This is a genomic window from Rouxiella sp. WC2420 (assembly GCF_041200025.1).
In the GTDB taxonomy this organism is placed as follows: Bacteria; Pseudomonadota; Gammaproteobacteria; order Enterobacterales; family Enterobacteriaceae; genus Rouxiella.
The window spans coordinates 230,686-346,028 of record NZ_CP165628.1 but is presented as its reverse complement, the minus strand read 5'-3'; the positions used below and the strand labels follow the sequence as shown (position 1 = coordinate 346,028).

General features: G+C 51.4%; 105 protein-coding genes and 2 pseudogenes (2 of these 107 only partly in view). 38 read left to right on the top strand and 69 right to left on the bottom strand.

Annotated elements, in window-relative coordinates:
* Positions 1-206: the 5' portion of an amidohydrolase gene (locus AB3G37_RS01605; RefSeq protein ID WP_369789522.1), read on the bottom strand. The gene continues 976 nt to the left of window position 1, outside the view; the window shows 206 of its 1,182 coding nt (coding positions 1-206); its start codon is at positions 204-206; its stop codon lies beyond the left edge, outside the window.
* A 27-nt stretch (positions 207-233) separates the two neighbouring features.
* Positions 234-1,430, bottom strand: coding sequence for an MFS transporter (locus AB3G37_RS01600; RefSeq protein WP_369789521.1), 1,197 nt, complete (start codon positions 1,428-1,430; stop codon positions 234-236).
* Between the two features lie 190 nt (positions 1,431-1,620).
* Here AB3G37_RS01600 and AB3G37_RS01595 point away from each other — a divergent pair, with 190 nt between their 5' ends.
* The gene (locus tag AB3G37_RS01595) at positions 1,621-2,529 is read left to right on the top strand and encodes a LysR substrate-binding domain-containing protein (protein WP_369789520.1); all 909 of its coding nucleotides are present in this window, start codon (positions 1,621-1,623) and stop codon (positions 2,527-2,529) included.
* 24 nt (positions 2,530-2,553) lie between these two features.
* On the opposite strand, the gene AB3G37_RS01590 is transcribed toward AB3G37_RS01595, so the two are convergent.
* Complete coding sequence (locus AB3G37_RS01590; RefSeq protein ID WP_009638998.1) at positions 2,554-2,964, bottom strand: OsmC family protein; 411 nt, start codon at positions 2,962-2,964, stop codon at positions 2,554-2,556.
* A 347-nt stretch (positions 2,965-3,311) separates the two neighbouring features.
* Between AB3G37_RS01590 and crp the strand changes: the two genes are divergently transcribed.
* Complete coding sequence (crp, locus tag AB3G37_RS01585; protein ID WP_009638999.1) at positions 3,312-3,944, top strand: cAMP-activated global transcriptional regulator CRP; 633 nt, start codon at positions 3,312-3,314, stop codon at positions 3,942-3,944.
* 60 nt (positions 3,945-4,004) lie between these two features.
* Positions 4,005-6,083: a YccS/YhfK family putative transporter gene (locus AB3G37_RS01580; RefSeq protein ID WP_369789519.1), complete on the top strand. Its 2,079-nt coding sequence runs from the start codon at positions 4,005-4,007 to the stop codon at positions 6,081-6,083.
* Positions 6,084-6,649: 566 nt separating this feature from the next.
* Here the strand turns inward: AB3G37_RS01580 and AB3G37_RS01575 are convergent.
* From AB3G37_RS01575 to AB3G37_RS01560, 4 genes are all read right to left on the bottom strand, one after another.
* Positions 6,650-7,864, bottom strand: a complete 1,215-nt coding sequence (locus tag AB3G37_RS01575) for an aspartate aminotransferase family protein (RefSeq protein ID WP_369789518.1) — start codon at positions 7,862-7,864, stop codon at positions 6,650-6,652.
* A gap of 142 nt (positions 7,865-8,006) precedes the next feature.
* The gene (locus AB3G37_RS01570) at positions 8,007-8,582 is read right to left on the bottom strand and encodes an aminodeoxychorismate synthase component II (RefSeq protein ID WP_369789517.1); all 576 of its coding nucleotides are present in this window, start codon (positions 8,580-8,582) and stop codon (positions 8,007-8,009) included.
* Positions 8,583-8,679: 97 nt separating this feature from the next.
* Positions 8,680-9,270, bottom strand: a complete 591-nt coding sequence (locus tag AB3G37_RS01565; RefSeq protein ID WP_369789516.1) for a putative adenosine monophosphate-protein transferase Fic — start codon at positions 9,268-9,270, stop codon at positions 8,680-8,682.
* On the bottom strand, positions 9,260-9,430 hold the full coding sequence (locus tag AB3G37_RS01560) for a YhfG family protein (protein ID WP_009635768.1): 171 nt from the start codon (positions 9,428-9,430) through the stop codon (positions 9,260-9,262). Before AB3G37_RS01560 ends, AB3G37_RS01565 begins: the two co-directional genes overlap by 11 nt.
* 203 nt (positions 9,431-9,633) lie before the next feature.
* Here AB3G37_RS01560 and AB3G37_RS01555 point away from each other — a divergent pair, with 203 nt between their 5' ends.
* Entirely contained in the window at positions 9,634-10,203 is a 570-nt protein-coding gene (locus AB3G37_RS01555; RefSeq protein ID WP_369789515.1) for a hypothetical protein, read from the top strand.
* Here AB3G37_RS01555 and AB3G37_RS01550 read toward each other — a convergent pair.
* The 4 genes from AB3G37_RS01550 to AB3G37_RS01535 all read right to left on the bottom strand — a co-directional run bounded on the left by AB3G37_RS01550 (position 10,174) and on the right by AB3G37_RS01535 (position 14,614).
* Entirely contained in the window at positions 10,174-11,703 is a 1,530-nt protein-coding gene (locus tag AB3G37_RS01550; RefSeq protein WP_369789514.1) for a helicase HerA-like domain-containing protein, read from the bottom strand. The two genes, AB3G37_RS01555 and AB3G37_RS01550, sit on opposite strands and share 30 nt — an antisense overlap.
* A 65-nt stretch (positions 11,704-11,768) precedes the next feature.
* The gene (ppiA, locus tag AB3G37_RS01545) at positions 11,769-12,344 is read right to left on the bottom strand and encodes a peptidylprolyl isomerase A (RefSeq protein ID WP_369789513.1); all 576 of its coding nucleotides are present in this window, start codon (positions 12,342-12,344) and stop codon (positions 11,769-11,771) included.
* Between the two features lie 113 nt (positions 12,345-12,457).
* Positions 12,458-13,702: a cytosine deaminase gene (locus tag AB3G37_RS01540; RefSeq protein WP_369790868.1), complete on the bottom strand. Its 1,245-nt coding sequence runs from the start codon at positions 13,700-13,702 to the stop codon at positions 12,458-12,460.
* A 159-nt stretch (positions 13,703-13,861) separates the two neighbouring features.
* On the bottom strand, positions 13,862-14,614 hold the full coding sequence (locus AB3G37_RS01535; RefSeq protein WP_369789512.1) for an ArsR/SmtB family transcription factor: 753 nt from the start codon (positions 14,612-14,614) through the stop codon (positions 13,862-13,864).
* 128 nt (positions 14,615-14,742) lie between these two features.
* Here AB3G37_RS01535 and AB3G37_RS01530 point away from each other — a divergent pair, with 128 nt between their 5' ends.
* A complete protein-coding gene (locus AB3G37_RS01530; RefSeq protein WP_369789511.1) occupies positions 14,743-16,116 on the top strand; it encodes an MFS transporter in 1,374 nt (457 codons plus the stop codon).
* Positions 16,117-16,194: 78 nt separating this feature from the next.
* Here the strand turns inward: AB3G37_RS01530 and trpS are convergent, their stop codons facing one another.
* The 11 genes from trpS to pilM all read right to left on the bottom strand — a co-directional run bounded on the left by trpS (position 16,195) and on the right by pilM (position 26,453).
* Positions 16,195-17,199 carry a tryptophan--tRNA ligase gene (trpS, locus tag AB3G37_RS01525; protein ID WP_369789510.1) on the bottom strand — a complete coding sequence of 335 codons (1,005 nt, stop codon included), beginning with the start codon at positions 17,197-17,199 and terminating at the stop codon, positions 16,195-16,197.
* Positions 17,200-17,202: 3 nt separating this feature from the next.
* Positions 17,203-17,901 (bottom strand): phosphoglycolate phosphatase, encoded by a 699-nt coding sequence (locus AB3G37_RS01520; protein WP_369789509.1) that lies wholly within the window; start codon positions 17,899-17,901, stop codon positions 17,203-17,205.
* Positions 17,894-18,583 carry a ribulose-phosphate 3-epimerase gene (rpe, locus tag AB3G37_RS01515; RefSeq protein ID WP_009635759.1) on the bottom strand — a complete coding sequence of 230 codons (690 nt, stop codon included), beginning with the start codon at positions 18,581-18,583 and terminating at the stop codon, positions 17,894-17,896. Before rpe ends, AB3G37_RS01520 begins: the two co-directional genes overlap by 8 nt.
* Before the next feature lie 56 nt (positions 18,584-18,639).
* Complete coding sequence (dam, locus tag AB3G37_RS01510; RefSeq protein ID WP_009635758.1) at positions 18,640-19,452, bottom strand: adenine-specific DNA-methyltransferase; 813 nt, start codon at positions 19,450-19,452, stop codon at positions 18,640-18,642.
* A 79-nt stretch (positions 19,453-19,531) separates the two neighbouring features.
* Positions 19,532-20,692: an SPOR domain-containing protein gene (locus AB3G37_RS01505; RefSeq protein WP_369789508.1), complete on the bottom strand. Its 1,161-nt coding sequence runs from the start codon at positions 20,690-20,692 to the stop codon at positions 19,532-19,534.
* A gap of 26 nt (positions 20,693-20,718) precedes the next feature.
* Positions 20,719-21,807, bottom strand: coding sequence for a 3-dehydroquinate synthase (gene aroB, locus AB3G37_RS01500; protein WP_369789507.1), 1,089 nt, complete (start codon positions 21,805-21,807; stop codon positions 20,719-20,721).
* A gap of 56 nt (positions 21,808-21,863) precedes the next feature.
* Complete coding sequence (gene aroK, locus AB3G37_RS01495) at positions 21,864-22,385, bottom strand: shikimate kinase AroK (protein ID WP_009635755.1); 522 nt, start codon at positions 22,383-22,385, stop codon at positions 21,864-21,866.
* Positions 22,386-22,739: 354 nt separating this feature from the next.
* A complete protein-coding gene (gene hofQ / locus AB3G37_RS01490) occupies positions 22,740-24,089 on the bottom strand; it encodes a DNA uptake porin HofQ (RefSeq protein WP_369789506.1) in 1,350 nt (449 codons plus the stop codon).
* A 64-nt stretch (positions 24,090-24,153) separates the two neighbouring features.
* Complete coding sequence (locus tag AB3G37_RS01485) at positions 24,154-25,047, bottom strand: hypothetical protein (protein WP_369789505.1); 894 nt, start codon at positions 25,045-25,047, stop codon at positions 24,154-24,156.
* A gap of 15 nt (positions 25,048-25,062) precedes the next feature.
* On the bottom strand, positions 25,063-25,515 hold the full coding sequence (locus AB3G37_RS01480) for a PilN domain-containing protein (RefSeq protein WP_369789504.1): 453 nt from the start codon (positions 25,513-25,515) through the stop codon (positions 25,063-25,065).
* A gap of 89 nt (positions 25,516-25,604) precedes the next feature.
* A complete protein-coding gene (pilM, locus tag AB3G37_RS01475; protein WP_369789503.1) occupies positions 25,605-26,453 on the bottom strand; it encodes a type IV pilus biogenesis protein PilM in 849 nt (282 codons plus the stop codon).
* A 157-nt stretch (positions 26,454-26,610) separates the two neighbouring features.
* On the opposite strand from pilM, the gene mrcA reads away from it, so the two are divergent.
* Positions 26,611-29,166: a peptidoglycan glycosyltransferase/peptidoglycan DD-transpeptidase MrcA gene (mrcA, locus tag AB3G37_RS01470; protein WP_369789502.1), complete on the top strand. Its 2,556-nt coding sequence runs from the start codon at positions 26,611-26,613 to the stop codon at positions 29,164-29,166.
* A gap of 99 nt (positions 29,167-29,265) precedes the next feature.
* On the opposite strand, the gene nudE is transcribed toward mrcA, so the two are convergent.
* Positions 29,266-29,823: an ADP compounds hydrolase NudE gene (gene nudE / locus AB3G37_RS01465; protein WP_009635749.1), complete on the bottom strand. Its 558-nt coding sequence runs from the start codon at positions 29,821-29,823 to the stop codon at positions 29,266-29,268.
* Between the two features lie 460 nt (positions 29,824-30,283).
* On the opposite strand from nudE, the gene AB3G37_RS01460 reads away from it, so the two are divergent.
* The 7 genes from AB3G37_RS01460 (at position 30,284) to AB3G37_RS01430 (ending at position 37,211) form a co-directional block, all read left to right on the top strand.
* Positions 30,284-32,431: an intracellular growth attenuator family protein gene (locus AB3G37_RS01460; protein WP_369789501.1), complete on the top strand. Its 2,148-nt coding sequence runs from the start codon at positions 30,284-30,286 to the stop codon at positions 32,429-32,431.
* A 27-nt stretch (positions 32,432-32,458) separates the two neighbouring features.
* Positions 32,459-33,124, top strand: coding sequence for a GMP/IMP nucleotidase (yrfG, locus tag AB3G37_RS01455; protein ID WP_369789500.1), 666 nt, complete (start codon positions 32,459-32,461; stop codon positions 33,122-33,124).
* Between the two features lie 48 nt (positions 33,125-33,172).
* The gene (gene hslR, locus AB3G37_RS01450; RefSeq protein WP_369789499.1) at positions 33,173-33,586 is read left to right on the top strand and encodes a ribosome-associated heat shock protein Hsp15; all 414 of its coding nucleotides are present in this window, start codon (positions 33,173-33,175) and stop codon (positions 33,584-33,586) included.
* A gap of 214 nt (positions 33,587-33,800) precedes the next feature.
* Entirely contained in the window at positions 33,801-34,679 is an 879-nt protein-coding gene (gene hslO / locus AB3G37_RS01445) for an Hsp33 family molecular chaperone HslO (protein WP_369789498.1), read from the top strand.
* A gap of 191 nt (positions 34,680-34,870) precedes the next feature.
* On the top strand, positions 34,871-36,490 hold the full coding sequence (gene pckA / locus AB3G37_RS01440) for a phosphoenolpyruvate carboxykinase (ATP) (RefSeq protein WP_369789497.1): 1,620 nt from the start codon (positions 34,871-34,873) through the stop codon (positions 36,488-36,490).
* Positions 36,490-36,735 carry a plasmid stabilization protein gene (locus tag AB3G37_RS01435; protein ID WP_369789496.1) on the top strand — a complete coding sequence of 82 codons (246 nt, stop codon included), beginning with the start codon at positions 36,490-36,492 and terminating at the stop codon, positions 36,733-36,735. The genes pckA and AB3G37_RS01435 overlap by 1 nt, the downstream gene beginning before the upstream one ends.
* Entirely contained in the window at positions 36,732-37,211 is a 480-nt protein-coding gene (locus tag AB3G37_RS01430; protein ID WP_369789495.1) for a PIN domain-containing protein, read from the top strand. The genes AB3G37_RS01435 and AB3G37_RS01430 overlap by 4 nt, the downstream gene beginning before the upstream one ends.
* An 83-nt stretch (positions 37,212-37,294) precedes the next feature.
* Here AB3G37_RS01430 and envZ read toward each other — a convergent pair whose 3' ends face one another.
* Both envZ and ompR read right to left on the bottom strand, forming a co-directional pair.
* Entirely contained in the window at positions 37,295-38,650 is a 1,356-nt protein-coding gene (envZ, locus tag AB3G37_RS01425; RefSeq protein ID WP_009635741.1) for a two-component system sensor histidine kinase EnvZ, read from the bottom strand.
* Positions 38,647-39,366 carry a two-component system response regulator OmpR gene (gene ompR, locus AB3G37_RS01420; RefSeq protein ID WP_009635740.1) on the bottom strand — a complete coding sequence of 240 codons (720 nt, stop codon included), beginning with the start codon at positions 39,364-39,366 and terminating at the stop codon, positions 38,647-38,649. The genes envZ and ompR overlap by 4 nt, the downstream gene beginning before the upstream one ends.
* Before the next feature lie 329 nt (positions 39,367-39,695).
* On the opposite strand from ompR, the gene greB reads away from it, so the two are divergent.
* From greB to AB3G37_RS01395, 5 genes are all read left to right on the top strand, one after another.
* A complete protein-coding gene (greB, locus tag AB3G37_RS01415; RefSeq protein WP_009635739.1) occupies positions 39,696-40,175 on the top strand; it encodes a transcription elongation factor GreB in 480 nt (159 codons plus the stop codon).
* A gap of 104 nt (positions 40,176-40,279) precedes the next feature.
* Positions 40,280-42,625 (top strand): Tex family protein, encoded by a 2,346-nt coding sequence (locus AB3G37_RS01410; RefSeq protein WP_369789494.1) that lies wholly within the window; start codon positions 40,280-40,282, stop codon positions 42,623-42,625.
* Between the two features lie 374 nt (positions 42,626-42,999).
* Positions 43,000-43,284: a ferrous iron transporter A gene (gene feoA / locus AB3G37_RS01405; RefSeq protein ID WP_009635737.1), complete on the top strand. Its 285-nt coding sequence runs from the start codon at positions 43,000-43,002 to the stop codon at positions 43,282-43,284.
* 4 nt (positions 43,285-43,288) lie between these two features.
* Positions 43,289-45,640, top strand: a complete 2,352-nt coding sequence (feoB, locus tag AB3G37_RS01400; protein ID WP_369789493.1) for a Fe(2+) transporter permease subunit FeoB — start codon at positions 43,289-43,291, stop codon at positions 45,638-45,640.
* Positions 45,641-45,713: 73 nt separating this feature from the next.
* Positions 45,714-46,643 (top strand): LysR family transcriptional regulator, encoded by a 930-nt coding sequence (locus AB3G37_RS01395; protein ID WP_369789492.1) that lies wholly within the window; start codon positions 45,714-45,716, stop codon positions 46,641-46,643.
* A 102-nt stretch (positions 46,644-46,745) separates the two neighbouring features.
* Here the strand turns inward: AB3G37_RS01395 and mdcH are convergent, their stop codons facing one another.
* From mdcH to bioH, 10 genes are all read right to left on the bottom strand, one after another.
* Complete coding sequence (mdcH, locus tag AB3G37_RS01390) at positions 46,746-47,675, bottom strand: malonate decarboxylase subunit epsilon (protein ID WP_369789491.1); 930 nt, start codon at positions 47,673-47,675, stop codon at positions 46,746-46,748.
* Positions 47,675-48,313 carry a malonate decarboxylase holo-ACP synthase gene (locus AB3G37_RS01385; protein WP_369789490.1) on the bottom strand — a complete coding sequence of 213 codons (639 nt, stop codon included), beginning with the start codon at positions 48,311-48,313 and terminating at the stop codon, positions 47,675-47,677. Before AB3G37_RS01385 ends, mdcH begins: the two co-directional genes overlap by 1 nt.
* 28 nt (positions 48,314-48,341) lie before the next feature.
* A complete protein-coding gene (locus AB3G37_RS01380) occupies positions 48,342-49,304 on the bottom strand; it encodes an AEC family transporter (RefSeq protein WP_369789489.1) in 963 nt (320 codons plus the stop codon).
* A gap of 150 nt (positions 49,305-49,454) precedes the next feature.
* A complete protein-coding gene (gene mdcE / locus AB3G37_RS01375) occupies positions 49,455-50,267 on the bottom strand; it encodes a biotin-independent malonate decarboxylase subunit gamma (protein WP_369789488.1) in 813 nt (270 codons plus the stop codon).
* Entirely contained in the window at positions 50,267-51,115 is an 849-nt protein-coding gene (locus AB3G37_RS01370; protein WP_369789487.1) for a biotin-independent malonate decarboxylase subunit beta, read from the bottom strand. The genes mdcE and AB3G37_RS01370 overlap by 1 nt, the downstream gene beginning before the upstream one ends.
* Positions 51,105-51,407, bottom strand: a complete 303-nt coding sequence (mdcC, locus tag AB3G37_RS01365) for a malonate decarboxylase acyl carrier protein (RefSeq protein WP_009635729.1) — start codon at positions 51,405-51,407, stop codon at positions 51,105-51,107. The genes AB3G37_RS01370 and mdcC overlap by 11 nt, the downstream gene beginning before the upstream one ends.
* Positions 51,408-51,437: 30 nt before the next feature.
* A complete protein-coding gene (locus AB3G37_RS01360) occupies positions 51,438-52,301 on the bottom strand; it encodes a triphosphoribosyl-dephospho-CoA synthase (RefSeq protein ID WP_369789486.1) in 864 nt (287 codons plus the stop codon).
* A gap of 2 nt (positions 52,302-52,303) precedes the next feature.
* Positions 52,304-53,965 (bottom strand): malonate decarboxylase subunit alpha, encoded by a 1,662-nt coding sequence (gene mdcA / locus AB3G37_RS01355; protein WP_009635727.1) that lies wholly within the window; start codon positions 53,963-53,965, stop codon positions 52,304-52,306.
* Between the two features lie 428 nt (positions 53,966-54,393).
* Positions 54,394-54,663 (bottom strand): YdgH/BhsA/McbA-like domain containing protein, encoded by a 270-nt coding sequence (locus AB3G37_RS01350; protein WP_009635726.1) that lies wholly within the window; start codon positions 54,661-54,663, stop codon positions 54,394-54,396.
* A gap of 275 nt (positions 54,664-54,938) precedes the next feature.
* Complete coding sequence (gene bioH / locus AB3G37_RS01345) at positions 54,939-55,721, bottom strand: pimeloyl-ACP methyl ester esterase BioH (protein ID WP_369789485.1); 783 nt, start codon at positions 55,719-55,721, stop codon at positions 54,939-54,941.
* 51 nt (positions 55,722-55,772) lie between these two features.
* Here bioH and gntX point away from each other — a divergent pair, with 51 nt between their 5' ends.
* On the top strand, positions 55,773-56,456 hold the full coding sequence (gene gntX / locus AB3G37_RS01340) for a DNA utilization protein GntX (protein WP_369789484.1): 684 nt from the start codon (positions 55,773-55,775) through the stop codon (positions 56,454-56,456).
* A gap of 59 nt (positions 56,457-56,515) precedes the next feature.
* Complete coding sequence (nfuA, locus tag AB3G37_RS01335) at positions 56,516-57,091, top strand: Fe-S biogenesis protein NfuA (protein ID WP_009635723.1); 576 nt, start codon at positions 56,516-56,518, stop codon at positions 57,089-57,091.
* A gap of 127 nt (positions 57,092-57,218) precedes the next feature.
* Here nfuA and malQ read toward each other — a convergent pair whose 3' ends face one another.
* Together malQ and malP are read right to left on the bottom strand one after the other, a co-directional pair.
* Positions 57,219-59,297 carry a 4-alpha-glucanotransferase gene (malQ, locus tag AB3G37_RS01330; protein WP_369789483.1) on the bottom strand — a complete coding sequence of 693 codons (2,079 nt, stop codon included), beginning with the start codon at positions 59,295-59,297 and terminating at the stop codon, positions 57,219-57,221.
* 9 nt (positions 59,298-59,306) lie between these two features.
* Entirely contained in the window at positions 59,307-61,715 is a 2,409-nt protein-coding gene (malP, locus tag AB3G37_RS01325) for a maltodextrin phosphorylase (RefSeq protein WP_369789482.1), read from the bottom strand.
* A 156-nt stretch (positions 61,716-61,871) separates the two neighbouring features.
* Between malP and glpE the strand changes: the two genes are divergently transcribed.
* Positions 61,872-62,192 (top strand): thiosulfate sulfurtransferase GlpE, encoded by a 321-nt coding sequence (gene glpE / locus AB3G37_RS01320; RefSeq protein ID WP_009635720.1) that lies wholly within the window; start codon positions 61,872-61,874, stop codon positions 62,190-62,192.
* An 86-nt stretch (positions 62,193-62,278) separates the two neighbouring features.
* On the opposite strand, the gene AB3G37_RS01315 is transcribed toward glpE, so the two are convergent.
* On the bottom strand, positions 62,279-63,355 hold the full coding sequence (locus AB3G37_RS01315; protein ID WP_369789481.1) for an acyltransferase family protein: 1,077 nt from the start codon (positions 63,353-63,355) through the stop codon (positions 62,279-62,281).
* 617 nt (positions 63,356-63,972) lie between these two features.
* Between AB3G37_RS01315 and glpG the strand changes: the two genes are divergently transcribed.
* The 3 genes from glpG to glpD all read left to right on the top strand — a co-directional run bounded on the left by glpG (position 63,973) and on the right by glpD (position 67,389).
* Positions 63,973-64,809 (top strand): rhomboid family intramembrane serine protease GlpG, encoded by an 837-nt coding sequence (glpG, locus tag AB3G37_RS01310; RefSeq protein ID WP_369789480.1) that lies wholly within the window; start codon positions 63,973-63,975, stop codon positions 64,807-64,809.
* A 9-nt stretch (positions 64,810-64,818) separates the two neighbouring features.
* The gene (locus AB3G37_RS01305) at positions 64,819-65,577 is read left to right on the top strand and encodes a DeoR/GlpR family transcriptional regulator (protein ID WP_009635717.1); all 759 of its coding nucleotides are present in this window, start codon (positions 64,819-64,821) and stop codon (positions 65,575-65,577) included.
* Between the two features lie 300 nt (positions 65,578-65,877).
* Positions 65,878-67,389 (top strand): glycerol-3-phosphate dehydrogenase, encoded by a 1,512-nt coding sequence (glpD, locus tag AB3G37_RS01300; RefSeq protein ID WP_369789479.1) that lies wholly within the window; start codon positions 65,878-65,880, stop codon positions 67,387-67,389.
* A 49-nt stretch (positions 67,390-67,438) separates the two neighbouring features.
* Here the strand turns inward: glpD and glgP are convergent, their stop codons facing one another.
* From glgP to asd, 6 genes are all read right to left on the bottom strand, one after another.
* A complete protein-coding gene (glgP, locus tag AB3G37_RS01295) occupies positions 67,439-69,886 on the bottom strand; it encodes a glycogen phosphorylase (RefSeq protein WP_009635715.1) in 2,448 nt (815 codons plus the stop codon).
* Between the two features lie 29 nt (positions 69,887-69,915).
* The gene (gene glgA, locus AB3G37_RS01290; RefSeq protein ID WP_369789478.1) at positions 69,916-71,346 is read right to left on the bottom strand and encodes a glycogen synthase GlgA; all 1,431 of its coding nucleotides are present in this window, start codon (positions 71,344-71,346) and stop codon (positions 69,916-69,918) included.
* 83 nt (positions 71,347-71,429) lie between these two features.
* Positions 71,430-72,707: a glucose-1-phosphate adenylyltransferase gene (glgC, locus tag AB3G37_RS01285; RefSeq protein WP_009635713.1), complete on the bottom strand. Its 1,278-nt coding sequence runs from the start codon at positions 72,705-72,707 to the stop codon at positions 71,430-71,432.
* 24 nt (positions 72,708-72,731) lie between these two features.
* Positions 72,732-74,720, bottom strand: coding sequence for a glycogen debranching protein GlgX (gene glgX / locus AB3G37_RS01280; protein ID WP_369789477.1), 1,989 nt, complete (start codon positions 74,718-74,720; stop codon positions 72,732-72,734).
* Positions 74,720-76,906 (bottom strand): 1,4-alpha-glucan branching enzyme, encoded by a 2,187-nt coding sequence (gene glgB / locus AB3G37_RS01275; protein ID WP_009635711.1) that lies wholly within the window; start codon positions 76,904-76,906, stop codon positions 74,720-74,722. Before glgB ends, glgX begins: the two co-directional genes overlap by 1 nt.
* A gap of 400 nt (positions 76,907-77,306) precedes the next feature.
* The gene (asd, locus tag AB3G37_RS01270) at positions 77,307-78,410 is read right to left on the bottom strand and encodes an aspartate-semialdehyde dehydrogenase (protein WP_009635710.1); all 1,104 of its coding nucleotides are present in this window, start codon (positions 78,408-78,410) and stop codon (positions 77,307-77,309) included.
* 360 nt (positions 78,411-78,770) lie between these two features.
* Here asd and AB3G37_RS01265 point away from each other — a divergent pair, with 360 nt between their 5' ends.
* Positions 78,771-79,364: a YhgN family NAAT transporter gene (locus tag AB3G37_RS01265; protein WP_009635709.1), complete on the top strand. Its 594-nt coding sequence runs from the start codon at positions 78,771-78,773 to the stop codon at positions 79,362-79,364.
* Between the two features lie 93 nt (positions 79,365-79,457).
* Here the strand turns inward: AB3G37_RS01265 and AB3G37_RS01260 are convergent, their stop codons facing one another.
* Positions 79,458-79,757: an XRE family transcriptional regulator gene (locus tag AB3G37_RS01260; RefSeq protein ID WP_009635708.1), complete on the bottom strand. Its 300-nt coding sequence runs from the start codon at positions 79,755-79,757 to the stop codon at positions 79,458-79,460.
* Between the two features lie 61 nt (positions 79,758-79,818).
* A complete protein-coding gene (locus AB3G37_RS01255) occupies positions 79,819-80,115 on the bottom strand; it encodes a type II toxin-antitoxin system RelE/ParE family toxin (RefSeq protein WP_369789476.1) in 297 nt (98 codons plus the stop codon).
* 111 nt (positions 80,116-80,226) lie between these two features.
* Here AB3G37_RS01255 and AB3G37_RS01250 point away from each other — a divergent pair.
* Positions 80,227-80,325, top strand: a pseudogene (locus tag AB3G37_RS01250) (MarC family protein); the annotation flags it as partial.
* 25 nt (positions 80,326-80,350) lie between these two features.
* Here AB3G37_RS01250 and rhaM read toward each other — a convergent pair.
* Genes rhaM through rhaB form a run of 4 tightly spaced genes read right to left on the bottom strand, consistent with a single transcriptional unit; the run spans position 80,351 to position 84,178 of the window.
* A complete protein-coding gene (gene rhaM / locus AB3G37_RS01245) occupies positions 80,351-80,665 on the bottom strand; it encodes an L-rhamnose mutarotase (RefSeq protein ID WP_369789475.1) in 315 nt (104 codons plus the stop codon).
* Positions 80,655-81,497, bottom strand: coding sequence for a rhamnulose-1-phosphate aldolase (gene rhaD / locus AB3G37_RS01240; protein WP_369789474.1), 843 nt, complete (start codon positions 81,495-81,497; stop codon positions 80,655-80,657). The genes rhaM and rhaD overlap by 11 nt, the downstream gene beginning before the upstream one ends.
* Positions 81,498-81,506: 9 nt before the next feature.
* On the bottom strand, positions 81,507-82,763 hold the full coding sequence (locus tag AB3G37_RS01235; RefSeq protein WP_369789473.1) for an L-rhamnose isomerase: 1,257 nt from the start codon (positions 82,761-82,763) through the stop codon (positions 81,507-81,509).
* Complete coding sequence (rhaB, locus tag AB3G37_RS01230) at positions 82,760-84,178, bottom strand: rhamnulokinase (protein WP_369790867.1); 1,419 nt, start codon at positions 84,176-84,178, stop codon at positions 82,760-82,762. Before rhaB ends, AB3G37_RS01235 begins: the two co-directional genes overlap by 4 nt.
* Before the next feature lie 356 nt (positions 84,179-84,534).
* On the opposite strand from rhaB, the gene rhaS reads away from it, so the two are divergent.
* Complete coding sequence (gene rhaS / locus AB3G37_RS01225) at positions 84,535-85,359, top strand: HTH-type transcriptional activator RhaS (RefSeq protein ID WP_369789472.1); 825 nt, start codon at positions 84,535-84,537, stop codon at positions 85,357-85,359.
* Positions 85,360-85,371: 12 nt separating this feature from the next.
* Positions 85,372-86,223 (top strand): HTH-type transcriptional activator RhaR, encoded by an 852-nt coding sequence (gene rhaR / locus AB3G37_RS01220; protein ID WP_369789471.1) that lies wholly within the window; start codon positions 85,372-85,374, stop codon positions 86,221-86,223.
* 42 nt (positions 86,224-86,265) lie between these two features.
* On the opposite strand, the gene rhaT is transcribed toward rhaR, so the two are convergent.
* Complete coding sequence (rhaT, locus tag AB3G37_RS01215; RefSeq protein ID WP_009635700.1) at positions 86,266-87,300, bottom strand: L-rhamnose/proton symporter RhaT; 1,035 nt, start codon at positions 87,298-87,300, stop codon at positions 86,266-86,268.
* A 435-nt stretch (positions 87,301-87,735) separates the two neighbouring features.
* Between rhaT and aldA the strand changes: the two genes are divergently transcribed.
* Together aldA and AB3G37_RS01205 are read left to right on the top strand one after the other, a co-directional pair.
* Positions 87,736-89,175: an aldehyde dehydrogenase gene (gene aldA, locus AB3G37_RS01210; protein WP_369789470.1), complete on the top strand. Its 1,440-nt coding sequence runs from the start codon at positions 87,736-87,738 to the stop codon at positions 89,173-89,175.
* A gap of 263 nt (positions 89,176-89,438) precedes the next feature.
* Complete coding sequence (locus AB3G37_RS01205) at positions 89,439-89,906, top strand: DUF3574 domain-containing protein (protein ID WP_369789469.1); 468 nt, start codon at positions 89,439-89,441, stop codon at positions 89,904-89,906.
* A 52-nt stretch (positions 89,907-89,958) separates the two neighbouring features.
* On the opposite strand, the gene AB3G37_RS01200 is transcribed toward AB3G37_RS01205, so the two are convergent.
* The gene (locus AB3G37_RS01200; protein WP_369789468.1) at positions 89,959-91,143 is read right to left on the bottom strand and encodes a NupC/NupG family nucleoside CNT transporter; all 1,185 of its coding nucleotides are present in this window, start codon (positions 91,141-91,143) and stop codon (positions 89,959-89,961) included.
* 184 nt (positions 91,144-91,327) lie between these two features.
* Positions 91,328-92,644: a gluconate transporter gene (gene gntT, locus AB3G37_RS01195; RefSeq protein ID WP_009635695.1), complete on the bottom strand. Its 1,317-nt coding sequence runs from the start codon at positions 92,642-92,644 to the stop codon at positions 91,328-91,330.
* Positions 92,645-92,922: 278 nt separating this feature from the next.
* Between gntT and AB3G37_RS01190 the strand changes: the two genes are divergently transcribed.
* Positions 92,923-93,456, top strand: coding sequence for a gluconokinase (locus tag AB3G37_RS01190; RefSeq protein WP_009635694.1), 534 nt, complete (start codon positions 92,923-92,925; stop codon positions 93,454-93,456).
* A gap of 41 nt (positions 93,457-93,497) precedes the next feature.
* On the opposite strand, the gene gntR is transcribed toward AB3G37_RS01190, so the two are convergent.
* Both gntR and AB3G37_RS01180 read right to left on the bottom strand, forming a co-directional pair.
* A complete protein-coding gene (gntR, locus tag AB3G37_RS01185) occupies positions 93,498-94,493 on the bottom strand; it encodes a gluconate operon transcriptional repressor GntR (RefSeq protein WP_009635693.1) in 996 nt (331 codons plus the stop codon).
* A 222-nt stretch (positions 94,494-94,715) separates the two neighbouring features.
* Complete coding sequence (locus tag AB3G37_RS01180) at positions 94,716-95,411, bottom strand: pirin family protein (RefSeq protein WP_369789467.1); 696 nt, start codon at positions 95,409-95,411, stop codon at positions 94,716-94,718.
* A 389-nt stretch (positions 95,412-95,800) separates the two neighbouring features.
* Here AB3G37_RS01180 and AB3G37_RS01175 point away from each other — a divergent pair, with 389 nt between their 5' ends.
* The gene (locus AB3G37_RS01175; RefSeq protein WP_369789466.1) at positions 95,801-96,205 is read left to right on the top strand and encodes a GNAT family N-acetyltransferase; all 405 of its coding nucleotides are present in this window, start codon (positions 95,801-95,803) and stop codon (positions 96,203-96,205) included.
* 13 nt (positions 96,206-96,218) lie between these two features.
* On the opposite strand, the gene AB3G37_RS01170 is transcribed toward AB3G37_RS01175, so the two are convergent.
* A protein-coding gene (locus AB3G37_RS01170; RefSeq protein ID WP_369789465.1) for an IS3 family transposase occupies positions 96,219-97,354 on the bottom strand; the annotation gives its coding sequence in 2 pieces (ribosomal slippage) (positions 96,219-97,108 and positions 97,108-97,354; 1,137 coding nt in all).
* Positions 97,355-97,477: 123 nt separating this feature from the next.
* A complete protein-coding gene (locus AB3G37_RS01165; protein WP_369789464.1) occupies positions 97,478-98,677 on the bottom strand; it encodes an MFS transporter in 1,200 nt (399 codons plus the stop codon).
* 543 nt (positions 98,678-99,220) lie between these two features.
* Here AB3G37_RS01165 and AB3G37_RS01160 point away from each other — a divergent pair.
* A complete protein-coding gene (locus tag AB3G37_RS01160) occupies positions 99,221-100,351 on the top strand; it encodes a porin (RefSeq protein ID WP_369789463.1) in 1,131 nt (376 codons plus the stop codon).
* A gap of 92 nt (positions 100,352-100,443) precedes the next feature.
* Here the strand turns inward: AB3G37_RS01160 and AB3G37_RS01155 are convergent, their stop codons facing one another.
* Positions 100,444-100,710 (bottom strand): LysR family transcriptional regulator, encoded by a 267-nt coding sequence (locus AB3G37_RS01155; RefSeq protein ID WP_369789462.1) that lies wholly within the window; start codon positions 100,708-100,710, stop codon positions 100,444-100,446.
* A 541-nt stretch (positions 100,711-101,251) separates the two neighbouring features.
* Positions 101,252-101,518 carry a LysR family transcriptional regulator gene (locus tag AB3G37_RS01150; RefSeq protein ID WP_009635687.1) on the bottom strand — a complete coding sequence of 89 codons (267 nt, stop codon included), beginning with the start codon at positions 101,516-101,518 and terminating at the stop codon, positions 101,252-101,254.
* A 392-nt stretch (positions 101,519-101,910) separates the two neighbouring features.
* Here AB3G37_RS01150 and AB3G37_RS01145 point away from each other — a divergent pair, with 392 nt between their 5' ends.
* The gene (locus AB3G37_RS01145) at positions 101,911-102,867 is read left to right on the top strand and encodes a threonine/serine dehydratase (RefSeq protein WP_369790866.1); all 957 of its coding nucleotides are present in this window, start codon (positions 101,911-101,913) and stop codon (positions 102,865-102,867) included.
* Positions 102,864-103,826: an ornithine cyclodeaminase family protein gene (locus AB3G37_RS01140; RefSeq protein WP_369789461.1), complete on the top strand. Its 963-nt coding sequence runs from the start codon at positions 102,864-102,866 to the stop codon at positions 103,824-103,826. Before AB3G37_RS01145 ends, AB3G37_RS01140 begins: the two co-directional genes overlap by 4 nt.
* On the opposite strand, the gene AB3G37_RS01135 is transcribed toward AB3G37_RS01140, so the two are convergent.
* The 3 genes from AB3G37_RS01135 to AB3G37_RS01125 form a co-directional block, all read right to left on the bottom strand.
* A complete protein-coding gene (locus tag AB3G37_RS01135) occupies positions 103,823-104,458 on the bottom strand; it encodes a transcriptional regulator (protein ID WP_009635684.1) in 636 nt (211 codons plus the stop codon). The two genes, AB3G37_RS01140 and AB3G37_RS01135, sit on opposite strands and share 4 nt — an antisense overlap.
* A gap of 96 nt (positions 104,459-104,554) precedes the next feature.
* Positions 104,555-106,426, bottom strand: coding sequence for an amidohydrolase (locus AB3G37_RS01130; RefSeq protein WP_369789460.1), 1,872 nt, complete (start codon positions 106,424-106,426; stop codon positions 104,555-104,557).
* 19 nt (positions 106,427-106,445) lie between these two features.
* The gene (locus AB3G37_RS01125) at positions 106,446-107,021 is read right to left on the bottom strand and encodes an antibiotic biosynthesis monooxygenase (protein WP_369789459.1); all 576 of its coding nucleotides are present in this window, start codon (positions 107,019-107,021) and stop codon (positions 106,446-106,448) included.
* A 123-nt stretch (positions 107,022-107,144) separates the two neighbouring features.
* Between AB3G37_RS01125 and AB3G37_RS01120 the strand changes: the two genes are divergently transcribed.
* The 3 genes from AB3G37_RS01120 (at position 107,145) to AB3G37_RS01110 (ending at position 110,203) form a co-directional block, all read left to right on the top strand.
* On the top strand, positions 107,145-108,053 hold the full coding sequence (locus AB3G37_RS01120; protein WP_369789458.1) for a LysR family transcriptional regulator: 909 nt from the start codon (positions 107,145-107,147) through the stop codon (positions 108,051-108,053).
* An 85-nt stretch (positions 108,054-108,138) separates the two neighbouring features.
* Positions 108,139-109,896 carry a lysophospholipid acyltransferase family protein gene (locus AB3G37_RS01115; protein WP_369789457.1) on the top strand — a complete coding sequence of 586 codons (1,758 nt, stop codon included), beginning with the start codon at positions 108,139-108,141 and terminating at the stop codon, positions 109,894-109,896.
* Between the two features lie 160 nt (positions 109,897-110,056).
* Complete coding sequence (locus tag AB3G37_RS01110) at positions 110,057-110,203, top strand: hypothetical protein (RefSeq protein WP_157135249.1); 147 nt, start codon at positions 110,057-110,059, stop codon at positions 110,201-110,203.
* Between the two features lie 36 nt (positions 110,204-110,239).
* On the opposite strand, the gene AB3G37_RS01105 is transcribed toward AB3G37_RS01110, so the two are convergent.
* From AB3G37_RS01105 to AB3G37_RS01075, 7 genes and pseudogenes are all read right to left on the bottom strand, one after another.
* Entirely contained in the window at positions 110,240-111,067 is an 828-nt protein-coding gene (locus tag AB3G37_RS01105) for a Cof-type HAD-IIB family hydrolase (RefSeq protein WP_369789456.1), read from the bottom strand.
* Between the two features lie 147 nt (positions 111,068-111,214).
* Positions 111,215-111,520 carry a hypothetical protein gene (locus tag AB3G37_RS01100; RefSeq protein WP_009635678.1) on the bottom strand — a complete coding sequence of 102 codons (306 nt, stop codon included), beginning with the start codon at positions 111,518-111,520 and terminating at the stop codon, positions 111,215-111,217.
* A gap of 38 nt (positions 111,521-111,558) precedes the next feature.
* Positions 111,559-112,803 (bottom strand): annotated as a pseudogene (locus AB3G37_RS01095) (PTS sugar transporter subunit IIC); the annotation flags it as partial.
* Positions 112,804-112,893: 90 nt separating this feature from the next.
* The gene (locus AB3G37_RS01090) at positions 112,894-113,196 is read right to left on the bottom strand and encodes a PTS sugar transporter subunit IIB (protein ID WP_009635676.1); all 303 of its coding nucleotides are present in this window, start codon (positions 113,194-113,196) and stop codon (positions 112,894-112,896) included.
* Positions 113,197-113,310: 114 nt separating this feature from the next.
* Positions 113,311-113,754, bottom strand: coding sequence for a PTS sugar transporter subunit IIA (locus AB3G37_RS01085; protein WP_369789455.1), 444 nt, complete (start codon positions 113,752-113,754; stop codon positions 113,311-113,313).
* 263 nt (positions 113,755-114,017) lie between these two features.
* A complete protein-coding gene (locus AB3G37_RS01080) occupies positions 114,018-114,596 on the bottom strand; it encodes an AAA family ATPase (protein ID WP_369789454.1) in 579 nt (192 codons plus the stop codon).
* On the bottom strand, positions 114,589-115,343 hold the 3' portion of the coding sequence (locus AB3G37_RS01075; protein ID WP_009635672.1) for a tagatose-bisphosphate aldolase. 190 nt of this gene lie beyond the right edge of the window; the window shows 755 of its 945 coding nt (coding positions 191-945); its start codon lies off the right edge, out of view; the stop codon is at positions 114,589-114,591. Before AB3G37_RS01075 ends, AB3G37_RS01080 begins: the two co-directional genes overlap by 8 nt.

Below are 115,343 nucleotides of genomic sequence, written 5' to 3'. Positions count from 1 at the left end.
TTTTTATCGCCGGTCAATTCAGCGATTACGCTATTCGGCGTCAGGCGTTTTAATGTCACCCCCGCCATCGCGGACAGCTGCTCGGCAATATAATCCGCCGTTTTTGCCTCCTGAAAGGAGAGCTCGGGATTGGCATGAATATGTCGACGCCAGCGCAGGACGTCCTGGTTAACTTCACTCACTAATGCTGCAAAATTGTGGCTCATTTTGGCTTCCTCTCAAGGTGCGTTTAACTAGGCTGCGTCACGCGCAGCAAGACGGATTTTGGCAAGTAAAGGCAGCATCAGCAGGCCAGAGGCCCACATTGCCAGCGCCAGAAAGATAAAAGTCGAGTGATAGCCGTGGGTCAGCGTTATCAAATAACCCATCACGATCGGCGCAACAAAACCGCCCAGCGTGCCGCCGGTATTCAGCAGGCCAATAGCTCCGCCCATCACGTTGGTGGGTAGTCGTTTCATTGGCAGAGTAAAAGTAGTGACAAACGACGACATCAGAAAGATATTGCCGAGGAACAAGAATAGGCAAGTCGTCACCATCGAGCTGGAGGCATACACCAGCCAGATACAAATTCCGCTCAGCAGCGATCCATACAAGATGACCTTTGGCTCACGCCCTTGCAGGTATTTACCTACCAGCCAGCCGGTAGAAAGCGAGGAGATCCAAATCCCCAGGCCGCCAATGGCGACAATCATGCCGGAAACCTCCAGCGAGAAACCGCGCTGTTGCACCAGGTATTTCGGCAGCCAGGCCATCAATCCATAGGCAGGAATATTGACGCAGAAGTTAGCCAGAAACAGCACCAGGACTATCGGATTCTTCAGCAAAGAGAGATAGCTGGCCGAAGCGTGAGAGCCGGTGGTCAGACTGCTTTTTGGGGGCGATGGCACCAGAAACAGGATCAGTGCCGCGACCACAAACGCCAGCAGCCCAAGGGTCGAGAACGAAACGCGCCAACCAAAATGTGCCAGACAATAAACCGCCAGCAGCGGCCCCAGAGTCATAGCCAATCCGGCTGAAGACAACAAAATCGATTGAGCAAAGGTGCGTTGTTCGAGAGCAAAGTTGGCTACTACCGACTTGGCGCAGGAGGTGGGATAACCGGAATGCCCTATTCCCGACAAGAAACGGAAAGTGACTAACAGCCCCAGTCCGAATCCCAGCAGGCCAAAACACAGGGCAAAACCGCCGAGCAAAGTCAGTGAACAGGCGAGCACTTTCTTGTAACCAAAACGATCGTTGAGCCAGCCAGAGGGGATCTGGAACAGTGAATAAGCTAAAAAGAACATGCCGGTGATATATCCCAGCTGTTGGGGCGGTAAATTAAACTCGCGAGAGATAGGCAACAGCGCAAAACCGATGACTGTCTTGTCGAGATAAACCAGAACATAACCAAAAAACAGTAAGAAAATCATTAGCGAACGATTTTTCATAACTGATATCCTCAAATGTTATATCCCAGTAGCCACCCCTGACCTGAGAAGAGAAACGCTCTTGCTTTGATTTATTTTTATGTTTTTATAACAGTGATTTACTGTCTGCTTAAAAACCTAGCAGTTTTATTTCACAGCCATAAGATGTAATTTTTTACTGGGTGATGCTTTTTACTGATAGGGGTATGCGATGAAATATTTGCCGAAGCTGCAACAGCTGAAGGTTTTTCAGCAGGTTATCCAAAGTGGCAGCATTCGTGGTGCAGCAAGAGCCATGAATCAATCGCAGCCTGCGGTTAGCCGCACGTTGCGCGAGCTGGAGCAAATTCTCGATACTCAGCTGATCGTGCGCGGTTCTCAAGGGATGACGCTGACCGAAACCGGGCGCGCCTTTTCCCAACGAATGCAGTTTATTTTGCAAGAGCTAGAGCGCGCCGCCGATGAAATCCAGCAGATTAATCAGTATTCGCAGGGCTCGGTGGCGGTAGGATTTTCTTCACTGCTGGCTCTGACTATTTTCCCGGCTCTTGCCAGTGAATTCGCTGCGAAATACCCGCAGGCCAAGCTGCACATCAAGGAAACCCAGCTTTCAACCCTGCTTCCTGCCCTGCGTGAAGGGCGTCTGGATTTCGCCATCGGCACGCTGGGGCCGGGGCTGCCGATAGAAGATATGGTGGTTGAACCGCTGTTCAACGCGCCTTTTTGTATTATTGCCCGTAAACAGCACCCGCTGGCACTGGCCACGTCGTTGAATCAGTTGAAAGAGGCAAGCTGGCTGCTGCCGGAAACCGATATGGGCTATTACCAGCAACTTGCAGCGCTATTGGAGGAGCATGGCTGCCATGCCGGACAATCGCCGATCCGCACTGATTCGTTGATCAGTGGGCTAATGATGATGCTAAATGCCGATTATCTTTCTGTGGTGGGCAATGCAATGGCAACGCCGTTTTTCCTCGAAGACAAGCTGTGCCGCCTGCCGATCGACAGTCTGCCGAACGCGCAATACTGTTTGGTATACTCACAAAAAACGCCGCTAACCTTAACGGCGCGGCGTTTTCTGGATTTACTCCGTGTTCACTGCCAGCGTTTTGCGTGGTAGGGATGGAGGTCGTGCTTGCGCAGATTACTCTTGTGAGTCAATCACTTCAAAGCTGTGGGTAATGGTCGCCGCCTTGCCCAGCATCAGTGACACTGAACAGTATTTCTCTGCCGACAGTGTTACCGCGCGCTCAACCACTTTATCGGTCAAATCTTTACCAGTGACGATAAAATGCAGATTGATGTGAGTGAACAGTCGCGGCGCTTCTTCACGGCGCTCAGAGGTCAGTTTGACTTCACAGCCAACAATCTCGTTGCGCCCTTTTTGCAGAATCGACACCACGTCAATGGCGCTGCATCCGCCTGCCGACATCAGCAACATCTCCATCGGACTTGGCGATTTATCACCCGCATTGCCATCCATTAAAATCTGATGGCCTGAGGCCGACTCACCCAGAAATGTTAAACCTTCAACCCATTTTACCCGTGCCTGCATGTGAATTTCTCCGCTCATAATTTTTAAAATAGACTACCCTTTACCCCCGAAACTGGCAACGTAACTCGATCCGCGTCATGCTGAAGCGAGACAACACAAGACACGTCTGCAAACCTGTGCTACAAACAAAGCCGAAAGAAACTTTCCAACAAGTTGCGGCTAGGTTTTTTAGGTGTTAACAGGATAACCTTGGTGATAATGGCAAATTACAGCTTAAATCACTCCACCTGCCGCTTGCAGCATTGCTGGTCAGTTCATATGCTAAAAGAGCGCGAAGTAAAAAATCGCCGAACAGGGATTTCAAAGCCCTGTGATTTTGGGCAGCGATAATAAGAGGATAATAGCTAATGGTTCTCGGCAAGCCACAAACAGACCCTACTCTCGAATGGTTCCTGTCTCATTGTCATATACATAAGTATCCATCTAAAAGTACGCTGATTCACCAAGGTGAAAAAGCCGAAACGCTTTACTACATCGTGAAAGGTTCGGTTGCCGTTCTGATCAAAGATGAAGAAGGCAAAGAAATGATACTTTCCTACCTTAACCAAGGTGACTTCATCGGCGAGCTGGGACTCTTCGAAGAAGGTCAGGAACGTAGTGCATGGGTCAGGGCGAAAACTGCCTGTGAAGTGGCAGAAATTTCCTACAAGAAGTTCCGCCAGCTGATCCAGGTTAATCCAGATATTCTGATGCGCCTGTCCGCACAGATGGCAAGCCGACTGCAGATAACTTCCGAGAAAGTGGGTAACCTCGCCTTCCTGGACGTGACCGGTCGCATTGCACAAACTCTGCTGAATCTGGCTAAACAGCCGGATGCCATGACTCACCCGGATGGTATGCAGATCAAGATTACCCGTCAGGAAATCGGTCAGATAGTCGGCTGTTCACGCGAGACTGTGGGTCGAATTCTAAAAATGCTTGAAGATCAGAGTCTGATTTCAGCACACGGTAAAACGATTGTCGTTTACGGCACTCGCTAATCGTCCTAAAAACGGCGCGGCAGATAACTGTCGCGCCGTTTTTGTTGTATCCTCTCAATTATGACGCTTTGGCGACGAATCTTTTATCACCCTGAAGTTAACTACGCGCTGAGACAAACGCTGGTTCTCTGCCTGCCCATTGCTATCGCCATGCTGTTTGGTCAGTTAAGAATGGGAATGCTGTTCGCGCTGGTCCCTGCCTGCTGCAATATTTCCGGCCTCGACACCCCGCATAAACGTTTTTTCAAACGCCTTGCTGTAGGCGGCTCGCTGTTTGCCGTAAGCAGTGTTCTGCTCCAGTTGATGCTGATTAACTGGCATTGGCCGCTGCCGCTGATCATGCTTGGCCTGACGCTACTGGTTGGCGTGACCGGCGCGATTGGCCCACTACATGCTCGCCTGCTGCCCGGCGCACTGGTAGCGGCGATTTTCACCTTGAGTATGGCGGGCGCGGTGCCGATCTGGCAGGCTCCACTGCTGTTCGTGGTCGGCACGGCGTGGTACGGGCTGTTTAACTGGTTCTGGTTTCGACTCTCTGACGAGCAGCCGATGCGCGAAACTCTCAGCCAGCTTTACCATGAACTGGCCGACTATTTTGAAGCGAAATATAGCCTGCTGACCCAGCACACCGACCCTGAAACCGCGCTGCCGCCGTTGCTTAACCGGCAACAAAAAGTTATCGACCTGATCGCTACCATGTACCAGCAAATTCACATGCTGCCGACCGGCGATCGTCAGCACCACAAGCGACTGCTGCGAAGTTTTCAGGTGGCGCTGGATTTGCAGGAGCATATTACCGTCAGCCTGCATTTACCTTCAGAGGTGCAAAAGCTGGTAGAGGAGAGCCACGCCGAGGCGGTTATCCGCCGTAACGCAAAGATTATCGCGACGCGACTGCGGGTAATAGCCGGAGACATTCTCTATCATCGCCGTTCTGACCGTTTTACCATGGCCAACGAGCTGGCGGCGCTGGAAAAAATCTCCTCCCGCTATCGAGATAATCCGGTTGGCCAATTCTGCTATTACCATTTCAGCCGCATCGCTCGCCTGCTGCGCACCCAGCGCCCGCTGTATCGTCGCGATCTGATGCAAACGCAAAATCGCCTGCCGTTCTGGCCCGCGCTAAAAAGTTATTTATCTTTCAAATCGGCGGCGCTGCGCAATGCTGCACGTTTAGGACTGATTCTGGCGCTGGGCAGCAGTCTGGGGCTATTTTTCAATTTGCCCAAGCCATACTGGATTTTGCTGACTACGCTGCTGGTTAGCCAGAATGGTTATAACGCTACCCGTGTGCGTATCCAGCACCGAGCATTGGGCACACTGATTGGCCTGATTGCCGCTGCGGGGCTTTTGCAGCTAGAAATTCCGCAAAACATCACACTATTTTTCATGCTGATTATCACACTGGTTTCTTACACCGTACTGCGTAAAAACTACGGTCTTGGGATGATTGGTCTGACCGTGACCGCCGTTTATACCCTGCAATTGCTGGCGCTTAACGGCGCGCATTTCCTGCTGCCGCGACTGTTCGACACACTGATTGGCTGCGCGTTGGCGTTTGGTGGCACGATTTGGCTGTGGCCGCAGTGGCAAAGCGGCATGCTCAGGACCAACGCCCATCAGGCGCTGGAGACCGATCAACAGGCTATTCGGCTAGTCTTACACGACAATCCCGACCCTGCCGAGTTGGCCTATGCGCGCATGAAGGTCAATCAGGCTCATAACCAGCTGTTCACCTCGCTGAATCAGGCGATGCAGGAGCCGGGTTTTAATTCGGATTATCTGTCAGATATGCGTTTGTGGGTAACTCATAGCCAGTTTATCGTCGATCACATCAACGCGATGACGATTCTTGCCCGCGAGCATTACATGTTGACGCCGAAACTGGCGGTCGAGTATTTGCAAACCTGCGAAATCGCGCTGCAAGGCTGTCAGCAGCGACTGATTTATGATGGGCCGAGCAGCGAAAAGTCACTGTTTAACGCGCCGGAGCAGCATTCCGACATGCCGATCACCGAGATGGAACGCCATTTGCGCCGCATGCTGTCGCATCTGGCTGCCATGCATACCATTTCGTCCCTCGCCTGGAAACAACGGCCGCATCACGGGATATGGTTGACGAGAAGAGTGAAAGAGTAAGCGCTGTTTTATGGAGTGACGCAATCGCATTTTCAAGGTCAATAAACTTTGAATCAAGTTCAATAAGCTCTCAGGAATTTTTCCGGTTCAATAATTTCAATGAGCATTTAACCGGCAACCTGCACTAAGATCAAAACATCCTATCTACTGAATTTAACTCTCTAAATTTAAATGAAAAAAACTAACCTAAGCATCTAAAAAAATTAAAGAAAGCTCTTTAAAAGAACGGGTCTTGACCGCCGTGAAGTTGCCGGGTTTTCTTTGTAAGGTGGGATTGGCGGCATCAGGCCCACGCTGAGCGAGTGGAGGGAGACGTTTTTGGCTCACGACCGAGGGAAGGCAGCCCTCAGGGCCGTGGCCAACGCCACGCGCTGCGGTCAATGAAACGATCTCGTTCTTTTGCACTAATCGCGTCGCGAGGGCAAAGGCACGGGTGTCCAGAGGGGATTTGCCTTGGAATCCCCTCTGGCTGGTCTGGGCCAGCGCCCAGTAAGCGCAGCGCATGCAGTCATGCAGTCATGCAGTCATGCAGTCAAACCGTGCGCAGCACACCAAACGGAGTGTTATTAGCCGACGACTTTCTGCACAGCTTTTTCAAAGCGTGCCATGCCTTCTTTGATGTCTTCGAAGTCGATCACCAGCGAAGGCGCAAAACGCATTACGTTGCTTCCCGCTACCAGCATCATCAAACCAAACTCAGACGACGCATTGAGGAATTCACCAGCGCGATCCTTGTAATTGTCTGACAGCTCGGCACCGATCAGCAGGCCCTGACCGCGGAATTCGCTGAACACGTGATATTTCGCGTTAATGGCTTCCAGCGCGTTGATAAACGCATTGCGACGCTCAGCAATACCCGCCAGCACTTGCGGGGTGTTGATCACGTCCAGCGCGGCTTCCGCTACCGCACAGGCCAGCGGGTTACCGCCGTAAGTGGTGCCGTGTTTGCCCGGAGCCATGACAGAAGCCACTTCTTCGGTGGTGATCATCGCACTCACCGGGAAGCCGCCGCCCAGCGCCTTGGCGGTGGTCAAAATGTCTGGCGTCACGCCGTAATTCATATAGCTGAACAGTTTGCCGCTACGGCCCATACCGCTCTGCACTTCATCGAATACCAGCAGCGCTTTATTGGCGTCGCACAGCTCACGCAGACCTTGCAGGAATTCTTGAGTTGCCGGGGTCACGCCGCCTTCTCCCTGAATCGGCTCAACCACGATAGCGCAGGTGTGATCATCGATTACTGCTTTCACAGCGTCGAGATCGTTAAAAGGTACGTGGACGATATCGGCAGGTTTCGGGCCAAAACCGTCAGAATATTTCGGCTGACCGCCAACAGAGACAGTGAACAACGTGCGACCATGGAAACCGTTGTGGAAAGCGATGATTTTGCTTTTGTACGGGCTGTGTTTAGCTGAAGAATAGTAACGCGCCAGCTTAAAGGCAGCTTCGTTCGCTTCTGCGCCGGAGTTGGCAAAGAACACACGGTCGGCGAAGGTGGCGTCGATCAGTTTTTGCGCCAGACGCAAAGCCGGTTCATTGGTGAACACGTTGCTTACGTGCCACAGCGTTTCACCTTGCTCATGCAAGGCTTTCACCAGCGCAGGATGGCAATGACCCAGTGCAGTAACCGCAATCCCGCCGGCGAAGTCAACGTATTCGGTCCCTTGCTGGTCCCATACGCGACTGCCTTTACCTTTGACGGGAATAAACTTGGCTGGTGAATAAACCGGCAAAATTACCCGGTCAAATGCATCACGACCTACCGCTGTTTTTTCTGTCATTGCCCTACTCTCCTTTGCGCTGCCGCTGCTTTCAGGGAATCACACTCGAAATGAATGTGAAAATATAATCACAAAATATGCATAAAAAATCACTCACAGGCAAACACTAATCGCCTTCCTGATGTAAGTAATTTTTAATACTCTAAATTTTAAGGAAATTATCCAGCAGCTCATGCCCCTGCTCGCTGAGGATACTCTCCGGGTGGAACTGCACGCCATGCAAAGGCAAAGTGCGATGAGCGATACCCATGATCTCGTCAGGCGCATCGGCGCTGCCGGTCCAGGCGCTCAGGGAAAAACAGTCAGGCAGCGTTTCCGGCTTAACCACCAGCGAATGATAGCGCGCAACGGTTAACGGATGATTAAGGCCCGCAAATACGCCGGTGCCAGTATGCTGAATCAACGAGGTTTTGCCGTGCATCACCTGACGGGCGCGCACCACTTCTGCACCAAAGCTTTGCGCCATCGCCTGATGACCCAAACATACGCCGAGGATCGGCATAGTTTCTGCAAAATGCTTGATGGCTGAAAGAGATATCCCCGCTTCATTGGGTGTACATGGGCCGGGAGAGATCACCAAATGCGAGGGGGCAAGGCGGGAAATGTCTTCAAGCTGCAGCTCATCGTTACGTTTTACCATCACCTCCGCCCCTAATTCGCAAAAATACTGGTATAGGTTGTAGGTGAAGGAGTCGTAGTTATCGATAATCAGCAGCATGGTTTTCCGGTTTGGCAAAGTCTGGGATTTAGCCGCGTCATTCTACCTATTTTCGTCAGTAACCCGCAGACTTTTCCCAGACTCAGTCTATCCAGAGCTAGGCATCACTGATAATGGTTTTAAAAACCTCACTCAGCGGTTTTTCATCGCCAAAAGCTGCCGCCTTGTTAGCATCAATCCAACGCTGATTTTCTACTTTACTCCAGTCAATCGCATAACCCGCATGAGTCAGCAACTGTTCAAAGAAAATGCGCTGCGCTCGGCCACTGCCATAACGGAAAGGATGCAGAAGATTAATTTCGGAATAATAGTGCGCGAGGCGTTCGCAAAGTTCCTCCCTGGGCAATCCAACCAGATAGTCTTCGTCTTCCAACCCCTGCATCAGATTATTGCCTTCGCGCTCAATATAGGCGAAATGGCAAAACGGCGTATCGTCTTTGACAATGTCCACCTCGCGCAGTTTGCCGGCCCAATCGAACAAATCCTGAAACAGCGTGGCGTGAATGGCGCAAAGATGCGGCAAACCGATGTTCGGCTGCCCCAGCTCGATAGTGGAAGCACGCAGCGGAGTAAACTCCATCTCTGCTTGCAACAGACGATGAGATTCATGGATTTCAAGCTTGTTTCTCAGGACATTAATCCCCTTGTAGAGATAGGGATCGGCACCGGTGACCAGCTTATCGCTCATAGTGCCTCCTCAGCTCTTCAATGCGGTCAAGGACTCGGTCTTCCGATAATTCAACGTGCTCGGTTTGCAGATCATCCAAAGCCGCACTGCGCTGAAAGTTCAAGCTTCGCTGTTTGCGGAAAAATTGCTCTTTCTGTTTGTCTGTCATTTTCGTTGCCATACTGATTCCTCCATTGACCGAAGACAGTGGAGTTTAAGTATAGACGCTGAGAATGATTTTTTAGCCCGTGGCCCTGTGATTCAGATATGAGCGAAACGCGTAAGTAAAAAATCACAATCTCCAGCAAAGTAGGCACTTCTTATCTGCTGGAAAACGTGATTCACACCGGGGAAATCATTGAGTCACTGTCCGGTAGTATCTCCATGAAACAGTGCAAAGCAGGCTCTAAAATTCAGGCTAGCGGCGATATTATCCTTGATCAGGTCATTCAGATTAGGACAGGAACGGTCAAATCGACCCATGATAGCGTCGAAGTTATCAACTCACAGATTGGTCAGATTAACGCCTCTAAAAATATTAAGATCCAACCGTTTCACACCACTTCAGAACACATGACAACGTTTAGGAAACTCGACAACAATCAAGTACACCCACGAGATCACGCCGCCGGTGTTGATACCTTTGACCAAGCTAGCAGTTCGGCTGATAGGCGCAATGGCAAAGTGAATGGCACAGATATTGGTAGACCTGAGCAAGGCAAAATCCCAGTTGCAGCTGTCATTCAGAATGTGGAAGTAGTCGGCAATGACTTTTACATGACCGAGGACACATTGATCTTGGGACAACATGTCACCAAAGAAAACGCCTTTAGTCTCATCATCAATGCCCACTCGAAAGGAGACGTTAATTTGATGGGCAAACATTTCCACCTAAACGGCGAGCGGATTTGCAGCCCGAACTGTTTACAAACGCTTTCTGCCGCCAGTAATTGACCCAAGTACGCCGCGTAAAATTTGACGGCCCAAGTCTCTTGCCATGCTTTTTGCTGCCGTTTGTACGATGCCGTCGTGCTTACCACCTCGCGGGCCGGTGGTTCCAAACAGGAGATCGTTGAGACCATCCATGAGTCCACCGCCAGCAGATTTTTCGGCGGCAGGATTTTTGGCCTCGACGCTATCCCCGTTTGTTCCAACCGTATTAAATCCCTGAGCGTTAAGTTTTTCATAAGCGGATTCGCGGTCGATGGCGTCTTCATAGCGACCATACAAAGGTGACTGATTGATTGCTTTGTTGAGCCCTTCTTCACCCAGCGACCCCATTTTCGACTCCGGCGCAATCACCATTGCTCGCTCAACAATTGCCGGACGACCTTTTTCATCGAGAAATGAGATCAATGCCTCGCCGACGCCAAGTTCGGTTATCGCAGTTTCGGCATCAAACGCAGGATTAGCGCGCAGCGTTTGCGCCGCTGCACGTACGGCTTTTTGGTCGCGCGGGGTAAATGCGCGCAAGGCGTGCTGAACCCGGTTGCCGAGCTGCCCCAGCACTGAGTCGGGAATATCCAGCGGATTCTGAGTCACGAAATAGATACCCACGCCCTTGGAGCGGATCAGCCGCACCACTTGTTCAATTTTAGTCAACAACGCCGTAGGGGCATCGTTAAACAGCAGGTGGGCCTCATCGAAGAAAAACACCAGCTTTGGCTGTTGCGGATCGCCGACTTCGGGCAGATGTTCAAACAGCTCGGCCAGCAGCCACAACAGAAACACCGAATAAAGTTTCGGCTGATTGATGAGCTTGTCCGCTGCCAGCAGGTTGATTATGCCCTGCCCATTGGCGTCGGTTTTCATTAAATCGTTGATGTCCAACATCGGTTCGCCAAAAAACTGATTGGCGCCCTGACTTTCAAGGGTCAAGAGTCCCCGCTGGATAGCGCCTATCGAAGCGGGAGAAATATTGCCGTATTGGGTCTGGAACTGTTTAGCGTTGTCGCCGACAAATTTCAGCATTGCGCGCAGGTCTTTCATGTCGAGCAACAGCAGGCTGTTGTCGTCGGCAATTTTGAACACCAGCTGCAATACGCCATTTTGTACTTCATTGAGATCTAACAGACGACCCAGTAATAAAGGGCCTAAATCGGAGAGCGTAGCGCGGATCGGATGACCCTTTTCGCCGAAAATATCCCACGGAATAATGGTGCAAGCCGAGGGTTGCCAGTCTGTGACGCCAATCGCGGCGAGTCTGGCGCCGAGTTTATCGGAAGTCACAGCCGCGGTGCCAATTCCCGATAAATCCCCTTTTACATCGGCAAGAAATACCGGTACGCCAATGCGTGAAAACTGCTCGGCCATTTTTTGCAGCGTAACGGTTTTACCGGTGCCGGTAGCACCGGTTATCAACCCGTGGCGGTTAGCCAAAGCAGGGAGAATAGCCAGATCCTGTGCCGGTTTCCCGGCCTGCATTGCTTTTGCAATAACACGAGGTTCACTCATCTTTTCTCCTTGCACGGCCGCCTGTAAAAGCGCGCAGACAGCCTTGGCTTAAGCTTTAAGAAAGGTTATGGCAAAACTTTAGCAGAAAGAATGACAATTGGTGTTACCGGGACATTCTGATAAGGCCCAACGTTGTCGGTTTTCACTGAGGAAATCTTGTCTACAACATCCATCCCTTTGATAATCTTGCCAAATACTGCATAGCCAAAATCAGTTTGACCATGGTCGAGGAAGGCGTTATCCGCAACATTCAGGAAGAACTGGCTAGTGGCGCTGTTTGGATCGGAAGTGCGCGCCATAGAAATAGTACCGCGCAGGTTACGCAGGCCATTGTCCGCCTCGTTTTTGATCGGCGGGTTGGTGCTCTTCTGCTGCATCTTGGCGGTAAAACCCCCGCCCTGAACCATAAAGCCCGGGATCACGCGATGGAAGATGGTGTTGTTGTAATAACCACTATTCACGTAATCGACAAAATTAGTAACGGAAACCGGTGCCTTCGCGTTATCGAGTTCCAGCTCAATGTTCCCCGCCGAGGTGGTCAACATGACGTGGGTATCCGCAGACTTGGCTGCAAACGCCGCAGGGGCCATCGCAGTGAGGGAAAGCAAAGCAGTGAAGGTCACTAAAGTACGTTTAAACATGACGGTTCCTTTCTCCATTAGGCAAGCAACAAAACGCATTGATTCTAAAGACCCTCTCACCATCGCGCCAGACCTTTACCGTTATTTACGCAATGCGAGCACAAGCCTTTGAATCAGCGTGTAAAATCGATTAATTCACTCTTCTCGAGATGAATCATTGTTTCAGCAGGGCGCGTCTCGGCGATCACTTTGCCATGACGAATAGAATAGCGCACCGGCACCTGGCGTCGAACGGCATCAAAGCCGTTTTCGGCTGGTAAAATAATCAGATTGGCAACATGGCCGTTTTCGATGCCATATTCCGACAAATTCATAGTCTTGGCGCTGTAATGAGTGATCAGATTAAGGCCGTCGTTGATCTGCTCGTAGCCCATCAGCTGGCAAACGTGCAGCCCCATTTGCAAAACCTGCAACATGTTGGCGGTGCCCATCGGATACCACGGGTCAAACACGTCATCGTGGCCAAAGCAGACGTTAATCCCCGCCTCTAGCATTTCTTTGACCCGCGTAATGCCGCGACGCTTGGGATAAGTATCAAAGCGCCCCTGCAAATGGATATTAACCAACGGGTTGGCGACAAAGTTGATACCGGAGAGCTTCAGAAGACGGAACAGCCTGGACGTATAAGCGCCATTGTATGAATGCATTGCAGTCGTATGGCTGGCGGTCACGCGCGCGCCCATATTTTCACGATGCGCCAGCGCGGCAACAGTTTCCACAAATCGCGACTGCTCGTCGTCAATCTCGTCACAGTGTACGTCAACCATGCGGTTATATTTCTGCGCCAGCGCGAAGGTTTTATGCAGAGACTCGACGCCGTATTCGCGGGTAAACTCAAAATGCGGGATAGCGCCGACCACGTCTGCGCCAAGTTTCAGCGCCTCTTCCAGCAAAGCTTCGCCGTTGGGATAAGACATGATCCCTTCCTGCGGAAAGGCAACAATCTGTAAATCAACCCAGGGAGCGACTTCATTCTTGACCTCAAGCATTGCCTTCAGCGCAGTCAGGGTCGGATCGGAGACGTCTACATGGGTGCGAACGTGCTGAATACCGTTGGCAATTTGCCATTTCAGAGTGATCCAGGCGCGTTGTTTGACGTCTTCATGAGTCAACAAGGCTTTGCGTTCGGCCCAGCGTTCAATCCCCTCAAACAGAGTGCCCGAGATGTTCCACGATGGCTCACCGGCGGTCTGAGTGGTATCAAGATGAATGTGCGGCTCGATAAACGGCGGCAGAGCCAGCCCACCCTGCGCATCGAGAACGTCATCGCCTTGGTTATCGCCCTGCGTTTGGGCCGCTATCTGGGTAATTTTTCCATCTTCAATATCGATCTGCCACAGGCCCTGAGTAAACGGCATGCGTACATTCTTAATCGCTCGCAGGCTGGATTGCGTCACCTTTACCTCTCTGTCAGTGTCAGTTTTTCGATGATTACATAAACAATACAGCCTGATACTCGCCAACGGGTAGAAATTTAACGCAAATTTATGACATTCGCATCAGCCGCACGACAGGTGTTAATTTCTCTGACCGCGATTTTCATTCTCGCAGCTGGAGGCGGGTAGGCATTCACTCACGCAAATGACTCCTTGCTGACAGCCAATACCGAAATGCTGCTCCAGAGAGCTCCAGCCAAGCGCGGTGACTTTTAAAGCTCGCGACTCGGCCGATCGGCTTAGCCAATTCCATGCTAAAAAAGCCTCTAACAGCACGGCACCCAAACTTCCGGCAAGGTGATATTGCCGTTCGGTCCAGTCAAGGCACTGGCGAATATTTTCGCCGTGATCCGCACGAATCTCCACGCCCTGTTGCTCAAGCCAGTACTTACCGGCGCTGGTCAGAGAAAAATGTAGCCCTTCTTCTGCGACGATAAGACCGCGTCTCAGCATGCCCTGGGTCACCGCTACGCCTATTTGCCCGGCAAGATGGTCGTAACAGCAACGCGCAAAACGCAAATCTTTGGCAGAGCGATTGGGCGTAGTTAGCCAAGGCGAAGTCACCGGCCCGACCGAGGCCAGACTCTCAAGAAGTTGGGAAATATGTGGGCCCGCCAGTTGGTAATAGCGATAGCGCCCCACCGACTCCACGTTTATTAACCCGCCGTCGCGCAGCTTTCCGAGATGAAAACTGGCGGTTTGTGCGGTAATTCCCGCCGCCTCAGCCAACGCGCTGGCGGAAAGGGCTTCCCCACCGGACAAGGCGATCAGCATCACTGAACGCACGGGTTCGGCGATAAGATGGGCCACGACCGAAATATGAAATTGGTTCATTTGGCACGCCAGTGAAAGGGAGTTATATGTTTATCAAAGTAGATGACACTTCGATTCGGCTCGAATCATTATTAAGTGCATGCAGGGTATAGTCAATTTATCCCCCCTATGGACTCGTAATATTGCCCATGAACACCACCCCTGCTCAGAAATGGTTATTGGCAGCAACCAGTATTAGCTACATCATCGTTATCCTGGATACTTCAATTGTTAATGTCGCCCTCGCGCCGTTGGCAGCAACTCTACACTCGACCATCACCGGCCTGCAGTGGGTAGTCAGCGCCTATACCGTTACTTTCGCCAGCCTGCTGCTCAGCGGCGGCGCATTAGGTGACAAACTGGGTGCCAAAAAGGTTTATCTCAGCGGTTTGCTGCTATTTGCCGTCGCCTCGGCGGGATGCGGTTTATCAACATCACTCTCTGCTCTCGTGGTTTCACGTATTTTGCAGGGCGCGGGCGCGGCATTGCTGGTGCCTGCTTCTTTATCGTTGATTAATGGCGAATTTCTGGCTGCGCAACAGCGCATCAAAGCAATTGGCATCTGGGCCGGTTGCGGCGGGATCGCCATGGCTGCTGGCCCCTTACTCGGCGGCATACTCATCCAGTTATTAGGCTGGCGCAGCATTTTTCTGCTCAATATCCCCATTGCTCTGCTCGGCGTACTCATAACTATGCGCATCTCGGTGATAAAAAATCCCGTCCAGAAGAGGCCAATAGACGTGCTTGGGCAGCTGCTGGCCATTATCGCGCTGGGATCGTCCATCGCCGTGCTGATTGAAGGGGTAAGTCGGGGATGGCAGGACACGTGGATTGGCGCGTGTATGGTTGTGGCAGCACTTGTCTGGTGTTTATTCATTTTCATCGAACGTTCCATCGAGCAGCCCATGCTGCCGATGACGTTATTCCGTCAACCGGAATTTTCCGCTGCGGTTGCCGTATCGTTGATCTCGGGATTGGTATTTTATGGCCTGTTTTTCCTGCTGAGCCTTTATTTGCAAACCGTGCGCGACTGGTCATCGCTCGATACCGGACTGGCTTTCCTTCCCTTGACTATGCTGGTCACACTCGGGAGTTTTAGTGCAGGAAAACTTAACCGCCAGTTTGGTGCTTTTTGGCTGATCACCGGCTGCTGTGGACTTTACGCCGCAGGTTTTGCCGGACTACTGATACTTGGGGAAAATCCTGCCTACTGGCGGATTGCGCTGTGTTTTCCTGCGCTAGGACTTGCCGCTGGGATCATTACGCCAGTCGCCACTTCGGTGGTTATGAATTCGATTACGAGAGATCAGGCCGGGATCGCCGCCGGCGTGCTCAACGCAAGCCGACAGACCGGCTCGGCGCTGGGAGTCGCAATTTTTGGCGGCTTGCTCAGCGCCGTAAAACCGCTCGCTACCGGCATTCATCTCGCCGTCTGCATCGCCATTGCTCTCTCGCTGCTCGGCGGCGCGCTGTGGGCAATCGCACTCAGCAGGAATTCCGCGCATAAAAAAACCACGCTGTAAAAAGCGTGGTTTTAATATTTATTACTCAGAACAAATCCAAGTCATTGGCGTTGCAGCCAGGCGTCAAGAACGAAGGATTTATGGAGCAGCAACGAAGCCGATGGCTTCATAAACCTTCTTCAGCGTGACCTGAGCACGAGCGCGGGCTTTTTCTGCACCTTCGCGCATCACCTGCTGCAAGAAAACTTCATCAGAACGATACTGGTGATAACGTTCTTGCAGGCCGGTCAGCATCTCGGAAACCGCCTCAGCGACAGCGCCTTTGAGATGGCCGTACATTTGGCCTTCAAATTCGGCTTCCAGCTCGGCAATGCTCTTACCATTCACGCCTGACAGGATATCCAGCAGGTTAGACACACCCGGTTTCGCCGCCTGATCGTAACGGATGACCGGTGGATCTTCCGAGTCAGTCATCGCACGCTTAATCTTTTTGGTCACCGACTTGGTGTCTTCCAGCAGGCCAATCACGTTGCTGCGGTTGTCGTCGGACTTGGACATTTTCTTGGTCGGGTCCTGCAAAGACATCACGCGAGCACCAGACTTCGGAATAAACGGCTCTGGCACGGCAAAAACATCGCCATACAGCGCGTTGAAACGACCGGCGATATCGCGGCTCAGCTCAAGATGTTGCTTTTGATCTTCACCGACCGGGACCTGGTTGGTCTGATACAGCAGAATGTCTGCCGCCATCAGCACCGGGTAGTCAAACAGACCGGCGTTGATGTTTTCAGAATAGCGCGCCGACTTGTCTTTAAACTGGGTCATGCGGCTCAGCTCGCCAAAATAGGTGTAGCAGTTCAGCGCCCAGCCCAGTTGAGAATGCTCAGGCACGTGGGACTGAACAAAAATCGTGCTCTTCTTCGGATCGATACCGCAAGCAAGGTACAACGCCAGCGTATCCAGCGTCGCTTTACGTAATTGAGCAGGATCCTGACGTGCAGTAATTGCGTGCAGGTCAACGATGCAATAAATGCAGTCAAAATCATCCTGCATTTTAACCCATTGACGCAGAGCACCCATGTAGTTACCAATGCTCAATTCACCAGAGGGTTGTGCGCCACTAAAGACGATGGGTTTACTCATTTTTTATGCTTCCTGATCCTTTAAAGGGGATAGCCCGAAGAGGGGCAAAAGGTCGGCAAAGCGTTCAAGAACCCGGTCGGGTTTACTCAGCGCAATGGCTTCGCCGTAATTATAACCGTAGGTCATTCCAACGCTCTGACAACCAGCAGCCTGCGCCGCTTGAATATCGTTGCGGGAATCGCCAACAAACACCAGCTCACTGGCTCGCAGGCCTAGATTGGCCAGCATCAGGTACAGAGGCGCGGGGTGCGGTTTTTTCTGCACGACGTCGTCACCTCCCAATACCTGGGAAAATAGCTCATCAATGCCCAAAGAAACCAGCAAAGGTGCAACGAACGGCGTCGGCTTGTTGGTAATCAGCCCTAACGGAATGCCCGCCGCAGCCAAAGCTTGCAGGGTTTCTTTAACTTGAGGATAAAGCGTGCTGCCCGAAGCGGCAGTTTGTGCGTAATAATGATCAAATTTATCGCGCACTTTTTGGCAGAACTCAGAGCTAAGGTCACCCTCGGCCCAGCGCACGGCGCGCTCGACCATTACATCGGCGCCGTTGCCAATCCAGGTACTGACTCGCTCAATGCCCGCTGCGGATAATCCTGCGTCGACCAGCGCTTTGTCTACCGCCTCGGCCAGACCGGGCGCGCTATCAACCAGCGTCCCGTCAAGGTCAAAGGCGACACCTAGCGGAGAAAGCGTGTCAGTCATGAGAAACCTTAGCCAGCTCGCTGCGCATCTTGTCGATCACCGCACGGTAGTCAGGCTGGCCGAAAATAGCCGAACCGGCGACGAACATGTCGGCACCTGCTGCAGCGATTTCAGCGATATTATCGACTTTAACGCCGCCGTCGATCTCAAGACGAATATCATAACCACTGGCGTCAATGCGCTGACGCACCTGACGCAGCTTGTCGAGGGTTCCCGGAATAAACGATTGACCACCAAAACCAGGGTTAACCGACATCAGCAGGATCACGTCGAGCTTGTCCATCACGTAATCGAGATAGCTCAACGGCGTTGCGGGCGTAAACACCAGACCCGCCTTGCAGCCGTGTTCTTTAATCAGTTGCAGCGTGCGGTCAACGTGCAGAGAGGCTTCCGGATGGAAGGTAATATAGGTCGCACCGGCCTCTGCAAACTGTGGGATCAGGCTATCAACCGGCTTCACCATCAGGTGAACATCGATAGGCTTGTTGATCCCTTTATCTTGCAGATACTTATGCAAAGACTGGAGCACGGTTGGCCCGATAGTCAGATTCGGCACATAGTGATTATCCATGACATCGAAATGCACGACGTCGCCGCCCGCTTCCAATGCTTTAACGGTATCTTCACCCAGACGGGCAAAGTCAGCCGCCAGAATGGACGGAGCAATCAAAAAATTTTTCATCCGTTTCTCCTACTCTCTACGTTTAGTCAGGCCAATACCTGTCAGCATAGGTGGCTTTAGCTAAATAACGCCAACAGCTCAATCACCTTGCTGCGCTGCAATATATTGCTGCTGATAGTCCGTCTTGCCGTAACCTCATGCAAGGTGGCAGAGGAATACCAGTCACGAGTCAACTCGGTATCATGGTTAGAGATAAGTACCGGCACCTGACGCTCAGATAAAAGCTGTTTTGCCAGATTGGCCAGATTTTGCTGGTCATTCAGGTTAAAACTGTTGGTATGGTAAGCCGTAAAGTTCGCCGTGGCCGAAAGCGGCACGTACGGCGGATCGCAATACACAACCGATCCTTTTTGCGCCTTCAATAGAGTTTGCTGGTAATGCTCACATACAAACTGTGCATTCTGTGCTTTTTCAGAGAACCAGCGCAGCTCATCCTCAGGAAAATAAGGTTTCTTGTAACGGCCAAAAGGCACGTTGAAAGATCCACTAAGGTTATAGCGGCAAAGACCGTTGTAGCAATGGCGGTTCAGATACAAAAAGAGCAGAGAGCGGCGATACACGTCGTTACAGGCGTTAAATTCGCCTCTCAACTGGTAATAAAGCTCTGACTGGTTGAATTCTGGAGTAAAAAGCTCGCGAGCGTCACGGATAAATTCCTCATGACGCGTTTTCACGATGTTGTATAGGTTGATCAAATCACTGTTGATATCGGCCAAAATATAGGCGTCATAATCGGTGTTCAGAAACACCGAACCCGCACCGACAAAAGGCTCAATCAAACAATCTCCCGCTGGCAGATAACGTTTGATGTCATCAACCAGCGGATATTTGCCACCAGCCCATTTTAAAAAAGCGCGGTTCTTCTTCATGCCGTCAGTTAGCTACTTATACAATTCACAGCCGCGGATTGTACCCTGTTTTAGACAGCACATCGCGTACAGATCAAATTCATTTTTTAAGGTCTTGCTGTACCTGGTGTACAGGCTTGACCCACGGTTTTTTCGCTTGAACATCGGCAGGCAAACTGGCTATCGCGCGCTTCGCATCGGCAGATGACGCATAATTGCCGCTGACCAGAACGAACCACGGTTTACCATCGCGTTCTGTTTGGTAGACGGTGTAGTTTTTAAGTCCCTGCTGGCGAGCAAAGGCGTTCAAAGAGTTCGACTGCGAAGCACCACTAAGCTGCAGGGTAAAATGGCTACCCGGAGCAGACTTGAGTGCGGCAACACTGCCTGACTCAACGGCAGAATGCGCAGGTGCAGCGGCCTGGTGAGCAGCCTCTGGTTTTCTGGCTTCCGGCTTACGAACCGGTTCGGCAGCACGGGCAGCTGGCGTTGCATGCTCGGCGCGACGCTCGCTACGATGTTCGACTGCAGTGGTTTTTTCTGGCGCACGACGGGCCTGATGCGGCGGTATAGTGACCGTTGAACGACCTTTCAGGCTGCCGTTAAGCGTAGCCGGACCGGTTGGCAACGAGGTCAAAGACTGCGCGCCTGCGGCATTGATGCCATCCTGAGCGGCGGCATTAACCTGCCCTTGCTGCTGGGAAAGCGCATCATTCATGTCGCCCGGCAGGTCAACACGCTCTTTCTGACCATTATCAGCCTGCGGCTGTGCGTCAGTTGGCGTAGAAGAAACAGGAGGCAGACCAATGCTTTTCGGTTGCGATGCACCATTGGCGGCGTCATTTGCAGCACTGTTTGTAGCTGCATTGTTTGTAGCTGCATTGTTTGCTGCAGCACTGTTTGTAGCTGCATTACCCGCATTGGCATCAGACGGCGCAGTGGCGGCCGGAGTCTGAGCGTTTGGTGTAGTAACAGGCGTGCCCGCTGCAGGAGTCGCGGAATTCGCATCACCACTATTGCCAGACAGGTTAATATCTTTAGGTCCGTTAGACGGAGCCGCAGCGCCATTTTGGCTAGGGGATTTCAGCGCAGAACCGATGCCTAAAATGACCAGCAACAGCACGATAATGCCGATACCAATCATTAAATACTGACGGGAGACCGCAAGCTTGGGTGCCTGTGAAGACGGTTTGCGCGAGCGCTGTGGGCGGCGGTCGCTGGTATCTGGCTTAAGATCGTCTTCCGGTGTTAAATCGTCCATCTAAAATCCTCCAACCCGTCTGAATGTCAAGGTACACGGCTGTCTTCGATCGACGCCAGAACCATGTCATGAGGTACACCTTTACGAACTTCCGATTTCCCGATAGCCGTAGGCAGAACCAGTCGCAGTTCACCTGCTAACACTTTTTTATCGCGCATCATGTGCGGCAGATAAGATTCGGCAGTCATCTCTTCAGGCCCGCTGACAGGCAAGCCTGCTCGTGCCAGTAGAAATTTGACGCGTGCGATATCTTCGAGGCTAAACTGCCCCAGGCGATGTGCGGTGTAGCAGGCCATGATAATGCCCGCTGCCACAGCTTCGCCATGCAACCAGACGCCGTAGCCCATGGCCGCTTCAATCGCGTGGCCGTAAGTGTGGCCCAGATTGAGCAAGGCACGCATTCCGTGCTCGTGTTCATCGGCAGCAACCACTTCGGCTTTCAGCTCGCAGCATCGACGAATACAGTAGGCCAGCGCGGTGAAATCCAGCGTTAGCAGTGCATCGATGTTGTTTTCGAGCCAGACAAAGAAGTCAGCATCAAGAATGATGCCGTATTTGATAACCTCGGCCAGGCCGGACGAAAGCTCACGGGCTGGCAGAGAGCGCAGGCAGTCTAAATCGACCACAACCGAGGCTGGTTGATAAAACGCCCCAATCATGTTTTTGCCCAGCGGATGGTTGACGGCAGTTTTGCCACCAACGGAAGAATCGACCTGAGAAAGCAGCGTGGTAGGCACCTGAATAAAGCGCACACCACGTTGATAACTGGCCGCAGCGAAACCGGTTAAATCACCGATTACGCCGCCACCAAGTGCCACGAGGGTGGTATCACGACCGTGAGGCTTTTCCAGTAAAGCAGAAAATACCTCATTGAGAACAGACAGGGATTTGTACTGTTCGCCATCAGGCAGGATCACCTGATCAACACGAACGCCTGCTTGCTCGAGCACTGAACGTACTTTGTCCAGATAGAGAGGTGCCAATGTCTGGTTTGTTACCAGCATGACTTGATCACCCGCCTTTACAGGCATAAAAGAAGCCGGATCGTTAAACAATCCGGCGGCAATCGTAATGGGATAACTACGCTCCCCTAACGTTACAGTAATCCTCTCCATGTCGTGCTCTATGACCTTCTTAACTTACACCCTCAGGCAGTGGTGGAATGCCATAACTAATTGCTTTCAATCATGTTAATAATTTGATTGGCAACAACTTTGGCGCTTTGGTCGTCAGTACGGATTGTCACATCCGCGATCTCTTCATACAGCGGGTTGCGCTCCGCCGCCAGTGCTTCAAGCACTTCACGTGGCGGTGAACTTACCTGCAGTAAAGGACGTTTCTTGTCACGTTGTGTACGTGCCAGCTGTTTTTCAATTGTAGTTTCTAAATAAACGACGACGCCGCGGGCTGACAAGCGATTACGGGTTTCGCGAGACTTCACGGAACCTCCACCAGTTGCCAGAACGATGCCTTGTTTTTCGGTGAGCTCATTGATCACTTTCTCTTCGCGATCGCGGAATCCATCCTCACCTTCCAAATCAAATACCCAGCCCACATCAGCTCCGGTACGTCGCTCAATTTCGTGATCGGAGTCAAAAAACTCCATATTGAGTTGTTGAGCTAACTGTCGACCAATAGTGCTTTTGCCGGCACCCATAGGCCCAACCAGAAAGATATTGCGTTTCTCTGCCATGTTTTTCGGTATTACTAAGACAATTCGTTGATGATAACCCGCCCCGCCAATCAAATCAGCGACGGGACCTAAACTGAAACCTCATGAGCGATAGTGCGAGATCAGATGAAAATTATCTCAACACTCCTGGTAGTTTGGCAACCGAATAAATTACATAGCGCGCCGCAGGAGGGAAACCATACGTTTTTAACGGCGCGTTGGCATTAAATAAAAATCTCGGTGCTCAATTCGGTAACCCTTGTAAGCTAAATCAGCCGCAGCGTCAAACTCAGAAGCCTTTCCCGGCACAAAAAGTTGCATAAGCTCAACGAAATTGTGCGATTTCAGTCAACAGTATACCTAAACTATTGGATGCTATTGGCTGTTGATTAACGTTGGGGTGATAAAAATAACTAATTCGCGACGTTGGTCATGTGCTGACTGTTGTTTGAACAGCCCTCCAACCAGCGGAAGACCGCCTAAGCCGGGGACTTTATTCACCGTGTTTATATCCTGTTGCTGAAATATTCCGCCCAAAACTAAAGTTTCGCCGTCCTTAACGGTAACCTGGGTTTTAATTTCCTGCTTATCTATCGACAACGCCTCCCCCTCAGCCTGCTTTATTTTCCGTCCCGGCATATTTTGGCTGATTTGCAGCGCCAGCGTAATTGCTCCGTTAGGCAGAATTCTCGGCGTAACTTCCATACCCAACACCGCCTCTTTGAATTCAATAGAGGTTGCTCCACTGGCACCGCTTGACACCTGATAGGGGATTTCGGTGCCCTGCTTGATGCTGGCGGTTTGCATGTTGGCGGTCATCAGGCGCGGGCTGGCGATAATATGTACTCGGTCTTTTTGTTCCAGCGCCGATAATTCCAGGCTCAAAAGACGTTCTCCGATGCGCGCCAGCGTGAAACCAGCAGTAATCATCGGGTTTTCAACCGCAGCGCCAATATTTACGTCGCCGATTGACGCCCCTTTGCTGGCAATATCTGGCCGATTCAGCCCCCATTTCACACCCAGCTCGCGTAAATTATCTTGATTCATGGTGACGATGTGCGCGGCCAGCTGTACTTGTTGAATAGGAAAATCCAGGGCACTGACCCACACTTTTGCATTGTCCAACTCGGGTTGAGTATCGCGGATCAACAGCTGATTGGTGCGCGAATCGGCGCTCACCAATGCTCTCAATGAAAGTAATGTGCCCTTCTGCGCGCTGAGCTGAGTCGCGACTGCCGTTGCGTCTGCATGTTTCAACGCCAGCGTACTGCTGATTAATGGACGCGCCAGCTTTTGCCGTTCTGCCTGTTCGGTTTTTTGCTGACGCTGGCGAGCCAGTTCGGTTTCGGGAAAAACCATCAGCACGTTGCCCTGCTTCTGGCTGGTCAGCCTGCCCATACGCATTACGATGTCCATCGCCTGTTGCCATGGCAGCGTATTGAGACGCAGCGTCAAATTACCTTCCACGCCTTGCCCGATAACCAGATTTAACTGCTGATGGTCGGCCAATGCTCGTAAAATCAATCCGATAGGGGCCTCAAAAAATTCCAGGCTGATCGGTGCCACAGCCGTTTTTTCGTTTTTTACTGCCGCTGAAGTTTTGGCTGCTGGCGTCGTCTTGCCCGCAGCATGAGCGGAAAAGGTAAACTCCAGCACCAGCACGGCGGCACACATTATCCGCAGTAGAAAAAATGCAGAATGAAAAGCCGCGGCAAAAAAACGCATTGTTTTAGCAAATATTTTAATTAAAAAGGGGGGCATCATGTCCTCCGTGACATTTTTTGCAGGCTCAGGGTCCTGCCAGAGTGAAAGTTTGCTGCTTTACACCGCAGCGCGGACGGCCAAAACTGACCCGAACCTGTTGTTTACTAACTTCATCGACATAACCAAGCCCGTCGGCCAGCGTGTCTCCGGTTCTGGCCCGCAACCACTCTCCGCTCGTCAGACGCAGCCAACCGGTAAAGCCTCGAGCATCGCCAATCACGCCTCTGAGTTCCGGCAGCCCTTGCCGTTCATTATTGATATCGCACTCTTCGACTGCAGCGGACTCGGTCAAAAAAGGATCCCTGAGCAGAGGCATGGCAAACTGTTGCCGAGCCTGCTTTATTTGCTCGGCGGTGATTCTTCCGTGATAGGACGCCAGCTGCAGCGTCACGTCGAGAATAGCTTTGTCGGGATCGAGCCGGGTCAGCAAAAGCTGCTCTATCGCCAACGGCGCTGTTGATTGCGTCATCAGACCATCAAGCAGCTTTACCAGCCCGTTAAAGGGCAATTGCAGCTTGAATGAACCTTGCTGTTGCAAACCGTTGTCCTGACCAACCGCAATTGGCGCAGGCCTTTGGGGGAGCCAATGCAGCAATTTCCCTCCAGCCGCACTGAGCGGTGCAAGCAACTGTTGCGGCAGAGGGGGAATCATCGTCGGTAAAGGGGCGATGCCAACCAACACAGCCTGCAACTCTGCACGCGAACGCTGGCGTAGCAGTGTGCGCTGCTGTTGGTGAATCTTTTCTCGAAGGGTTGTAATCTGCGTTTCAATCACCGCCGCCGATTGAATCACCATTGACAGCGTAAGCCAGTAACCCCCCGCCAAAATCAACAGCAGTAAAAAACTGATTAGCGCCGCAATTTGCCAATCGGGTCGGAGTAATAAATGCAGGATAAATTCGCGGTATTCCTTGCGCATGGCGATCTCCCTTTCCTATTCATTTTCCAAAGAGGCCAGCGCCGCGTTAAATGAAAAATACAGCGAACCGGTGGCAAGCTGCTTCACTTCCCGTAATTGAACCTGAGGTAACAAACTCTCCCGCTTTAACGACTCGCTCAACGCCAGGATATTGCTGTAGCTTTCACCCTGGCCGTCGAGTTTGAATTGGTCGCCACTGTGATGCAGTTGAGTCACCCACACGCCCGGAGGAATAACCTGTGACAAATGCTGCAACAGCTTGGTATACCGCAGGCTGCGTTCAAAGCGCTGTTGACTCTGCAACGCAAGAAGCTCGGCCCGCTGAACTGCATTCTTGAGTTTGTTGACGGTTTCAAGCTGGGCCTGTAGCGCGTTGTGCGAGGCGTTAAATTCTGCCTGACGACTTTCGCTCTGCCGCAGCTGTTGCTGACTGCGCCAGGCGAACAGCACGATCAGCACTATTTCCATAGCCACACCTATCAGTAACAACCAATGCCAAAATCTAAAGCGTTTGTTGCGATGCGTTTCGCGCCATGGAAGAAGATTAACCTGCAGCATCAGCGTTCAGCCGGGCGCAGCGCAAGACCGGCCGCAATAACAAAAGCGCCGGTTTCCAATGGCAGCGGGGGTGACATCTGCGTGAAGGCGCTAAATGGCGACCAGACTTTCATTCCCGCAGGCGGCGTATCGGGTTCAAAGCTGCTGTAATGGATTTCCCCACTGCACAGTTTGCTAGCGCTATAAAGGCCGCTGAGCGTGTTGTGCCACTGGTCGAGTGACGGGGCTTCGTCTTCTTCCAACAAACCAAACTGAAACGGCAAACCGTGCGGAGCCACCCATAACCACTGTTGATTTAAGCGATGCAGCAGCAAAGATTCGGCCGGAATACCCGCAGAACTGGCACTTTGCTGGATGGCGCAGGGCGTCAGGTCAATGGCCTCGGGGAACAGTTTCGCCTGCGCCAGACAGTGCTGCCATTGCGCGACCTCCTCCTGACGCGCCGCGGTAACCACCAATTGCCGGTTGTCGCAGGGTTCCGTGCGATAGTCGATCATCAGGGACTCCATCGCCAGAGGCAGCTGTTTTGCCGCGCTGGCGCGAATAAAGGCGTCGCGGTGCGGTTCCTGCAATCGGTTATCCGGCGTGGGCAGCCGGAGCTGGATAATTCGCTGCGCCGGGAGGCAGATGCGTAATGAAATTGTTACGGGCAAACAGCGTCGCCAGCGCGATAAAATGACGATTAATTGTTCAGTCTCATGTAATATTCCCTGCCGCATAACCTCTTGCGGTAACGGGTGCTGCCACCAATGGCGCAACTGCCATCCGCTACGTCGTTTTTGAACGGCGATAGCTCTGGCATAACCGTTTTGAATATCCAGGCCCACTTGCCATGTAAAGTGTCGCATTATGTTGCACTTCCTTGTCGTTTTAAGGGCATACCCGACTCCATACTTGTGGGTATATCTACGGGGCAGACTTGCTTTTATAGTCTGCCTTCGACTACCGTACTGCGCGCGCGGCTGTTTATAAACTGCCCAAATGTCATTAAATGGGAATTATCAGGTGAAGTTCGTAAAGTATTTATTGATCCTTGTAGTGTGTTGCATTGTGCTGGGAGCTGCCTCGGTATTTGGCCTTTACAAATATATCGAGCCACAGCTGCCAGATGTCGCGACGTTAAAAGACGTTCGCTTGCAGACACCTATGCAGGTATTCAGCGCCGACGGCGAATTAATCGCTCAGTACGGTGAAAAGCGTCGTATTCCGCTCAAACTGAACCAGATCCCACCAGAACTGGTGCATGCGTTCATTGCGACCGAAGACAGCCGCTTCTATGAGCATCACGGTATCGACCCGGTCGGTATTTTCCGTGCAGCTTCGGTTGCCCTGTTTACAGGCCACGCGACGCAGGGTGCGAGTACTATCACCCAACAGTTGGCGAGAAACTTCTTCCTCAGCCCGGAACGTACGCTGACCCGAAAAATCAAAGAAGCATTTTTGGCCATCCGCATCGAACAGATGATGACCAAAGATGAGATCCTCGAGCTTTATCTCAACAAGATTTACCTCGGTTATCGCGCCTACGGTGTAGGCTCTGCGGCACAGGTTTACTTCGGTAAAAATGTCGATCAGCTGACCCTCGGCGAGATGGCAGTGATTGCCGGTTTGCCCAAGGCGCCGTCAACCTTTAACCCGCTCTACTCCCACGACCGTGCTCTGGCTCGCCGTAATACTGTGCTGTCTCGTATGCTCGACGAGAAATACATTACTCAGCAGCAGTACGACGCCGCCCGCGCAGAACCGCTGGTAGCCAACTACCATGCGCCGGAAATCGCTTTCTCGGCCCCTTATCTCACCGAGATGGTGCGCCAGGAGATGGTGAAACGTTACGGCGATAACGCCTACAACGATGGTTACATGGTCTACACCACCATTACCCGCAAAACCCAGTTGGCTGCACAGGATGCGTTGCGTAATAACGTGATGGCCTATGACATGCGCCACGGCTATCGCGGCCCGTCGAACCAGCTGTGGAAAGTTGGCGAAATGGCATGGGATCAAAAGAAAATCGTTAATTCGCTGAAAACGCTGCCAGTTTATGGCCCGCTGTTCCCGGCAGTAGTGACGCAGATTGATGATACTCAGGCAACGGCTACCATGGCCAACGGCGACAGCATCAGCATGCCGTTTAGCGGTATGAGCTGGGCGCGCGCGTTCCGTTCTGATACCAGCCAAGGTCCGAATCCGAAAACAGTCGGCGACGTGGTGCAGCCGGGTCAGCAGATCTGGGTGCGTAAAGTCGGCAACGACTGGTGGCTGGCGCAGGTACCTGACGTCAACTCGGCAATCGTATCTCTGAACAATGTCACGGGTGCGGTAGAAGCGCTGGTCGGTGGTTTCGACTTCAACCAGAGCAAGTTCAACCGTGCCACGCAGGCGCTTCGTCAGGTCGGTTCTAACATCAAACCGTTCCTGTACACCGCCGCAATGGACAAAGGTCTGACTCTGGCAACCATTCTCAACGATGTGCCGATCACTCGTTGGGATGCCGGTGCGGGCACCGAATGGCGTCCAAGGAACTCACCGGATACCTATGACGGTCCAATTCGTTTGCGTCAGGGTCTAGGCCAGTCGAAAAATGTGGTGATGGTGCGTGCAATGCGCGCGATGGGCGTTGATTACGCGGCAGATTATCTGCAACGTTTCGGCTTCCCACCGGCAAACATTGTGCATTCAGAATCGCTGGCGCTGGGTTCGGCTTCATTTACGCCTATGCAGATGGTGCGTGGTTACGCCGCGCTCTCCAACGGCGGTTATCTGGTTGACCCGTACTTTATCGCCAAGATTGTTGATCAAACCGGGAAAACAGTATTTGAAGAAAAACCGCGCATTGCCTGTGAAACCTGTGATATTCCGGTAATTTACGGAAACTCTCAGAAATCGGCCGTGCTTTCGGATGACAACGTTGAGAACGTCGCCGTTTCTGACGAAGCCAAGAATGCGACCGTACCACAGCCGCAACTTGAGCAGGTTACCCCGGCTCAGGCTCAAAGCGACAGTCAGCAGCAGTATGCGCCACACGTAATCAGCACCCAGCTGTCATTCCTTATCCACGACGCAATGAACAGCAACATCTTCGGCGAACCAGGTTGGATGGGAACCGCGTGGCGTGCCGGCCGTGACCTTAAACGTCACGATATCGGCGGTAAAACGGGGACCACCAACAGCTCGAAAGATGCCTGGTTCTCGGGTTACGGCCCTGGCATTGTGACCTCGGTATATATCGGTTTTGACGATCATCGCCGAGACCTGGGGCGCACCACAGACTCTGGCAAGATTGAAGACCAGCTCTCGGGCTATGAAGGCGGTGCGAAAACTGCGCAACCTGCATGGGATGATTACATGAAGACCGTGCTTGATGGTGTGCCTGTGCAGATGCTCAGCCCGCCTCCAGGCATTGTTACGGTGAATATCGACAAGCGCAGCGGCAAGCTGGCCGATGGTTCTGGCGACAGCCGACCAGAGTACTTTATTGACGGCACGCAGCCGACCGAGCACGCGGTGCATGACGTCGGTACAACTATCATTGATAACGGTCAGTCGAAAGAGTTGTTCTAATCTTCACCGCGGCTGAATTCCCGCCGCGTTGAACCATAAAAAAGCCGGGCTGAAGTTATTTCAGCCCGGCTTTTTCAATTCTATGTTATTAACTTTGTTTTAAAACGTCTGACGAGTCAGGAAATCGTGGGCTAAAAACAGCGCGCTGACATTTCTAGCCTCGTTGAAATCGGGCTGCTGCAACAGTTCCATCATACGGGCGATCGGCCAGCGTGTTTGCGGCAATGGCTCGGGTTCATCACCTTGCAGACTTTGCGGATAAAGATCCTTGGCGATCACGATGTTCATGCGGCTGGAAAAATAGGACGGCGCCATTGTCAGCTTGGTCAGCACGTCAAAATGCTTTGCGCCAAACCCCACCTCTTCCATCAGCTCACGATTAGCGGCTTCAAGCACAGTCTCACCGGGATCGATAAGCCCTTTCGGGAAACCCAGCTCATAGCTTTCGATGCCCACTGCGTATTCATGAATCAGCAAGATATCGTCGCCAATCACTGGCACTATCATCACTGCTTCTCGAGCGGAAGGACGCATACGTTCGTAAACGCGCTGTTCTCCATTGCTAAACGTCAGATCGACAGACTCGATAGTAAACAAACGGGAGCGGGCTACAGTTTCAACTTTCAGGATCTTTGGTTTTTGCAGGTGCTTATCCATATCGTCCCCAATTATATTATCCTCTTGCTGCGACCAAGCCTTACAACAGCCAGCCTTACTGCTCAACACGTATTTCTCTATAATGCGTTAATGCTAACCGCTATCGCAATCTTTGAACGCGATTCTTTACCAAATACCTGCTTTAATCACAGGACACCGCGGACATCTCGCCGTCTTAAAACCATAATAGGCAATAACAAATTCGCACGCGTTAAAAAATAGGATTATGCCGATACCCATAAGAGGTATTAGAAGGTTATCATTTAAAGTGGCTTGAACTACTTGGTTCATGTGTATAGTACATTGATTACAATAATAAAACTTTTAACAATAAAAAAGATACGTTCGAATAGCTTGTAATCAGGTTGCACTTTGAAATCATGATTTTTGTTTTATCATTATTTTTTTGTACATTTTTCAACCAGATAGATCACAGTATCTGAGTCTGAACGGGGATAGGATGAGTACAGTCGTCGAGACGCTGATGTTCATGAGCGCAGTGATTATTATCGCGGGCATAGGCCTGTGGTGGGTGCTGCGACGCCGACGATTAGCTTCTACCAGCATGCATTTTTCAAAACCGAATCAGCGCAAACTGACCCAACAAGAGCGCGATGCCGTCGAGAAATATTTCCGCCAGAATGATCCACTAAGCCAAACGCCAATGACTCATCGCAGCAATTTGATACTGCAACGAGACAAGCTGGCGCTGACGGCCAAAAGCGAAAATGTTTACTCCGTCACCCGGGCGATTACGCGTTACGGGCTGGCCAGCGATGACCCCAATAAGTGGCGCTATTTCCTTGAAACCACTGAGATTCATCTGCCGTTGTTCTGGGAACAGTACATCGCGCAGGAAAACCACGTTGAACTGATCAAAACCCAGACTATCCCACTAGTGATCTCCCTGAATGGACACTCACTGGTCGATCATATTTATGACCGCGCTTCGGTTACCTCTGCCGTTATCACTACACCACCGCAAAACGCCTCGATTCGTCCCGAAGAAAACGATCATGTCGAACTGCTCAGCGTGCGCCAAGAAACCAAGGAAGAGTATCAGCTGACTCAATCCAGCGGGATCCTTGAAGCTCTTGCGCTATCTCTGGTGATGATACTGGTATTTATCACACTGATTGGTCCGGCAAGCATTCTGCCATGGATGCTGGCGCTGACTCTTTTGCTGGCAGCCTGGGTTGGCTGGCGGATAATCGCAGATACACTTGGCCGCAACCGTAAAGAAATCCATTGCCTGCGCGGCATGCCAAAACGCTGGGGACTGTTCGGAGAGTCCAAACAGGGCGACATCAGTAATATTTCACTCGGCGTCGTAGACCTGATTTATCCGCCACACTGGCAGGCGTATATCAACCGCGAGCTGGGCCAGAAAACTGACATTGATGTCTATCTCAATAGTCAGGTGGTGCGCCAGGGGCGTTACCTTTCCCTGCACGATGAAGTTAAAAACTTTCCGCTACAACGCTGGGGCAAGAATCTGGTGTTGACCTGCGCATCTATTTTTTTGCTGATGGTAATGCTGGCCTATGTGCCACTGAGCCTGCCGTTAAAGCTCAGTTTTGCCTGGCTGCAAGGCGCGCAAAGTACCCAGGTCAACAGTGTGGCCGCGCTGGAAAAAACTCCGCTGCGAGTTGGTGATACATTAAAAGTGCAGGGCTCTGGAATGTGCTACGTTCCTCCGCGCCTGAATGCAGGTTCAAGTACGCCGTTTATGCCGTTTGACTGCTCCGCAGTCTACTGGAACGAGGCAACTCCCCTACCGATGCCGGAGTCGGAAACTATCGAAGCCGCAGACGATCTGCTGGCGACGGTGCACACCCAGCTGCATCCAAACGGGAGCGGTACCGAGCAAAATATTAACCCGCAGCTGGCCACCGCCATTGAAAAATCAGGCATGATCCTGCTGGACGACTTCTCGGATATCGTGTTGAAAACCCAAGCATTGTGTAGCAACAGTGAAGACTGTGTGCGTTTGAAGAACGCGCTGGTTAATCTGGGTAATGCCGATAATTGGGGCACGCTGGTCAAGCGAGCGAAGTCTGGCTCGTTAAAAGGCATGAACGTGCTGCTGCGACCGGTAAGCGCAGAATCGCTTAATGAGCTGGTCAATACGGCAACTACGGCGTTTTACTCCAACGAAACTCTGCGTGCCGCCGAGGCGCTGAATAGCCCGCCGCCGGGAGGATTCTTGATAAGTAATGACGAAGGCAAGCAGTTAGTCCCTGAAAAACGTCCGCCGCTGACACTATTTGCCTATAATCCTCTGGACCAATGGAAACAGCTGCAAAACCTCTCTGCAATGCTGCTGCACACCTCGTTCTCCGCGCAGGGCGTGATTACCAATATCAGCATTGATGCCAACGGTACTCGCCATATTTCACTGCACAGCGAGCCGGATATCTCCACGCTGTGGCGCTATTTGGGTACGACAGTGCTGCTGATAGTGATTATTGCCACGCTGCTGGTAAACGTTACGCTGTTGATCAAACGCCGATTCAATGACCAGCTGCGGATGGAAAAAATTCTGTCTTACTACAATAGCTGTTTCAATCCGACGATCATCACCCAGCCGTCGCGTACGCTAGACTGATAGCGACAAAACAAAAGAGCGAATTACATGACTCTGGATCTCGACTGGAAAAACATCGATACCGTCTTGCTGGACATGGACGGTACGCTGCTCGATTTGGCCTTTGACAGCCGTTTCTGGCTGCAGCAGGTTCCTCTTGCACTCAGTGAAAAGCAGCAGATCCCGATTGAAGAGGCGCGCCAACACATCCACCGTGAATATTTAGCGGTGCAGCACACGATGAACTGGTACTGCTTCGACTATTGGAGTAAAAAGCTCGGTCTCGATATCTACCAGATGACTACCGATATTGGCAGCAGCGCGCGTTTGCGTGGGGATACTGCCACGTTTTTGAATGAGTTACGTCAAAGCGGGCGTCGTACTATCTTGCTGACCAATGCACATCCACACAGTCTGGCTGTGAAAATCGAGCATACGGGTTTAGACCAGCACCTTGATTTATTACTTTCCACCCACACATTTGGTTATCCGAAAGAAGATCAGCGCCTTTGGGCTGCCGTCCAGCAGCAAACCGGTTTTGATCCGGCAAGGACGCTTTTTGTAGACGATGGCGAACCTATTCTTGATGCGGCGAAAACCTACGGGATCCGCTACTGTCTTGGAATAGAAAATCCTGACTCAACAATGGCGGCAAAGTCATTTCAGGGCCATCCTTCAATCAGTGATTACCGCAGTCTGTTGCCTCTGGGCTAACTGGCGCGGCCTCCGCCGATGATGTCCCTGCCCTATACGGGAGGAATCATGAAGGGAAAAGCACAACAACAGGATGACAACGCCATTCGACTCGATAAATGGCTATGGGCCGCGCGTTTCTATAAGACCCGCGCCATAGCACGCGAGATGATTGAAGGCGGCAAAGTCCATTACAACGGCCAGCGTGGCAAGCCCAGCAAACTGGTTGAAGTGAATGCTGAAATAAAACTGCGTCAGGGCAATGACGAAAAAATCGTGGTGGTGCTGGATGTTAACGACCAGCGCCGCAGTGCAGAACAGGCCCAGTTGCTCTATCAAGAAACTGAAGCCAGTGTGGCGAATCGAGAGAAAGTCTCAGAAGCCCGCAAGATGAACGCCTTGACCATGCCACACCCCGATCGGCGGCCAGACAAAAAAGAACGGCGCAGCCTGATAAAATTTAAATATAGCGATCAAGACTGAGCTATTGAGTAGCTGTGTAGCTGAGTGCCCAAGAAAATCGCAATCCGAACATAGCTAAACTTGGTTAAATACCCCGTTTTCCCCAAAGTCATGGACGCTACAGCAAGCAGCAAAGGAACGAATCCCGTGAGCTTATAAGTAAGTGACTCGGGTGAGTGAGAGCCGCTAACGCAGCTGTGGTGTTCGGGACGCAGGGGAAATAAAGAGAGAGATTATGTCTAACAAAGATCAATTACACCGTTATTTGTTTAATCACCATGCCGTGCGTGGCGAACTGGTTTCCTTGAGTGAAACCTTTCAGCAGATCGTAGCGGGCCATGATTATCCTGCCGAAGTAAAGAATCTACTCGGCGAAATGTTGGTAGCAACTAGCCTGCTGACCGCGACGCTAAAGTTTGATGGTGATATTACCGTGCAGGTTCAGGGCGATGGTCCGCTGAAGCTGGCAGTGATTAACGGCAACAACCTGCAAGAAATGCGCGGCGTAGCTCGTTTACAGGGCGAAATTGCCCCTGAGAGCACGCTGAAGCAGATGCTGGGCAACGGTTACATGGTAATTACCATTTCTCCGAGCGAAGGCGAGCGTTATCAGGGCGTCGTGGGCCTGGAAGGCGAAACACTGGCCGAGTGTCTGGAAGATTACTTCATGCGCTCTGAGCAGTTGCCAACGCGCATCTTTATCCGCACCGGCGAGTCTGAAGGTAAAGCCGCGGCGGGCGGGATGCTGCTGCAGGTTCTGCCTGCGCAGGAAACTGATGCTGAAGAGTTCAGCCATCTGGCACAGCTGACGACCACCATCAAGGCCGAAGAGCTGTTCACCCTGCCAGCCAACGAAGTGCTGTATCGTCTGTATCATCAGGAAGAAGTCACCCTGTATGAACCGCAAGACGTTTGCTTCAAATGTACCTGCTCTCGCCAGCGTTGTGCTGACGCGTTGCTGACGCTGCCGGATGAAGAAGTTCTGGAAATGCTTGAAGAAGATGAAAAAATCGACATGCATTGCGATTATTGCGGCAGTCATTATGTCTTCGATGCCATGGATATGGTGGCTATCCGCGCAGGTGCCAACAGCAGTAATGACAGCATTCACTAACTAATACCGTACAAATCTCCAGCAAAGGGGCAGTTTAATAGCTGCTCCTGTTACATGAAGCCGTGCTCTACCTCGCAAATCTACCAAAAATGTCCCAATAGCTTCAATTATTTGGAGTGTCCCGTGTAAAACGACTATTGTTCTCCCTACAATATCGCGCAGACAGACGATGTATATAAAGGAGCAGGGATATGTCAAACACACCTTTTTCGGCTGACGAGCTGACCCAATACGGGATCACTCAAGCCACTGAAATCATTTACAATCCGAGTTATGACGTGCTGTATCAGGAAGAACAAGCTCCTGGTTTGGAAGGCTTTGAACGCGGTCAATTGACCGAGCTTGGCGCTATCAATGTAGATACCGGCATCTTCACCGGCCGCTCGCCAAAAGACAAATATATTGTCCGTGACGAGACGACTCGCGACACTGTTTGGTGGTCAGATCAGGGCAAAGGCAAAAACGATAACAAGCCGCTGAGTCAAGAAACCTGGCAGGTGCTGAAGCAGCTGGTTGGGCGTCAGCTTTCTGGCAAACGCCTGTTCGTAGTTGATGCTTTTTGCGGCACCAATGAAAACTCACGCCTCAAGGTTCGCTTCGTCACTGAAGTTGCCTGGCAGGCACATTTCGTTAAAAATATGTTCATTCGCCCTACCGACGAAGAGCTGATTGGTTTTAAACCAGATTTCGTGGTGCTGAACGGCGCGAAATGCACAAATCCAGACTGGAAAGAGCAGGGTCTCAATTCCGAAAACTTCATCGCGTTCAACCTGAGCGAAGGCGTGCAGCTGATTGGCGGCACCTGGTACGGCGGCGAGATGAAAAAAGGCATGTTCGCCGTAATGAACTACCTGCTGCCGTTAAATAATATTGCCTCGATGCACTGCTCCGCCAACGTGGGCGAGAAAGGCGATGTGGCCGTGTTCTTCGGCCTGTCAGGCACCGGTAAAACCACCCTGTCCACCGATCCAAAACGTAAGCTGATTGGTGATGACGAACACGGCTGGGATGATGAAGGTGTATTCAATTTCGAAGGCGGCTGCTACGCTAAAACCATCAATCTGAGCAAAGAAGCCGAGCCTGATATTTTTGGTGCGATCCGCCGTGATGCCTTGCTGGAAAACGTGGCAGTCAACGAGCAGGGGGTGATCGACTTCAGCGACGGCTCTAAAACCGAAAATACCCGCGTGACTTATCCGATCCAACATATCGACAATATCGTCAAGCCGGTGTCGAAAGCGGGTCATGCCACCAAGGTTATCTTCCTGACTGCCGATGCGTACGGCGTACTGCCACCGGTTTCCTGCCTGACTGACAAGCAAACCGAGTACTATTTCCTGTCTGGCTTCACCGCCAAGCTGGCCGGCACCGAGCGCGGCGTGACTGAACCTACGCCAACCTTCTCTGCCTGCTTTGGCGCTGCGTTCCTGACGTTGCACCCAACGCAGTATGCTGAAGTGCTGGAAAAGCGTATGAAAGCCTCAGGTGCGAAAGCCTATCTGGTTAATACCGGCTGGAACGGCACCGGTAAGCGTATTTCCCTGAAAAACACTCGCGCAATCATCGACTCTATCCTCAGCGGCGAGATCGACAACCAGCCAACAACCAAACTGCCGATTTTCGACCTTGCGGTGCCGCAGTCTCTGCCGGGCGTTGACACGCAGATCCTCGATCCGCGCGACAGCTACTCAAGCGCCGAGCAGTGGCAAGGAAAAGCCGAAGATCTGGCCAAGCTGTTTGTCGACAACTTCAGCAAATATACCGATACCGCTGCAGGCGCCGCGCTGGTGAGTGCAGGACCTAAGCTTTAATGGCAACGCTGACGATTCGCAACCTCGATGACGAAGTTAAAGATTTGCTGCGACTCGCGGCGGCCAGAAACGGGCACTCCATGGAAGAGGAGGCCCGGATCATTCTTCGGCAGGCGCTGCAAGGCAGCCAGCCGAGCTATGGTCTAGGCAGTCGATTGCAACAGCGATTCTCGTCTGGCGGCGGCGTTGAGCTAGCTCTACCTCAGCACGGCAACGCTTCTCTCGACGGAGAAAAGCAGCCATGATCGTGCTCGATACGCCGGTGATAATGGAAATTTTGCGGCCAAAACCGCATAAGTCTGTGCTGGAATGGCTGGATGCACAGGATGCGCAACAGCTTTTCCTGACCGCTATCACCGTTGCCGAACTGTTTGCCAGCCTTGAAAATCTGGCTGACAGCAAACAGAAAGCGCAGGTCTCAACGCTGATGCTAGAAATGCTAAACCAGGATTTTTCCGGAAGATTGCTGCCGTTCGATGCACAAAGCGCGATTATCTTTGCCCCGCTGTTGGCAGGGAATCAAAATATCGAGATTTCTTTAAGCTATGCGGAATTGCAGAAGGTCGCCATTTGCCAGCAGCATCAGGCGCGTCTTGCGACTTTAGATGCGCACCGCTTTGCCAACAGCGGTATTCCGCTGCTGAATCCGTGGGAAAATCAAGGCAGCCCTCGCTGGCGCGAAGACTCGGCGGAATATTTTGTAATGAGTAGAAAGTCTTAACGAGTAAAAGTTTGGTGTCGGGTAATAGGTCATCAAGACCCATTATAAGAGCTTTGCTCCACATTAAATGCTGGAGCAGAGTCTTAGACCGGTGATACCGGAGTCACAACAACATCTTTTGCCGCATGAGGCAGATACGCTCTAAATCGTAATCCTCCGCGTGGACTCTTGCCGATATCCAGCGAACCGGCGTGCGCATCGATAATACGCTGCACAATCGCCAAACCTAAACCGGTGCCGCTGATAGTGCGCGCACTGTCGCCACGCACAAACGGTTGGAACAAATGGGCTAACTGATCAGGTTCGATGCCCGGACCATCATCCTCAACCTGGAACCAGCTGCGATTGAGCTCGTGACCGCTGCTGACCTTGATCCAGCCATTGCCGTAACGTGCTGCATTCACCACCATGTTCACCGCTGCACGCTTAATCGACAGCGGATGCACGTTGACCAATACTTCGCCGTCTACCAGATCGGTTTCAATCTCACGCTCGTAGCCGCTTTCTGCTGCAACGACTTCACCCAGTATCGAGTTAAGGTCACAAACCTCAGTCTGCATCTCCTGCCCGGTGCGCAGATAATCAATAAATTGCTCGATGATCGCGTTGCTCTCTTCGATATCCTTATTGATAGATTCAGCCAGATAGGCATCTTCAATGCTCATCATTTCTGTCGCGAGACGGATACGGGTGAGTGGCGTGCGCAAATCGTGACTCACGCCCGCCATCAGCAGCGTTCGATCGTCTGCCAGCTGTTTGACGCCCGAAGCCATCTGATTGAACGCGCGGGTCACCGATCGCACTTCAGAAGCGCCATATTCACGCAACGGCGGCGGAATAATACCCTTCCCGACCTGCAACGCGGCGTGTTCCAGCTCAACCAAGGGTCGATTCTGGATACGGATAAACAGCCATGCGCCACCAATAGCCAGCAGCATAATTGCCAACGTATAGCGGAACAGTGGGGAGAAATCGCCCTGATGAATTTCAGTTAACGGCACGCGCACCCAGATGTCCGGTGACAACCAGGTTTTCAGCCAGACAACGGGGGTGTTTTTATTTACTTCAACGCGAACATCAGTAGGACCGCCAAGTTGCTGAGCCATTTGCTGGCTCAGGAACTCGTAGTGCTGCGCCCAGCGTAAACCACTCTCTTCGGCAGCAGAGTTGGTGTACAGCGAGATGCCCAGCTCACGGTAGATTTCACGGCGAAACGCCGGTGGCACTTCCAGCAGTGTGCCATCCTCGAGTTGCAGCTTGTCGGTCATCAGCATACGAACTTCGTAGGCCAGGACTTTATTGAACTGCTGCAAACTCGGCAGAATGGCGAAGTTCAGCACGACCAGATAGGTCGTCACCAGGCTGACAAACAGCAGGGTGACGATTAAAAGCAAAGTACGGGCAAAGGAGCTACGCGGTGAAAAGCGTATTTTCCTCATGCCTTACTGCCGTCCGGTACGAACACGTAGCCCAGACCCCAAACGGTCTGAATATAACGCGGATGCGCCGGATCTTCTTCAACCATGCGGCGAAGACGAGAAATCTGCACGTCGATAGAACGTTCCATCGCACTGTACTCACGGCCACGAGCCAGGTTCATCAGTTTGTCGCGAGACAGCGGCTCGCGAGGATGGCTCACCAGCGCTTTCAACACGGCAAATTCGCCGCTGGTCAAAGGCATAGGTTCGTCTTCACGGAACATCTCACGCGTACCGAGGTTCAGCTTGAATTTACCGAAAGAAATCACGGCTTCTTCCTGTGAAGGCGCACCCGGCAGCTCATTGGCCTGACGACGCAACACAGCGCGGATACGAGCCAGCAGCTCGCGCGGGTTGAACGGTTTTGGAATATAGTCATCGGCACCAATTTCCAGGCCCACGATGCGATCAACTTCTTCACCCTTGGCGGTCACCATAATGATCGGCATAGGGTTGCTTTGACTACGCAGGCGGCGACAGATAGACAAGCCGTCTTCACCTGGCAGCATCAGGTCAAGCACCATCAAATGGAAGGATTCACGAGTCAGTAAACGGTCCATTTGCTCAGCATTGGCAACGCTTCGTACCTGGAAGCCTTGCTCAGTCAGATAACGTTCTAAAAGTGCGCGTAAACGCATGTCATCATCTACTACCAGAATCTTGTGATTCTCTTGCATTTTCTTACTCCCAAAGGCGCTAATACCCGAAGCAGGTATTGTTAAAAAAGCCGCGACTAACCGACAGCTTTTAATGGTATATATTCTAGTCGAAATTGTAACAATGCTTATGCTTTACCCAATTTATCAATAATTTTTAACTATTTCACGCCATCTAACAGCAAAACGTGCGCCCGTTTGGGGCCTGTTCATATCTTTATGCTTTTTACACTTTTCTGCGAGCGTTCTCGACAGAGTAAAAAATCGAGTAAATCGGGGGTTTCCCTGAGCTTCCCCACTAGGTTATTCTGGCTCTATGCAGCAACTTAACGGATTAAACAAAGAAGCCGATGAAAACCAAGCTGATAACGCGTGAAGGCTACCAGAAATTAAAGGGCGAACTCGACTTTCTATGGCGCGAGGATCGTCCAGATGTCACAAAAAAGGTAACCTGGGCCGCCAGCCTCGGCGACAGAAGTGAAAATGCCGATTATCAATACAACAAAAAACGCCTGCGCGAGATCGACCGGCGAATACGTTATCTCACCAAATGCATGCAAGAGCTGCGTATCGTCGACTATTCGCCGCAGCAGGAAGGAAAGGTATTTTTCGGTGCCAGCGTCGAGATAGAAAATGATGACGGCGAGATACTGAATTTTCGCATCGTCGGCTACGATGAAATTTTTGGTCGTAAAGATTACATCTCGATTGATTCACCAATGGCCCGCGCGCTGCTGAAAAAAGAAGTGGGCGACAGCGCGGTGGTCAATACCCCGATTGGCGATGCGGTCTGGTATGTCAACCAGATAGCCTATCCTCAGGCCGAATGATCTTCCAACAGTCTCAAAACGCCAGTCTGCAAGGCTGGATGACTGGCATTTTACGTGTTCAAACCGTATAACTGTCCCCTCCTCAATAGAACTGATACGCAACTATGAATGATCAACTGAGCCGCATTATCGCGACAGAATTGCAGGTACGCCCGGAGCAGGTTGCCTCGGTCGTCCGCTTACTGGATGAAGGTAATACTGTGCCGTTTATTGCACGGTATCGTAAGGAAGTCACCGGCGGGTTGGATGATACCCAACTGCGTCAGTTGGACAGCCGTCTCGGCTATCTGCGTGAGCTGGAAGAGCGTCGCCAGACCATCCTCAAATCCATTGATGACCAAGGCAAGCTGAGCGGTGAGCTGTCTAAAGCCATTAACGGCACGCTGAGCAAAACTGAACTGGAAGATTTATATCTGCCGTTCAAACCCAAGCGCCGCACCCGTGGGCAAATTGCCGTCGAAGCCGGTCTGGAACCGCTGGCCGACTTGCTTTGGCAAGACCCATCACACGAACCTGAACAGGCGGCCGCTGCCTATGTTGATGCCGACAAGGGCGTTGCCGATACCAAAGCCGCCCTTGATGGTGCGCGATATATTCTAATGGAGCGTTTTGCCGAAGACGCAGCGCTCTTGGCCAAAGTCCGTGATTACCTGTGGAAAAATGCTCATCTGACCTCTCGCATGGTCGAGGGCAAAGAGCAGGACGGCGCTAAATTCCGTGACTATTTCGATCATCACGAGCCGTTCTCGCAGGTTCCCTCGCACCGCGCACTGGCGATGTTCCGCGGGCGCAACGAGGGCGTGCTGCAGCTGTCTCTGAATGCCGATCCGCAGTCCGACGAGCCGCCGCGAGAGAGCTATGCCGAGCAGATCATTATCGACCATCTGGGTCTGAAGCTTGACAACGCACCTGCGGATGTCTGGCGTCGTGCAGTGGTTAACTGGACTTGGCGTATAAAAGTGCTGATGCATCTCGAAACCGAGCTGATGAGCACCGTGCGCGAACGCGCCGAAGAAGAAGCGATCAACGTCTTCGCCCGCAACATGCACGACCTGCTGATGGCCGCTCCGGCAGGCATGCGCGCCACTATGGGCCTCGATCCGGGTCTGCGTACCGGCGTTAAAGTTGCCGTGGTCGACAACACCGGCAAGCTGGTGGGTATTGACACCGTTTATCCGCACACCGGTCAAGCTGCAAAAGCCGCGCAGCAGGTTGCCGCGTTGTGTATTAAACACAACGTTGAGCTGGTCGCTATCGGCAACGGCACTGCCTCGCGTGAAACCGAGCGTTTCTTTATCGAGCTGCAAAAACAGTTCCCAGACGTGAAAGCGCAAAAAGTCATTGTCAGCGAAGCTGGAGCTTCGGTTTATTCAGCCTCCGAACTTGCCGCGCTGGAATTCCCGGATCTCGACGTTTCCATTCGTGGCGCGGTATCCATTGCTCGCCGTTTACAAGATCCGCTGGCCGAGCTGGTGAAGATTGATCCAAAATCTATCGGCGTAGGCCAGTATCAGCACGATGTCAGCCAGAGCCTGTTAGCCAAAAAACTCGATGCCGTGGTGGAAGATTGCGTAAATGCCGTGGGCGTTGACCTCAATACTGCTTCAGTACCATTGCTGACGCGCGTGGCCGGCTTGACCCGTATGATGGCGCAGAACATCGTTAACTGGCGCGACGAAAATGGTCAGTTCCGCAACCGCGAACAGCTGCTGAAAGTCAGCCGTCTGGGGCCAAAAGCTTTTGAACAGTGTGCGGGCTTCCTGCGTATTAACCACGGCGATAACCCGCTGGATGCTTCGACCGTTCACCCGGAAACCTATCCGGTGGTGCAGCGCATTCTGGCAGCGACTCAGCTGGCGTTGAAAGACCTGATGGCCGATTCCAACGTGCTGCGCGGGCTGAAAGTCAGCGAGTTCACCGATGAGCGTTTTGGTGTGCCGACCGTGACCGACATTCTCAAAGAACTTGAGAAACCGGGTCACGATCCGCGTCCTGAATTCAAAACCGCGACCTTTGCAGAGGGAGTGGAAACCATGAACGACCTGACGCCGGGCATGGTGCTGGAAGGCACAGTCACCAACGTGACCAACTTCGGCGCTTTCGTCGATATCGGCGTGCATCAGGATGGTCTGGTCCATATCTCTTCATTGGCTAACAAGTTTGTCGAGGACCCGCACACCGTGGTGAAAACCGGCGATATCGTGAAAGTGAAGGTAATGGAAGTTGACCTGCAGCGTAAGCGTATTGCACTGACTATGCGCCTTGACGAGCAACCCGGCGAAGGCCCGGCTCGTCGCAGCGGAGGGCCGTCTGCTCCGGCAACCAATGCTAATAAAGGTCGCGAAGCACCAAAACGCAACGCCCCTGCGCCTTCTGGTCGCGGCAACAATAATCCGGGCAATAACGCCATGGCCGATGCCCTTGCCGCCGCCTTGGGTAAAAAACGCTAAAATACCTGCTCCCTGCCCTAATCCTTTCTCAAAGGGTTAGGGCGCTTACTCGGTTACTCGCTTCCTCGGCAAGCAGGATTAGATCAAAATAGCAGAACAAGCCACTTTTACTGGACCAGAACACGGGTTCTTGACTAGAACACCCGCCTTAAATTTCCTTATTTTGCCATTATTCCTGCCCTAACTCTGCGCTGCATCAATAAAACGTCCCCCTCGTTGGCCTAGGATGCTCACGTAACGGAACTATCCGCTGCCACACCGTTCATGATTAACGCCATTGCGGTAACAAGAATTATTAGTCTTTACATTCAGATAGTTAATTAAGTTACTTATAACCAGGCCACTTTCTGATACGGCCTTAAAGAGTCTATCCCATGCAGCTTAAACCCCAGCGCAGTTACAAAATAATCGGTTACGCCGCCGATATCAGTCCGGCGTATCGCCAGAAACTGCTGTCTCTCGGCATGCTCCCCGGCACCTGTTTCAACGTGCTGCGCGTGGCTCCGCTGGGCGATCCGCTGCAAATTGAATTACGCCGCACCAGTTTGGCTTTACGCAAAAAAGATTTACTGCTGCTCAGGATCGAACCACACGAACCGAGTGATTCACTGCATCGGCGTACGACAAACCAGCCCTCTATACCCGTCTTGCAAAGGTAACGCGATGAAACAGCTGACCATTGGGCTGATAGGCAACCCGAACTCAGGAAAAACCACACTCTTTAACCAGTTAACGGGATCACGCCAAAGAGTCGGCAACTGGGCTGGAGTCACCGTCGAGCGCAAGGAAGGCTCATTCTCGACTGCCGCGCAGGCGGTCAAGCTGGTCGATTTACCTGGCACCTATTCGCTGACCACCATTTCAAGCCAGACTTCTCTCGACGAACAAATCGCCTGCCACTACATTCTCGGCGGCGAAGCCGGAATGTTGATCAACGTGATCGACGCCTCTAATCTTGAAAGAAATCTTTATCTTACGCTGCAACTGCTAGAGCTGGGCATCCCGTGCATTGTGGTGCTGAACATGTTGGATATCGCCGAAGCGCAAAATATTACCTTAGATATCAAGGCTCTTTCCTCACGGCTCGGCTGTCCGGTTGTTGCTCTGATTGCTACTCGCACCAATGGTTTAGATGCGCTGTTGTCCGCCATAGACCAGCATCCAGAACCCATCCTGCTTCAACGTATTGATTACCCTGCCGCTTTGCTGCATGAAATGAAATATCTTGCTGAGGCAATGCCGCAAAATCTTCCCCGACAGCGGCGCGAATGGCTGGCAATCCAGATGCTCGAAGGTGATATCTACAGCGCTACACATTCAGGGGAGGCAAAAAATCGGCTCGATGAAGTCCATAAACGTCTTATAGCCAATGGCATTGCCGATCCAGCGCTAGCGATTGCCGAAGCGCGCTATAAAACCCTGACTAACCTAGGTAGCGAGGTCAGCAATACGCTTTCGAGCACGCCTCATCGTCTGACTCAACTGCTTGATAAATTTGTACTAAACCGTTTTCTTGGCGTACCCATCTTCTTGTTGGTGATGTACCTGATGTTCGTGCTGGCCATCAATATCGGCGGCGCGCTAAAGCCGCTGTTTGAAATTGGCTCGGCGACGCTGTTTGTCGATGGTATTCAGTGGCTGGGCCATGGAATGCAATTACCGACCTGGCTGACGCTATTTCTTGCCCAGGGCGTAGGTGGCGGGATAAGCACCGTAATGCCGCTGATCCCGCAAATTGGCATGATGTACCTATTTCTTTCTTTTCTTGAAGACTCCGGCTATATGGCGCGGGCAGCCTTCGTGATGGACCGCCTAATGCAGTCTCTCGGCCTGCCGGGCAAATCATTTGTGCCGCTGATTGTCGGTTTTGGCTGTAACGTGCCGTCGATTCTGGGGGCTCGCACGCTGGATGCACCTCGTGAACGGCTGATCACCGTAATGATGGCGCCGTTTATGTCATGCGGCGCACGATTGGCGATCTTTGCCGTGTTCTCGGCAGCATTCTTCGGGCAGAGCGGAGCTTCGATTGTATTCTCGCTGTATTTGCTGGGCATTGCGGTTGCAGTGCTAACCGGTCTGGTGATGAAACACACCGTGGTTCGAGGAGAGGCTTCGCCCTTTATTATGGAGCTTCCGGTCTATCACATTCCTCAAGTTAAAACGCTGCTGCTGCAAACCTGGCAACGTTTGCAAAACTTCGTCCTGCGTGCGGGTAAAGTCATTGTCATTGCCTGCATATTTATCGGCGCGCTAAACAGCTTTTCGTTTAACGGCAAGCCGGTAGATTCAATAAATGATTCCGCGCTGGCCAGCGTCAGCCGCGTGTTGACGCCAGTGCTTACGCCGATGGGTGTGCATCCCGACAATTGGCAGGCGACTGTGGGCCTGATTACCGGCGCGATGGCCAAAGAGGTAGTGGTCGGCACGCTGAACACGCTTTACACCGCCGAGCAGTTGAAAGCCGCCCCCTTTGACGCCAGCCAATATGCTCCCGTGAGCGAGCTGCGCCGTGCCGTGGATGAAACCTGGAGCAGTCTGCGAGACACCTTTAGCTTTAGCGTATTGGCAAATCCTATTGAGGCCAGCAAAGGCAACGGCGAGATGGCGGCCAGTGCCATGGGCGTGATGAGTGCCAAATTCGGCAGCGCCGTTTCCGCCTACAGTTATCTGATCTTCGTGCTGCTGTACGTGCCCTGCGTGTCAGTCATGGGGGCTATCGCCCGTGAGACCAACCGCAGTTGGATGATGTTCTCTATCCTTTGGGGCCTGAACGTCGCCTGGTCACTGGCAACACTGTTTTATCAGAGCGCAACGCTAAGCCAGCACCCGTTGCAAAGCGCAACGATTATTGCCGCAGTGCTATTGGTCAACGCGCTCATCCTCACCGGTCTTCGCTGTTCTCGCAGTCGCGGGCCGACAACATTGGCCGTTGGCGCTTTGCTCCCCTCCACAGGCGGTGGCTGCAAAGGATGTGCCGAAGGTAAAAAATGCGGCACGCGCCGAACAACGCCGTAAAAGCCTGAGATGCTCTGTCGTATACCGCCCTTAAACGCTAAGATTGAGCGGGATCGACACTCTGGAGCCAGCAATGATCGACAGTGAAATCACTTTCCGCAAGCTTGAGGTTTTCCTGGTATTTATGGAAAAGCTGAATATTGCCCGCACCGCAGAACAACTCGGTTTGAGCAGTGTCAGCGTGCATCGCGCCCTACATTCACTCGAAGAGGGACTGCGCTGTCCGCTGTTTATTCACCGCGGGCGAAATCTGCTGCCTTTACCCGCCGCTGAAACGCTGCAACAGCATGCCATACAAGTAATTGAACAAATGGAGTTGGGGATTCAGGCGGCACAGCGCACAGCCGGTTTTGGCGATAAGCGCATTCGCCTCGGTACGTTGTATTCGCTGACGCTGGAAACTATTCCACGACTGATTATGGGCCTAAAAATCCGCCGCCCCGAGCTCGAATTGGAGTTGCTGATGGGTTCCAATGAAATGCTGTTGAATCGGCTGGCCGAACAGCAGTTGGACGCAATTTTAATTTCCACCAGCGACTCGGTTATCGATGAGCATCTGTATGAAAGTCTTCCGCTGTTTATAGATGATATTTATCTGGCCTCTCCTGCCGATTCAAAGCTAGTCGTCGAAGGGCCGGTGGATTTACGCGATTTTCGCAAAGAGAAATTTATTTCGCTGGCTGAGGGATTTGCTACTTACCACGGTTTTCAGGAAGCCTTTCAAGTGGCAGATTTTGAGCCGGATATCGTCACCCGCGTCAATGATATTTTCTCGATGTTGAGTCTGGTGCAGGCAGGAATCGGCTACACATTGATTCCAGGAAGGATGAAAGGCGTTTATGCTGAAACCGTCAGGCTTATGCCGCTGGCCGAACCCTATCAGATGCGACAAACCATCTCATTAGTGTTTGCCCGCAGTCGCGAACACGATCCCAACCTACTGGCACTTGCCGCCGAAAGCCGGATGTATGCACGAGGGCACTCAATAAAAACTGTTGATTAGATAAGCTCACGATCGCCATAAACTTCAACACGATAACTGCAAATCACAGAAAAGTTGGCCTATTCCCCGTAATTAATGTTTTTTCAACTTTTTTGGCTTTCCCTAGCGCCGCTCCAGCCTCTGTGCCAGCGTACTCAACTCGCTAATCGCCGTCTGGCTGAGCGACAGTGCCAGACCTTCCGTCATTACCCGCTGGGTTAAGCCAGTCAAAATTGAGCCTGGAGGCATTTCCACCGCCAGCCTTACTTCTCGCTGGTAAGCCGCAACCATCGCGTCAAACCAGTTCACCCTGCGCGCCATATTAAAGGCCAGATCGTCGGCAATTTTCTCTGGCTGCCAGTAAACTCTTGCGCTACTGCCGCTGAGATAACCACACGTTGGGCGCTTAAGAGTCACACTGTTGAAAGCATCGGCCAGTTTCGCCGCTGGTTTATCCAACAAAACGCAGTGCGACGGCACGCTTACCGCCAATTTACGCGTCTTTTGCGCCCCGTTCTCTGCAGCCAATACGCACACCTGATGCATAGCCTCATCGCTACCGGCAATCACTAGCTGGTTTTCTGCATTAATATTGGCCAAAAAAACCGGCATCATCGGCGAATTAACCTGATCCAGCAATAGTTCAAGCTCTAACTGGCGCAAACCCACGATCGCTGACAGGCCAAATCCCTGTGGATACGCTTGCTGCATCAGCTCGCCACGCAGCGCGACCAGTTTTACCGCCGTTTCAAACTCCAACGCGCCACAAATAACCGCAGCAGGAAACGCGCCAATCGACAGCCCGCTGACAAAATCAGGCTGAACGCCTGCTGCACGCAGATGCTCAGCCCACACCACGCCGCTAATCAACAGGCAAAGCTGCACCTCACGGGTTGCGCGCAATGCTACGGCGCTGTCGAGAGTCAGAACGTCTTGCCCTAACGCTGCGTTAGCACGTGTTAGATAACTCTGGCTCAGCGCAGTAGCAGGTAATCGATGGAGCATTTCGGGGAATTGCGGCCCCTGACCGGGAAAAGTAAACAGAATTTTCATCAGTTTTTATCTTCTTCAACAGTCGGCGACCACGGGTTATCCACCAGACGAGGTCCGCAGGCAGTTTTTAACAGCACACTGCCACCCCGTAGCCATTCGCTTAGCGAAAATCCGCCCTGCGGTGTGTTGATCTGCACATCGGCTCGACACGGCAAAAGCGTTAACTGCCGATAAAAATCGCTAAACTCCTCGCGCGGCTGCGCTGTGTCACAACGGATCAGCAGGTCTAAATCGCTATCAGCGTGCATCACCGGAATATCCGTCGCCAGCGCGTAGCCACAGCTGCCGGTCACCCCCCAAACCCAAGGCAAGCGCAGGCCAATCAGTGTAATCAGTGCCTGCACCGGCTGCTGGGACACAAAGGTCGATCGCAGCAAACGGTTTGCATCGGCCACCAGTGATTCTGGCGTCACAATTCGGCTCACCTCCGCCGGGTCTATCCACGCTGCGGCGCGCTGACTGCGGCTAATCCCACGCACTCCGACAGGCAGACAATCGGAGTTGTGAATATCGCGGCGCACCACCAGCGGCAAATGCGTTTGCCAGCCGCTGGCGACCCAATCGGGCAGCACTTGCCCCTCTGCGGCAAACGGCCGCTGCTTGCTCCACACCAAATCATGAGCTCGAGGAAAATCCATTATTTTTCCTTTTATTAAAATTGATTCATCAATGCATTGAGGCGGTGAGTGAGATAAACAGCGGCAGTGTCAGAATAGCCAATATCGAGCTAATCAGCAGCGATGCCTCGGCGTCTGGTGACTGCACGCCAAAACGATTTCCGAAGACGATGCCGAAGAAACCCGCCGACAGCGCAATCATCAGGATTGCCGTCACTGCCACCTCACCGCTGATGCCAAAGGCCATTACCAGTCCCCAGGCAATAAACGGCTGGATCAGGTTCTTGGTCACACAGGATATTAGCACCGCCGCGTTGATTTTTAGCTTGCGTGCCGACAGGATCACGCCGGTCAGAAACAGCGCCGAGGCGGTGGCGGCCAGTCCCAAAGGTTTGATCGATGCCAGCACAATATCAGGCATTTTAATGCCAATAGCCGACAGTACTACCCCAAGCAGTGGTCCCCAGACGATCGGTTTTTTAATCGAACGCCACATCAATATCGGCAGCATGGTTAGTGCCGAACCGTGAGATTCACCATTGGCCCGGGCTTTTTCTCGCTCTAAAATCAGCAGACAAAAAGGCGTCATCAATACCGATCCGCAGGCAATCGACACCGCCACTGACAGCGAGGTTCCCGCCCCCTCACCTAATACACTGCCGAGAATAGGCAATCCCAGCGCGGCATAGTTCGGCAGCGCGACAGTTAGCGTCAGTACCGCCGCATCCTGCGGTGACTTTTTAAATACGCGGGTACAGAGAAAATACAATGCGCCATAGGTTATCCACATGGTCAGCACCAGTAGCAGAATCAGCGGACTCTGGCCGACAATGCCCCGCCACGGCGTCTGCACCGTGGCGGTAAACAAGGCTGCCGGTAAAGCAAAGTCCATCACAAACACGTTCAATAACGAGACATTCTGATTCTCGACCATTTTCGACTTGCCGGCAAAATAGCCGAGGATCATGATGACGAAAATAGGAGCAAGCGCGTACAAAATTACGTAGGTCATAGTGGGGTACCTGAGGTAAGAATTATTGTGAATTCCTCGGTCCACCGGCTGCGATGTTTTTATATACTTCCAGTCATACTCGGGTTAAAGCGCCTGAGACTTCATGCTGTTTGCAGGTCATAACCGGTCAAACAAAAGGAAAAGTCTTTATCACCACTGCTGTCGCATTAATTCACGCACCTTAAGCGAACTGGCACGATTATCGGCCCCTAACCGATTTTCCAGAGACACGCCCTGCAACGCAATTTCACTGATCGCCTCATCAAGCACCGATTTCACCTTAGCTATCTCGGCAACTGCGGGATTTTCAGGATCACTGATATCCATAAGCTGTGATAACAATCCCAGCGTGGCGTAATTCTCAATGTCGTAAGCCATCGGTGGCACTTCGGCGGCCAGCTTTTCCAGTGCCTCGACGGATCGCAAAGTGATACGCGCAGCAGACTCTTTCCCCATCGCGTGGATCATCACGCCAGGATTATTAAAGGCAATCAGCTTGTTGGCCTGATAACCGTGCGCCAGAAATGCCCCGGACATCGCCTTGCCAACGATTAATCCAACAATAGGATGCCCGGCCAGACGTGCCTTGGCGTAGGCCCCTGCGGCTCCGGCCAGCGACTGATGAATGCCAAACGCTTCTTCACGTCGGCCATACGCCTGACTCGGCACGTCGATAATCGCCACAATCGCGCGTTTCACCGTTTTGTCGGCATCCTCTTCAATCACTTGACTGACTACCTTGGCCAGAGTCCAGCCTTCAAGCAGCCCTACCTCGCCCTCGGCCGCGCGGGGATAGCGGTTTTTTGCATCGGGAACGACGGCGATAAAGCGGACGTTATGCTGGTTAAGTTTTCCATCGGCGGCTCTTACTGATTCACATAGCCCGTTAATTTCCTGGCCATCAACAGCAAGCTGGTTGAACCAATAATTTCCTCGACTAAAAGTCTGTTCAGAAGTACTCATTACTTATTCTCCTGATTTGCAGCGGCATCTTTAAACAGCGCCGTCGTCACTTCACGGCTGGCCTGCACTGAAGTATCAAAACTTGCCAGTTTTGGCAGATAATAGTCATAGTTATCGGAACGATGCTGCGCCGGAACACCTTGATGAATAAATTCGAGCATGCTGGCTTTCACTTCCCCCAGCGAATCCTCAACCAGCGCGTCGACAAAACCGCTGGCATAGCGCACCTCGCCACCGGTCATGCTCCAGATAAACGGCCGGTCGCGAGAATCGTATTCTGCTATTCCGGCCTCCTGCTCGATAACCTGTGGTCCGTTCAAGCCAAGCCGTGCTTCGCGAGTGACTATCAATCGGCTGCACAGCGCTGCGGCGATAGACATCCCGCCAAAGCAGCCAACGGTCCCGGCAACGATGCCGATTACCGGCGTGTAGCGGCGTAAATCGACAATCGCGGCGTGAATATCTGCAATAGCCGCCAGCCCGAGATTGGCCTCCTGCAAGCGCACGCCGCCAGTTTCCAGCAGCAAAACCGCTTGCGTGGGTATCCCGCTGCGGTTGTCCTGCGCCGCCAGCTCCAGCGCCGAGGCCATTTTCGCCCCTGAAACTTCGCCCATACTGCCGCCCTGAAATGCGCCTTCGATAGCAACAATCACTGCCGATTGCCCTTCAATTGTGCCGCGAGCGACTACCATGCCATCGTCGGCCTGCGGCACTATGCCTTGCCGCTCCAGCCACGGCGAAGAGATACGCTGGAAAGGGTCGAGCAGCTCGCGAAAAGTGCCGTCATCCAGCAGCGCCCGCGCTCGCTGCCGCGCATTTAGTTCGATAAAGCTTTGATCAGCGGACATTGGAAGCCTCCTCAAATACCTGCTCAATGCGCAACCGGGCAACGCCGGGAGTTGCACCAAAGTCGTTGATTTCCAACTGCCCGGCGGGTAATTCACGCACGCCGATCAGATGGTCAAAAAAGCGCTGCCACAGCGGCTGGCTGCCGTCGACTGAGGTCGCCACATGAACGGTCAACGCCGCGCCATCTTTTGGCTCATACAACGCCTCAAGATCGCCGGAGCCCACCACGCCAGCCTGGGCATGGCTCGGCAAGCTTGCATTTGCCGGATAAGTAAATTCAAAACGTTCCATAACACCTCTTGTTAATCATGATGTTAAATCTCAGAGTAAATGAGCCTGCCCGCCGATACGGTCGATGAACAAGGCAGCGGCCAGCAGGTCTGCGGCTCCGCCCGGCGAAACGTTATCTGCCAGCATCCGTTGCTCAAGGCGCTTGAATTGGTCGAGACCTTTGGCCGTTTGCACCCCTCCCGCCTCAAGCACTCGCGTTGCCCCCTGCTGCATCTCAAGCAGAGCAGGCAAGCCGCCGCGCGAAAGTACGCAGGTATCTGACAATGAAGTCATTATCGCCAGTAGCGCATTTATCTGGGCCTGATTCTCATCGGCACCGGCCTCGCGGCTGCGATAAAGCTCGGGCAGCGCCTGCCGCATCAGGTGTGGAAATCCAGTTTGTGCCTCTTCTTTCGCACCCGGCAGCTGATAACGCTGCACCGCACAAGCCCCTTTGCTAAAGGTTTTTGGGCTTAGAGCATCAGGCATGGCGGCAAGCTGGGCGGCGCGCTGGGTAATTTGGCGAGCACCAAGAGCTGAAGGTTGCATCGCTACCGCGCTGACCAATAGCCCCAGCGACCAAATCGCGCCACGATGGGTGTTGATCCCGCCCGTTGCCGCCATCATTGCCTGCTCCCCCTTACGCCCCAGCCGCCCCACTTCTTGCCGCAGCGCAATATCGGGGAAGCGCAGCCAGCAGTGCAGTGCCAGAGCATGAAAGGTGGGCGTAAGGCTGTGAGCAGAATGTTCCATCAGTGAGAGAGTCAGATCGCTGTGCGCCCCCGAACCCCGGCTATCGACCAGACCTGGCTTTGGGCTTAGACGCGCCTCATCCAGCAGTGACTGAGTGGCGATTTCTGCCAATCTGGCGGCTAAAATATCGCCCTGTCCGTTATCAGCTATGGTTAAATGCATGATTACCAGCTCCTGAATTTTGCCGGAGGGTGATATAACCCACCCGACCAGTCAACCAGCTCACTGACGCTGGTAGCGGCCAACAGCGAGCGTGTTGCATCGGTGCGGCGGATGCCCATATCTTCCGGGAATACCACCAACTCCTGCTTGCGCAGCTCGGTGACCCGCCTGGCATCAACCCCTAAGCCAACGTCGGTAATTCCGGCAACAGCGGCAACCATTGCCCGGCGCTCTTCCAGCGAACGAGCGCGATGAAGATGTGCAATCCCTTCTTCGGTGAGTACGTGGGTTACGTCATCGCCGTAAATCATCACTGGCGCGAGTGGCATGCCAGACTGTTTGCCAACCTCAACGGCTTCGAGTTTCTCGACAAAAGTAGGTTTACCGCCAGACTGGAATGTTTCGACCATCTGCACCACCAGCTTGCGGCCTGGAGTCATTGGATCAGGCTCTTCAATCATGTCCAGCCAGGCGGGAGTAGCATGACGACGACCGTGAGGATCGTGGCCCATATTTGGCGCGCCACCGAATCCGGCCAAACGGCCTTTGGTCACCGTCGAGGAGTTGGCAAGTCCGTCAACCTGTAGCGTCGAGCCGATAAACATATCAACGGCATATTGTCCGGCAAGTTGGCAAAAAGCGCGGTTGGATCGCATCGAGCCATCGGAGCCGGTAAAGAACACATCTGGTCGTGCGGCAATATAATCCTCCATCCCTAACTCACCGCCGAAGCAGTGCACGGTATCGACCCAACCGCTTTCAATTGCCGGGATCAGAGTGGGGTGTGGATTCAGCGCCCAGTGCTTGCAGATTTTGCCCTTCAGCCCCAGCTGTTCGCCGTAGGTCGGCAACAGTAATTCGATGGCTGCAGTGTTAAAACCAATCCCATGGTTAAGCGATTGCACCTGATGTTTGGCATAAATCCCTTTGATAGCCATCATCCCCATCAATACATGGACCGGCTTAATCAGCCGTGGATCGCGGGTAAACAGCGGTTCGATAAAGAACGGTTTGTCAGCCACGACGACAAAATCAATCCATGAACCGGGGATATCAACGCGCGGCAGATCGTTTTCATCGTCAACCAACTCATTCACCTGCGCGATAACCAGACCGTTTTTAAACGCCGTGGCTTCCACCAGCGCGGGGGTATCTTCAGTGCTTGGGCCGGTATAAAGATTGCCTTTGCGATCGGCTTTGAATCCAGCGATCAGGGCAATATTCGGCACCAGATCGACAAACAAACGGGCGTAAAGCTCGATATAAGTATGGATAGCACCGATTTCCATCAACCCGTCTTCCAGCAACTGCGCGATACGCAGGCTCTGCGGGCCAGAAAAAGCAAAATCCAGCTTGTGGGCGATCCCACGTTCAAACAGATCAAGATGTTCCGCCCGACTGACGCTGGGCATGATCATATGCAGATCGTGTAATTTTTCGGGGTTGGCTTTGGCAAGCATGCGGGAAAGAAAATCGGCCTGCTTCTGATTATTCCCTTCCATTACCACGCGATCGCCGGGAGCAATAAGGGTTTCCAGAATCGCGGTCATTTGATCGGTGGGTAACACCTTGCCTTGAGCCACAGCCTGAACACTATCGATACGCCGTTTTTTATCACTGCGTCGCGTGTCCCAGACTTTCGTCGTCTGTGAATATTGCTTCATGCCTAAAACCTCTGGGTTTAACCAATTAATAGCTACATTTGCGTGAAAATATAAAGTTGTGACGATTAAAAATAAAAATTATAAAAATCTAACTGGTTGTAATTAGTCTAGAAACACCTCAAGCTCCTATCAATCAAGGAGCCAGGCTTATCGTTAGCCTGAGAGTAACAGTTAAATAAAACTAATCATTTTCAATGATTTATAAATATAAAAACGAGAAATGCCGCACAAAAAATACGGTATTCAGATGATGTGTATAACTAGAGAGTAGAGTACAAACAGGCTTAGGATATTATTTATTCAATAAATGAGTTGGGTCGCAGGCTTATTAGAGAATTACGAGAAAATATTGATGTTTGAATTTATAGATACAAATTAAAAAGGCGAGCAATACTTTGCTCGCCCGTTCTGTTCATTAGACGCTGTAATTATTTAAAAACTTCGGCAGTTGCGCTGATTTTATTGTCAGTATTTGCTTCGATAACAACGTAATATTTACCGCCTTTTTCATCGGCTAATTTATTAATTGCTCTTTTAGCATCCATTGGGGCTGTTTGTTCGTTGTCGATGGACACTGTACCAATGCTGGTGTAGTTATTTTTCTGCGCTTCCTCTCTGGTGATTTCTTTGGCTGCCATCGCGCCAGTAGAGAAAGTCCCCAACAACAGGGCAGCAACAACCACTTTTTTGTAGTTCATGACATTACCTCTTTATGAGTGATTTATTTTTAATAACGTTCAAGGCAGTTAACGCCAGACAGTCCGTGTTGGTATGAACTTCCTGCTCAAATACCGCGCTTCTCCCAGAGACACAGACTCTTGATGATTCTGTTGAAACAGATTTATCGAATTTCTGGCGTTACCTCATTGAGTATTCATCACTTATAGAAATTATCAATCAAAGAAATCGTTGCCTGTCACTTAACCTTTATTATGTGATACAGCGCATTCTTTTTAGAAAAACAGGGAATTACTTACATCAAATTATGGTCATGCAAGAAATCGATTACTGCCGAAGAAAACGCCTCAGGATGCGAAATAAACGACGCGTGTGAGGCTTTCTCGATTTTGGCCGACTGCGAATGAGGCCACAGCTGGTCTAACAATGGAATAATTTTGCGCGGCACCAGGCCATCAAGCGCACCATAAATACGCAGGAACGGCATCGTGAGATCCTGCATTTCAGTGCGTAAATCTTCATGCTTAAGAATTTCCAGACCGCTGTTCAGCACTTCGACAGGTGGGAACGGTAAATCCAGCACCATTGATTTCAGCAACTTGGCATCCTGCCGCGCGCTTTCACTTCCCAAAGTTTGTAATGCCAAAAAACGCTCCACGGTGCGTTTGAAATCCTCACTCAACTGCTGCTGAAAACCGTGCAACACTTCCGGGCGAATACCGGGCCAATGATCTTCCTGAGCGGCAAAGCACGGTGAAGAGGCCACGGTTATCAGCGCGTCAACCCTTTGAGGAGCAATAAGAGCGGCCTGACTGGCGACCAGCCCTCCCAGCGACCAGCCGATCCACACGGCTTTTTTCGGAGCCTGTGCCAGCACCGTCTCGGTCATCTCTGGCAAAGTTAATGCACCAAAATCGCGGCTGCGGCCATAGCCCGGCAAATCCACCAGATGCAGGCGAAAATGCGGCGCCCATCGAATGCTAATGTAACGCCATACTTCCGCGTTCAGTCCCCATCCGTGAAGCAGCACAATATCGCGCGAACCTTCACCTAAAGTCTGCCAATAGAGGCGATTCATACTGTAGTGTCCCTGTCAGTGGATGCTTACTAAAGGATTAGTCTACCAATAATGTTTACCCTTGCCAGTCGATGTTGGCTCTGCCAGCAACCTTTGCAGTTAGCGAAACACGGGATTTGTAGCCTGTGCCTTCGCCAGTTGCCAATTATTCCTGTGTGTTGTCCCTGCTGCGGGCTGCCTAGCGGCGACGCGGGGCAAGCCTGTGGCCGCTGCCAGCTCAAGCCGCCAGGATGGCAAGCGCTGATTTTTGCCCAGTTGTACCAGCCGCCTATCAGCACATTGCTGTTGCGCTTCAAGTTTTCGTCAGTCCCGGAGCTCGCCGTGCCGCTGGCCAGGCTTTTCCTGATGCGCTGGCTGGAACGCTGGCGCGAAGGAAGTGTAGTCAGGCCGCAGATTTTACTCAGCATCCCGTTGCATCTGCGCCGTTATCGCCAGCGCGGCTACAATCAGTCGGACCTGCTCGCCCACCCTCTTGCGCGCTGGCTGGGCTGTGAATATTTTCCCGCCGCGCTGCAAAGACAACGCGCTACGCCACCGCAGCAACAGCTTTCAGAAAGAGAAAGGAAACGAAATTTACAGCGGGCATTTTGTTGCACTCAAAGGTTGGCAGGAAAACATATCGCCTTGATTGATGACGTAATCACTACCGGCAGCACAATTAGCGAAGTCGCTAAGATACTGAATAAAGAGGATATTGCATCGTTACAGATTTGGTGCATTTGCCGCACCTTGTAGTCAGTCTGTTAAAGGGCGTATTATAACCGACTGGAGTAGTCAACTATTGAGCCAATGCTATGATCATTATTACCGATGCTGCCCAAGAGCACTTTGCCAAGCTTTTGGCAAACCAGGAAGAAGGCACCCAGATCCGCGTATTTGTGATTAATCCCGGTACGCCAACTGCAGAGTGCGGTGTTTCTTACTGTCCACCCGACGCCGTGGAAGCCACGGATACAGAGCTGAAATTCGAAAGGCTTTCCGCTTTTGTTGATGAACTGAGCGCACCTTATCTGCATGAAGCAGAGATCGACTTTGTAACCGATCAGCTCGGCTCACAGCTTACGCTGAAAGCGCCGAATGCTAAAATGCGTAAAGTTTCCGACGACGCACCGTTGATGGAACGCGTTGAATATCAGTTGCAGTCGCAGGTTAATCCACAACTTGCCAGCCACGGCGGCCGCGTTTCTTTGATGGAAATCACCGACGACGGCATTGCTGTTCTGCAATTTGGCGGCGGCTGTAATGGCTGTTCCATGATTGATGTCACTTTGAAAGACGGCATTGAAAAAGAGCTGTTGCAGTCTTTCCCTGAACTCAAGGGCGTGCGCGATCTGACTGAACACCAGCGCGGCGAGCACTCGTTCTACTAATACGATCCCGTCCCTGCTTCGGGGCGGATTAGATCAGGAATAAACTCTGGCAAGTTTTCGTTACTTGCACTCCTGATCTGGCCTTCCCCCACTGTAAAAGTGGGGGGATGTTTTTCTAAATCCTTTGTTACTTCACTCCCTTTCTGCTGCGATCCAAATCTTTCAACAACAGATTGATATGCTCATTGCTGAACATCTCCTCCAGCGATACGCTCAACTTACGCCGCCAGTTTGGGTATTCTGTATTCGTTCCCGGCACGTTAACCGGCGTATTCATATCAAGCCAGTCTTCGGGCTGCAGGCCGAGCAACGCACTGGTACTGATAGCCAGATAACGCTGTAACCCTCTATTTAAGGTCTCATTCATCTCCATTTTCTCGGCATGTTTACCGAATTTTTTAGGAACACAATGATGAAGATGAAGCGCATCCAGCAGCGATTGCCGAGTTTTGGCACGATCCAGCCGCAAATCGGCCAACACTGAGGCATCGGGATAAATCCCCAGTTTCTCACCCAGTGTCAAATCATCCCCCTGCCAGTAACCGCGCAGCGTTGGGAGGTCGTGCGTCGTTACAGTCGCCATCGCCTGCACGACATACTTTTCAGGGGCCAGATAAACCCGCTGTTTATCGTGTTCGAAATACAGCACCTTGTAGGAATACACCCCGCTGTCCCGCAGGCTGGCAACAATCTCTTTCGGCACCGTGCCAAGATCTTCGCCTATCACCATGCACTGATGACGATGGCTTTCCAGCGCCAACACTCCTAAAAGATCACTCAGGGGGTAACTGACATAGGCTCCCGCTGCGGCGGTTTTATCTTTTGGTATCCACCACAGGCGCAATAGCCCCATAACGTGGTCGATACGCAGCGCACCGCAATCACTCATATTGGCGCGCAGTAAATCAATAAACGGCTGATAGGCCCGGCTACGCATGACGTTCGGGTCCATGGCCGGCAATCCCCAGTTCTGCCCCTGGGGCCCTAACACATCCGGCGGCGCGCCTACAGTTGCGCCAAGGCAATAAAGTGCGCGATTACACCAGGTTTCCGCACCGCCCTCCGCCACACCCACGGCCAAATCACGATACAGCCCGATGGGCATTTTGAGCTCCAGACTGGCTTGATAACACTCGGCAAACTGGGTATGTGCCAGCCATTGCAGCCACAGGTAAAATTCCACCTGATGATGATATTCCGTGCAAAATTCCTTGACCCGAGAGGACTGGGGATCGCGATAAGCCTTGGGCCAGACCGGCCAGCCCCAACGACTGTCATCCATTTTTCGCAGATGCACATGCAGCGCATCGAACACCGCCTGTTGTCGCAGGCTTTCCCCGCCAAGTAATACAAAGTCGTGGAAATCACGCTTACGCGGGCTGGCATCGGCAATGTTGGCAAATTCTGCCCACGCCAGTTGCAAGCCTTTGATTTTAAGATCCATGACTTTTTCGTAATCGACATTTTCGACGCTGCGCACTTTTTCCAGCGCCCGCCGGGTTGCTGCACTTATCCACCAGCGCTGTGCTTCTTTACTGCGATTAAATTCTTCAATCGCATTGACGTCAATGTAGGTGACATTGAGCCAGCGGCGAGACGAGGGGCTATACGGACTAGCACTGGAAGGATTAGCGGGATAAAGCGCGTGAATCGGGTTAAGGCCGATAAATGCCCCACCGCGCTCTCCCAACTGTTTAACCATCTGTTTTAAATCGCCAAAATCACCCACACCCCAGTTATTATCCGAGCGCAGCGTGTAAAGCTGCACGCAGGCGCCCCAAAGCTTTTCATCATTAATTAAAGCCTCAGGCTCATAGCAGCGAACAGGAGTAATAATCACCCGGCAGTGCCAGATTTCTTTTTTCGAGCTCAGCGTCAGCTGGTGATAGCCTAAAACCAGATTGCCACCCAGCTCGAGCCGTTCACCAAAGGTGCCTTCTCCCGCTTCACTGTCACCATTTTCCAGCGTGAGTTGCCACTGGTAAATGCCCTTGCCGCGCGGCTCCAGATTTATCGGCTCACCGGTTTTAAACACTTTTACCGACGGCAACGGACCGGTATCTGGCACCTGTTCGTCGCGCCCCATCGCTTCAAGCAAAGCCAGCTTGGTCTCGTCAGAAACGGTTTGCTCTTCATCGACCATATTAATAAAACTGTCAAGAATCCCGGCCCGCTTTGCCGCCAGTTCGAGTTCATCACCCCGCATGCCTGCTCCTTAGCGTTTAGCTTGCCAAATACGCTGCTGATAATCGCGAATGGACCGGTCAGCGCTGAACATACCCACGCGCGCCGTATTGAGGATGGTTTTTCGCGTCCATTCATCGCGATCGCGATAAAGCTGGTCGACTTTTGCCTGCGCTTCGCAATACTCGGCAAAATCAGCCAGAACCAGATACGGATCGCCCCCTTCCAGCAGGCTTGTCAGCATCGGTTCGAAGGCCTTTTTATCACCATTGCTATAGAAACCGCTGGCCAGCTCGTCCAGTATCGCCTTGAGATGCTTATCTTTTTTAACTATCGCTTTCGGCTTGTATCCCTTCTTCAATATCGCCTTAACCTGATCGACGGTATTACCGAAAATAAAGATATTGTCTTCACCCACTTGCTCGGCGATTTCGACGTTTGCGCCGTCCAGCGTGCCCACGGTGAGCGCGCCGTTAAGCGCCAGCTTCATATTGCCAGTGCCGGAGGCTTCTTTACCGGCGGTTGAAATCTGCTCTGACACATCCGCCGCCGGAATCATCAGCTCGGCAACAGAAACCCGATAATCGGGTATAAACACCACTTTGATACGATCGGCCACCAACGGATCGTTGTTGATCTTCTTCGCTACCTGATTGATAGCATAGATAATATTTTTTGCCAGATAATAGCCCGGTGCCGCTTTTGCACCAAACAGGAACACGCGTGGCACGATATCAAGTTTAGGGTTGCTACGGACCTGGTGATAAAGGTAAATGATGTACAGCAACGCAAGATGTTGCCGCTTGTACTCGTGCAGGCGCTTGATTTGCACATCAAAAATGGCGTCGGGATTAATGACGATGCCAGTATGAAGCTTGACGTATTCAGCCAGCCGCAGCTTGTTGTCATGCTTGATCTTTCGATAGCGTTTACAGAATTTTTTATCTTTTAGGCTGGCTTCCAACCCTTTTAACGCATCTAAATCGGTAACCCATTCAGTTTTCAGCGTTTCATCGATTAAAGCTGAAAGCTCGGGATTACATTGCTTAAGCCAACGGCGGGGAGTAATACCGTTAGTCACATTATGGAATTTTTCCGGCCACAGCTGGTGATATTCAGGGAAAAGGTCTTTTACTACCAGATCCGAATGCAGCGCCGCTACGCCGTTTACCGCAAAACCAGCTACTACGCATAAGTTGGCCATGCGCACTTGCTTATCGTGATGTACGGCCAGTTTGGCCCATACCGCTTCGTTTCCTGGCCAGTGCTGATCGACAAGTTTCTTAAAGTTGGCGTTAATTTGCTTAATAATGACGAAATGTCGCGGCAACAGGCTGCGCACCAGCTTTTCGTTCCAGGTTTCCAACGCTTCAGGCATCAGGGTATGGTTGGTATAAGCGAAGGTGCGGCTGGTGATGTGCCACGCATCGTCCCAACTGAGCTGATGTTCATCAATCAGTACGCGCAGCATTTCAGGAATACCAATGGTCGGATGGGTGTCGTTGAGCTGAACCACCTCGTAGTCTGGAAGTTCGTGGATATTTCGTCCAAGAAAATGATGGCGGCGTAAAATGTCGGCCACCGAGCACGCACACTGGAAGTATTGCTGCATTAGACGCAGCCGCTTGCCTTCGTCATGGTTATCATTGGGATAAAGCACTTTAGTCAGCTTGGCTGCATCGATGCCCTGCTGTTCGGCGAGCAAAAATTTCCCGTCGTTAAATTTTTCCAAATCGAAAGGCTGCGGGTGAGTTGCCTCCCACAGTCGCAGCGGCTGAGTCACGCCATTTCGATAGCCGATAACCGGTAGATCCCAGGCTTCGCCGCGTAAGATAAAATCGGGTTTCCAATAGGATTTATCGCTTTCATTTTTGATAATTTTGCCGCCAATACCGACATCTACCGCCAGCGCGCTGTTATGCCGAAACCAAGGATAGGCATTGCGCTGCCAGTCGTCAGGGGCTTCATGCTGCCTGCCATCGACAAAGCTCTGACGAAAGAGACCATATTGGTAGTTTAGGCCGTAACCGATAGCAGGTTGCCCCACGGAGGCCATCGCATCGAGATAACAGGCCGCCAGCCTTCCCAGCCCGCCATTGCCTAGCGCCGGGTCAATTTCCTCCTCAAGCAGGTCCGTAAGATTGATGTCATATCTTTCCAATGTTTTGGAAACCTGATCGTACCAACCCAGATTAATCAAATTATTGCCCGTGAGGCGGCCGACCAGAAACTCCATCGAAATATAGTTAACGTGTCGTTTAACTTTTTTACTCGCCTTACCGCTGTCTGGGCGAGGAGGTAATTGTTCAGCCAGTGCGGCACTGACCGCATGCCACCATTGATGCCGGGTCATATCGCCAGCGGATGTCAGTCCAAAAGCCTGCCATTGACGGGTTAAAGCCGCCACAAAACTGTCCTGCTTAAATATCGGTTTGGGCATAGGGCAATCTCTATCCTTGGTGAGCATATTCAAAACGAATGGCGAAAACAGGTAGGGAAGCACCTATTATTTATAAACCCATTAGCGGAAATTTGTTTACAATAGAGGCGAATATTTTTAACTGACGGTAACCGTCATCACGAGGCTAGAAGCAGCATGGAACAGTTTGAAGCAATCAGCGTTGAGCAGGCCCACAACCGCCTGAAAGAGGGTGGCGCAGTGATGGTTGATATCCGTGACATTCAGAGCTTTAACAACGCTCATGCTCTGGGAGCTTTCCATTTAAGCAACGAAAGCATCGGCGCATTCATGCAGCAGACCGAATCGACCACTCCAGTGATGGTGATGTGTTATCACGGCATCAGCAGCCGCAGTGCAGCTCAGTATCTATTAACTCAGGGGTTTGATGCGGTCTATAGCGTGGACGGCGGATTTGATGCCTGGTCTAAAGCGTTCCCACAGGACGTAGAGGCCTAATATTCGTTTAAGAATTCCTTTACTCGGGCTGCTTTTATTGAAATATCAGCGATTTTCATTAGCAGCCCATGTTAATAAATAACGAATTATAAAACTATTCCATTGGGACTCGTTACTGTTCTGCGCGCTTTTCTCTTTAATTTGAGGAAGTGGACTTCAAACAGATAATACGACAATGTTGACACTAAATAAGCGAATAGCAAGGCAATAATAAAAAATATTAAGCTATGATTATCTACACCGAATTTTCTGCCAATCACCGTGATGGCAAAAAAACAGGCCAAGTGCCACATATAAAGCCCGTAACTTATTTTACCCGTATAAACCAGAAATTTGTTTTCTAACACGCTCGCCAATGGATTGGAGATTGCTTGTTTATCCCAATGATAAACATAGAAGATAATAGCGGTGAAAACCATTGCCATCGAGGTTGGAAGATAACCGCATTTTCCCACCCAACCGGAGGGTAACCAGAATGCGCTCAGGCCTGTGGTTATGACAGCATAGGCAGACAACGCAAGACCTGCGAGCAACATCCAGAAGGCAACACGAGGTGCAGACTTATAGTCTTTAATTTTGGCAAACAGAGCCCCAAGAATTAAAGCGTCAGTGCAGCTTAATAATGTCGCATTGAACATATAAGGATTATTACCGGATGCATGATAAATAAAAGATCGCGCCAATAAAGAAAATATAATGAGTGGAATAAAGACTTTAACCATAACTCTTCCTTTCAGGAAGAAAATTGCCAATGGCCACAGCCAATAAAACTGCTCCTCTGCGGCCAATGACCATGTCTGGATAACAAACCCTGGCGTGGTGCCGGTTATGCCAATATATAAATTTTGCAGGTAGAGGATAAACCAGATGTAGCCTGCAGCAGATTGGCCAGTAGCTTTCAGGAAAAGATAATTTACTAATAAATAGGCATAGAAAAGTGGAAATATTCTTAACAGTCTATTCAGTAAAAAGCCTCCTAGATATTCTTTAAAAGGCTGCTGTTTCTGTTCAAGTAAAATACCTGTAATTAAGAAGCCTGACAGACAAAAGAAAAGCGGCACGCCAGCCCAACCCAAAGAGAACCCGGGAATTTCCAAATGAAAAAGCATAACGATAATCACGGCAAACCCGCGAACACCATCGAGGGTACGAATATGTTTCATAATGGGTGCTCTTTAATTAAATAGATGCGTTAAATTTTCGAATTAAAAACATATCGCAGCAATTTAATTTAATCAAACCTCTGGATTTCTTGAAACTTATTCCGATTACTCTTAAAATTTACAACCAAATAAAAATAAGCGCATGATATTAAAGGCAAATAAACAAATTAAAAAATCCATTAGATACTTTAAACTAATTACATGAATATTCTATCCAAAGCAGCATTGACATACACAATATCAGAGCATTAGGAATTTTTATTACCGTCAATCATTAACCAATTTAATTAATTAGATAAATCACGTAATTTTCATCTATTACAAATCGTTATTTAAGACGAATATAGCTTATGAGCTCATAAAACGATCTAAAATTAATTGGCATAAAATCCTATTTATCTGAAAATTTAGCTAAGCCGAGCAGTTAAATTCAGACTTTAACTATCCCATTACCCGATTTTTCAAGTCTTCACTGGAACATTTATAGTCACTTATCTGGCATACACCGAAGGCAGCTGACGTTATAATCAACCAAGTGCAGAAGGGGTAAAATCCATTTGCGCTTTAGGGTATGATATTCACATAAAATCAAATGATTACAGGGCTAGCTGAACATTATGATAAGAGTTTTAAGCCTGTCTAACCCCCGCATGGCGCAGGCATTTGTCGATTACATGGCAACACACGACACCCCCTTGCAGGTGAAACACGAGGGGCAGGAAGTCCAAATCTGGCTTGAGGATGATTCTAAACTCGACTTTGTCGAAGCCGAGCTGGCAATGTTTATCAAGGATCCTTTAAACCCGCGTTATCAGGCCGCAAGTTGGCATACCGGAAGTACTCAAACCAAACTCAACTACGAACACTATTCTTACTGGCAGCGGATCCGCAGTCAGGCTGGTCCGCTGACTATGGCGGTTATTTTTATCTGCATTGCAGTCTTTATCCTGCAGCAGATTTACGGTGACCAAACCGTAATGGCCTGGCTGTCCTGGCCTGCCGACCGCAGCCAGTATTTTGAGCTATGGCGCTGGTTTACTCCGGCATTTCTGCATTTCTCACTGCTGCACATTCTCTTTAACCTGATGTGGTGGTGGTATCTTGGCGGTCCGGTTGAAAAACTTCTCGGCAGCGGGAAGCTGTTCACCATCGCGCTGATTTCTGCTTTGCTCAGCGGTTGGGGCCAATCTATTTTCAGCGGTATTTTGTTTGGTGGCCTCTCGGGCGTGGTCTACGCACTAATGGGCTACGTCTGGCTGACCGGCGAATTAAAACCCGAAAAGGGCCTCGCCCTGCCGCGTGGGCTAATGATTTTTTCTGTTGCCTGGCTGGTGTTGGGATACTTTAATGTGATGGGCCTCGCAATCGCCAATGCCGCTCATGTTTTTGGTCTGGTCGTGGGACTTATCATGGCCTTTTGCGATACGCGCACACCGCGCGAAAAACGCACTTAGGGGAATTAGGTGAAACAAACACAACGACATAACGCCATTGTCGAACTGGTGCGCCAGCAAAGCTATGTCAGCACGGAAGAGCTGGTCGAGCATTTTGCCGTCAGCCCGCAAACGATTCGTCGTGACCTCAACGATTTGGCCGAGCAGAATAAAATTCATCGCCACCACGGCGGTGCTGCTCTGCCTTCCAGCTCAGTCAATGCCGCGTACACCGACCGAAAAGTCATGTGGTCAGATCAAAAAGCGCGCATTGCTGCCCGCGTTGCCTCGCAAATCCCTGACGGCTCAACGCTTTTTATCGATATTGGGACCACTCCGGAAGCGGTGGCTCATGCCCTGCTCGACCATCAAGACTTGCGTATTGTTACCAATAATCTCAACGTCGCAACGCTGCTGAGCCCAAAAGAAGATTTCCGCATTTTGCTGGCTGGCGGTGAAGTTCGCAGCCGTGACGGTGGCATTATGGGCGAAGCGACGCTAGATTTTATCTCTCAGTTTCGTCTCGACTACGGCATTCTGGGGATTAGCGGCATTGATATGGACGGTTCGTTGCTCGAATTCGACTATCATGAGGCGCGAATCAAGCGTGCAATAATCGAAAACTCGCGCAATGTGATGTTGGTTACCGACCATTCCAAATTTGGTCGTAACGCCATGGTAAACCTTGGCAATATGAGTCTGATCGATTACATGTTTACCGATCAGAAACCGCCAGAAAGCGTGATGGCGCTGATCAGCAAGTATGAAGTTCAGCTAGAACTCTGCTAATAATCTGCCGGGAAACCTTCTCCGCTTCCCGGCGTTATAATCAATCCCAGCCCTGAAACTGCGTTCATATTCACTTTCCGCCTTCCTTACCTCTCCTCTAAACGCGCAATAACGAAAAACCAGATGAGCTTTTACCCGCGATTTGCTGTATCCCCCTTTAATTCAGGTTAAAAATGTTACCTGCATCACGCATGAATGTTTTTATTTGGTTAACTCTTGGCTTGTTTGTTGGTTATCGATTACACTAATGAGCGAAAACGAACATTAAAGAGCTATTGCGAACATCTGGAGGAAGATGACGTGGAAACCAAAGACTTGATCGTAATCGGTGGCGGCATCAACGGCGCCGGTATCGCAGCAGATGCGGCTGGCCGTGGGCTGTCTGTCTTGCTGCTTGAAGCGCAAGACTTGGCCTGCGCGACCTCTTCGGCCAGTACTAAACTCATTCATGGCGGTCTGCGCTATCTTGAGCATTACGAATTCCGTCTGGTCAGCGAAGCGCTGGCTGAACGCGAAGTTCTGCTGAAATTAGCGCCGCACATCGCCTTCCCTATGCGTTTCCGCCTGCCGCATCAGCCACATCTGCGCCCGGCGTGGATGATCCGCATCGGTTTGTTTATGTACGACCATTTGGGTAAACGCACCAGTCTGCAAGGCAGTAACAGCCTGAAATTTGGCGAAAACTCCGTGCTGAAGCCTGAGATTACTCGCGGTTTTGAATATTCTGACTGCTGGGTCGATGATGCTCGTCTGGTGGTACTGAATGCTCAGGAAGTCGAAGAGCGCGGCGGTGAAATTCGTACTCGCACCCGTGTTAATCGTGCATGGCGCGAAAACGGTCTGTGGATGGTTGAAGCGCAGGAAATTGATACCGGCAAGACCTTTACCTTCCGGGCCAAAGGTTTGGTCAACGCCGCGGGTCCGTGGGTCAAACAGCTGTTTGATGACGGCCTGAAGCTGAAATCGCCTTATGGTATTCGCCTGATTAAAGGCAGCCATATCGTGGTGCCACGCGTGCATACCGAACAGCAGTCTTATATCCTGCAAAACGAAGACAACCGAATTGCCTTCGTGATTCCGTGGATGGATGAATTCTCGATTATCGGTACCACTGACGTGGAATATCACGGCGACCCGAAAAGCGTCAAAATCGACGACGAAGAAGTCGACTATTTGCTGAAAATTTACAACAGCTACTTTAAAAAGCAGCTGACCAAAGAAGATATTGTCTGGACCTATTCTGGCGTGCGTCCGCTGTGTGATGACGAATCGGACTCTGCCCAGAAGATCACTCGCGACTACACGCTGGACGTGCATGACGAACAGGGTAAGGCTCCGCTGCTGTCTATTTTCGGCGGCAAGTTGACCACCTATCGTAAGCTGGCCGAACACGCGATGGAGAAACTGTCGAAATATTACCCTAACGCCGGTCCTGCCTGGACCAAAAATGGCGTGCTGCCGGGCGGTAACATCAACGGTGATCGCGACGGCTACGCCATTGAACTGAGCCGTCGTTACAGCTGGCTCTCAGAGTCTCTGGCGCTTCGTTATGCTCGCACCTACGGCAGCCAGACCGATCTGATCCTTGAAGGATCGACCGGAATTGCGTCGCTGGGTGAAAATTTCGGTCATGAACTGTATGAGGCCGAGCTACGCTATCTGGTTGAGAAAGAGTGGGTTGTCGAGCTGGATGATGCAATTTGGCGTCGTACCAAGTTGGGGATGTGGCTCACCAAGCCTGAGCAGGCGCGTGTGGCCGAATGGCTGAAAAATAACGCGCAGCAGCGTAAAGGCCTGTCACTGGCGTCATAAGATTCGATTTCTGGAAAAAAGGGGCTTCTAAAAAGCCCCTATCCCTTCATCAAAGCTTCACCGGCTTAATATTCCAAATTTTCTCCGCATATTCACTGATCGTTCGGTCTGACGAGAAATATCCCATGTTGGCAATATTTAGCAGCGCCCGGCGTGACCATTCGTCCTGCTGTTGATAAAGCTCGTCGACCTTATCTTGCGTATCGACATAGCTGCGATAATCCGCCAGCAGCTGATAGTGATCGCCAAGGTTAACCAGGCTATCGAACAGGTTGTGATAACGGCGCGGATCGGTCGGACTGAAAACTCCGGTGGCAATCTGCGTCAGGACTTTGTGCAGCTCTGGGTCATTATCGTAATAATCATGCGGGTTGTAGCCATTTTGCCGCAGCGCTTCAACCTCCGGCGTGGTGTTGCCAAAGATAAAGATATTCTCCTCGCCGACGTGCTCCAGCATCTCGACGTTGGCACCGTCAAGCGTACCAATGGTCAGCGCCCCGTTGAGGGCAAACTTCATGTTACTGGTGCCCGACGCCTCAGTGCCCGCCAGTGAAATTTGCTCGGAAAGATCGGCCGCCGGAATAATCAGCTGAGCCAGACTGACGCTGTAGTTCGGAATAAACACCACTTTCAGCTTATGCTGGGTGCGCGGATCGTTGTTGATCACCGTCGCCACGTCGTTGATCAAATGAATGATCTGCTTGGCGGCATAATATGCAGAGGCGGCTTTACCGGCGAAGATCACCGTGCGCGGCACAAAATTAGCCTCGGGATCGTCAATAATCCGGTTATAGCGGGTAATCACGTGCAGCACGTTCAGCAATTGGCGTTTGTACTCGTGAATACGCTTGATCTGCACGTCGAACAGGCTGTGAGGATCGATGACCACCTCAAGTTTCTCGCCAACATAAGCGGCCAGACGTTTTTTATTTTCGTACTTGGCTTTCTGCAATGCTTTCAGGAAACTCGGATAGTCAATGTCCTGCTTCAGCTCCGCCAGCTGGCTGAGATCGGTGCGCCAAGTGTGGCCAATCGCGTCATCGAGCAGCGCAGATAGTGGTTTGTTAGCCAGCCCAAGCCAGCGACGCGGCGTCACGCCGTTGGTCATATTGCAGAAGCGATCAGGATAGATCCTGGCGAAATCGGCAAACAGCGATTTGACCATCAAATCCGAATGCAGCGCCGAGACACCGTTGACTTTATGGCTGGCAATAACCGCCAACCACGCCATACGCACCTTGCGACCGTTGTTTTCATCAATGATCGACACGCGCGATTTCATTGCGTTGTCCCCTGGCAGCACCTCTTCAACATGATTGAGGAAGTGTTCATTGATTTCAAAAATGATCTGCAAATGACGCGGCAGGATCTTGCCGAGCATGTCTACCGGCCAGGTTTCCAGCGCCTCGGTCATCAGCGTGTGGTTAGTGTAAGAAAACACGCGACTTACCGTGTCCCACGCCGACAGCCAGCTGACCTTGTGATCGTCAATCAGCAGGCGCATCAACTCGGGGATCGACAGCACCGGGTGGGTGTCATTCAGGTGGATAGAGATTTTATCCGCCAGATTGTCGAAGGTTTTGTGGGTATTGTAATGGCGGACCAGAATGTCCTGCACCGTGGCGGAGACCAGGAAATACTCCTGACGCAAACGCAGCTCGCGGCCAGAATAGGTCGAGTCATCGGGATAGAGCACTCGCGACACGTTTTCTGAATGGTTTTTATCTTCTACCGCAGCAAAGTAATCGCCCTGATTAAACTTACCAAGATTAATTTCATTACTCGCCTGCGCGCCCCACAGCCTTAATGTATTGGTGGCATCGGTATCGAAACCGGGAATGACCTGATCGTAGGCGACCGCCACGACCTCTTCAGTTTCCAGCCAGCGCGTCTTGGAACCCTCATGCTGCAAGCGGCCACCAAAACGGACTTTATAGCGGGTGTTGTAGCGCTGGAACTCCCACGGGTTACCGTATTCCAGCCAGTAGTCCGGCGACTCGCGCTGCTCACCGTTAACAATATTTTGCGCGAACATACCGTATTCATAACGGATGCCGTAACCGCGCCCAGGTAGCGCCAGCGTAGCCAGGGAATCCAGGAAACAGGCTGCCAGACGCCCTAAACCCCCGTTGCCGAGGCCAGGGTCATTTTCCTCGCCAATCAACTCTTCCAGATCCAGGCCCATCTCGTCGAGTGCCTGTTTGATATCATCGTAAATTCCCATCGACAGCAGCGCATTAGACAAGGTACGGCCAATTAGAAACTCCATGGAAAGATAGTAAACCTGACGTACATCCTGGGAAAGCTGATGCCGATTCGAACGCAGCCAGCGCTCGACCATGCGGTCGCGAACGGCGAATAGCGTGGCGTTCAGCCAGTCATGCTGGTTGGCAACAGAAGGGTCCTTCCCAAGAATAAACATCAGCTTATAAGCGATGGAATGCTTAAGTGCATCGACGCTGACGGTCGGCGAAGTATAGTTAATCGGTGAAGTCATAGCGTTACGTTCCCAATTATGTTTGTGGTTCAAAGCCGTTGATAAAGGCTCTTATAAGCCTGCGCAGCTACTTTCCAACCAAAATCAATTCCCATTGCATGATGCTGCACGTGCCGCCAATGTTTCGGGCGACTCCACAGCACGAATGCACGGCGAATAGCATTGCTTAGCGACTTTCCGGTGCTTTCTTCAAACACAAACCCGCTCGCCGTGCCATCGGCCAGATTTTCCAGTGCACAATCCACCACGGTATCGGCCAGTCCACCGGTGCGGCGCACCAGCGGCAGCGTGCCGTATTTCAAACCATAAAGCTGCGTTAATCCGCACGGCTCAAACCGGCTTGGCACCATGATGACGTCGGCACCGGCGATAATGCGGTGTGAAAAAGCTTCGTGATAACCCAGCTGAACGCCGACTTGTCCGGGATGGTCTGCCGCCGCGGCCAAGAACGCCTGTTGCAGCACAGCATCACCCGCGCCCAGCACCGCCAGTTGCCCGCCTTGCTCGAGCAGCTCGGGTAATCCTTCGAGCACCAAATCCAGCCCTTTCTGGCTGGTCAGACGGCTCACCACGGCAAAAACCAGCCGCGAGTCGTCCACGTCAAGCCCCATGGCGCGTTGTAAATAAGCTTTGTTGATTGCCTTGGCGCGCAAGTCATCGGCGCTGTAACGCGCGGACAACAACACGTCGGTTTTAGGTTCCCAAATGGCCTCGTCAACCCCGTTAAGGATCCCGGTCAGCTTGCCTTCGCTAAGCCGCTCAAGCAGCAGCGATTCCATGCCGTAACCAAATGCCGGTTGAGTGATCTCTTTGGCATAGGTCGGGCTGACCGTAGTGACGTGATCAGAATAGAACAGCCCGGCCTTGAGGAAGGAAATCTGCCCGTAAAATTCGAGGCCGCGCATCTGGAAAAACTCGGCTGGCAGCTGTAATTCGGCCAGATGCTGAGCAAAAAACAGCCCCTGAAACGCCAGGTTGTGTACAGTAAATACTGTTTTTGCCGGACGCCCGCGAGCAACAATGTAGGCCGAAGTTAACCCGGCGTGCCAGTCGTGGGAATGAACCACTTCCGGCTTCCAGTTAGGGTCAAGCCCACACGCCAGCTCGCAGGCGATCCAGCTCAACAGGCCAAACCGCAAATGGTTGTCTACATAGGCGTTGGAGGACTGATCGTGATACGGGCTGCCGGGCCGGTTGTAGAGATAAGGAGTATCGATCAGATAGATCCCGACCCCATTGTAGAGAGCAAAACGCAGGTCTACGTGGCCGGCGAAGGTGTCTATGGAGGCGACTAACTGCGTTTCACCCATGCCTTTTTTGACATCGGGAAAAGCAGGAATCAGCACTCGAACGTCATCCCCCTCGGCAATTTGCGCGGCGGGCAAAGCGCCGGCAACGTCAGCAAGACCGCCAGTTTTCAACAGAGGAAACAGCTCGGAACAAACATGTAAAACCTGCATTCTCGCTCCTGAATTTTCATCGCGCTACCTTCGTTGATTGGCGCGAACTGAAATAAGTGAATAATTCGATCTTGTCGCCAGCGCTATAATTTCGCCAGCATGCTGCGGGTCACTAGAACGATCCCGCTTTCCGACCGATAAAAACGCTTGCTGTCTTCCTCTGCATTCTCTCCAATCACCATGCCTTCCGGGATATGGCAAGCTCTGTCTATCACACACCGACGCAGACGGCAGGAGCGGCCGACGTTAACATCAGGTAATAGGATGCTTGAGTCGATATTGCAAAATGAATTAATGCGCACGCGCGGAAAAAGCACTGAATGTACAACTACCGATCCAGAAACAATACAGCCTCCCGAGACCAGCGAGTTCATGGTCATGCCATGACTTCCCGAACGGTCTTGCACAAATTTGGCTGGCGGCAGCGGTTCCATATGTGTGCGAATTGGCCAATTGGTGTCGTACATGTCCAGCTCCGGCGTCACCGAAGCCAGGTCCAGATTGGCGCGCCAGTAGGCGTCTATCGTGCCCACGTCGCGCCAATATGGCGGTAATTCATTGTTCGAGGTCACGCAGGACAGCTGGAAAGGATGCGCCCAGGCAACGCCCTGACGAGTAATTTTAGGGATCAGATCCTTACCAAAATCATGGCTCGATTCTTCACTGGCCATATCCTCTTCCAGTAAACTGAATAAATAGTCCGCATTAAAAATATAGACCCCCATGCTGGCCATTGCCTTGTCAGGTTGGCCGGGAATCGACGGCGGATTCTTTGGTTTCTCGAGAAATGACTTAATCTGGTAATTTTCAGCCACGTCCATGACGCCGAATTCGCTCGCCTCTTCCAGCGGAACTTCGAGACAGGCTACGGTACATTCGCCGCCTTTTTCGACGTGATCGATCAACATGCGCGAGTAATCCATCTTGTAAATATGGTCCCCCGCGAGGATAACCACGTACTCGGCGTTATAGCGGCGAATAATATCCAGATTCTGATAAACCGCATCAGCGGTACCTTTGTACCAATTCTCGGTCATCTGACGTTGCTGTGCCGGAAGCAGGTCGACAAACTCATTCATTTCTTCGTTCAGGAATGACCAGCCGCGCTGAATATGCTGCACCAGCGTGTGCGATTGATACTGCGTGATCACGCCGATCCGGCGGATCCCCGAGTTGAGGCAGTTCGACAGGGCAAAATCAATAATCCGAAACTTGCCACCAAAATGAACTGCGGGTTTGGCTCGGGTGTTCGTGAGATCTTTTAGACGCGATCCCCTTCCACCGGCCAGGATCAGCGCTACCGATTTGAGAGGCAGTTGTCTCGCCAACATCATGCGGTCATTAAATTCTAATGTAGCCATAGCTGAACCCTTTCTGATGCCCTGCTAACCTTGGATCAATACGCAGAGTGTTTTTGCCGTTGCCCGCCAAGACGAGCCTTCCCTGACGTTTTGCTGTTCATTGCCAAAGGGCGCAACACACTGCCAGCGGCCTTCGGGTAATGCCATTTCGACGTCATTCAGTGATGAATTAACCACCAGTAACCAGCGGTCGGACAATAAAATTTGCAAACATTGCTGCCCGCCTTGTTCCCAGCCGGGTGTGGTCATCGGCTGCCCCCAGCGGTCTAGCCAATGCACATCTTCAGAAGTTCCCTGCCACCATTTGTCTCGCATCAATGCCGGAATTTTTTTGCGTAACGCGATCAGTGCCGCCACATAATCAGTCATCTCGCTGTCGCCGTTCTGCCAGTCCAGCCAGCTGATTTCGTTATTCTGGCAATAGGCATTGTTATTGCCTTGCTGTGAATTACCGAATTCGTCACCCGCCAGCAGCATCGGCGTGCCCTGCGATAACAGCAGCGTTGCCAGCAGTGCTTTTTGGCTCAAACGCCGCTGCTGGCTAACGGCTGCGGAGGCGTTCAGGCCCTCTTCACCGTGGTTCTGGCTGTAGTTGTTATCGTGGCCGTCGCGGTTGTTCTCGCCGTTGCTCTCATTGTGCTTCTCGTTAAAACTTACTAAATCACGCAGCGTAAATCCGTCGTGCGCGGTCAGCATATTAATGGCTGAGTAAGGCAAACGGCCCTCATGTTCAAACAGATCGTCAGAGGCCGAAAAACGAGTCGCGAACTGCCCCAGCGGCAGCGTGCCGTGCAGCCAGAATTTGCGGATATCGTCACGCCAGCGATCGCTCCACTCGGCGAAAGGATAGGGAAAATTACCCACCTGATAACCGCCCGCACCAATGTCCCACGGCTCGGCAATCAGCTTGCAGTTGCTCAGCAGCGGATCGGCCTTGATCGCCCTGAACAGCGGTGAATCCACCAAATATTCCGGCGTGCGGCCCAGTAACGTTCCGAGATCAAAACGAAAACCGTCGATGTGGAAGCTTTTGACCCAGTAACGCAGGCTGTCGAGTGTCCAGGCAATAATATCCTCGTCAATCAAACGCATCGCGTTACCACAGCCGGTAAGATTGTTGTCGCTGCCGTCTTCGTTGAGCCAGTACCAGGCGCGATTGTCGAGACCGCGTAACGAAACCGTCGGCCCGCCCACGTCCAGCTCGGCGCTGTGGTTAAACACCACGTCGAGAATCACTTCAATGCCCGCCTGATGCAGCGCCATAATGGCGGTTTTAAATTCATCTATCGCGCTGACGCCGTTTTGGCCGCTGGCGTAATCCGGCTCCAAAGCACAGGGGCCTAACACGTTGTAACCCCAGTAATTACTCAAACCTAACCGCTGTAGCCTTGGCTCATCGGCGTGATGCTGTACCGGTAAAAGTTCCAGTGCAGTTATGCCGAGCTTTTTAAAATAGGCCAGCATTACCGGATGACCCAGCGCGGCATAGGTTCCACGCAGCGCCTCGGGGATCTCGGGATGAAGCTGCGTCAAACCGCGCACGTGGGCCTCATAAATCACGGTTCTGCCCCAGGGAACAGCCGGAGAGACATCACGATGCCAGTCAAATTTATCGGCGGTAACCACCGATTTCGGCACCAGATCGGCACTGTCGCGCGTGTCGAGGATATCAATGCCGCCATTGAGACGAGGATCGTCTACCAGCGAGCCTTCCAACGCGTGCGCGCTGGGGTCTATCAGCAGCTTGTGTGCATTAAAACGATGGCCGGTGGCGGGATTAAACGGCCCGTGAACGCGATAGCCGTAGCGCTGGCCTACTTTTCCACCCGGCAAATAGCCGTGCCAGCGGTTGCCACTTCTGGCATGCAGCGGCAGGCGTTTTTCGTTGCCCTGTTCGTCAAACAGGCAAAGCTCAATCTTTTCAGCCTCGGCAGAAAACAGGCAAAAATTAATGCCATTTCCGTCGTAACTCGCTCCAAACGGTGCGGGCTTGCCGGGCTGAAGAGAGTTCATCAGCAATCCTCCCGACGCAGATAAATGGTTGCCAGAGGAGGGATAACCAGCGAAACAGAGTGATCGCGCTGATGGCTCGGATAAGGATCAGTGTAGACCTCGCCGACGTTACCGACGTTGCTGCCGTGATAGTAATGGGCATCGGTGTTCAGCACTTCGCGATAACGCCCCGGGCGGCCGACGCCAATCCGATAGTTATAGCGCGGAACCGGCGTGAAGTTGCTGATAACAATGATCTCGTTGCCCTGATCATCGCGGCGGGCAAAGGCAAATATCGAATTTTCATGGTCATCGACCACCAGCCATTCAAAGCCGCGCGGGTTGAAGTCCAGCTCATACAGCGCAGACTGCTCGCGATAGGTGTGGTTGAGATCGCGCACCAGATGTTGCACACCGGCGTGCCAGCCGTTTTGGTCATCGAGCAGATGCCAGTCGAGACTTTGGTTAAAGTTCCATTCTCGGCCCTGTGCGAATTCACAGCCCATAAATAAAAGTTTCTTACCCGGATGCGCCCACATAAAACCGTAATATGCGCGCAGGTTGGCAAATTTCTGCCAGGCGTCGCCGGGCATTTTATCGATCAGCGAACCTTTGCCATGCACCACCTCATCGTGAGACAGCGGCAGCATAAAGTTCTCGCTGTAAGCATAAAGTACGCCGAAGGTGAGGAGATTATGGTGATATTTGCGGTGAACCGGATCGAGCTGCATATAGCGCAGCGTGTCGTTCATCCACCCCATGTTCCACTTGTAATGGAAGCCAAGACCGTTGGCGTCCGGCGGCATGGTGACGCCAGGATAATCGGTAGATTCTTCGGCCAGCGTAACCGCGCCGCCCAACTCACGGCCAATGGTCTGATTGGTATAGCGCAGGAAGGAGATCGCCTCGAGGTTTTCGCGACCGCCAAAGTAATTGGGGATCCATTCCCCGGCTTTGCGGCTGTAATCGCGATAAATCATCGACGCCACTGCATCCACCCGCAGGCCATCGATACCATAGCGCTCAATCCAGTAAAAACCATTACCCGCCAGATAGTTGCGAACCTCATGACGGCCATAGTTGTAAATTAGCGTGTTCCAGTCCTGGTGATATCCTTCGCGGGGATCGGCGTATTCATACAGCGCGGTACCGTCAAACTTCGCCAGCCCGTAGGCATCACTCGGAAAGTGACCCGGCACCCAGTCGAGGATCACGTTTAGCCCGGCCGCGTGAGCCGCATCGACAAACGCCTTGAACTCGACGGGAGAACCATAGCGCCGCGTTGGGGCATACATGCCCAGCGGTTGGTAGCCCCAGCTGCCATCAAAAGGATGCTCGTTGATCGGCATCAGCTCGATGTGCGTGAAGCCCATCCATTTAACATACTGCACCAGCTGCTCGGCCAGTTCGCCGTAGCTTAGCCAGAAATTATCGTCGGTATGGCGACGCCAGGACCCGAGATGAACCTCATAAACCGAGACCGGCTGGTCAAAGGCGTTGGCTTTTTTACGCTGTGGGGAGAACTCGACCACGTCGGGGATTTTTCGTATCAGCGAGGCGGTTTCCGGACGCATCTGCGCCTCAAAGGCGTAAGGGTCAGCCCGCAGACTCATGTGCCCGTAGCAGTCGATAATTTCAAACTTGTAGAGCTGGCCTTCGCGCGCGGCGGGGATAAACAGTTCCCAAATACCATTTTCGCGGCGCAAACGCATAGGATGACGGCGACCATCCCAGAAGTTAAACTCGCCAACCACGGAGATACGCGTGGCGTTGGGTGCCCAGACGGCAAAACTCACGCCCTCGACACCATCCAGCGTCATAGGGTGCGCGCCCAGCTTTTCATAGGGACGCATGTGCGTGCCTTCCGCCAACAGCCAGATATCCATATCCTGCAATAGCGTGCCAAAGCGGTAGGCATCATCAATGATATAGGTGTCATCGCCCCAGCGGACCTCAAGCTGGTAGCGGAAAAATTTTTTGCGGCGCGGCATCAGGCCGACAAAAAAGCCGCGTTCGTCATAGCGTCGCAGCTCCGCAACCCGACTCTGTTTCTGCGGGTCGATGACCCAAACCTGGTCGGCATCCGGTAAAAGAGCACGCACTTCCAAACCTGCGGCCACTTCGTGCATCCCCAGCAGTGAAAAGGGATCGGCATAGCGGCCGGAAAAAATTTGGTTAACGACGTGCTGATCGGGAAGTACTGGCATGGTGTTTCATCCTGTGATCAATTAATCAACAAACTCCAATAAACAACATTGTCTCGGCCCGAGCATTTTTTCCTTTAGCGTCGTGCTTTCATCCTGAAAATGGCCTATTTGCCAGATTTAATCCTTCAAGAATACCCATCTCCTCACTATGCGCAGAGTCAGCCAACAATATCCGTCTGTATTCACAAATTTTGAAAATACAGACAAATGCCATACTCAAAATCTTATTCTGCCTTTACTAAGCATAGCCAAAGCTTTCAAGGAGCAAGGTCTGAATTAAAAGAAATTTTTAGAAAAGATAACACGCTACAAAACGGTGATAAAACAGCCAATTTCACAGCAAAAAGAAAATAAAAAAGGGATACCAAATGGTATCCCTGAGATGACGTGCAAAGATGGATTACAGCAGAATACGCAGCATGCGGCGCAGTGGTTCTGCAGCGCCCCACAACAGCTGATCGCCCACGGTGAAAGCGGACAGATATTCAGGACCCATGTTCAGCTTACGCAGACGGCCAACCGGGGTGTTCAACGTACCGGTGACGGCAGCCGGGGTCAGCTCACGCATCGACAGTTCACGATCGTTAGGAATAACGCGGACCCAGTCGTTGTGCGTCGCCAAAATCTGTTCGATTTCAGGGATAGACACGTCTTTTTTCAGTTTCAGAGTAAACGCCTGGCTGTGGCAGCGCAGCGCGCCGATGCGCACGCACAGGCCGTCAACCGGGATCACGCTGGAAGTTCGCAGGATTTTATTGGTCTCGGCCTGACCTTTCCACTCTTCTTTGGTTTGGCCATTTTCCAGCTGTTTATCGATCCACGGGATAAGACCACCGGCCAAAGGCACGCCGAAGTTGTCAGTCGGCAGAGTGCCGCTGCGAGTCAGTTCGGTAACCTTGCGCTCGATATCAAGAATAGCGGAAGCAGGATTTTGCAGCTCGTGAGCGACAGAGTTATGCAGCATGCCCATTTGGGTCAGCAGCTCGCGCATGTGACGCGCACCGCCACCGGACGCCGCCTGATAGGTAGCAACCGATGCCCACTCAACCAGGTCGTTGGCAAACAGGCCACCCAGCGACATCAGCATCAGACTGACGGTACAGTTACCGCCAACAAAAGTTTTGATGCCTTTATCAATACCTTCATGGATCACTGAGCTATTAACCGGATCCAGAATAATGATCGCGTCGTCTTTCATTCTTAAAGAAGAAGCGGCGTCGATCCAATAACCCTGCCAGCCGCTTTCACGCAGCTTTGGATAGATTTCATTGGTATAATCCCCGCCCTGACAGGTAATGATAATATCCAGCGCACTCAGCGCGTCGATATCAAAGGCGTCTTGCAGCGTGCCCTGATGGCCGCCAAATACTGGCGAAGCCTGGCCGTGCTGCGAAGTGGAGAAGAATACCGGACGAATGGCGTCAAAATCGCGCTCTTCTGTCATGCGTTGCATGAGCACAGAACCGACCATACCGCGCCAGCCGACGAAACCTACATTTTTCATAATAACTGTCCTGCCCTGAGGGTGATAACTGCATTGATTGCGCGTTTGCACCGTTTTGGCACAAATCACCCCTTGAAACGGGTGACAGTGCGGCTTGTTGCCCTGTTAGCGCGCGAGTGTATACCTTACAAAATGTACAGTAAGTGGCAAGTGAATTTAATCGATACCAGACGCTTTGTTAGCAGCATTGCTTATATTCTCTAAATTATAGCCAAAGTCATCAGGGTTTGAGCCAGGCAGATGGCGAGTCGATTGAGAGGGGATTTTTTATATTTCATAACAACAAGCCGGTGATTGCTGTGGGCAATTGCAGCTAACACCGCTATAACTTCAAAGATGCAGGCTAAGGAACGCGTTGAAATGACTGAAATGATCTCGGCAACAGTTTTATTATTTTTGATTATGGATCCGCTGGGCAACCTGCCGATCTTTATGTCAGTGCTAAAGCATCTGGATCCTAAACGCCGTCGCGTAGTGTTGATCCGCGAGATGCTGATCGCCCTGCTGCTGATGCTGATCTTTCTGTTTGCCGGTGAGAAGATCTTGTCATTCCTGAATTTGCGGACTGAAACGGTGTCAATTTCCGGCGGGATCATCCTGTTTCTGATTGCCATCAAGATGATTTTTCCTTCGCATGACAATAACAGCAGCGGCTTACCGGCGGGTGAAGAGCCGTTTTTAGTACCGCTGGCTATCCCGCTGGTCGCTGGCCCATCGATACTGGCTTCGTTGATGCTGCTGTCGCATCAGTATCCAAATCAAATCGGCCACCTGACGCTGGCGCTGTTAATTGCCTGGGGTCTGTCGATGTGTATTTTACTGCTGTCGAACGTGTTTCTGCGGCTGTTGGGCGATCGCGGCGTCGATGCGCTGGAGCGTTTGATGGGATTAGTGCTGGTGATGCTCTCAACCCAGATGTTCCTTGATGGCGTGCGAGCATATTTGAAGATTTAGGGTTTTGCTCCCCGCAGATATGGGGAGCAACCCGTTTTTAAACCTGCAGAATGAAAATTTATTAAAACGAGGATTTAAAAAGTTATCGGTGATTTAAACCGTAAAACCAAAATGTTTTCCACCCGGCAGCTCAACGTCAATGCTAAGTTTTCCGCCCAATGCCTCGACATAACGCCTCAAAGTGTCAATTTTCATCTCACTTCCGCGCTGTTCAATAGCCACCACAGAGGGCTGCTTGATGCCCATTGCCTCAGCGACTTCTTTCTGAGACAAATTCAGCTGTTCACGCAGTTCATAGAGCCGAGTTTCAAGACGCATTTCATTCGCCATAGCTTTGATACGTTCCTGACTTTCAGGTGTACGCTGGGCCATAAGTTCTTTTAATGTCGCCATAGTTACTTCTCCAAATTCAATTTTTTCAGATGACGATCAAATTCAGCATCTGCAGTTCGAATCAGCTCTGTATAAAATTTTGCTCGTTTGCACCTTTTTTATCCCCAGCACAAAAAACAACCGCATTACGTATCGGATCAAAGGCAAAAAAAGCACGTATCGGGTGCCCATCATATTGCACGCGAAGCTCTTTCATATTGGCATGCCTGGAGCCTTTTAGGATGTCAGCATAGGGTCTGGCGAGCGTAGGCCCAACTTGTTCAATCAGGTTAAAACCAGCAAGGAGCCTCACTTGTAGCTCATCTTCTTGTTCAACAAACCAGGTATCAAATAGCTCTGTCGTTTCAACTTCCCACATCCGTGTTAGTCCTTTAAGAGAGAAACGTCCGTCGCCTCACTTATTAACTACAGTCTATATTATAGAGCGTAGTCAATATAATGTCAGTCAAATTTTGTACAACATTAATTTCAAAGCGTCGATGCGCTGGAGCGTTTGATGGGATTAGTGCTGGTGATGCTCTCAACCCAGATGTTCCTTGATGGCGTGCGAGCATATTTGAAGATTTAGAGTTTGAGCTTGCTGCTTCGCCATCCTATTGCAGATAGAACACGCTTTTCAGTTCTTGGCTCACCGGGCTGTTGTCCGCATTGGATGGCATCAGCGCCGACATTGACTGCCACCAGCGCTGGCAAACCGCGGTTTTTGCCACTGCGTCCCAGCGCTCCTGCGATTCAATCTCCACCACGGCGAACAGCAGATTTCTCTGCTGATCCAGAAAGATACTGTAGTGGTGAGCGCCGTGAGCCTTAAGCGTCTGCTCCAGCTCAGGCCAGACAGGTGAGTGTCGCCGCTGATATTCCTCATGGGCGTGCGGATGCACCTGCATCACAAACGCTTTACGCAACATTGCGTTTGTCCAGGTGCAGCGCCTCCTGCCACGGATTAACACCAAAGCGTTTGCCGAGGGCGATAAGCTCCTGAGTGCTGATAGTCTGCTTCATGCCGCCCATAGAGATCACTTTCACCAGGACTTCCGAGGATTTTTCAGCGGTGTCGATCAGTCCAAATGTCTCATCCAGCGTCGGCCCGGCGCCAAAAATACCGTGGAAAGGCCACAGCACGATGCTGTGCGACTTCATCTGTTCAGCGGTTTTTTCGCCGATGCCGTCGGTGCCAGGCACCATCCACGGCACGATACCAACGCCGTCCGGGAACACCACCAGACACTCGGTACTGCCTTCCCAAAGTTGACGGGTAAAGCTCGCCGCATCGAGCTCCAACACATAACTTAGCGCCATAAAGTTAGTCGCATGACAGTGCATGATCACCCGGTCGGAACCGTGGGTTAGCTGCTTGCGCACGCTGTGCGACTGAAAATGCGACGCCAGCTCGGAGGTCGGCACGCCACCGTTCACCAGCCCCCAGTGAATTTTATAAGACGCGCCATCTTCGCTGACCTGTAACAGCACCAGGCTATCGGCAGGGTCAAGCTGCACGTTGCGGAAAAACTTGCCAGAACCCGTGACCAAAAACCAGCAGTTTGCCAGCAGCGGCGCTGGCTGAGTCAGCTCGATATGACGCGGCTCGGCGACGAAATCAGCAGTAAAAGGGCTGACTTCCTCTTCCAGTAATCTCAGGCTGATATTGCCACCATTGCGCTCATCCCAGCCCTTCAGCCACATGTCGCTGGTCGCCTTGACCATTCCTTGCACAAACCACGAAGAAAGAATGCTTTGCATGATAAATCCTTAACGTTGACTGAGAATTTGTTGTTCATAGCGGCGCACGTCTGTGACCCAACCTGCATCGGCGGGCACGTCGTTACGCAGGCAATAGGTTTCCCACACTGCCTGCCACGGCAGTGATTTTTGTTCTTCGAGCAGCGCCAGACGCAGAGTGTAATCACCCTCATTTTCGGCCTTGCGCAGCTGTTCAACAGGCTCGAGCAGCGCGCGCAACAGGGCTTTTTTGGCATTGCGCGTGCCAATCACCCAGGCGGCGATGCGATTGATCGAGGCATCGAAGAAGTCGAGGCCAATGTGCACCTTATCTAGCAGGTTGTTGCGCACAATCTCGCTGGCGATGGCCTGCGTTTCGTCGTCGAGGATCACCACGTGATCGCTGTCCCAACGTACCGGGCGACTGACGTGCAACAGCAGCCGCGGCACATACAGCATGGCGGTTGAGATCTTGTCGGAAATGACCTCGGTCGGATGGAAATGCCCAGCATCCAGCGTCAGCGCAGTCTGGCGGCTGGCGGCGTAACCGAGGCAGAATTCGTTGGAGCCGACGGTATAACTTTCCGCGCCAATGCCAAACAGTTTGCTTTCAACCGCGTCAATGTGGTGCGCCGGATTGAGCTTCTCTTTGATAATCTCATCGAGTGAACTCATCAGCCGCCGGCGCGGCCCGAGGCGGTCAACGGTGAGATCTTTCATGCCATCCGGCACCCAGATATTCATCACCGACGGCGTGCCGAGCTGCTCGCCGAACGAGGCAGACACCTTGCGGCTGGCCTTGCAGTGCTCAATCCAGAACTGACGAATTTCCGCGTTGGCACTGGACAGCGTGAAACCGTCTGCGCTGTGTTCGTGCGAGAAGCAGGTCGGATTAAAATCCAGCCCGATACGATTTTTTTTGGCCCACTCGACCCAGTTGCTGAAATGCTGCGGTTTGATGTCGGTGCGCTCGACCGGCCGATCACTCTCCAGATAAATCGCGTGCAGATTCAAACGCTTTGGACCAGGAATCAAAGACATCGCCTTGTCGAGATCGGCGCGTAGCTCCACTGCCGTCGTCGCTCTGCCCGGATAATTACCGGTCGCCTGAATGCCGCCGGTCAATGCGCCCTGTGGATTCTCAAACCCGCGCACGTCGTCGCCCTGCCAGCAGTGCATGGAAATCGGCAGCGTGTCCAGTCGTGATAACGCGGCTTCGACATCTACACCCACGGCGGCAAAGCGCTGTTTGGCGAGATCAAATGCCTGCTCGATAAGCTTGGTCATAAGCAAAATTCCTTATTGGATTGGCTCAGCGCCTGAAAACGCGGCCAGTGGGCTGCGAAAGCGCTATCAGAATGAGGTTCAATTCGGTGTAACGGAAAATGATTGGCAACGTGCTGGCGGAAAGCAGTGACGTCTTGAATATCGCCGAGCGCAATCAGCTGGCAGCCAATATTGCCCAGCGTCGAGGCTTCAACAGGCCCGGCGACCACCGGCAAATTGCAGGCATTGGCGCACAGCTGGTTAAGGAAATGATTCTGGCAACCGCCGCCGACAATATGCAGCTGGCTGAAAGATTTGCCGCGCACCAGCGTCAATTCTTCAAGCACCTGACGATAAAGTAGCGCCAGGCTGTCAAAGATGCAGCGCGCCAGTTCGGCAGCGGTTTGCGGCTGAGGCATGGCGTTTTCAACGCAGGCATCCTGAATTTCACGCACCATGCTGCCCGGATTGATAAAGCGATCGTCATTGGGATTGATAAGCCAGCGACAGGCGGTTTGCTGCCGGGCATCTTCGATCAGCTGACACAGGTCATCGATGTGCAGCTCTTCGCAGACTCGTTGCAGCAGCCACAGGCCCATAATATTTTTTAGCACCCGATAGCGCCCTTCTGCCCCGCCCTCATTGGTGATATTGGCGGCCAGAGCAGCGCGGTTGTTGAATGGCCTCCGACTTTCAAAACCCATCAATGACCAAGTGCCAGAGCTGAGATAAGCCGCATCAATGTCGGCCAGTGGCGTGCCCAACACCGCGCTGGCAGTATCGTGGGTTGCAACCGCAATCACCGGCACGCCTTTACCTTTGGCGTTATGCCATTCACCCACCGCCTGGCCGGGCTGAGAAGTAGGCCCAAACCATGACGCCTTGGCTCCCGCCCAATGCAGCAGTTTGCTGTCCCATTCGCCGCTCTCAATATTCAGCATCTGCGTGGTGGTGGCGTTGGTGTATTCCCAGCACAGCTTGCCGGTCAGGCGATAGTGCAAATAGTCAGGAATTTGAACAACGTGAGCGATTTTTTCTACCAGCTCGGGCTGCGCCTGCGTTAGCGCGCGCATCTGATAGAGAGTATTAAAAGGCAGAAACTGAATGCCGGTCTGTTTGTAGATCGCCTCACCACTCAGCTCGCGCTGCGCCTTGCTCATGACACCGTGAGTGCGCCGGTCGCGATAAGAGACAGCGGGTGCCAGACGCTGGCCGTCGGCATCCAGTAACACAAAATCGACGCCCCAGGTATCGATGCCGAGACTGTCCAGCGCAATACCTTCGTCGTCCAGCTGCCGTAAACCGGCGAGAATGGCCTGCTCCAACGCATCAACATCCCAGCATTCATGTTCATCGATTTGTACCAGCTGATTAGCAAAACGGCTGACCTCGCGCAGAGTCAGCGAACCCTGGGCAAGATCGGAACGGGCCAGCATGATACGGCCGCTGGAAGCGCCGAGGTCGATAGCAACGATATGGCGAATGGTCATTGGATTTCAGTCCCTGCTAATTCAATGCCACCAGTCTAAAACCCCTGCAATCTGCTGCCTTTTGCTAACTGCCAGCGCAAAAGCGTTGCTGGCAATTGCGCAAAGATAGACTTGAACCAGCTCACACTTTTTTCGTTTGGCTCTGGTGGCTCAAGCTGTGACCCCTGCCGCATTTCTGAATCTTTTGTGGTTCATTCTTGAAAATTACCGCCTTCAAGGCGATTTCGTGGTCAAAAATTCAAGGTAAAGTGGCGCAACCCTCATTACCATCGGTTACGAATTTATTAATGAGGTGTTAAAAAATGACCATCTTGCACAGCGTTGATTTTTTCCCGGCCGGTGGATTTTCCATAGCAGTAGAGCCTCGTGCTCCGCAGGGCGCTTTCCCGGAGCATCATCATGATTTTCATGAGATTGTGCTGGTCGAACAGGGTAGCGGCATTCACGTATTCAACGGCCAACCGCAAACTCTGTGCGGCGGCTGCGTGTGTTTTGTGCGCGATCACGATCGCCATCTTTATGAACAAACCGATAACCTGCACCTTACCAACGTGCTGTATCGAGGTCCTGATGCTTTCCGTTTCCTTTCCGGTTTGCGCGATTTATTGCCGCAGGAAAGTGACGGTAATTATCCCTCGCTGTGGCGCATCAATAATAAAGTCATGGCCCGGGCCAAGACGCTGATAGACCAATTGCCGCGCGGTAGCGAGCAATTTTCTTTAGAGCAACAGGCCGAGCAGGAACTGCATTTTATGCAACTGTTGGTGTTGTTGCGTCAGGGCCGCAGCGCACAGGATGAAAATAATCAGGAAAGTCGCCTGCGCCACCTGCTCGATTGGCTGAATGAACACTACAGTGAAGAAATTGACTGGGACGAGCTGGCGAGCCATTTTTCTCTTTCGCTGCGTACCCTCCACCGTCAGTTGAAACAGCAAACCGGCAGCACGCCGCAGCGCTATCTCAATCGCCTGCGCCTGCTGCAATCGCGCCATTTGCTGCGACACAGTGATCTGCGCGTCACCGATATTGCTTTCCAATGCGGCTTTGGGGACAGCAATCATTTTTCGACACTGTTTAAACGCGAGTTTGGCTACGCGCCGCGTAATGTAAGCCAGCATATGAACTAATTCAGGGGATCTATGACACTACGTTTGCCGAAAGCCGACTATTTACCCTCGGAGCTGATGCCGGTGGCGGTTGCCGATCGCGCGCCCCAGCCGTCATTCCCCGCGCACACTCACGAGTTTTGCGAAATCGTGATTGTCTGGCGCGGCAACGGCCTGCACGTCCTCAACGATCGGCCTTGGCTAGTGACCTGTGGCGATATTTTTTATATTAAAGAGAGCGATTGCCACAGCTATGATTCGGTCAATGATCTGGTGCTGGATAATATTATTTACTGCCCGGAAAGATTCAAACTTGGGCTGGACTGGTCAGAAATGCTGCCTCGCGACGAAGGCGACGGCCCGGCGCACTGGCGATTGACGACGCGCGGAATGGCGCTGGCGCGAGGGGTGATTTTACAGCTGGTGCAGGAGAGTCGAAAAAGCGACGTGCTGTCTTTGCAGCTTACCGAGGCGCTATTTTTACAACTGGCGCTGATCCTGCGTCGTCATCGTTATGCTGCTGATAAAGCTTACGCGCTACCGGAGGGTGAACAGCTGGATTTGTTGATGTCGGCGATTCAGGTCGACGTGGGAAAAAACTTGTGTCTGGCGACCTTTTGCGAGCAACACCAGCTTTCAGAAAGGAGCCTGAAACAGCTTTTTCGTCTGCAGACCGGAATGAGCATCGGGCATTATTTGCGTCAGCTGCAGCTTTGTCAGGCTAAACACTTATTGCGCAGCAGCGATCGGTTAATTACCGAAGTGGCTGCCCGCTGCGGTTTTGATGACAGTAACTATTTTTCCGTGGTATTTACCCGTGAAACCGGCATGACACCCAGCGCCTGGCGTCAGCGGTTTGAACGCACGACAAAGGTTGCGATTTAAAATCCTGACGTCTGAAAAGACCGTCAGGATTGATACAATAACTTAAGATGCCATTCCCAGACCCACGATGTTCGCCGCCATCACGATCACCAGACAACCCAGGCTCAGCACGCCCACCGGACGCTGCCCGACATTCTTCCACTCTTTCATAATCAGCCCGACCAGCCCGCCACAGAGCACGTAGAAGCTCATATGCAGCATCCAGCTGATAAAGTCATACTGCGCAGGAATTTGCGCGTGACCCCAGGCGTAGAAGAAGAATTGCAGATACCACATGGTTCCGCCAAGTAGTGCAAACAAGATATTAGCCACCAGCAGCGGTTTTGCTACCGAGAAATCAGCTTTTACCGACAGCTCTTTTTTGGTCGCCAGACGGATAAAACAGTAGGCCAGATTGACAATCGCCCCACCGCCCATGATCACCACATAGCTTGGCAGCGCGACGTAAAGCGGGTTAATCCCCAACGCGGCGGCGGCTTCATGCATCGGCTTGGCGGCGTCCATCGCAAACGACATTCCGGCGGAGAAAATACCGCACAGCACCGCCAGCAGCAGGCCTTTCTTAAGATTGAACTCTTGAGCCGTCACGCCCATCGCACGCTCTTTCAGCAAACCGGCGCGCGAGACAATCGCCACGCCAATCACCGCAACGAAGACGCCAAGCAGTGTTAAACGCCCACCCTCGGAGCTGAAAAGTTCGACAAAGCGGCCCTGCAACAGCGGGGTCATCAAGGTGCCTACCACCAGTGTCACCCCGATGGCGATACCAATCCCCATCGACATGCCGAGATAACGCATGGTTAAGCCGTAATTGATATTGCCGATACCCCACATCGCGCCAAACAAAAATACCGGCGCAAGAGTCGAGAGGCTAAAAGAACTGTAGTAACTCCAGAAATGCGGCAACAGGATGGCGCTGACCACCCACGGCAGGATCAGCCACGACATCACACCGCCAACGGACCACATGGTTTCCCATGACCAGTTGCGAACTTTTTTAAACGGGGCGTAAAAACAGGCCGCACTGGTGGCACCGATAAAGTGCCACATGATGCCTAACAGGATTGCGTTATTCATTTTTATTTATTCCTTCGTAGAGTTGAGGCGAACAGGAAATAAGCGGCTTCCTGCATACGAAGGAGTCTAAGGAGTTGTTACCGCGCAGAGCCTCTGTATGGTTGCCCACCCAAAGTTAATTCTGGCGAAATTAGCGAGATTTCACCGACCGCGATCACAAATTTCTTTTCTGACCCTAATCGGCCCAATTTATCCATTTTGCTCGCCATCCCCGTCGTTACTGGCGAAATCACAAATGTGCCAGCTAGATTCTGCCGACACACTGATTTTTGCCATCCTGCCCGTTTATGTGGCAATGGCGGAAAGGTTCTACGTCGCAATCTGCGTCATGTTTGAAGAATGAAACAATTTTACCTCAATTAATTAACAGACTGCTTTCATTAACCCGCTTCTGTGACCCATAACTCGATCCACGCGATAACGGAGAATCTGCACATGACCATTATTCAACAACGCATGTATATCGACGGCCAGTTTGTTGAAAACCAGAGTGATAAATGGATTGAGGTGATCAATCCCGCGACCGAGGCCGTAATTTCGCAGGTGCCAGAGGGCAGTGCGGAAGATGCCAGGCGCGCTATCGACGCGGCCCATGCGGCACAAGACGACTGGGAGGCGCTGCCTGCGGTTGAGCGCGGCGCGTGGTTGCATAAAATTGCCCACGGCATTCGCCAGCGCGAGGCTGAACTGACCAACACGATTATTGCTGAAGGTGGCAAGACGCGCGGGCTGGCGCAGACTGAGGTGTTGTTCACTGCCGACTATCTCGATTATGTCGCGGAATGGGCGCGCCGCTACGAGGGCGAAATTGTGCAAAGCGATCGTCCAAATGAAAATATTCTGGTGTTCAAGAAAGCAATCGGTGTGACGACCGGGATTTTGCCGTGGAACTTCCCGTTCTTCCTGATTGCCCGTAAAGCCGCGCCCGCTCTGCTCACCGGCAACACCATCGTGATTAAACCCAGCGAACTGACGCCGAACAACGCGATTATCTTTGCACAGATTGTCGATGAGATTGGCCTGCCGAAAGGTGTGTTTAACCTGGTGACCGGGTATGGTCCGGTCGTTGGCCACGAGCTGGCGGCCAATCCTAAAGTCGGCATGGTTAGCCTGACCGGCAGCGTCAACGCCGGAGTTCAGACCATGATTGCCGCTGCGCAAAACGTCACTAAAGTGTCGCTGGAGCTGGGCGGCAAGGCTCCGGCCATCGTGATGAATGATGCAGATCTGGATTTAGCAGTGAAAGCGATTGTCAGTTCTCGGGTGATCAACACCGGGCAAGTGTGTAACTGTGCCGAACGTTTGTATGTGCAGGAAGGCGTTTACGACGAGTTTATGACTCGCCTGAGCAAGGCGTTCGAGCAGGTAAAATTTGGCGATACGGCACAAAATAGCGACCTCGATATGGGCCCGCTGATCAGTGCCGAGGCGTTGAAACGCGTTGAGGACAAGGTGGCGGCTGCGGTGCAACAGGGCGCCAAAGTGCTGCTTGGCGGCAAACGGGCCGGCGATAAAGGCTTCTTCTTCCAGCCGACTATTTTGACCAATGTTCGCCAAAACATGGACATCATGCAGCATGAGATTTTCGGCCCGGTTCTGCCAGTCACCACCTTTAAAACGCTGGATGAAGTCATCGCGCTGGCCAACGACAGCGAATACGGCCTGACGTCGGCTATTTATACGCAAAACATCAATACCGCGATGACCGCCCTAAAGAAACTGAAGTTTGGCGAAACTTATGTGAATCGTGAAAACTTTGAGGCGATGCAGGGCTTCCACGCTGGATGGCGCAAATCGGGGATTGGCGGTGCGGACGGGCGTCACGGCCTTGAGGAATATCTGCAAACTCACGTAGCGTATTTGCAGTACCAATAGGGGCTTATCAGTCAATCTGCTTTTTTAGGCAGTATTGATTAACAAGGTTTTTTTGCGCGGTCACGGTAGCGATTTTTGCCACCGTGATCCCGCCGATTCCCAATCAAAGGGGATCGCTGTTCTATAAATAGCATGAATTTTCAGTGTGTTGAGTGATTGCGCAGCAGTGATATCCGGCCCTATGATGTCAGTAACGGAAATTTTACCGTGCCGACAGCGCATAATCTGGCGCTGCTGTTGATAGCAATTCACAAGGAATAGCCATGAAAACCCCCGCCCTGCTTGCCGCCATAGTGGCCCTAACCCTGACGGGCTGTGCCGCCACGCACCCTGCGCCTCAAGCCCCTTTTCCGCCCAAAGCTGCCGAAGTTGCTCCACCAGCCGCGCCGGCATTAATGTGTAAAACGGGCAACCTGATGACTCAAACCACGCTTTATTTTGGCCTGAGCCGTCATAACGCCGCGCCAGTAAATGCTAAACAGTGGCAGTCTTTTGTCGATAAAGACGTGACGCCGCGCTTCAAAGACGGTTTGAGCGTGTTTGATGCCAAAGGGCAATGGCTGAGAAGCGAGGGAGTGGTGATTAAAGAAAACAGCAAAGCGCTAATGCTCATCCACGGCACCAGTCCCCAAGAGCAGACAAAAATTGCCGAGATCCGCGATCTCTACAAAAAACGCTTCCAGCAAGATTCAGTCATGCAGGTCGATAGTCCGGCGTGTGTAGATTTCTAAGTAAAAAACCCGGCCAGCAGCCGGGTTGATCATTAAAACGCAATAAAAAATCTTACAGCACCAGCCCCGCGAAAGCCGCAGAAAGCAGGCTGACCAAGGTTGAACCGTAGATTAGTTTCAGCGCGTAGCGCGACACCACGTTGCCCTGATTTTCGTTCAGGCCTTTAATTGCCCCCGCGACAATACCGATAGACGCGAAGTTGGCGAATGACACCAAGAACACCGACAGAATGCCCAATCCGCGCGGTGACAGCTCGGTCGCAATTTTCTTCAAATCAATCATCGCCACAAATTCGTTCGTCACAAGTTTGGTCGCCATGATACTGGCCGATTGCAAAATATCAGGGCCGGGGATGCCAATAAGCCAGGCCAGCGGATAGAAAACGTAACCCAAAATCTGCTGAAAACTGATGCCGAAAATCGCGGTAAACAACGCATTCACTGCGGCAATAATGGCGATAAAACCAATTAGCATCGCCATGATAATCACCGCTACTTTGAAACCTGCGAGAATGTATTCTCCCAGCATTTCGAAGAAACTCTGATCTTCGTGCAGCTTGTCGAGTTTGATTTCTGGCTCATCACCTGCAGGTGTCGGATTGATAATCGAAAGAATGATAAAAGTGCTGAACATGTTAAGGATTAGCGCGGCAACCACGTATTTCGGCTCTAGCATGGTCATATAAGCGCCGACGATGGACAGCGACACGGTAGACATCGCCGCAGCAGCCATTGAATAAAGGCGACGCGGAGAGATTTCCGCCAGCACACCTTTGTAGGCGATAAAGTTTTCCGATTGACCAAGGATCAGCGTACTGACCGCATTGAAGGATTCCAGCTTGCCCATGCCATTAACTTTCGACAGTAAAGTGCCAACAATACGGATTAGCAGCGGCAAAATACGCAGGTGCTGCATAATGCCGATTAACGCTGAAATAAAGATAATCGGGCACAGCACGCCAAGGAAGATAAACGCCAGCCCCGCCTTGCTCATACCGCCAAAAACAAAATCCGAACCCTGTGCCGCATAGGTTAGCAGGTTTTCAAAGAAAGCGGATATCGCAGTAACCACGGCCAGGCCGCTGCTGGCATGCAGAAAAAACCAGGCCAGTAGCCCTTCGATAATGACTAATTGAAGAATAACGCGTGGGCGGATTTTTTTGCGATCGTTACTGAAAATGAAGGCCAGAAAGAAGATGACTACGAGAGCCAGTATAAAGTGAAAAACGGTTGGCATAGGGGGGTTGTCCAGCATCCAAAATTATTTGCCGGTATTGAGCCATAATTTTGAGCCGCTTTCACCTTTCCTGATGATTTATTTACGCTGGAATGATAGTCGGGATGAGTTCTTGAGGGGCAAGGCAGGCCCCTGTCCTAGAGTAAAAACAGGGGCCCGTAAAACCTGACAATGATCTAAAAAGTTACACCACGTTTGAAAGCAGCAGACAACCCACCAGACCACAAACAGAGATGATGGTTTCCAGCACTGACCAGGAACGGATAGTTTCACCGATAGTCAGGTTGAAATACTCTTTGAACAGCCAGAAGCCCGGGTCATTAACGTGAGAGAAAATCACGCTACCGGAACCAACAGCGATAACCATCAGCTCAGGACTGGCACCGGTTGTAGCAATCAGTGGCGCTGCGATACCGCCCGCAGTAATTGCCGCAACTGTTGCAGAACCCAGAGCCAGACGCAAAGCCGCAGCGATGGTCCAGGCCAGCAGGATTGGCGACAACGTGCTGCCCTGCATCAGGCTAGCAATGTATTTATCGACGCCGCTATCAACCAGCACCTGTTTGAAGGCTCCGCCACCGCCGATAATCAGCAACATCATGGCAATAATTTTGATTGAATCGCTGACGGTTGACATTACTTCATCCATCTTGCGACCGCGATTAAGACCAAAAGTGAAGATAGCGATCAGCACGGCGATTAGCGTTGCCATCACTGGATCACCAAAGAACTCGGCGTAATGCAGAATCGGATGCCCTTTAGGGACGATCATCTCGGTGATCGCGCGGAAGGCCATCAGAATAACCGGAACCAGCGAAGTCAATACACTCACGCCAAAACCCGGCATCTCTTCTTCGGTAAAAGTTTTCGGGTTGAACAGGCCCTGTGGAACCGGCTTATCAATGCCTTTAAGGAAGCGCGCATATACCGGACCGGCCAGAATCACCGTCGGAATACCCAAAATTGCGCCGTACAGCAGAGTTTTGCCCATATCCGCATGGAAAATGGTCGCAATCGCCGTTGGGCCTGGGTGCGGAGGCAGGAAGCCGTGCGTTACTGACAACGCCGCCGCCATTGGAACTCCAACGTATAGCAGAGGTAAGCGCGCAGAGGCGGCAACTGAGAACACCAACGGCAGCATCAGCACAAAGCCGACTTCATAGAACAAGGCGAAACCAACGATAAAGCCGGTAATCACCAGCGCCCATTGGATATATTTAACGCCAAACTTGTCGATTAGAGTGGTGGCAATGCGCTGGGCACCGCCGCAGTCGGCCAGCAATTTACCCAGCATCGCGCCAAAGCCCATAATCAGAGCCAGACTGCCGAGCGTACCGCCTACGCCATTTTTGATTGAGGTGATAACTTTATCTACCGGCATCCCCTGCATCACGCCAACTGCCAGCGCGATAAGAATTAACGCGATAAAACCGTTTAATTTGAATCGGATCATAAGCAACAACAGCAGAGCGACGCCTACTGCAACGATGACTAATGGCATAACTTTTTCCCCTTCCGCCCATTTCCTTTCCCTTAACGTATAGCCTGTTTGTGACAGCCCGACAGTTTTAGGTAAGAACATAGTGCGCAGTGATATTTTTTTGTAAGTTTGCGAATTCAGCGCGAGCCAGATCGTCAGACAGCGCTAAAATTTATACAGGTTCCTTTGTGATATTAGTCACACCTCCATTTGTTACCGGTATCATGATACCGGTAACATGCTAATATAAGGAATCACCCGCTTGGGTAAATTCGAAATATGGGACGGAGATCAAACTTATGGCAGGTCAAAGCATCATTTTGATGGGTGTATCGGGCAGCGGTAAATCTACCGTGGGCGCAGCCGTAGCTCGAGCAATCAACGCGAAATTTATTGACGGTGACGATCTTCATCCTCGCGCCAATATCCAGAAAATGGCGAGCGGGCATCCGCTTAACGATGACGACCGCGCCCCTTGGCTCGAGCGTTTAAGTGATGCCGCCTATAGTCTCCAGCACAAAAACGAGACCGGCATCATTGTTTGCTCTGCGTTAAAACGCAGCTATCGTGATGCTCTGCGCAAGGGCAACGATGGGATGATTTTCCTGTATTTGAAGGGCAGCGAAGAGGTTATTTTGCAGCGCCTGAAGGCCCGTGTCGGACATTTTTTCTCCCCTGATATGCTGAAGAGCCAGTTTGCCGCATTGGAAGAGCCGGGTGAAGATGAGCCGGACGTAGTGCGTGTGAATATCGACCATCAGGTGGAAGGCGTGGTAAAGCGTTGCGTGACTGCGCTGGAAAATGCCAAGGCAAAGATTAAAGCTGAGGCCTGATTTTATTCGTTTGCCTCAGCTCGCTTGCCTCAGGGCGACGGTTAAATACTGCCGCCCGCCGAAATAGTAAAGCCGACATCGACCATTTTCGGCACCACTTCTTCACCGCGAAGCCGAGCCAGCAAACGCTCGGCGGTGATTTGCCCCATTCGCTCGCGCGGCGTTAATACGCTGGCGAGTCTTGGCTCCATCGCCTGCCCCATGTTATGTCCGTGAAAACCGGCGATCGCCATCTGTGACGGAATATGCAGCCCCTGACGCAGACATTCAAAGAACGCCCCCGCCGCCAGGTCATCATTGGTACAGAAAATGCTGTCGATTTGCGGATAATCTTTTTGCGCCTGCTTGAGCAGCTCCGCCCCGGCGGTATAGCTGGAAGAGCGGCTGGTCATTACGCTATAAGACTGTAGCCCCGACTCATGCATCGCCTGCTCATAGCCCTGCTGTTTGATCAGGGTACGTTCATCCTGGCGGGCGCCGAAATACACTACGTGGCGGTGTCCGTGAGCAATAATTTGCTGGGTCATCTGCCGTGCAGCTTCAAAGTTGTTAAACCCTACGGCTAAATCTACACACGGCGACACGCAGTCCATCATCTCAACCACCGGAATGCCAGCGACTTCAATCATCTTCAACGTTCTGGCCGAGTGATTACGTTCCGACAAGATTAAGCCGTCGATATTGTAAGAAAGCAGCGACGTCAAACGCTGTTCTTCACGCTCGGCGCTGTAGCCGTAGTGCGCCAGCATGGTTTGATAGCCGTGAATATCCGTCACACTTTCAATACCACGGAGTACTTCTGCAAAAACCTGGTTGGTCAACGATGGCAGCAGCACGCCAATGGCGCGGCTTTTTGCATTGGAAAGAATGTCGGGGGCGCGGTTCGGGATATAGCCCAATTCATCCAGCGCAGCGGCGATTTTCTCTTGCAACAGCAGAGAAACCTGTTCGGGATTACGCAAATAACGGCTAACCGTCATTTTGGTCACACCAACGCGGTCGGCGACGTCCTGAAGCACTGGCCTTTTTTTCTTCATTTTCAATGAACTGGGATAAGAGGAACAAGCATGGATTTTAGCAAAAAATAGCACCATTTGGCACAAAAACAGCGTGCGTCAGGTATCAAAAGGCGAAGTAAAACGATGAATTAGCTTGAAAGACTATTTTATTAAAGCGCACCGTTGGGATGATAGCGGACGGGGCCGCAAAACCCTCCCAAGGTGAGCTTGAACGAGACTGTATTGAAAGTTGCCTGCCTTTTAAACCGGCGGCAGATCAAACAGCAGAATTTCGCTGTCTTCGTCGGCATGCAGCGCCAGCGCGGATTCTTCCCACACAGCCACCGCGTCGCTGGTCGTCATCGCCTGACCATTGACAGTCAGACTGCCTTTAACCACCTGAATCCATACCTGACGATTCTCGGCGATGGCATATTCACCGTCTTCACCTGCTTTGAAGGCCCAGCGGGAAAGCTCCATGTCCTGAAACACTTTCAGCGAACCGTCGCGTGCATCCGGCGACAGCACGAGTTGGCGGCCCTGAGGCGCGTCAAACATGCGCTGATCGTAGCGCGGCTCCAGCCCTTTGGTTTCCGGGATAATCCATATCTGATAAAGATGCAGCGCACGATCGCGGTTGCCGTTGTATTCAGAGTGCTTCACACCGGTACCGGCGCTCATAATCTGAAACTCGCCCGCCTGAATCTGCTCTTTGTTGCCCATGCTGTCTTTATGCTCAACAGTACCGGACAGCACGTAAGTCAGAATTTCCATGTCTTTATGCGGATGCGTGCCGAAGCCCTGCCCGCCGTCGATCACATCTTCATTAATTACCCGCAACGCGGAGAAACCCATAAAGTTCGGATCGTAATAATCGGCAAAAGAGAATGTATGCCAGCTGTCGAGCCAACCGTGATTGGCATGGCCGCGATCTTGTGCTTTGCGTAAGTAGATCATATTCAACTCTCCTCAATGTTTTCTCTAGTCTAGCCAACGGCTGACAATAAGAAAGCGTAAAAACTTAACCCCTCTAATCAGAAAATTTGAATGAGGTTTGCGCTCTGAATCCAAAGGATTTGTGGCTTGAAAGGAGAGAATCAAAATAGCAGGCAAAAAAAAAAGCCAGCACCCGGCTGGCTAAGAAAGACTGGAAGCAATGTGAGCAATGTCGTGCCTCCCAGGGACCCGTTTGGCTAGGGTGAGTAGCCATCCCCGGAACGCATGGCAATAATAATCATTATCATTCGCACTTGTAAAGCACTTTTTTTCATCAATTATTAAATTGACTAAAAAAAATAGACCGATAAATTAAGAGGTTATTCACCAACAGCCGCATGGAGCCTACTATGAGTCAGATTGAGATCCGCCACGTTGAACCTGAGGACTACGCGCAGATTCACCAGCTATATAGCCAGGAACAGGTTTACAGCGATACGCTACAGCTACCGCATCCTGCCACGGCGCAATGGCAAAAACGTAGTGGAGCTCAAGAAGCTGGCGCATACCGACTCGTGGCCTGTTTTGGCGAACGCGTGGTCGGAATGATTGGCTTGCACCTCGAACAAAATATGCGCCGCCGCCATGTGGCAAGCTTTGGCATGGCAGTGCATCCGGATTTTCACGGGCAAGGCATTGGCAGCCAGCTGTTGGCCGCCGCGCTGGACTTGGCCGATAACTGGCTGGGCATCAGCCGCGTCGAGCTTACCGTGTACGTCGATAATCCGGCAGCTGGAGTGCCCACGATCCCTTAGACAGTTTCTGTCCTCACGACGATGCCTTTTCGAAGGCCTCAGGACTGATGCCGCCGAGGTGACTATGACGGCGACTACGGTTGTAGAACACTTCAATGTAATCGAAGATATCAGCCCGGGCCAGATCACGGGTTTTATATATCCGCTTCCTGATACGTTCTTTTTTCAATGAACCAAAGAACGATTCGGCCACCGCATTATCCCAGCAGTTACCACGGCGACTCATGCTTGGCGACAGATTGTTGGCGCGGCAGAACCGCTGCCAGTCATTGCTGCCATATTGACTACCTTGATCACTATGCACGATCACGCTTGCCATCGGTTTACGCCGCCAGACTGCCATCAGTAGCGCGTCCAGCGCGAGTTCACGCGATAGAGTCGACTTCATTGACCAACCCACTACGTTACGGGCAAAGAGGTCAATGACTACAGCCAGATAGAGCCAGCCCTGCCAGGTGCGGATATAGGTGATGTCTGTTACCCAGACCTGATTGGGCTTCATAACCGTAAACTCCCGCTGCACGCGGTTGGGCGCTATCAGTGACGGTCGTCCTCGGGCTCCTCGAGGGATTTTATAACCGTGTATCGCTTGGATCTTGTTTTGCTTCATAATTTTGGCAACGCGGTTTCTACTGCATACTTCACCGATTTCACGCAGATCGCCATGAACCCTGCGATAGCCGTACACGCCGCCACTCAGTGCATAGGAATCGCGGATTAAGCTCAGCAACCTCTGGTTGTCTTTTTGTCCTGCAGACACAGGACAATGAAGCCAGACGTAAAATCCTGCTCGGGCAACCTTCAGAACCCGACACATAACTACGATCGACCAGATTTCACGGTGATCGTTGATAAAGCGGTACTTCAGTCGGGCTCCCTTGCAAAGTACCGCGCTGCCTTTTTCAAGATATCTCGCTCTTCCTCAGTGCGTTTCAGCTGAGCTTTAAGTTTGAGAATTTCCGTTCTGGCATCCAGTAAATCCTGCGTCTGGTGCTCGCTCTTGTCAGGTTTTATCGCCCGAACCCATTTATAAAGGCTGTGCGCCGAGACGCCGAGGCGTTCTGAAACGTCGGTAACAGAATAGCCGCGCTCGGTGACCTGACGAACAGCTTCTTCCTTAAATTCCGGGGTAAATCGTGGTGTGCCCATAAACTCCTCCTATGCTCAAAATATAGGCCAGATTTGTCTATGGGCGCGGGGGCATTCCACGAATGATGGTTAGGAGTTCAACATTCGGGGTTCAGTTCACACATCGGCGGGAAGGTAATTAATCTATTCTATCGCCAGCGTTTTCTCTTTCTGCATTAACCGCAAGACCAATCCGCCGCTCAGACAAACCGCCAACGCCGAAGCCAGATAGATTGACGACACGCCAGCATGAGTCATCAACACACCCGCCAAAGGCCCGGTGATGCCAAGCGACAAATCCATAAATGCCGTGTAGGTCGCCAACGCACTGCCCTGATTCTGCTGCGGCAGCCTTTTAACTGCCACCACCCCCAGTGCAGGGAAAACCAGCGAGAATCCGGCACCGGTAAGCATTGCGCCCAAAAGTGCCATCAGAGGTGCGTGAGCCCCCCACACCAGCAGCAGGCCAAGCGTCTCAAAACAAAAGCAGGTCAGAGCAACTCTCTGCCCGCCAAAACGGTTGATGCTGTTAGGAAAAAGTAACCGCATGCCGACAAACGCCGTACTGAAAAGAGTCAAGGCAAATGCGCCGCCGCTCCAACCTTTCGCGTCATAGAACAGGGTAATAAAGGTGGCGATAACGCCAAAGCCGGTTGAGGCCAGCCCGAGCACCAGTCCGTAGGGCAACACTTTGCCAAGCACCTGGCGAAAAGGAATCACGCTGCTCGCACCCCCGCGCACTCCCTGTTTGCTCAACGCCAGTAAAAATGCGGCCAGCGCTATAGCAATAATGCACACTGACAATGCCACCAACCCGCCGAGATGAACAATCCACACGCCTAATGGCGCACCCACCGCCATCGCCCCGTAGGTGACTACTCCGCTCCAGGAAATGACTTTGCCGATATGCAATGAGCCGACGCGACCAATGCCCCACAGTGTCGAGCCAGTTCCCGCAAAGCTTTGCCCGACGCCCAATACCAGTCGGCCAATGCACAATAGTGCAAGGCTTACCATCGGAGCGCTGTGTTGCCAAACCGCCAACAGGTAAAAGATCCCGCTGACCATGCAGCCAAACAGCCCGATGAGTACCACCTTTTTGGGTCCCAGCTGGTCAGCGTATCGACCCGCGTGAGGACGGCTTAGCAACGTGGCAAAATATTGCATGCTTATCGCCACACCCGCCCAAAATGCGCTAAATCCAAGCCCATCATGGACATAGCCGGGGAGCACCGCCAGCGGCAGGCCAATAGTTAAATAGTTAGCAAAGTTGAAGATCATTATCGCGAGGATTTGCAGATTGATATTGACCGGTCGTTGCATTTTAGAGGCAGGAGGCGACATTAAAGTATGTGATCTCATTAAGCTTTAAGACAAATTGACAGTAAATCTACTGACAAAACCCTGAGAATAACTTTATTCGTAAAGGGCTATTTAATCAACGACTCCCTATTGATGATTTTTTAATGTTTAAAATCATTAAGTTAGATTCTCATTGAGAAATTGACCCATCAACGCATTATATCCATTTTTATAAAACCTTTAATGCTGGGATGGGACGACTCATTGATTAGATCGAGGTATTAATTAAATCAATAAAATTAACACTAAAAGTTAAAAGTATTTATTTTCTGCCAAATAGTTTCACTAACTTTAATTTCAAGACTAATAAAAGAAACAACTCTATCAATTTAATTTATTAACTTTAACGTCACCCCTCTATATTTTAATTATTTAAATATAAAACACCACATTATTGCGCGACATCACAAAGAAAGGAATAAGTTCAAAAATAGTTTTTTATAGTTATGTTTTGCCGGTACCGTAAAGTTCCTTTCGGGATATAAATAACATAATAAATTAAACTAATTTAAATAAGGACTTAAAATGTCAATGCGCAAACCTCTGGCTATTTTCATCTCGGCATTAATGGCAAGCAGCGCGGCCAATGCTGCCGAGATTTATAACAAAGATTCAAACCAACTCGATCTCTACGGAAAAGTCGTTGGGCTTAATTATATTTCAAAAAATAAAAGTGAGCACGGTGACAAGTCTTATGTCCGTTTAGGATTTAAAGGCGTTACCCAAATTAGCGATGAATTAAGCGGTTTCGGTCAATGGGAATATAATATTAAAACCCATAATGCAGAAAGTATGGCCACTGACAGCGCGACACGCTATGCGTTTGTTGGCCTTAAATTTAAGGATTTTGGCTCCATTGACTACGGACGTAACAACGGCGTGCTCTATGATGTCAGCTCCTTCACTGACGTGAATCCCGAGTTTGGCGGTGATAGCTTCACCAAAGAAGACAACTTCATGACTGGCCGAGCAAAAAGTCTGGCCACCTTTAGAACCTCTAATTTCTTCGGCCAAATTGACGGCCTGAGCATGGCTGTTCAATATCAGGGTAAAAACCAGAGTCAGACGCTAGTAACAGGAGATCATAAAGACGATAATGGCGAAGGTTGGGGAGCCTCAACCAGCTATGATTTGGGCTTTGATATAAAACTGGCTGGGGCCTACGCCCGCTCCCACCGCACAGATTTCCAGGCAAGCGATAAGAACGGTCAAACCGCTGAGGCCTGGACCGTGGGTATGAAATATGACAATTCACAGCTCTATCTTGCTGCCATGTATGCTGAAACCAATAACATGACGCGTTTCGGTATTAAGGACAGGCAGTATGCTAATAAAACCCAAAACATTGAATTAGCTGCTCATTACCTGTTTGTTGATGGTCCAGCGGAAGGTTTACAGCCCTCACTGGCCTATATTCAGTCAGTGGGTAAAAATCTTAATGAAGTATCTAATCTTAATGACCAGAGCAAGAATTTCAAAGGTGGAAAACACGACTTAGTTAAATATATTGAAGTAGGAACCAACTACTTCTTTAACAAAAATATGTATACCTATATCGATTATAAAATCAACTTGCTGAAAAAAGACGATTATACGCGTGCGACTGAAGTTAATACGGATAACATTCTGGGACTGGGCTTAGTTTACCAATTCTAAACATCCAACTTACTGACAGCTATTCTTAATCACCCACCGTCGTTACCGAACTTTCTATAACTTGAAAGTTCGGTAACGCTTTTCGTTTCAGGTTATTCAGCCAATTCGGTCAGCCTCAGCTTCAAAGAAGACTCCATCTTTTTAAACTCCAGGGCATACTCATAAAAAATTTCCCCGGCCGCCGTGAGACTAAAAGGGCGAGTTCTTATGAGCAGTTTTTCCCCCATCGTTTTCTCCAGCGAACTGACACGAATAGATAGCGCTGATGTGGTGATGTTCAAAATCTTGGCTGCTTTATCAAAATTTCCATTATCTATGATAGCCAGAAACCCGTTAATACTTTTAGGTTCTAAAAACATGTTAACTCCTTGTTAGCTTTTTAGGATTGAGATCATTTATCACGACTCTACCTTGTTTAATTGTATGTAATACGACATAGAGGGATCATAAAAAGACATGTTATCTCGATAACCTAGAGCTTGATAAAGCCCATTACAGGCAAACCTATGCCACTAAGGTTAAATTCAACAATGCAGTAACATGAATTAATCTCTCTTTTGCGCGAGAAATGAAAATTGCCATAAATTTGGCTAAAACAATACCAAATTTCGCTTAAAATTCTTAAAACGAGTATTTATAAGAGAGAAAAAAGCTACTAGTTAAATAACATTTAACAACTGGGTAGGATAATGATATTCAAGCAATAACATCATCTATTTCATAGTTAAAGGTGCATTTTACTTGTAGGCATAACAAAAAATCCTGAGCGGGAAGATTCTCACTCAGGCTGAATTTCAGATAACCCTGTGCTTGCATAAAAAAATGCTTGTAGACGTTACAGGTAATGGTAATTAAATATATCAATGAATAAATTATAGGTTATTTAAAAAAACCAAATAATTATCCAGAGATTTTTTTAATCTTTTCTTTCAGGCTGTTTTCAAGCTCTCTTAACTTCAATGCATGTTTGTAAAAAACCTCTCCCAAAGCAGTAAGAATAAATGGCCGCTTACGAATTAATAGCTTTTTACCAATCTCACGTTCTAACGAGCTTACTCTAATCGATAACGCTGAGGTGGTGATCCCCAGCGTCTTGGCGGCTTTTTCGAAATTACCATTCTCGATAATAGCGAGAAATCCGTTTATTCCTTTCGGCTCAAATAACATAGTTCGTCCTTTAATAAATAACTCCTGGGGGAATACCTTTAACACTTTCCAGTAATAATAAAATCACTGGATCAGCAAATGACTAGCAAGAGCTATTCATTACGAGTGTTATAAGATAATTAAAATATATAAAACATTCTTCATTTAAATCAGGTGAATAATTCAATTAATCTTCTTGATTCGTCAGATATAATACAACATCAAAGATTAATATTTAATTTGAAGATAGTAAAATCAGTTTATTTGCGAGCCAGCTCACGCCTTTTTAACTCTTTAACACGTTAGAGACGATAATAACCGCATAAAATCGTTGCGCCAAATAGACAAAAAGTCTACTGTGGATAAAATTTCCATAAAAAATCGGAAAATCTATGAACCTTCAAGACGATTCACTGCAAAAACTGGCTGACGCTATTATGCATGCCCATCAGACCCTGCGCCCTCAAGTGGCCGTGACAGCACTGACCCAAAGCGCCGCGCTATCTGCTCAGACCGGTTGTGAAATTTTTTTAAAATGTGAGCATCTACAGCATACCGGCTCTTTTAAATTTCGCGGTGCCAGCAACAAGGTCCTTACGCTCAACGACGAGCAAAGAAAAAAAGGCGTGATTACGGCCTCTTCAGGTAATCACGGGCAGGCGCTGGCGCTGGCAGGATTACGCGCAGGTGTGCCAGTTACCGTTTACACCACCACCAGCGCCTCTCCGACTAAGTTGGAAGCAATCAAAGCCTTTGGTGCCAACGTTATTTCGTTGGAAACCGATCCGCTCAGCGTTGAGCTAGAGGCTGCAAAGCAGGCGAAACTGCAAAATAAGCTATTTATTTCCCCCTATAACGATGCCGATATTATTGCTGGTCAGGGCACCATCGGGGCTGAACTTTTTGAGCAGCTTCCAGACGTCGATGCAGTTTTCGTGGCAGTTGGCGGTGGCGGATTGATTTCCGGGGTCGGTGCCGCTCTGGCGTATTTAAAACCGGGCGTCGAGATTATTGGCTGCTGGCCGGCCAATGCGCCGACGATGCAGCGATCGCTGGAGGCGGGTGAAATAATCGAGATGGAAGAAGAAGATACGCTTTCCGACGGCACCGCAGGCGGCATTGAACCGGGCAGCATCACCTTCCCGCTATGCCAGAAAGTCATCGACAGAACGGTATTGGTTAGCGAACAAGAGATCCGCGAGGCCATGAAAGCCGTGGCTAGAGCTGAACGCTGGATTATTGAAGGCGCAGCAGGCGTCGCGTTGGCCGGTGCTATCAAGTTGGCGGCAGACTATCAGCACAAAAAGGTCGCGGTAATTCTTTGCGGGCGCAATATCCTGCTCGAGAAGTTTATCGAGGCGATGCAATGAAGATATACGACCAAATGCAAATCGTGGGCGCGATAGATATGAAGATCGCCGCACAGCGCATTACCGAAGGCTTTATTGCCTATTCACAAGGGCGAGTACAGGTGCCGCCGGTACAGAATTTTCTCTTCGATCAGGCCAACGGAGATTGCTGTATAAAATCGGCGTGGGTTGCAGGCAGTGACTCATTTACGGTGAAAATCTCTACTGGTTTTTATGATAATCCGGCCAGGGGCTTGCCCAGCAATGACGGCCTGATGCTGGTGATTTCTGCGCTCACTGGCCAGCCGCTGGTATTATTGCAGGACGAAGGCTGGCTGACGTGTATTCGCACCGCGCTGGCAGGCCAAATAGCGGCCAAAGCGTTGGCTCCGTCCTTAGTGACCGGAATTGGCATTATCGGCACTGGCGTACAGGCTCGCATGCAGCTAGAGCAGCTGCAATCCCTTACTTGTTGCCGTCGCGTGACCGTGTGGGGCCGCAATTTGGCAGCCCTCGATGCCTATCGCGATTTTGCCACCTCATTGGGGTTTGAGGTCACCACCACACAGGACTGCCAGCAGGTCGCGCAAAACGCCAACCTGATTGTCACCGCCACGCCCTCTCGTGAGGCACTCCTGCAAAGCGAATGGATCAAGCCCGGTACTCATATCACAGCCGTGGGTGCCGACGGCGGTGGCAAGCAGGAACTCGACGCTAAACTGGTCGCTCGTGCCGAGGTTATCGTTGTCGATTCAGTCAAACAGTGCAGCGAATACGGCGAGATTTCTCATGCTCTAAATCAGGGATTGATCAAGGCAGAACAGTTGGTGGAATTAGGGTTGTTACTGGCAGGCCGCGCTAAAGGACGAGAAAATGATCGGCAAATCACCGTCGCAGATTTAACCGGTGTCGCAGTGCAGGACGCACAGATTTCGGCCTACGCCATGCAGGCCTGCGCAGAAGCTTTACCTGGCCTCTAACTGGTTGATTCTTCTCGCAGTGCCTTGACATATTTATAGACCGTGGCCCTGCCCATCGACAGCACGCTGGCCACATAATCGTAGGCGCTGCGTCCATCAAAAGCACGCTCTTGATACAGCGCCTCAACCAGCTGGCGCTTGTCTTCGCGGCGCAGACTGTTAAGCGCGAGATTATTTTTATTCAACCAGGCGTGCAGGAAAGTATTGATCCGTTCCTGCCAGTCGTCGCGAAACAGCGCTTCCGGCTGCGGCATAATTCGGCTTGCCTGGAAAAACAGATTCAACGCGTCGCGCGCCTGCTCCAGCACCGTATAATTCAGATTGATGCACAGCGCCATTACCGCGCGCCCCTGAGCATCGCGCAGCACGCTGGTGATTGAACGCAGGCGTTGCCCGTCCCAATTGAGCTTTTCGTAAGGACCGATACTTTGTGTCGCGAGGGAGTCGCCGGGCAATTCGTCGAGAGCAGAATCGTCGCCAATCTTGCGTTTGGAAAGGTTGTTGGCGATATGCACCACTTGCTGGGTTTTCAGGTCATGCAAGACGACCTCGGCATGCGGGAAAAGAAGCGTCGCAATACTGTCAGCGATTATTTGATAATTCGTTGGCTGAAACGCGTTGGCACTGCTCATGGTTATTCCCGGTTTTGTCTCGTCCGGTTGATAATACAGTATTAAACTGATGGTCAACATCCCCCGCCGAAATGCGGGGGAATAAAGTTTCCAGCTTTAGAAAGCAAAGCACGAACAGCCGAGCGCGCCCCAGAAGGCATTATTATCCGACACCGGCACGTCGGAGCGCCGTGAGATATCATGCTGATGAACGTGAACACCGCACGGGCCGCTACACTGATGCACCTGCTGCTGCGCCCCCACGCGGGTCGCTGCCTCTGGTGGAGCCGAGCGATAATGGCCCGGCACCTTGACCACTGGCGACCAGTCGGGCAATACCGGAATCGACGGCGGCGCCAGCGGTGAAAATCCTCCGGCCGCGTAAACGATGTTGCCATCTACTACCGTCAACACCGATTCAATCCCCTTGATCTCTTCTTCGCGCACGCTGAAATAATCTTTCGACAGGATGACCAGATCCGCCAGTTGCCCAATTTTGATCTGCCCTTTTTTGCCCTGCTCGGTTGAGAACCAGGCGCTGCCCTGAGTCCAGAGCATCAACGCCGTTTCGCGATCCAGCCGAGCGCTATCATCGTACATTGCCATGCCGCCCACAGTTCGGCCAGACACCAGCCAGTACAGGGCGGTCCAAGGGTTATAGCTAGCGACACGCGTAGCATCGGTGCCTAATCCGACCGGCAGCTCTGCGGCCAGCATTTTCGCCACCGGAGGCGTGTGTTTGGTCGCCTCGATGCCGTAGCGATCGGCAAAATATTCGCCCTGAAACGCCATGCGATGCTGTACCGCAATGCCGCCACCCAATGCCTTCACGCGCTCGATATTGGTCTCGGTAATAGTTTCTGCGTGGTCAAAGAACCAGTGCAGGCCATTGAACGGAATGTCTTTATTGACCTTTTCGAACACGTCGAGCATGCGGCTAATCGATTCGTTATAAGTGGCGTGCAGGCGAAACGGCCAGCGCTGCTCCACTAGATGACGCACCACGCGCTCCAGCTCGTCTTCCATGCCCGGCGCCAAATCGGGGCGCGGCTCAAGAAAATCCTCAAAATCCGCGGCGGAAAATACCAGCATCTCGCCAGCCCCATTGTGGCGATAAAAATCCGTACCTTGTCCCGGCTTGAGCATATCGGTCCAGCGTTCAAAATCCTCAACCTCATGGCCGGGACGCTGAGTAAACAGGTTGTAGGCAATGCGCAGTGTCAGCTGTTTTTTCTCATGCAGCTCCGAGATCACCTGGTAATCTTCAGGATAATTTTGGAAACCGCCGCCTGCGTCAATCGCACTGGTCAGCCCCAAGCGGTTAAGCTCGCGCATAAACTGACGGGTGGAATTAACCTGTTGCTCCAACGGCAACTTTGGCCCTTTAGCCAGCGTGGCATAAAGGATCATCGCATTTGGGCGGGCAATCAGCATACCGGTAGGATTGCCGTTGCTGTCGCGCTGAATTTCACCGCCCGGAGGATTTGGCGTATCGCGGGTATAGCCCACGACTTTAAGCGCCGCGCGGTTTAACAAGGCGCGATCGTAAAGATGGAGAATAAATACCGGCGTATCGGGAGCGGCGGCGTTAATTTCGTCGAGCGTTGGCATGCGGCGCTCGGCAAACTGAAATTCGGTCCAACCGCCCACCACGCGAACCCACTGTGGCGACGGCGTTCTCAGCGCCTGCTCTTTCAGCATACGCAACGCATCGGCCAACGACGGCACCCCTTCCCAGCGCAGTTCGAGGTTGTAATTCAGACCGCCGCGAATTAAATGCAGGTGTGAGTCGTTGAGGCCAGGAATTCCAGTGTGTCCTTTTAAATCAACGATTTTGGTTTCCGGACCGGCAAAGCGCATCACTTCTGCCGCACTGCCTACCGCCAAAAATTTGCCGTCTTTGATCGCCACGGCGTCTGCCAGAGGATTTTCTCGATCAACCGTATGAAACTTGCCGTTGGTAAAAATAAGCGAAGCATTATTATTCATCGTCTATCTCCAAACCCTGTCACCCTTTCGGGATCAGCCAATTTTTCAGTATTCGCGTGACCTGCGGCATCCAGAAGAACACCACCAGCGCCACAACACTGGCATCGTTCAACAGATGCCCCCATAGCGTTCCTTTGGCGATCGGTAAAACCATTCCCCAAAACCACGGAACAAAATTTGTCGAGGGAAAAATCACCCCCAGCGTGACCAGATACTGTTTCCACTTGGCCGGCGAGCGGCCCTTTTTGACCTCCGGCGTAAACCAGAAGGCAGCACCGGGACGGATCTCGAGACGATCGCCGCGATCCTCACGATTGCCGTGATCCAGAAGTCCGCTAGCCTTCTCCACCAATGCCTTGCGCTGCGGGGAATTAATCCAGGCGTAGAGACTGTCCAGACTGTCGAATCTCACCAGAATGGTATACGACGTTTCCCCTGTATTTGGACGAATAACATTAACGCCAAGATGGCCGCTAAAACTTGCTGCCACCGGCATGACTTCATCAAGCCAGGCCTCGTATGCCTGAGTTTTACCGGGCAAAAGGTTATGGGTGATGACCAGCGTGACGTGATTTTTTTGTGCTGAATAATCCACGTTATTTTCCCTCAGAGACGGGTTATCGGCCTTAAAGCTGTTGTTGAAACAATAGGCAAATCCTCGGGTTACTGATAGCTTAAAGTTTTTGAGATGTTGTTGAATATTTTTGGGGAACCGCAAATGAAATTAAGCCTTGAAGCCCTGCTAATACTGGACGCGCTGGAACGCCATGGCTCGTTTGCGGCGGCGGCGGCCACTTTGTTTAAAACGCCATCCGCCCTGAGCTATACGATTCAAAAAATGGAAAGCGATTTAAACATTAAACTGCTCGACCGCTCCGGGCATCGCGCCACTTTTACCAGCACAGGAAAACTGATGCTGGATAAAGGTCGAGTTTTGCTTCAGGCAGTGAGCGAGTTGGAACAAGAGGCGCAATACGTCGAAAGTGGCTGGGAAAGTAATCTGACGCTGGCGCTCGATGCTTCCGTTCCGCTGTCCATTTTGAATCCATTGATTGAACTGTTTTACGAGCAGCATCAGCATACTCAGCTGCATTTCACCCACGAAGTACTGGCTGGAACCTGGGAGGCGCTGTTGTATCATCGCGCCGACATTATTATTGGCGCGGTGCGCGAACCGGTAACTCGCGGCGGCATCGGCTGTACTCCGCTGGGCTGGCTGGAATACGCCTTCGCCATCTCGCCCAGGCACCCTCTCGCAGAGGTCCCGGAGCCGCTGGAAAGAGAGAAAATACGCCAGTATCGCGCCGTGGTGATACAAGATTCTTCAAAGCATAGCACTGGCGCAGACTTGCGTATTTTAGACCGCCAAAAACTATTAACGGTGGCTGATTTTAACGGCAAGCTCAACGCGCAGCTCGCAGGACTTGGCTGCGGTTACCTTCCTCGTTATATGGCCGAACCCTATCTACAATCCGGCAAATTGGTTGAGAAAGTACTGGATGCCGAATGTTATCAGGACATGGCTTATCTGGCGTGGAATGAGAATGCCAGCGGCAACGCGGCAAAATGGTGGATTGAACACCTGAAAAATTTCGCCGGTTTCGCTAAAATTTACTCCACTCGCTGACGAATTCCCGATACCGTCACAGGCCTGAAATAGAAACGTCATTGTTATGTCCTAAGGTAAAATTAATTCAACCGGAGGACATTCTATGTTCAGCATGGACAACGTACTTCAGGATCTGGCACCGAGACGTAAAACCCCTTCCTGGCAGCTCAATCTGTTGAAACAGCTGTTCCGCGAGAAAGAATTTCAGCAGCTCGCCGACAACAACCGCCACTTAAAAGGCGTTGATATGGTCGAGCAGATCCTCGACTACTTTCAAATCCGTTGTGAACTCTCCGATCGCTGCCTCGAACAAATCCCCAGCTATGGCCCAGTGGTAATTGTCGCCAACCATCCTATTGGCACCCTTGAAGGGCTGGCCCTGCTCAGCGCTGTCGCCTCGGTTCGCTCAGACGTAAAAGTGATGGCCAACCGCCTGCTTTCGCAGATTGAATCGCTGAGCAGCCTGATGATCCCGGTCGATAATATGAGTCACCGTACCGCGCGCGCTCAGGTTTCAATGATGCAGGAACACCTTGAAAATCAGGGCGTATTGATTATTTTCCCTGCCGGAGAGGTGTCTCGCATTACCTCCAAGGGCGTGCGCGACGGTCGCTGGCATACCGGCTTTATCAAACTGGCGGCCAGAACCCGCGCCGCCATTGTGCCGGTGCATATTAGCGGTAACAACAGCGCGTTATTTTATCTTAGCTCGATGATTTACAAACCAATTTCGTCTCTGCTGCTGGTGCATGAGATGTTCGGCCATCGCGGCAGCACCTTAAAATTGCAGATTGGCGCGCGTATTCCCTACGACAGCTGGCATGACGGCCACTCGCGAGCCAAGGATCTGGCGGCGCGTTTCCGCAAACATGTTTATCGTCTCGGGCAGGGTAAAAGCGGGCTGTTTCGCACCGAATCGGCGATTGCTCGCGCGGAAGATCGCGCCGTGCTCAAGCATGCGCTGGAAGCCACCGAGCTGCTCGGCCAAACCCCCGACGGCAAACAGATTTACCTTTATCGCCGCAACGGAGAAGATTACGTGCCGATCCTGCGCGAACTTGGCAGGCTGCGTGAAATCGCCTTCCGCGCCGTGGCCGAGGGCAGCGGCCGCAGACGTGATTTGGACAGCTACGACGACGACTATTATCACCTGGTGCTTTGGGATCCACAGGCGCTGGAAATTGTCGGCGCTTATCGCTTCATTCCCACCGCCGAACAGCTTGAGAAAAATAATATCAGCGGGATCTACAGCCAAAGTCTGTTCAATTATGGTCACCAGATGGACCCCATTCTTGAACAGGGGATCGAGCTTGGTCGCAGCTTTATTCAACCCGCGTACTGGGGTAAACGCGGTCTGGATTATCTGTGGTTGGGCATCGGAGCCTATCTGGCGAAATATCCGCAGTATCGTTATCTCTTCGGGCCGGTATCGATTTCCGGTGGTTTGCCGCTCGCAGCGCGCGATCTGCTGATTGCCTTTTATCGTCTTTATTTCGGCCCGACTCTGCCATTGGCAACCTCCCGACGCCCCTATCCTGCCTCATTGCCCGAAGTACTGGCCCAGTTCAGTGGCGATAATTACGCACAGGACCTGCAACGTCTCAAACGCCTGTTAGCGAATTTTGGATGCAGTATTCCACCACTTTATAAGCAGTATTCTGAACTTTGTGAAACTGGTGGCGTGCAGTTTATCGATTTTGGCTGTGACCCGGCGTTCAATAACTGTATTGACGGGCTGGTGCTGGTTGATTTGTCGATGCTGAAACCGGCAAAATTCGAGAGATATATAGGTATTCACCAAAGCAGCATTCAGAAAAACGCGGTCCTGGAAGCTGCCGAGCCGCAAAACGCAACAAGGTGAAAATAAACGCGGCCAGGGTCAATGAATTCCCGGCCGCAAATTGACAGGATCGTTAACACAACTACACGAAAGAATCACATTTTACCGCTAAGATATCGGTTATGCTGAATTGGCATGGGCTTCCCGTGCGCTGTCACCCTGTGTCTTCACTGGAATTTTAATGAAACTGACTATCTTGATGTTAAGTCTGCTGTTACTTACCGGGTGCGGCTCCGGAGCAGCGGAATCCCTGTTCAGGATTATCCCGACCAGCAACAATGTGTGCCCGCACGGGCAAGACGCCATCACCAGCCAGTGCAACAACTAAACTCCAGAAATCGCTCGATAAGCTTTTTCAGGCGGATCAGTTAAACGGAGCTTCCTGAGCCAACACTTTGTCGATGATTTTCAATACTCCTTCTTCATTATTCGACACGGTGGCATAGTTCGCAGCCGCTTTGGCTACGGGCATACCGTTAGCCATCGCAAAACCAAATCCGGCCTGTTTGAGCATTTCTACATCATTGCCGCCGTCGCCGAAAGTCACAACCTGTGCATCCTCAATGTTCCAGATTTTTTGCAGCATCCGTAATCCGTTAGCTTTATGACGGCCAGGAATAATCAGGTCCGCAGAGCCGTGCCCGCTGGATACTGGCGTGATGATATGACCCAGCGCTTTATCAAGGGAGGTCATAAAATTCTGCAAATGGTCGTCATCAATATTGGTGGCGAATTTAAAGATTTTGTCGTCGATTTCCTGATAACTGTCGATTTTTTTCAGACGATGGTAGTAATTTTTCATCTTCTGATAAAAAGCATCCGGCTGCGACGACAGGATATAGGCGCTGTGTTGGCCGCACACCACGGTATTGAGGCCCGGCGTCGCGGCAATAAATTGCAGAATTTTCGCTATTGAATCCGCACTCAGCTCCGCAACTGAAAAATCCTCGCCCTCATTAACGACATAGGCACCGTTTTCAGCAACAAACGCAATCTCGGCGGCAATTTCTGGGAAGAAAGATTTCAACTGATAGTACTGATTACCGCTGGCAACCACGAACTTGATCCCCTGCTCTTTCAACTGCTGATACTGGGCAAGAAATTTCGTTTTATTGTACTTTTTTTGATCATCAAGAAATGTACCGTCCATATCCACGGCAATGAGTTTTACTGCGTTGGTTTTATCTGACATAGGTCCCTCTCGTGACGTTCAAAATGTAACCATCATCATAAAAGCTATCTGTTAAAGATTAAAGAAAAAGACCAGCACCGCGAGGTTACTGGCCTTCTTTATCCTTAATACTAGCCTTAAAAATCCTTATCTTCCGGAACGTAATCCTTAAAAGCCGTAACGGATCGCATCTTTGCTTTGCTGCATCAGGCCATCGATTTTATTTGAGTACAGTTCCAGCCCGTTGCCGTCACCCGCCTGCGAGCATTCGCGTCGTTTGGCATTGTAGGCTTTCATCAGCTGTGCCTGAGCGAATCCGGGCTTGCCGTAGCACGCCATGCTTTTTTCCCAACAGACGATAGCCGTGTCGATATCCTGCTGTTCCGCATAGCCTTTGCCTAACTCGTTCAAAGCTTTGGCGCAGTCGGCCGGGGCCAGGTTTTTTGCCAGAATGGCGTCGATTTCAGTTGTCATATCAGCCTCCGCTGAACCTAGTGGAAGAAGTTAAGGATGTGACCAAATACCAGCCCGACACTAATCACGTCCGAGTCGCTGAAGGTCACGTTGGATAAACCAAATTTACCGAGTAGCGGCAGCAACAGTGCAGGCAACAGAGTAATAAACAGGCCATGGAAAATGCCGCCAATTATCGCGCCACGACGGCCGCCGACGGCATTACCGAATATCCCGGCAGTGCCACCGGCAAAGAAATTGGTCAGCATGCCTGGTAAAATCATTGCCAACCCAATGGTTGGGAACAGGAACATGCCAATAATCGAGCCGATGGTGGTAGAGATAAAGCCGATGATTACCGCATTTGGGGCGTAAGGGAACAACACCGGGCAATCAAGAGCCGGAATAGCGTTTGGCACAATGCGCAGCGCAATTCCACGGAACGCCGGCACGATTTCTGCCAGTAACAGTCGCACGCCGGCCAACAGCACATAAACCCCGACCACAAACTGGATCGATTGCAGGAAGGCATAAACTAAATAGTTAACGCTGTTGGCGTAAGGGGCAATCACCTCAGGACCTGCCACGGCGGCAGGGATCAGATAAATAGGGATCATCACTACCATCATCGACAGATAGGTATCCTGCAAGAATGACAGCGCCTGTGGCAATTCGAGATCTTCGGTACTTTTACTGACATCGCCGGTTATTTTCGCCACACCGGCCTGAATGATATAGCCGATGGTACAGAAATGGCCGAGCGCAAAGTCGTCCGAGCCAGTAATTTTGCGCACAATCGGCTGTGCCAGAACCGGCATACCCACCGCCATCACCCCGGCAATCACTCCACCAGTCAGGATAAGCTCTGTGCCGCGCAGGCCGCCCATGTAACCAATGACCGAGCAGACAGTTGCCATCCACAAAGAGGCCTGTCCTGTGAGGAATATATATTTAAAGCGCGTGAAGCGGGCAATCAGGATATTAACAACAAATGCCAGCACCATGATTAATGCAGTTTCGCGTCCTAATGTTTGCTGTGCAATACCCGCAATTGACCCGACATCGGTGACGATGCCGCGCATGTGGAAGCCTTTCTGGAATATCTCACCAAGGAAGGTTAATGTCGCCACAATAATGCTGGCACCGGACAGTAATACCAGAAAACCCAGCAGCGTTTTTAAAGTACCAGTAATTATCTGGCCCGGACTTTTTCTAAGAGCAATCAGCCCGATCATAGCAATCAGGGATATTAAAATTGACGCCTGGCCGAGTACGTCGTTTACAATAAAATGAAGGAAAGACATATTAAGTCCCCTGTAGAGTTCACGTTGATCGAGCTATTGGGTAAGATGTAGTTATAACTTTATTTTTATCTATCTATTTTATATTTAATATTAGTACGCCATTAGACCCATTTCTTGCAGTACTGGCGTGAGCTTTTCTTTAATCTCGTTTTTATCGACCAGACGCTTCAAGTAAATAACGGTCGCACTGATATTGTAGTGAGCAAACTGTGAACGGAAATTTTCGCCGGTAAAAATAATATCGGCACGGGTTGATGTAGCGCTGGAAATATCACAGTGAGACAGCTCAGCGTCGATACCCAGATCTTTCAATGCGGCTTCAATGCTCATTTCGCAGGCGAAGCTGCTGCCAAGACCTGCGCCACACACTGCCAAAATAGATAACTTTTTCATAGGTGTTCCTTAGGTGATCGTTAATTGATAAGACACACTTCGGATACCCCTTTGCTCACCTAATATAGATGTATCGCAGGGGCTTACACTTCATCGAACTGATATTAAGAGATTTTAGTATTCTCGAATGGCCTGCAATACCTCCTGCCTGCTCTGGCAACCTCTTAATTTTTCTACGACTTCATCGTCGCAAAAAAGATTGGAGAGGCTGGCGATCATTTCGATATGTGAATTACTGTCGATAGCCGCTAGCGCAAAAACAATATAAACCGGATCGTTATCTTCACTATGAAACTCTACGCCATCAGGAACAATAACCAGAGATAATGCTGTACGATTCACGCCCTCTTCCGGTCTGGCATGCGGCATGGCAATGCCTTCTCCCAGAACATAATAAGGACCTATTTCACGGTGCATATCATAAATAGCTTGAAGATAACGGGGTTCTACCGCGCCATTATCAATCAGCGGCTGTACAGCCAGAGCAACGGCACTTTGCCAGCCATCTGTATGTTCAACGATGCTAATATTACTTTCATTAATCCAGTCGGTTAACATATTGCCTCTTCAAGATCTCTTTATAAAAGATCATTCCATTAAAATAAAAATTGGCTTTTCTCAGTATCATATTAATTTTAAATGAAAACTGTGATCTACCCTTTCCTATTTATCAACGATGCAAAAATAATAATAATGACTTTCTTAACAAATAAATGACACAGGTGTTCGACAATTGCCAAATTTAATTTAAGGCAACTATTTCAAGATAAATGCAAGAATTACGCTAAAACACAGTTAATTAATATTAGACTGCCATCAAGTTATTTCATCACGTCTTCAGCCCAAAGTTTAATGGCATTAATATCTGCCGGAATTTCCTGATCGGAATAATATACCGGACCTAACTCCATCGGCTGTGCTTTTTTCGCCAGAACTTTTAATTCAGGAATATATTCCGCGCCTAAATGGCCGGGAAGACGTTCTCCCAATCTGGCTTCGTAACGTGCTGCTGCGGTTGCCGGTGAAACCTGACACCATATTTCCAGCACCTGCGTAATACCCGCCTGAGTCAGATATTCTGTCAACACCTCTTTTGGCTGAAAACCAAACCAGGCATCAACAATAAAAGTACTACCTTGCGGCGCATCGGCGATAATTGACCAAATCACCTGATAGCTGGCCTGTCCCAGTTTTCGATTAAAAGCGCGATCGACGCCTTCGAGCCGTTGCAAAAACGGGTTTTTAATACCATCCAGCGACAGCTGTAACCAACCGGTTTTAGCAGAGAGTTCAACGGCGAGGCTGCTTTTACCAGAAGCAGGTATCCCGTTGACCAGAATGACCCGTTTTTCCGGTTTGGCCAGCGTTTCGTCGTTAAAAACGTCTCTGTTATCAGACATGTTCCACCTGTTCGGTTGATGCGTTTTTACCCTTGTGGGCGGCTTTATAATATTTCTGAATCACGGCTTGCAGCTCTTTCAAACGAGGAACCGCCACTGTTTCCAGCTTGTTTCTGGTAATATCGTGATCCAGAGAGATACAGTCTTTCCACAGCGAGCGCCCGGCAATCACGCCAGATGCGCCAGTGCTCATTGCATCTTCAACCTGTTTCAGGAAAGTTGTGTGGTCAACACCTGCTGACAGTACCGCCCAAGGCACGTCTCCGGCAAGCTCGGTGATAGCTGCGCAAGCCTGTTTAGAACCCGGATAAGGCAGTTTCAGCACTTTAGAACCCGCATCGAGGCAGATTTTTGTCCCGCCATAAATCAGCTCCGGCACTTTGGCTTTATATTCCTCGTCGCTTTCGCTATCCAGTTTATAAGTCAGAAACTCCACCACCAGTAATAAATCTTCCTTGGCAAAATCCTCCACGCACTTATGCAAGATTTCAATATTATGGCGATTGGCTTCGGGCTTGTCTGAACGCAGGTAAACCATGATCTTGCCGCCGGTGGCACCCAGTTCACGCACGCGGCGCGCATCAACGTCTTTTGCCAGACGTGAAAGGCGATAACCTTCTGGAGAGTTATCCCACCCCGAGGCATCCAGCCCGATTAGCAACGCAGTATCACGGGCAATAATGCCATCATCAACCAGTTGTGGTACGGCGCAAATCGGGTCAACCAGAACGCACGAAGCTTTGCTGG

Bases quoted from the DNA above. Each gene is read 5' to 3' on its own strand.
- AB3G37_RS01600 (WP_369789521.1), bottom strand. From the start codon at position 1,430: ATGAAAAATCGTTCGCTAATGATTTTCTTACTGTTTTTTGGTTATGTT.
- AB3G37_RS01595 (WP_369789520.1), top strand. From the start codon at position 1,621: ATGAAATATTTGCCGAAGCTGCAACAGCTGAAGGTTTTTCAGCAGGTT.
- AB3G37_RS01590 (WP_009638998.1), bottom strand. From the start codon at position 2,964: ATGCAGGCACGGGTAAAATGGGTTGAAGGTTTAACATTTCTGGGTGAG.
- crp (WP_009638999.1), top strand. From the start codon at position 3,312: ATGGTTCTCGGCAAGCCACAAACAGACCCTACTCTCGAATGGTTCCTG.
- AB3G37_RS01580 (WP_369789519.1), top strand. From the start codon at position 4,005: ATGACGCTTTGGCGACGAATCTTTTATCACCCTGAAGTTAACTACGCG.
- AB3G37_RS01575 (WP_369789518.1), bottom strand. From the start codon at position 7,864: ATGACAGAAAAAACAGCGGTAGGTCGTGATGCATTTGACCGGGTAATT.
- AB3G37_RS01570 (WP_369789517.1), bottom strand. From the start codon at position 8,582: ATGCTGCTGATTATCGATAACTACGACTCCTTCACCTACAACCTATAC.
- AB3G37_RS01565 (WP_369789516.1), bottom strand. From the start codon at position 9,270: ATGAGCGATAAGCTGGTCACCGGTGCCGATCCCTATCTCTACAAGGGG.
- AB3G37_RS01560 (WP_009635768.1), bottom strand. From the start codon at position 9,430: ATGGCAACGAAAATGACAGACAAACAGAAAGAGCAATTTTTCCGCAAA.
- AB3G37_RS01555 (WP_369789515.1), top strand. From the start codon at position 9,634: ATGAAACAGTGCAAAGCAGGCTCTAAAATTCAGGCTAGCGGCGATATT.
- AB3G37_RS01550 (WP_369789514.1), bottom strand. From the start codon at position 11,703: ATGAGTGAACCTCGTGTTATTGCAAAAGCAATGCAGGCCGGGAAACCG.
- ppiA (WP_369789513.1), bottom strand. From the start codon at position 12,344: ATGTTTAAACGTACTTTAGTGACCTTCACTGCTTTGCTTTCCCTCACT.
- AB3G37_RS01540 (WP_369790868.1), bottom strand. From the start codon at position 13,702: ATGCCGTTTACTCAGGGCCTGTGGCAGATCGATATTGAAGATGGAAAA.
- AB3G37_RS01535 (WP_369789512.1), bottom strand. From the start codon at position 14,614: ATGAACCAATTTCATATTTCGGTCGTGGCCCATCTTATCGCCGAACCC.
- AB3G37_RS01530 (WP_369789511.1), top strand. From the start codon at position 14,743: ATGAACACCACCCCTGCTCAGAAATGGTTATTGGCAGCAACCAGTATT.
- trpS (WP_369789510.1), bottom strand. From the start codon at position 17,199: ATGAGTAAACCCATCGTCTTTAGTGGCGCACAACCCTCTGGTGAATTG.
- AB3G37_RS01520 (WP_369789509.1), bottom strand. From the start codon at position 17,901: ATGACTGACACGCTTTCTCCGCTAGGTGTCGCCTTTGACCTTGACGGG.
- rpe (WP_009635759.1), bottom strand. From the start codon at position 18,583: ATGAAAAATTTTTTGATTGCTCCGTCCATTCTGGCGGCTGACTTTGCC.
- dam (WP_009635758.1), bottom strand. From the start codon at position 19,452: ATGAAGAAGAACCGCGCTTTTTTAAAATGGGCTGGTGGCAAATATCCG.
- AB3G37_RS01505 (WP_369789508.1), bottom strand. From the start codon at position 20,692: ATGGACGATTTAACACCGGAAGACGATCTTAAGCCAGATACCAGCGAC.
- aroB (WP_369789507.1), bottom strand. From the start codon at position 21,807: ATGGAGAGGATTACTGTAACGTTAGGGGAGCGTAGTTATCCCATTACG.
- aroK (WP_009635755.1), bottom strand. From the start codon at position 22,385: ATGGCAGAGAAACGCAATATCTTTCTGGTTGGGCCTATGGGTGCCGGC.
- hofQ (WP_369789506.1), bottom strand. From the start codon at position 24,089: ATGCGTTTTTTTGCCGCGGCTTTTCATTCTGCATTTTTTCTACTGCGG.
- AB3G37_RS01485 (WP_369789505.1), bottom strand. From the start codon at position 25,047: ATGCGCAAGGAATACCGCGAATTTATCCTGCATTTATTACTCCGACCC.
- AB3G37_RS01480 (WP_369789504.1), bottom strand. From the start codon at position 25,515: ATGGAAATAGTGCTGATCGTGCTGTTCGCCTGGCGCAGTCAGCAACAG.
- pilM (WP_369789503.1), bottom strand. From the start codon at position 26,453: ATGCGACACTTTACATGGCAAGTGGGCCTGGATATTCAAAACGGTTAT.
- nudE (WP_009635749.1), bottom strand. From the start codon at position 29,823: ATGGATAAGCACCTGCAAAAACCAAAGATCCTGAAAGTTGAAACTGTA.
- AB3G37_RS01460 (WP_369789501.1), top strand. From the start codon at position 30,284: ATGAGTACAGTCGTCGAGACGCTGATGTTCATGAGCGCAGTGATTATT.
- yrfG (WP_369789500.1), top strand. From the start codon at position 32,459: ATGACTCTGGATCTCGACTGGAAAAACATCGATACCGTCTTGCTGGAC.
- hslR (WP_369789499.1), top strand. From the start codon at position 33,173: ATGAAGGGAAAAGCACAACAACAGGATGACAACGCCATTCGACTCGAT.
- hslO (WP_369789498.1), top strand. From the start codon at position 33,801: ATGTCTAACAAAGATCAATTACACCGTTATTTGTTTAATCACCATGCC.
- pckA (WP_369789497.1), top strand. From the start codon at position 34,871: ATGTCAAACACACCTTTTTCGGCTGACGAGCTGACCCAATACGGGATC.
- AB3G37_RS01435 (WP_369789496.1), top strand. From the start codon at position 36,490: ATGGCAACGCTGACGATTCGCAACCTCGATGACGAAGTTAAAGATTTG.
- AB3G37_RS01430 (WP_369789495.1), top strand. From the start codon at position 36,732: ATGATCGTGCTCGATACGCCGGTGATAATGGAAATTTTGCGGCCAAAA.
- envZ (WP_009635741.1), bottom strand. From the start codon at position 38,650: ATGAGGAAAATACGCTTTTCACCGCGTAGCTCCTTTGCCCGTACTTTG.
- ompR (WP_009635740.1), bottom strand. From the start codon at position 39,366: ATGCAAGAGAATCACAAGATTCTGGTAGTAGATGATGACATGCGTTTA.
- greB (WP_009635739.1), top strand. From the start codon at position 39,696: ATGAAAACCAAGCTGATAACGCGTGAAGGCTACCAGAAATTAAAGGGC.
- AB3G37_RS01410 (WP_369789494.1), top strand. From the start codon at position 40,280: ATGAATGATCAACTGAGCCGCATTATCGCGACAGAATTGCAGGTACGC.
- feoA (WP_009635737.1), top strand. From the start codon at position 43,000: ATGCAGCTTAAACCCCAGCGCAGTTACAAAATAATCGGTTACGCCGCC.
- feoB (WP_369789493.1), top strand. From the start codon at position 43,289: ATGAAACAGCTGACCATTGGGCTGATAGGCAACCCGAACTCAGGAAAA.
- AB3G37_RS01395 (WP_369789492.1), top strand. From the start codon at position 45,714: ATGATCGACAGTGAAATCACTTTCCGCAAGCTTGAGGTTTTCCTGGTA.
- mdcH (WP_369789491.1), bottom strand. From the start codon at position 47,675: ATGAAAATTCTGTTTACTTTTCCCGGTCAGGGGCCGCAATTCCCCGAA.
- AB3G37_RS01385 (WP_369789490.1), bottom strand. From the start codon at position 48,313: ATGGATTTTCCTCGAGCTCATGATTTGGTGTGGAGCAAGCAGCGGCCG.
- AB3G37_RS01380 (WP_369789489.1), bottom strand. From the start codon at position 49,304: ATGACCTACGTAATTTTGTACGCGCTTGCTCCTATTTTCGTCATCATG.
- mdcE (WP_369789488.1), bottom strand. From the start codon at position 50,267: ATGAGTACTTCTGAACAGACTTTTAGTCGAGGAAATTATTGGTTCAAC.
- AB3G37_RS01370 (WP_369789487.1), bottom strand. From the start codon at position 51,115: ATGTCCGCTGATCAAAGCTTTATCGAACTAAATGCGCGGCAGCGAGCG.
- mdcC (WP_009635729.1), bottom strand. From the start codon at position 51,407: ATGGAACGTTTTGAATTTACTTATCCGGCAAATGCAAGCTTGCCGAGC.
- AB3G37_RS01360 (WP_369789486.1), bottom strand. From the start codon at position 52,301: ATGCATTTAACCATAGCTGATAACGGACAGGGCGATATTTTAGCCGCC.
- mdcA (WP_009635727.1), bottom strand. From the start codon at position 53,965: ATGAAGCAATATTCACAGACGACGAAAGTCTGGGACACGCGACGCAGT.
- AB3G37_RS01350 (WP_009635726.1), bottom strand. From the start codon at position 54,663: ATGAACTACAAAAAAGTGGTTGTTGCTGCCCTGTTGTTGGGGACTTTC.
- bioH (WP_369789485.1), bottom strand. From the start codon at position 55,721: ATGAATCGCCTCTATTGGCAGACTTTAGGTGAAGGTTCGCGCGATATT.
- gntX (WP_369789484.1), top strand. From the start codon at position 55,773: ATGTTTACCCTTGCCAGTCGATGTTGGCTCTGCCAGCAACCTTTGCAG.
- nfuA (WP_009635723.1), top strand. From the start codon at position 56,516: ATGATCATTATTACCGATGCTGCCCAAGAGCACTTTGCCAAGCTTTTG.
- malQ (WP_369789483.1), bottom strand. From the start codon at position 59,297: ATGCGGGGTGATGAACTCGAACTGGCGGCAAAGCGGGCCGGGATTCTT.
- malP (WP_369789482.1), bottom strand. From the start codon at position 61,715: ATGCCCAAACCGATATTTAAGCAGGACAGTTTTGTGGCGGCTTTAACC.
- glpE (WP_009635720.1), top strand. From the start codon at position 61,872: ATGGAACAGTTTGAAGCAATCAGCGTTGAGCAGGCCCACAACCGCCTG.
- AB3G37_RS01315 (WP_369789481.1), bottom strand. From the start codon at position 63,355: ATGAAACATATTCGTACCCTCGATGGTGTTCGCGGGTTTGCCGTGATT.
- glpG (WP_369789480.1), top strand. From the start codon at position 63,973: ATGATAAGAGTTTTAAGCCTGTCTAACCCCCGCATGGCGCAGGCATTT.
- glgP (WP_009635715.1), bottom strand. From the start codon at position 69,886: ATGACTTCACCGATTAACTATACTTCGCCGACCGTCAGCGTCGATGCA.
- glgA (WP_369789478.1), bottom strand. From the start codon at position 71,346: ATGCAGGTTTTACATGTTTGTTCCGAGCTGTTTCCTCTGTTGAAAACT.
- glgC (WP_009635713.1), bottom strand. From the start codon at position 72,707: ATGGCTACATTAGAATTTAATGACCGCATGATGTTGGCGAGACAACTG.
- glgX (WP_369789477.1), bottom strand. From the start codon at position 74,720: ATGAACTCTCTTCAGCCCGGCAAGCCCGCACCGTTTGGAGCGAGTTAC.
- glgB (WP_009635711.1), bottom strand. From the start codon at position 76,906: ATGCCAGTACTTCCCGATCAGCACGTCGTTAACCAAATTTTTTCCGGC.
- asd (WP_009635710.1), bottom strand. From the start codon at position 78,410: ATGAAAAATGTAGGTTTCGTCGGCTGGCGCGGTATGGTCGGTTCTGTG.
- AB3G37_RS01265 (WP_009635709.1), top strand. From the start codon at position 78,771: ATGACTGAAATGATCTCGGCAACAGTTTTATTATTTTTGATTATGGAT.
- AB3G37_RS01260 (WP_009635708.1), bottom strand. From the start codon at position 79,757: ATGGCGACATTAAAAGAACTTATGGCCCAGCGTACACCTGAAAGTCAG.
- AB3G37_RS01255 (WP_369789476.1), bottom strand. From the start codon at position 80,115: ATGTGGGAAGTTGAAACGACAGAGCTATTTGATACCTGGTTTGTTGAA.
- rhaM (WP_369789475.1), bottom strand. From the start codon at position 80,665: ATGTTGCGTAAAGCGTTTGTGATGCAGGTGCATCCGCACGCCCATGAG.
- rhaD (WP_369789474.1), bottom strand. From the start codon at position 81,497: ATGCAAAGCATTCTTTCTTCGTGGTTTGTGCAAGGAATGGTCAAGGCG.
- AB3G37_RS01235 (WP_369789473.1), bottom strand. From the start codon at position 82,763: ATGACCAAGCTTATCGAGCAGGCATTTGATCTCGCCAAACAGCGCTTT.
- rhaB (WP_369790867.1), bottom strand. From the start codon at position 84,178: ATGCTGGCCCGTTCCGATCTTGCCCAGGGTTCGCTGACTCTGCGCGAG.
- rhaS (WP_369789472.1), top strand. From the start codon at position 84,535: ATGACCATCTTGCACAGCGTTGATTTTTTCCCGGCCGGTGGATTTTCC.
- rhaR (WP_369789471.1), top strand. From the start codon at position 85,372: ATGACACTACGTTTGCCGAAAGCCGACTATTTACCCTCGGAGCTGATG.
- rhaT (WP_009635700.1), bottom strand. From the start codon at position 87,300: ATGAATAACGCAATCCTGTTAGGCATCATGTGGCACTTTATCGGTGCC.
- aldA (WP_369789470.1), top strand. From the start codon at position 87,736: ATGACCATTATTCAACAACGCATGTATATCGACGGCCAGTTTGTTGAA.
- AB3G37_RS01205 (WP_369789469.1), top strand. From the start codon at position 89,439: ATGAAAACCCCCGCCCTGCTTGCCGCCATAGTGGCCCTAACCCTGACG.
- AB3G37_RS01200 (WP_369789468.1), bottom strand. From the start codon at position 91,143: ATGCCAACCGTTTTTCACTTTATACTGGCTCTCGTAGTCATCTTCTTT.
- gntT (WP_009635695.1), bottom strand. From the start codon at position 92,644: ATGCCATTAGTCATCGTTGCAGTAGGCGTCGCTCTGCTGTTGTTGCTT.
- AB3G37_RS01190 (WP_009635694.1), top strand. From the start codon at position 92,923: ATGGCAGGTCAAAGCATCATTTTGATGGGTGTATCGGGCAGCGGTAAA.
- gntR (WP_009635693.1), bottom strand. From the start codon at position 94,493: ATGAAGAAAAAAAGGCCAGTGCTTCAGGACGTCGCCGACCGCGTTGGT.
- AB3G37_RS01180 (WP_369789467.1), bottom strand. From the start codon at position 95,411: ATGATCTACTTACGCAAAGCACAAGATCGCGGCCATGCCAATCACGGT.
- AB3G37_RS01175 (WP_369789466.1), top strand. From the start codon at position 95,801: ATGAGTCAGATTGAGATCCGCCACGTTGAACCTGAGGACTACGCGCAG.
- AB3G37_RS01165 (WP_369789464.1), bottom strand. From the start codon at position 98,677: ATGTCGCCTCCTGCCTCTAAAATGCAACGACCGGTCAATATCAATCTG.
- AB3G37_RS01160 (WP_369789463.1), top strand. From the start codon at position 99,221: ATGTCAATGCGCAAACCTCTGGCTATTTTCATCTCGGCATTAATGGCA.
- AB3G37_RS01155 (WP_369789462.1), bottom strand. From the start codon at position 100,710: ATGTTTTTAGAACCTAAAAGTATTAACGGGTTTCTGGCTATCATAGAT.
- AB3G37_RS01150 (WP_009635687.1), bottom strand. From the start codon at position 101,518: ATGTTATTTGAGCCGAAAGGAATAAACGGATTTCTCGCTATTATCGAG.
- AB3G37_RS01140 (WP_369789461.1), top strand. From the start codon at position 102,864: ATGAAGATATACGACCAAATGCAAATCGTGGGCGCGATAGATATGAAG.
- AB3G37_RS01135 (WP_009635684.1), bottom strand. From the start codon at position 104,458: ATGAGCAGTGCCAACGCGTTTCAGCCAACGAATTATCAAATAATCGCT.
- AB3G37_RS01130 (WP_369789460.1), bottom strand. From the start codon at position 106,426: ATGAATAATAATGCTTCGCTTATTTTTACCAACGGCAAGTTTCATACG.
- AB3G37_RS01120 (WP_369789458.1), top strand. From the start codon at position 107,145: ATGAAATTAAGCCTTGAAGCCCTGCTAATACTGGACGCGCTGGAACGC.
- AB3G37_RS01115 (WP_369789457.1), top strand. From the start codon at position 108,139: ATGTTCAGCATGGACAACGTACTTCAGGATCTGGCACCGAGACGTAAA.
- AB3G37_RS01110 (WP_157135249.1), top strand. From the start codon at position 110,057: ATGAAACTGACTATCTTGATGTTAAGTCTGCTGTTACTTACCGGGTGC.
- AB3G37_RS01105 (WP_369789456.1), bottom strand. From the start codon at position 111,067: ATGTCAGATAAAACCAACGCAGTAAAACTCATTGCCGTGGATATGGAC.
- AB3G37_RS01100 (WP_009635678.1), bottom strand. From the start codon at position 111,520: ATGACAACTGAAATCGACGCCATTCTGGCAAAAAACCTGGCCCCGGCC.
- AB3G37_RS01090 (WP_009635676.1), bottom strand. From the start codon at position 113,196: ATGAAAAAGTTATCTATTTTGGCAGTGTGTGGCGCAGGTCTTGGCAGC.
- AB3G37_RS01085 (WP_369789455.1), bottom strand. From the start codon at position 113,754: ATGTTAACCGACTGGATTAATGAAAGTAATATTAGCATCGTTGAACAT.
- AB3G37_RS01080 (WP_369789454.1), bottom strand. From the start codon at position 114,596: ATGTCTGATAACAGAGACGTTTTTAACGACGAAACGCTGGCCAAACCG.